Consider the following 114,672-nt stretch of genomic DNA (forward strand, 5'->3'; position numbering starts at 1 on the left):
CGGCTAAAGACTGTCGCTGTACGCTTGTGGAAGCAATGCGCCACTTTACTCCACTGTAGTTCGATAGTGAGCAATCATCGTGGTGAGCTGTGTTTCAACCTTGGACGGCATGAATTATTTGGCTTAGACACCTATGGCAGTTATCTGTTCAGCTCCATCAACTGCCACACCAGCTCGCGCTGGACTGATGGTGCAACCGTGTAGCGGATCTGGCCGCGCTCGTTGGGGTAAAAATCGTGTTGTGGGTCAAGATCATCCCATCCGTAACACGCCATGATGATGCGGTCGAGCGCAACGTGCAGTCGCCGTAGTTCAACAATATCGGCGTCGGTGCAGGTCGGGTTGTGGAAGAGGTTGTAGGTTTTGGTCAGGCCTAGTTGTCGGGCCTGCATGATCTGGCGGCGGTGTTCGTGGTAGGTGGCGCCGATCTGCGCCGCCTGCCAGAAGACCGGCGGCATGTCGGAAAGCTGCCATGCTCCTGCTGCCAGGTGTTCGTATTCCGCCGGTGGGAAGGGGAAGGTGGCAAAGCAGTCGGTTGGTGTGTAGCGATTTCGCGATTCCAGACTAGAGGAATTGCGCCATACCCACACCTCATGCACGGCAGATTGCAGCAGGGCGAAGTGGTAGTCGTCGTCGTAGGCGAAGACGATGAGCATATGTGAATATACCCATTCCTTCGGGACAAATGAAACCATGTGCATCTGGCTCACCTCTGATCGCACCAACACCCGCCGTAGCGGGGCGATGGCCGCACGCATGCCGGTACGGTAGGCGCCGAATTGCCACCAATATTCGCGATTACGCCGGTCGCCGGGGCCGTTCAGCCGCTCACGCTCCGGCTTCACCCGCTCTGCCACAATCCGCAACAGGTCAGGGTACTGCTGGGCCCGCGCCAGCTCCCAGTCGTGGAAGCAGATCACCCAGCGGCTAGGCCGTTGTTCGGGGTGGCTGTTGAGGTCTTCGCCGTTTAGGTAGGGGAAGAGGCAATCGGCGTTGCGCGGGTCGCGCTCGATCAGGGCCTGGGCCTCGGCCGGTTCGAGCACGAAGCCAATGCCGCGCACAATATCCCCTTGAAACGCCTTGCCTTCATTCAGCGGCAGGCGCACCGGTTCGTGTTCGGGTTGGTCGTCGAGGCGCGAAGAGATGAAGGGTACATGCTGGTCGTCGAGGATCGCGGCAGCACGACGGGGATGGTCACTTCCCAGACGCGGGGCTTCAATGACCACAAGATTGACTTCGACGTTCGCCTGGCCGGGCCATTTGACGAAGCGTTGCGCGAACGGTATCTGGCCACCCTGAGCCAGGATGAACTTCAGACCGCTTTCGCGGGTATCGCCCTGCCCCAGCGTGTTGGTGGCGATCAGACCCAACCGTCCGCCGGGCTTGAGCAGGGTAAAGGCGCGACGGAAGAAGGCAGCGCAGAGATCGGCGGTGCCGCCGAAGGGGTGGTAGGCGGCTTCCAGCCACAGGCGATAGGCTTCGCCGAAGGAGCTGCTGATGCGTAACCCACCCATGAACGGTGGGTTGCCGATGATGACATCAAAGCCGCCCTGGGCTGCACCGGTGTCACGCAGTTCCAGGATGTCAGCGAATTCGAGCGCCCAGTGGAAGAAGGTGTACCGGTGGCTCAGCTCCGTCACCCGGCTAAGTATCTGCGGATCGGGCAGCTTATCCCTGCGCAGCACCTCGTACAGATCGGCAGTGGTGAACAGCAGCGGATGGTCTGTTTCCTGCCCAAAGAAAGCGGCGGTGTAAGTATCGCACGCGTCTTTGAGTTGCCGGAAGGCAGTGCTCTGCTGAAGCTGCGCGAAGGCCGCTCGTTTGGCGCGCACCTCGGCAATCGAGGTTTCGGGCATCGCGATAATCCGTCGGATTGCTTGTGCAATCTCGGCCAACAGTTGGGAAACGAATCCGTATTGAAAGAGGGTCTCTTTTCGTTCTCTGCCGTTTCGTTTGCGGGCTGCGCTTAGCAGCGCACGGTTGGTCTTGCCTAACGGTCGGTACGCTGCATCGGGGATACCGTCTTTTAAGAGGCTGAGGTCGGCTAGCCCGATCAGCGAATCGCCACAGCGGATATGCGATTCGAGAAAGGTGAGCGGTTTATCGCGGGTGTGGCCTTCAAGCCAGAGGGCCACGCGACACAGCTCAACCGCCAGCGGGTTCTTATCGACGCCGTAGATGCAGTGGGTGATCACATCACGCACGCCATCCTGGATGGCTTCGGGCGGCGGTTCATCGGCGCCGGTGCGCAGTCGCGCCAACTCTTTCCCTAGCCGCCGAGCCGCTGCCAGCAGAAAATGGCCCGACCCACAGGCCGGATCGAGAATCTTCATGGTGAGAATGGCCGTCTCGCGCTCGCCAGGGGTCGGACATCCGGCCAGCCGCTCGTGTAAGACCGGTTCGAGCGTCTGTTGCACAAGCCGCCCGACCAGCTCAGGCGGCGTGTAATGCGACCCAGTAGCGCGCCGTTCGGTCCCGCGCAGTTCGAGCGAAAAACGCATCTGCTGGTCATCGCCGGTGACGGTTGGGTGCAGTTCGAGCAGGCTTTCGTAGACCGAGCCGAGTTCTTCGGTATCGAGCGCCGCGTAGTTGATCCGACGCGGCGGCGAGTCGTAGAAGGTGAGGTACCAGAACGCGCCGAGCAGATCGCGGTTGGTTATGCTGGCCTGATCAAGCTCCTGTTCAGCAAAGAGTTCACCGTTCAAGACCGGCAGACCGAGCAGCTTCGCCAGCGGTTGGCCGTCGTCGAGCGAGGTATCATCGCGCAGCACCATCCAGAGCACGCGCAACGAGCACCAAAGATCGTCGTGGTCGGTGAAGGCGTCTTGCCGTTCGACGAGCGTGCGCAGGCGGGTGACACTGTAATGGTCGCGGTAGAGCGGATCGGCGCTGATCAGACCGCGCTCTTCCGAAACGAGCAGAAAGAGCAGACGGTAGACCAACCGCAAGAGCTGACGGTAAAGATCGGCTGCACCGTTCGCAGATACCCATGCGCGTAGCGTGTGACTGTCACGATGAGCGAGAAAGCCATTAGCAAGCCGTTGCAAACAGACTTCTACCCCTTCGCGCAACTTCTCGCGCACCCGGCTGCCCTGTTCTAGCGCGTGTTGATAGTAGATTTCCAGCGGGCACGAGCGAGCAGCGCTGGCGGTACGCGGCAAGCGTGATCGGTGAAGCAGCCGGTAGAAAACGGCGAAGTCTTGAAAGTGTTGCTCTTCAATCATCGTTGCCAGATCGAACTCAAGATAGACCTGGCGGCGAATAGCGGTACTGTTGCGCAACAGGCGGATGATACGGCCATTGGTGACAAGACCCCAAAGATGCTCGGTGCGGTTGAGATACTCTTGCAACAGCGTGTGCGGCGCAAGGCGCGGGCGTCCACCCGGCGCAAGCTGGTCAAGCTCCTGCCGGAAACCGACAATATGCACCGGTACCGCATCATCGTCCTCGCCAAGACGATGCGAGATCGCGAAACGCATTCCGTCGATGTCGTAGGCGCGGGTGTTGTAGCGCAACTCGTAGCCGAGCATGTTCAAGAATGGAATCATCCAGGCGTCACGGGTAAGCGAGGTCGCCGCATCCTTCTCATCGAGACGAGCCAGCCGGTTTTGCACGATGCCCCAGAGCGTACAGACATCGTGAAACACTGCCGCAATCTCATCGTTCAGGTGACGACGACCGCTGATACCAAAATCTTCCGGTTGCTGGTACGGCAGTTCGCCCCGCAACAATTGTTCAGGCAGGTCAGCCCCAAAAAGACCACCTGCAATGCGTAGCGTCGGGAAAGTACTCATCGTGGTGCGACCATCGGTTGCAACACAAGAATGCCAAGCAGATCGGGCGGAAGCTGAGGCTTCAACGCCAATTCACGCACGCGCAGCGCCACTGCCTGTCGGATGCGCTTATGGCTCTGTTCGAGCACATCAGCCCGTTCGTTCAAGAACGCGGCGATTGGTTGGTGCAGGGTCAGCCACTGGGCGAGCGCAGCGTCGATCAGTTCGCGCTTTTCTGCCAACGACACATTCGCATCAGGTTGCGCAGCGAGCAAGGCCAGCGCCTGGTCGAGATCGAGCCACTCACCCGTTGCCTGTTGACCGACAACCACCACCTCTTCGGCCAACAGCGGATGCTGACCCGGTTGTTCCAGCAAGTAGCGTACCCGCAGTAGCCAGAGCGTTGTTAGTCGTGACACTGCGCGGGTACGGATCACACCACAACGGGCAGCGATGGCCGATTGGGGATTGGCGAGCGCATCTTCAAACAAGAAGCGGGCCAGAGTTGTGACAAAGCGATGGTTGCGACCGAGGTATTCAGCTTCAGGAGGTACCGGTGAAACAAAGCTCATTCGCCATAGCGAAGAACGGTGCGGAGTGGATAGGTATGGTGTCAGCCCTGCCCGGATCGGCGCCGGCAAGCGGTTCAACGTCGCCTCCGACACATCAACCAAAAAGACATCAGCTCGGCGGCGATCAGGCTGGATGGGCAACCCCAACCGTTGTGCCGCCGTCAACACAAACTCGCGCACCGCCGTCGGATCGCCGAGCACGGCATCGGTTGCCTCCAGCTCCCGGCGCACCTCGTCTGGCTTCAGTGCTCGCTGCGCAAACCGAGTACGGTTAACCCGCTCGCGCTCGGCATCTTGTTGCCAGCGCCGGTGCAGCACCTCGACCGCCGGTACGCCGAGATCGAGTTCCAGTTGTTGACCCGCGCGCCCACGCCGCAAAAAGAGCGCATTGAGTACCGCTTCGGTGACACTGGCGCTATCTTCAGGAACCGGCACATACGTTCCCAGCGCACGATGAATTTCACGGGCTTTGTTCAGCAGCACATCGATCACCACGCCGTCTACCGGATTATCCCGCCCGTAGATGCGGATCACCTGCACAATTGAGGACAACTGGCCGTAGCGGTCAACCCGCCCCTCACGCTGTTCGAGCCGGTTCGGATTCCAGGGCAAATCGTAGTGTACTACCGCGTTAAAACGGTCTTGCAAATTGATCCCCTCGCTCAGGCAATCGGTGGCAACCAACACCCGTGGCCGGTCGGTCGTAAGCGATTCGATCAGCATCCGCCGTTCATTATCTGCCATACGCCCGGTCACACACACCACCTGTACCGTTTCTGGCAGCGTCTGCCGCAGATGCTCGGCCAGATAGTCGGCAGTAGCGATATAGCGACACCACAGAATGGGGCAAAAACCCTCGCTGAGCAACTGCTGCACCACATCGCGGCAGCGTTGCAGTTTGGTATCGGCAGTCGGCCCGGCCAGTGCTTTGGTGAGACGAATCAGCTCGTGCAATCGTCGCCGCTCGTGATCGTTCAACATTTGCGCACTCGCCTCAACCGGCGGTAACGGCACCTCATCATTGGTACGACTGTCATCAGCTTCAAAAATAAACGGCTGAAAATCGCTCTCTTCGTCGGCAAGCGCTAACGTGTCAATACGGGCTGCTAACGCGGCACGGGCAGCAGCCGGACTCGACATCACACAGCGCAGCAGCGCCAACGCCCCCCAATACCGCACCCGACGCTGACGTTCGTGCAAATGGTCGCCGGTATGCACGATCTCGGAACAGAAGGCGTAGATGCGTTCAAATAAGTGACGGTACTCGGGCGAAAGATCATACGTCACGTCAACCGCTTCTCGGCTGGGGAAACAGCGCACCTCTTCCCAGTGCAGCTCAATATCTTTGCGCGTCCGCTGGACAACATAGCGGGCCAGCGTTGCCCGTTGGTTTTCCGCTAGCTCGGCAATCTGCCAGGTCGCAAACTCCGGTCGCAGCAGACCCAGCAACGAACGAAATGCCGCATCAATCCCACTGTGAGGGGTAGCAGTGAGCAGAAGAAGATGACGTTGCGCATCAGCAGCCAGCTCCTGGAGCAGACGATGCCGCTGCTGCTGACTCTGAAAACGTTCATCGGCTGCCGCTGCGCTGTGCGCTTCATCAACAATCACCAGTTCAGGGCAATGCAGCAGAAACTGATGACGGTTTCGATCCGTTTTTACAAAATCGATACTTACCACTTGAATCGGGTAATGAGCATAGATACTCTTGCCCGGTGGCACCTGTCGTTCCAACTGCGTGATGGTTCCCGAACGGATGATCACTGCATCGAGGTGAAACTTCGTCGTCAGCTCGTGCTGCCACTGTTCGCAGAGATACGGCGGACAGAGCACACACAACTGCCGAATCTCCTGACGGTCGATCAGCTCACGGGCAATCAACAGCGCTTCGATAGTCTTGCCTACTCCCACATCATCGGCGATCAACAGTCGTACCGGATGCAGACGGAGCGCCATCAGGAGCGGAACAAACTGATAGGTACGAGGCCGGATCGAAATCCGTCCCAGTGAGCGCAACGGTGCTGCGCCTTCACGGAGGGTCAAACGGGCGGCCTGCCAGAGCAACCGGATTGCCGCCGCATCAGCAACCTGATCGACAGTGGGTAGTGGAAACGTCGCCGGTTGCAGACGCTCCTCAGGTAACGTATAGCCCACCAGGTCGGCCAGCCGACGATGAATCGCCACCACCTGATCGCTCGCCCCGGCTAGTGGTCGGAGCAACACAACATCGGGTTGGTCTGATGGTAACAACACCCAATCACGTTTCCGACAACGCACAATCGAACCAGGTTGCATTGGCTGAACCTCACAGACAGTAGATGATTCGACCGGCTGAAAAGCCGCCCATCTAAATGTAAGTACAGGGTATCGCCAGGTTATCTGTGATGACACCAGCGTTTTTCGCAAAGTATCAGCACTATTTTACACCAGAAACCATGTGGTCAAAAACATACAAGCCGATAGCAGCAGCAAACGGTTCCCGGCTTCAATCGTGTACACAACCCCGCCGTGGGAAAAAGCGGCGGCGAGAAATGTTCACTCACCTTCGCCTGACCTCTACCGCTCTTTGTGGGCACGCGGCCGGTAAGTAGTCACAAGACGCCGACGCACAGTTCAGCGTACCACCGCACGCCAATGATTGCCGTATGGCCGGTAACGCCTATCGGCGCGCATGTGAGCGTGAATTGTGGAATACAACACTTGCGGAGAGGCGCTAAACGGCACGAGTTGGAAAGGGCCGTATTCACCTTCGCAGCAACACAAATATCAATGGTCAAAATACTACTCATTGTTATCGATATGTCATTCTCGCGCATGCTATAATTGCACATAAACAAAGAGACAGCGTTGTCGAAGAATCAGCCCAACAAAGGAGTTTGGCATGATAACGAAACAGATCGGCCCGGCCGGTAAAGTACGTGTAACCTTTTCGCTCCCCGCCGCGATATGGGCTGATACCGTTCACCTCGTCGGCGACTTTAACGGCTGGAACCCACGTGCCACCCCCTTACGTGCCACCGAACACGGCTGGATGGTCACACTCGACCTCGACGCCGGTCGCATCTACCAGTATCGCTATCTCGTTAACGATAACGAATGGCACAACGACTGGAACGCCGATGGCTACGTTCCCAATCCCTACGGTGGTGACAATTCAGTCGTTGACACAACGATCTTTGCCGATTCCGAACCTGAAGCCGAGCAGGCCGTCGGTCAAAAACCGGCACTGATGTCATTCCCGCCGCGGCTGCGCCTGGTCTCAAACGGGTAAGTGGCCTGATGCAGCACCTTTTCACCTACGGCCCCGTCTCCCGTTGGGGCGAAACATGTTTCACCCTAACGGGAGACCGACCTCGGACCTATTTTTAACCCCTTGTCTGGGGATCTTCACTTATCCTGCATACGTGCCTCATCGCAGTTGTGGCATACGCCGTTGTTGCCAATCTCTCAGAGCCTGTTCAAAAACCCAGATTTCTCATTGGGCAAGTACCTAACCCGTGCGACCATTGCGTGAGGGGACCAACCCTCCCCCCTTCCTCTCCCGCGCTGCGGGAGAGGAAGGGGGCCAGGGGGAAGGGGAGGGCGCGCCAGCCGTGCGCCGCAGCACCGGGACGGAAGACGTTGCACACCCCTCCCATCGCGGAAGGGCGACGCATACCTTACCCGCCAACGGTTCCCTAACCATTACGGCGCTGATCGCTTCCCAATCGGTTCCAACCATTCGCCGCACCAGCGGGCCAGAGGCCCGCGTACCCAGGCTGGTGCATCGGTAAACCACAGCAGAGAGTGCTGCCCCCTCGCTGATCCACCGTTCTGCTTGACTAGTATGAGAGCCTGATCAAAAACCCGGATGTTGCATGAGGCTCGTACCGGGCATCTCCGACCATTGCGTGCGCGGGCCAACAGGCTTTCGCGCCAGCCCCCCACGTCCCCCCTTCCGCTCCCCGTGTGGGAGCGGAAGGGGGCCAGGGGGAAGGGGAGGGCGCGCTAGCCGTGCGCCGCAGCACCGGGACGGAATACGTTGCACACCCCTCCCATCGCGGAAGGGTGACGCATCCCCTGCCGGCCAACGGTTCTCATCCGCAACGATCCGGTACCTATCGTTTGGAATGCCATTGCAGAACCGCATCAACTATCCAGGTTTTTGATCATACTCTTAGATAAAATTTGTTATAATGCCGATAGTAACGCGCCAGATCGAAAGTTCTCACGAAGCGCTATCGGCAGAAAGTAACGACGCGCAGCAGCCTCGCTGAGGCTTGCTGGTTCTCAAGGAGGGCAAGAGCCTTTCCCTTTATCAGGAACGTTCCATGACAACACACAGTATACCCGTGCTCGACTTTGGTTCGCAGACCGCACAGCTTATTGTGCGACGGCTGCGCGAATTGGGATATTACAGCGAACTCCTTCCCTACGATGCCCCAGAGACTCAGGTGCGATCCCTATCGCCGGTGGGAATCGTATTGAGCGGTGGCCCAGCCAGCGTCTACGAGCCGGGCGCGCCTGCCTTGCCGACCTGGTTGGTAGCGAGCGACCTGCCGGTGCTCGGCATTTGCTACGGTATGCAGTTAATCAGCCACACCCTCGGCGGCATCGTCACGCGCCCGACCGGACGTGAATATGGCCCGGCGATGATCACAGTTACCCGTCCGCATCCGCTGTTCGCCGATACGCCGACCGAGCAACCGGTCTGGATGAGCCACGGTGATCGGATCGAGCAGTTGCCGACCGGCTTTACAGCCATTGCTGCCAATCCAGCCACCCCTTTCGCCGCAATAGCCGACGATCAGCGGCGCTGGTACGGCGTGCAGTTTCACCCAGAGGTGGTACACACCGTCTACGGACGGACGATCCTGAACAATTTTGCCCGCCTGTGCGGTGCCCGCCCGGAATGGCAACCGGTCAACTTCGTGGCCGAGGCTATCGAGCGTGTCCGGGCACAGGTTGGTAACGAGGGCCGTGTGATCTGCGCGCTTTCTGGAGGGGTCGATTCGGCGGTGGCGGCATTGATCATCCATCGGGCCATTGGTGATCGGTTGACCTGCGTCTTTGTGGATAATGGTCTGTTACGCGCCGGTGAAGCTGAACAGGTGATCACCACCTTCCGCGAGCACTTTCACGTACCCCTGATTGCCGTCGATGCGCGCGAAGAGTTTTTATCTGCGCTCGAAGGGGTCGTTGATCCCGAACAAAAACGCAAGATTATCGGTGAGAAGTTTATTCGCATCTTCGAGCGAGAAGCTCGTGCCTTACAAGGAGTTGAATTTCTGGCCCAGGGTACGCTCTATCCCGATGTGATCGAATCAACGGCGCCTGACCGACCAAAGGCGGCTAAAATCAAAACTCATCACAACGTGGGTGGTTTACCGGCAGATATGCAACTCAAGCTGGTGGAACCGCTCCGCTACCTCTTTAAGGATGAAGTGCGCGCTGCCGGCTTGCAGCTCGGCCTGCCTGAAGAGTGGGTTTGGCGGCATCCCTTCCCTGGGCCAGGGCTGGCGGTGCGGATCGTTGGGGCAGTGACCTGGGAACGTCTTGAAACGTTGCGCCAGGCCGATAAGATCTTTCTGGAAGAGTTACGCGCCAGTGGCTATTATCGAGCTACTCAACAGGCCTTCGCGGTACTCCTGCCGGTGCAGAGCGTTGGCGTTATGGGAGATGGGCGCTCGTATGGGGTGACAATCGCGTTGCGGGCGATCACCACCGAGGATTACATGACTGCCGACTGGGCACGTTTACCCTACGAACTCCTGTCTCGTGTCAGTAGCCGCATCGTCAACGAAGTCGAAGGTGTCAATCGGGTCGTGTACGACATTTCATCGAAGCCACCGGCAACGATTGAGTGGGAGTAGCCACACACGGCAGCCCCATGCTACAATAGAGCTATGCGCCTACCACGAACAATCGCAATTGATGGTCAATCGGCTGCCGGTAAGAGCACATTAGGCGCTTTACTGGCGGCTGAGCTGGGTTATCTTTACTTCGATACCGGTGTGATGTACCGTGCGCTGGCGCTGGCCGCACTACGGGCCGGTATCAATCCTGACGATGAAGATGCCCTTACCGCGCTGGCCCATCGCCTCACGATTGATGTCACAGCGCCGACCGTTACCGATGGTCGGCAATATACAGTTTTGGTCGATGGTGAAGACGTCACCTGGGCCATTCGCACACCGGAGGTCGAACGGATCGTCTCACGAACGGCACGTTTTCCGGCTGTACGACGCGAGATGATCCGTCAGCAACAAGCCATCGGTCGGCGGGGGCAAGTGGTGATGGTCGGTCGCGATATTGGCACAGTGGTGATGCCTGATGCCGATCTCAAAATCTACTTGCAGGCCTCATTAACCGAACGTGCCCGGCGACGACTGGCCGAGCTGCGCAGCCGCAATATCGATACGTCGCTGGAACAGGTTGCTGCTGCCCTAGCCGAACGTGATGCGCTTGATGCCCATGTTTCGCAACCGGCTGCCGATGCTATCATACTGGTGAACGATGGACTTACACCGGCCGAAGAGGTAGAGTGGGTGTTGCATCAGTTGGTGAACGGTCCTGAGCAGAGCAACAGGCGCACAGAGTGAGGATTGCGCAGGGGAAGCGTGCGGACCTGTGCCGCCTGCCACCATCAGCGAACCCGTAAAGTCGCCGATGGTGATGGGTGCAGAGCAGTTTCAGAGGGATGAACCCTCTGCACCACCGCTCCTGCGCACGCATACGATGGTCGCAGGCAACCAGCGAGGGAGACCGCGCTATGGCGGGAAACATTATTGACCGGTTACTCTACGAAGATGCTGACAGTGCACTTGACCTGGCAGAAAACGAAGAGATTCTCTACGTCACCGGTCGACACTGGATCATCCTCTTATCACGGCTGATCATTCCCCTGCTCGGCATTTGCTTCTTCGGTGGAATTGCTCTCTATCGCGCTATCGGTGGTGGGTTTCTGGTGTCTAACACCGGTGAGCCAACCGGTTTTGATCTGTTCAACATCCTGCTGGCGCTGATCGAGGCTGTATTGCTCCTCTTCTGGGTCGCGTTGTGGGTACGTGGTGGTAAAGACCCGAATCCAGGTCGGGTGTTGTTGGCCGCTAATCTGGCTATCCTGGCTCTGATCTGGTTTCGGTACAACGGAGGACGTATCTTCTATATTGATCCCGGTCGTTTTTTTGGTCAGGCGTTCGATTCGATCAACCTGCTTTTGATCGGCCTGGCAACCGTCAGCCTCTTCTCGATTTTCTTCGTCGTGTATGACTGGTTAAACGATGAACTGATCCTCACCAATCGTCGGGTGGTTTACAATAATGATCAAGTCTTCATCCCACGTTTGCTCGAACAGCGCGTGCAACAGCAGATTTTTATTGAGGAAGTTCAAGATGTTTTTGCCGCGACCAAGACCTATCCCCAACACTGGTTTCAGTACGGTACCATTGAAGTGAAATCGGCCCGCATTGGTGGCAACATTGTCTTTCACGGTGCGCGGAACCCCAAGGAGATGCAGCGCCGGATTATGGCCCAGGTTAACGAAAATCGCCGCAAACGTGGCGAGCAAGATTTGGCTACATTGATAGAGACAAAAGTCTACAATGAGCCTCCACCACGCACCAAACGCTCACTCCCGGCAAACCCACCACGCTGGCCCTGGCTCAGTTGGTTATTACCACCCAACCCTGAAGTGCAACCGGAGAAAGAGACTATTATCTGGCGGAAACACTGGTTGTTTCTACTACAGGGGATTGCTCCCCCTGTTGCCATGCTGTTTGTGGGTTGGATGATCGTGATCTTATTGGGAAGCTGGGGCTTATTGCCAGGGCCGTGGCTAACCGTGTTCATTATTGCGATTCTGATCGCATTTCTGGCCTGGTCGGCCTGGGAAATTGAAGATTTTCGGAACGATATGTACATCCTCACTCCGACGAACATCATCGATATTGAGAAGAAACCGTTTGGGCCAGAGGATCGCCGTGCCGCCAGCCTTGGCGCTATCACCAATGTCTCTTTTGAGACGACGTTTATCAGTAACTTCCTCGGCTACGGTGATGTGGTGGTAGAGACAGCCGGTAGCGGTGGGAAGTTTACCTTCTTGCACGTGCCAAAACCGCGAGATGTGGTGGCGATGATCAATGACTATTACGTGATGTTTAAGCGTGTTGATAAAGAGCGTTCACTTAACGATATGCTGGAACTGCTGCGCCACTACCATCTCGCCCAACAACGACACAACGAGTTAATGCCGGCAAACGGAACCACGATCGCTCTGGCAGAACAGCTACCGGCTGAATCGAAGGAGCAACCTTCCGCATGAGACGCTTCATCCTGCTGTGCCTGCTCGTACTGGTGATGGTTCCTACACCGATCGCCGCACAACAACCCTCACTGATAACCATTGCTGTGCAGGCCGGGATTGATGGCGAAGGAACCTATCGCCCCGGCTACTGGTTTCCGGTCTGGATTACGCTGACCAACGATGGCGCTGATCGACAGCTTACGCTCGAGTGGCGTAGTCTCAGTGATCGAGGGTCTACGCAACGCTATCGGATTGATTTACCCGGCGGTGCCCGTAAGCGGATTGTCTTCCCAGTGGTACACTCAGAAACCCGCCAGGCATTGCTCATGGCGACAGCCGATGGGGTTGAAGTAGGGCGGCAACAAGTTCCCCTAAACCCGCTCCGTGATGATCTGTACACGCTCGGCTTGCTTAGCAGCGATCCGGCAGTATTGAGCAGTCTTTCAACTGCCAACTTTGCAGTGCTCCCGTTTGACCCTGCGTTGATTGCGGATGATCCGCTCTTGTTGGCAGCATTTGACGTGATCGCGGTACGTGATCTGACCACCGACTTGCGCGCCGAACAGCGGGCTGCGCTGTTGAGTTGGGTGCAACAAGGGGGAACGCTCCTGGTTGGTGGTGGTGCAGCAGGTGAAACAGCGATCCGTGCCTTCGCCGATATGTTGCCGGTTACGGTAGGCGCTTTGCAGCGTGGGGTTTCAGTGGCTGCGCTCGAGCAGGTCAGTAGTCTAACTGGCTTAAGCAACTTTGTCCCTGATCTGACCGCCAACACGGTCACATTACGCCCTGACGCCCGATCGGTGACAAACGATGGTCTGATCAGTCGGCGGGAAGTTGGCGCCGGTACAATCATCTTTGCCGCATTCGATCTGGGAGCACTCCGTGCCTCACCGGCTGAGCGCAATCTGTGGACAAACGTTCTGTCGGTTCAGCCACGTATCGCCATAGGCCCTGAGCTGCGCAAAAAGTTCACCGATTTGCCCTGGAGGCAGTTGAACATCCCCTTGTTCCAGCAACCTTCAACCGCGACCCTCCTGCTGCTCATCGGCGCCTACATTGTTGTAATCGGGCCGATCCAGTTCCTGATCCTGCGCCGCTGGCGGCGACTGGAATGGGCCTGGGTCTCTACGCCGCTGCTCATCGTTGCCTTCCTCGGCGGAACCTTTACGATGGGCTATCTCCTCCGTGGTGGGCAAGTGCAATTGGTTCAGTTGTCAATCATGCAGACGGCGAGTGGGAGTCCCTCGGCGCTTGCGACAACGGTGGTAGGCGTCTTTGCCCCCCAACGGCAGCGTTATACGTTCACCTTTGCAAAGTCGGCATTGGTTTCGGCGCCCCGTCGTTTCGAGGAAAGCACATTAGACACCGAGTATAGCGATACGGGCGTTTCTATTCCTGATCTTGTCCTCGATTCGTCTGCCTTTCGCACCCTGATTGTCGAACAGATCACAACCAATCCGATCCAACTCAGCCATCGTCTGGAAAGGAATAACCAGGGTTGGCGCGGTACCCTGACCAATACCGGTTCAACTGACTTGTACGATGTCATGCTGGTATGGCAGAATGAGATGCAGTGGATTGGACAACTCGCGCCTAGTGCTGAAGTAACCATCAATCTGCAAGACGGTAACGATAATTTCTTGCGCGATTTCATGCCCACTAGTGATGGAACGATCTTTTTCCATACGGCAGTCATAGAAAATATGTCTTGGTCTATTTTATTACAAGAAGCTGGCCCGCGATTTCCCGGTGATCAGGTGTATCTGGTTGGTTGGAGTAACGAGGCATCGCCGGTTATGCAGGTGAATAGTGGCGCAACCGCGTTGCGTGGTGAAACGCTTTATATCATCGCACTGCGATAAACTTTACAGACACAGTGAATAATTAGTCATATGACAGCAATTGTCGAAACTAAACAGTTGACCCGCTACTACGGGGAAATGCTGGCGCTGAACCATCTGAACCTGCACATTCCGACGGGAGCTATTTACGGTTTTATCGGCCCCAACGGTGCTGGTAAAACAACAACAATGCGTATTCTGACCACCTTACTCAAGCCTTCGGGTGGTGAGGCGTGGGTAGCAGGATTTTCAGTTACGCACCAGCGCAACGAAGTCCGTCGTGTCGTCGGCTTCATGCCTGATGCGTTTGGGTTTTACAATAACATGACGGCGGCGGAATACCTCGAATTTTTCGCTGCTGCGTATCAGATACCGCCATCGCGCTGGGCAAGGCTGATCGATGATCTCCTGACCCTGGTTGACCTGGGACACAAACGTGATAGCGATGTGATGTCGCTCTCGCGCGGGATGAAGCAGCGGCTCAGTCTGGCCCGTACCCTGATCCACGACCCACAACTGCTGATCCTGGATGAACCGGCCAGCGGCCTCGATCCGCGGGCGCGCGTTGAGTTGCGTGAACTGCTTCGCGAGCTGCGCCGGATGGGCAAGACGATCATGATCAGCTCCCACATCCTGACCGAGCTGGCCGAGATGTGTACACACATCGGGATCATCGAGCGTGGCACCCTACTGGCGTCGGGGGATGTTGAGACGATTATGCGCTCGTTGCAGCCACACCGGACGTTTGAAGTGCATGTGATCAGCGATCTCGAGCAAGCGGTGATTGCGGCAACTGCGGCGCAGCATGTCCTTGCCGTGCGGGCAATACAAGACGAAGGCCCGCCCCGTCTGATTATTGATATTGATGGCGATGATCGGGCGGTCAGTGCATTACTGACCCATCTGGTACAACATGGGGTCGAGATTATCCACTTTACGGCCCAAACCAGCAATCTGGAAGAGGTGTTTTTAAAGGTTACCCAGAGTGCCAATACCTCAGTGTGAGCACCTGCTGAAAATCTCGTTGTGCCATGATAAATCGGTTAGGGGTAGCGGTGTGAGGAGTCGGGCATCCGCCCCTACCTTTCGCTCATCTTTCCGATTTCCTCTTTCCCATTCAGACGTGCTTCAACCAGTTCGATCAATTGCTGCGGGGTAATGCGTGGAACATAGTCGTAATCTATCATGATCGCCGGTACATCATCACAGGCGGCCATACAGTCGAGTTCCACAATGCACAGCTCGTGGGGATGCGCAGCCCGTAAACGGGCCAGGGTCTTCCAGATGTCGGGACGGCTGCGTGCGCAGAGCCGACAAACGGTTAATTCAACAGCGGCCATCCCCTGCCTACCTTTCTACAATTGAAAGTTGATCTGAAGGCAAGCGGCGTGGGTAATGTGCATGCGATCATAGTGCGGATCTTTCAGCAACTTTCTACCAGTGACACACATGAATGCCGCCTTGCAGTGATCTATTCTTTTTGTAGTGTACACTCTTTGTCAATAGATTGCAAACATGAAATCGTGTACACAATGACCAAAATCAGCCCCACTGCCACGACAACGCTGATCGTGGCAGTGGAATTATCTTGCATCAGCGCTATATCCAGTTGCCGACCGTCGCCTCATCGCGAAGTTGGGCAAGTTTGACGGCCAGGCCAATATACGTTGCCGGAGTAAGGGCCTGCAACTCGGCGCGCACCGCATCACTGACCGGCAGACTAGCGATAAAGCGGTGCAGATCATCGGTGGTGAGGGCACGACCACGTGAAAACTCTTTCAACAATTCGTATGGTTCAGCAAAACCCTCACGGCGCAAAATCGTCTGGATTGCTTCGGCCAACACTTCCGGGTGGGCCTCGAGATCACGGCGCAGACGGGCACGGTCAACGGCGATGTTTTGCAGGCCACGGAGTAACCGCTGATAGGCAAGCAGGCAATAGCCGAAAGCCAGCCCCAGATTCCGTAAGACGGTACTATCTGAAAGATCGCGTTGGAGCCGTGAAACCGGCAGCTTGCGACTGAACAACTCGAGCAGCGCACCGGCCAGGGCTAGATTGCCTTCGGCATTCTCGAAGTCAATCGGATTCACCTTGTGCGGCATAGTCGAAGAACCCACTTCACCGGCGCGGGTGGCCTGTACCAGATAGCCATCACTGATATAACGCCAGCAATCCTGGCTCAGATCGGTCAGAATGGCTCCTATCCGTTTGAGTGCATCACAGAGCGCGGCGATTGTATCGTGCGGTTCAATCTGCGTGGTCAGCAAGATTGGTTCCAGATCGAGAGAGCGAACAAACGCCCGCGAGAATTTCAACCAGTCGATCTGAGGCAACGCAGCGTAATGCGCGGCAAAGACACCGCTGGCGCCGTTGAGTTTACCGGTAATGCGAATCGCCATCAGATCGTTGATCGCCCGCCGTAATCGCATGTAGAAGACATTCATCTCTTTCCCAAACGTCGTCGGTGTAGCCGGTTGACCATGGGTACGAGCCAGCATCGGGGTTGCCGCCTCTTCGTCGGCCAGTTGCCGTATTCGTTCACGCAACGCTTCGAGAGCTGGCAGTAAAACCAACTCACGCGCCTCTTTCACCATTAGCGCATACGCCAGATTATTGACATCTTCTGAGGTGAGCGCAAAGTGAACGGCCTCAAGATGACCGGTTAAACCGAGGGCGGTCAATCGTTCTCGCAACCAGTATTCAACCGCTTTCACATCGTGATTCACTCGCCGATCCCAGGCCGCAATCGCCAGCGCATCCTCATCGCTGAATTGGCGGTAGAGCGCTCGTAATGCAGCCTGTTGGGGCGGCGTAAGCGGTGGTACGAAGTGAATGCCACGGGCACGCGAGAGAAAGATCAGATATTCGACTTCCACCCGTACCCGATAACGAAAAAGAGCTGCCTCGCTGAAAAAACCGGCCAGCACTGCGACATCCTTGCGATACCGGCCATCGAGCGGCCCCAATGCTGCCAGTTGTGTCATCTCGTTCGTGGTCATTGATTATCCTCCATCTTGCGCAAGGTACTGCCGTTACGAAGGGTACCACAGAAATGGCGGAGTGGGTGAGGGGAAGCAGGGGCACGCTGGCTCCGTACTCCCACTAGTAAGAGCAGCGCATCTCGTAGCTATTGTACTGGTGGCGTAGTGCGCACACCACCCTACCACCATCCGCGAATAGGGGTAGCGGTTCATCGCGTCGTCTCGCATGGCGAGCGCTGCGTCCCATTCTGACACGGTGACCGTCGGCGCCCCCGGCGCCGCTGCGATTACATCGGGAGGCAACATTCTGGTCTCCTCATCGCAAATCACACGCGATCAAAACAAATCAGGATATTGCCTGTGCAAGACATTGACATTCTTGCAACTATCGGGTACGATGGTTATCAGAGGTTTAAATATTTGTGGCTGAAATAATTCGCATTCTCAGTATAATTGCTTGTGAGGCGACGCATGGATGAACAAGCGGCCCGGTCGCATCATACCGATATTATCGACGATATAGTGCGTCAGATCACGTGGCAGAGCCAGAAGCAGTTGTTGCAAACGCTCAGCAGACCTGACATTAACCTGACGTTGCCACAGATGGTAACATTGTTTGCGATTCGCGAAGCTGGCCTTTGTCGAATGAGTGATTTGGCCGAGATTACCCAGCAGTCGGCAGGAACGCTCACCGGTATCGTCGATCGTCTGATCGATGAACACCTGGTTGGGCGCGTGCGCGATGCCGAAGACCGACGGGTTGTTCAGGTAATGCTGACACGCCAGGGCGAACAGCGCCTGGCGCTAGTGGAAGAGGCACGACGTGCCGATATGGACCGCATTCTGTCCCGGTTTAGCCTGGAGCAATTGCATGCCCTCGAACACCTGCTCCGACTCCTTCTCGATGGTATTAATGAGTTGATCAGCAGCCGCGACTCTGAACAACATCTGCACGGGCAGGTCAATTCATCACTCGACCGTCCCATGTAATTTTCACCGGCAACCTTTCAATGTTCTGTTTCGTCATATTACGATGGATAGCATCAGCATTACAATGTACTTGCTGATGGGTCGTTTGTGTTGTGGATAAAAGCAATTTGAGGCTGTATTATGGCTCAGTCATCACGTCCTCGTCGTCGAACATCTCGGCTCTGGTGGGGCATTGGCATTCTCCTCATTATTGGTGGTATTGTTGCCGGGACGTTTGTGTTTAATCGTGGTCAACCGACCAACCTTCGGCTTAACTATGCACTGACTCGTCCGCAGCGTAGTCCGATTCAAGCGACGGTGAATGCTAGTGGTTCGATTCAACCGCAACAGGTGCTCGATCTCGCATTTACCAGTAGTGGCCTGATCAGAGAGGTATTGGTACAGGTCGGTGATCAGGTCACTGCCGGTCAGGCGTTAGCCCGTCTCGATACACGTGATCTCGAACTGCGGGTTGAACAGGCGGCAGCACAACTGGCTCAGGCCCAGGCAAATCTCGATCGATTGCGGGCCGGGCCGAGTGAAGCCGAGGTAGCTGCGGCTGAGGCGCAACTGGCGCAGGCGCAAGCTCAATTGCGCCAGACAACCGGTGGTGTGACCGAGAAAGACCTGGAAGCTGCCCGCGCACAGGTCGAGCAGGCCCGGGCTAATCTGGCACGCTTGTTGGGTGGGCCAAAGGCCAGTGAAGTGGCTCAGGCTCAGGCCCAGGTTGACCAGGCGGCGGCAGCGTTGCAAGCACAACGCGACTCGCTCTCGGCGGCTAAGACACGGGCCGAGTCGCAGTTGTTGCAGGCAGCAAATGCACTGCGCGACCGTCAGGCAGAGTACAGTCGGATTTATAACGATAATCGTGAACGTGAGCAACAACTGGCAAGATTCGGCCAGTCGCTGCCGCAATCTGCACTTGACAACGAAGCGGCTGCGCTGCGTGCAGTGCAGAATGCTGAAGAGCAGATGCGACAGGCAAAGATTGCTTACGATCAGGCAGTGCAGGCCGAAATCACCGGGATTGCTCAGGCTGAAGCGCAGTTGCGTAGCGCACAAGCCAATCTCGAGCGCATCCTCGCCGGTGCCGATACCGATCAGGTTGCCGCAGCAAGGGCACAGTTAGCCCAAGCCGAGGCTAACCTGAATAAATTGCTCGGCGATCAACGAGCCGGTAGCCTGGCTGCCGCTAATGCCGCAGTCGCCAACGCTCAGGCTAATCTCAAACGCATTACCTCGCCACCCAGCGAAGCCGATCTGGCCAGCGCCGAGGCGCAGGTTGCCAGTGCGCGGGCCAGTCTAGCACAAGCACAGCTTGCCCTCGAACGGGCAACGCTGGTTGCGCCAATTGCCGGTATGGTGGCCGAAGTCAATCTTGAGGTCGGTGAACTGTACAATGCAGCTCGTCCGGCGGTGGTACTGGCCGATCTGAGTGGATATTATGTTGATGTTACTGTTGACGAGATCGATGTTGCCCAGATTGCTGTTGGTCAGCCGGTGATACTTGTGCTTGATGCTCTACCTAATCTTGATCTGCGCGGTACCGTTACCCGCATTAATCCGCTCTCAATCGTGCAATCGGGGGTAACTGCTTACACGGTGCGGATCGTTACCGACAATCCACCGGCGGCAGTGCGACCGGGTATGTCGGCCAGTGCCGATATTATTGTGGCCGAAAAGAGCGATACGCTGGTAGTGCCCCGACGGGCCATCCGTGCGGAAGGTGGGCAGTTCTTCGTTGATGTGACCGTTGATCCGGCGTTATGCAACCTCGATATTGCCCAACGCCCGTTACAACCGGCTTTACAGGCAGTAGCGGTGCAAACGGGCTTGAGTAACGAGCAGGTGATCGAGATCAGTGCCGGAAATATTGATGAAAACAGTTGTGTTTATGTGCCAGGGGTAGATGCGCGCTTTAATCTCTTCAGCGGCCCACCTCCTGGAGTACGTAATCGCTGAGATACGTGGAGCAGGCTATGCTAAACCTGATTGAAGCACTACGGATTGCTTTTAATAGTCTGCTGGCCAATAAATTGCGCGCCATACTGACCATGCTCGGCATTATCATTGGCGTTGGTGCGGTGATTGCTTTGCTGGCACTAGGTGGTGCGATTCAAACCCTGGTGACCAGCGAGTTACAGGGATTAGGCAGCAATCTCGTCTTTCTATTTGCCGGTACCAACGACCCGGAAACGAATCGTCGCGTACCACCACGCCTGACCAATGAAGACATTGCCGCAATCGCCGATCCGCTGAACGTACCGGCAGTTGCCGCAGTTTGTGCTGAGTTCAGTCGGCGTGCCCTTACGACCTATGGCGGCGCCAGCTACGATGCCCTCATTGCCGGGGTCAGTGCCAACTATTTGCAGGTACGGAATGCGCGAGTCGCGGTAGGGAGCTTCTTTGACGAACGCTCGATTGAGCTACGTTCACGCGAGGCGGTCTTGGGTCATCGGGTTGCCCAGCGGCTCTTCCCCAACGGCGCCGATCCCATCGGGCAGCGGATTCGGATCAACGGGATTGGCTTTCAAGTGATCGGTGTGATGGCCGAACGGGGTGGGAGTTTCGCCTCAAATGAAGATGACCAGATTTTCGTTCCGCTTACGACGGCACAAGACCGTCTCTTTCCTCCCGCACAAAATGTGACGCGGCGCGTTGATGTAACGGTCGTCTATATTCAAGCGCGTGATGAAAAGAGTATCGATGATCTGATCGATCAGGTAACGGCGCTGCTCCGCCAACGGAACGGTTTGACCTATCAAGACAATAACTTTACGATTGTGACCCAGCAAGACCTGGTAAGTTCCTTTGCAACGATTACCGGTGCGATCACGATCTTTTTGGGCGCCATTGCCGCCATTTCGCTGGTGGTGGGGGGGATCGGGATTATGAATATTATGCTGGTGAGCGTGACCGAACGAACTCGCGAGATCGGGTTGCGCAAAGCAGTCGGGGCGCGCCGCAATGATATTCGGCTTCAGTTCTTGGTCGAAGCAACGGTGCTCAGTTTAATGGGTGGAGTGTTGGGGATTGCACTCGGCTACGCACTGGCGGCTATTGGCACAGCACTGCTGGCGAATTTTTCACCAAACGCACGGGCTGAAGTGAGCCTTGATGCAATTCTGCTGGCGACATTAACCTCGATTGCGGTCGGTATCTTCTTTGGTCTATACCCGGCCGACCGCGCCGCACGGCTTGATCCCATCGCGGCGCTGCGTTATGAGTAGCGCCGGAACAACGGGCAGTACCTCTGCACGATAAAATTTGGACGCTGCCCCTGCTTTGCTAATGGAGGTTTCCAAGTTCTCAGAGCGTGATCAAAAACCTGGGCTTATGATACGCAGTAGAGTATTTAGGGGAACGCTGGCGGGCAATGCATGCGTCTCCGCTACTCCGCGACGCGATGGAAAAGGTTTTAACGGTTTCAGGGCCTGTGCTGCGGAGCAGGCTTGGAGACCCTAACCTTCCCCCAGGCCCCCTTCCTCTCCCCGTTTGGGAGAGGAAGGGGGAACGGTATACCATTAGAGATGGGGTTGGCACCAGCCTCTCCCGATTCGGCGACGGGCACATCGGCGAGATGAAAAGAGGATAGTCACAGACCACTGTCGGAACGGGGAGCTACTTCCACAGTCCCTGTAGATAGGGTGGACCCCACCTCCTCGCTCACCCTTCTCTTTTCTCTTCCTCCATCGTCACTGTCGGCGAGAGCATACGCTTTGCCCCTTAAAAGGCAACATCCCTGCATTAGCCCCCCTTTGGTTGCATGCTATACTGTTAGCACACGTCGCTGAAGGCATCAAACGGGCATGCGCCGCAAGTGACGTGTACATGACCTTTTCACTGATTGGCAATACGGTTCTATCAATGCGCATCCTAATCACCGGTTCTTCTGGCATGATCGGCACCAATCTCGGCCTGCGGTTACTTGAGGCGGGTCATGATGTTTTTGGGATTGACCGACGGGTGAACACGTGGACTGATCGTATCCCTACGTTGTTACAAGACCTTGCGGTTCCGCAACGCGATTTTCGGGCAGGCATCGGTGGTGCACCTTATCCACCGTGTGATCTGGTTGTGCATCTCGCAGCCAATGCCAAAGTCCATGACCTGGTCACCGAACCGCATCGTGCGTTAGAAAATATCAACATTACGTATAATGTGCTCGAATATTGCCGACTACACGACTTGCCAATCATCTTTGCCTCATCGCGTGAGGTATACGGCGATATTCATCGGTATATCACTGAAGAGACTCGCGCCGATTTTAGCTTTACCGAAAGTCCATACTCAGCGTCAAAAATTGCCGGTGAAGCGTTGATCTACGCTTACGCACGTTGCTACGGCTTACGCTACATTGTGTTTCGCTTTTCCAATGTTTATGGCCGTTTTGATAACGATCTTAACCGCATGGAACGGGTGATTCCGTTGTTTATCCATCGGATCAGTCGAGGTGAACCGGTAACGGTGTACGGTAGCGATAAGGTACTCGATTTTACCTATATCGATGATTGTATCGATGGTATTATGCGTGGTATCACACGTTTATGTAGTGGGGAAGTGGTCAATCGTACCATCAATCTGGCTTATGGCGAGGGGAATACGCTGATTCGAGTTGCCGAGTTGATAGGTCAGGTGTTAGGTCGTCAACCGGAGATCATCGTCCAACCGGCTAAGCGGGTTGGCGAAGTGAACTACTACGTAGCCGATATTCGCCAGGCCCGTGAATTGCTGGGTTTTCAGCCGCAGGTGCCGTTGCCTGAAGGCATTCGCCGTGCCGTAGCATGGTCGCACAGAGAGAAGACCGTATGACGGAGCACCAGTCTGAGCTGCATCTTTCTGATCAGGTAAACGAACGGTCAATCCCTACCGAACGAGTACAACGTTGGTTGCAGACCGGTATTACCTGGCTGGCGTTGCAAGAACCAGAACGCCTCTTTCCGGCGCTGGTGACGGGTGTGATTGACATGTTACCGGCAGTTACGGCGGCGGTTCTCTGGTTGGTTAAGGGCAGCAGTTTGCAACCGGTTGCACAGGCCGGCTTGACGATGCCTCCTGCTACGTATGATCAATGGCTGCGGCTCAGGTTACGCAGCGGTGAGGGTGCAGCCGGATTAGCCTGGCAACGCGAAGCTCTTGTGCAACAACATGGCGAGCACGGCTATCGCGAACTCCAGGGCATTGCATCACCCGAGGCGCAAGCGGTGTTTCAGGCTATCGGCGATCTGCTACCCCGTAGCTTGATAGTAACCGCCATCCCATTACGAGCCGGACCATCGTTTGTTGGTGTACTGGAATTGATCGGTGTTCCTACCGATTCTTTCCGACTAGCAACAGTTGACCTCGAGATGATTGCTGGGATGGTCGCGGCAGCGATTCGCAATGCCCAGCTCTACGATGAACTTCGCCGTAGTCATCAGCGGTTGAAGGCGTTTGATGCTGTTGTTACCTCGATCAGCACCGCTGCCGATCTACCTGATCTAGTGCAGAGCGTGTTGACCGTCGTCCTCGAACTCACACCAGCCCAGAGTGGTGCGCTTTTGCTGTTCGACCCGGCTCAAGAACGGCTCCAGATCAGTGCCTGGTCTCATATGGACCCGGCAGCGCTGAGCTGTTTCGACCAGGTCGCGGTTGATGCCAGCCCCTGCGCCGAGATTGTGCGTTACGGTCAACCTGCCGTTCGTCCCCTCTTGTCGGAACGTGGTGAAACGCCGCTGCTGGAAGCTGGCCTGATGGCCGCAGCGTATCTTCCGCTACTGGCCGGTGGTACAGTTACCGGTGTACTGGCATTGTTCGGCGATCTAGAATTCACCAGGGCAATTGATAAAGATATGTTGATGCCAATCTGCAATCAGGTTGGCTTTGCGATTGCGAACGTTCGCTTGTACGAAGACAGCCAGCGTGAGCGACGGAAATTTCATACGGTCGTCGAGTCGATTGCCGAAGGGGTGTTACTCTGTGATCGCTATGGTCGGCTGACACTGGCGAATCAGGCGGCCCATGATCTGCTCCCCCAGGCCAATTTGAGTTTTGAAACCCCCCTGGCAACCATTCCGGAACTCTATGATCTGCGTGATCTCGATGGTCATCCGCTAACGCCCGATGAACTTCCGTTCACCCGTGCCCTTCGCGGCGAGACGTTCTCTGATTATCGGTTGATGCGGCGCTTACCCGATAACGCCGAACGCTTTTTTAGCTTCAGCGGTGCACCGGCAGTCAATGAACGGGGAGAAGTCGAGGGCGCTGTGATTACATTCCGTGATATTACCGCAACGCAGAAGGTCCAACGGGCGAAAGATGAATTCCTGGCTGTAGCTGCCCATGAATTGCGCAGTCCACTGGCAGCGGTGCGCAGTTATGCCGATCTCTTGCTACGACGTGAACAACAGCGCGAGGGTGATCCCCGCGATCTGCACGGGTTGACAATTCTCACCCAACAGGTATCGCATATGCTGCGCCTGGTGGATAATTTGCTCGATGTTTCTCGTCTCGATTCCGGTCAGTTTGATTTGCAGTACCAGCAGATCAATCTGGTGACCTTAGTCCAACAGGTTATCGATCAGCAGCGGCCCAGCGCCGGTAATCGAGAGTTACTGCTCGAAGGTGAAACGGCTGAATTGATCATCACTTGCGATCCGATGCGTATTCGTCAGGTTTTGACCAATCTGATCAGTAATGCCATCAAGTACAGCCCTCCCGAGAGCGTGATCGGTGTGCGTCTCCGGCGTGCCATTCTGTTGAACAGTCAGATACCTGCCGTTCTGATTAGTGTCAGCGATCAGGGGCCAGGCATTCCACCCGAAGAACAGGAGCGCGTCTTCCAGCGCTATTACCGTGCACCAGGCCGACAGGCCGAAGGGCTAGGGCTGGGCCTCTACCTGAGCCGTGAAATCGTCCAGATGCACGGTGGTCAGATCTGGATCGAAAGCCGTGAAGGTCAGGGTAGTACCTTTATGGTGCTCTTACCGGTTGAACAACCGCAACGTTCAGCCAATGATCGCATCCCAGAGTTACGTTAACGAGGAGTATTCACGTGCCAGTTCGTAAGAAATCGTTTGTGCAGGCATTACCCCCCGCCCCGCCACCGCGACGCACCACATCCGACGTGGTGTCTGTGCGGTTGGCAGCGAACGAAAACCCGTTAGGCCCTTCACCGCGGGCGTTGGCTGCACTTCAGGCTGCGCTGAACAATATCCATCGCTATCCTGATGCCAGCGGCACGACCTTGAAATATGCTCTGGCCGAGCGGTTTGATGTGCAACCCGATCAGGTGATGCTCGGCAATGGTTCAGATGAGCTGATCATGTTGGTCTGCCACGCCTTACTTGGTGAAGGCGATGAAGCCGTACTGGCTCAGGGATCGTTTATCAGCTATGCACGACGCATTCAGGCCCAGGGCGCAATTGCCCGCCAGGTTCCCCTGCGTGAGATGACGCACGATCTACCGGCAATGGTCACCGCGATTACCCCACAGACTCGCCTGGTCTTTGTCTGTAATCCCAATAATCCGACCGGCACAACCGTTGGCGCAGCGGAACTGATGAGGTTTCTTGAACAGGTACCAAGCGATGTGCTGGTGATAGTTGATGAGGCGTATCGGGAATTTGTCACTCGTCCCGATTTTCCCGATCTCTTACCGCTGGTGCGAGCCGGCCAGGAGAACCTGTTGGTACTACGTACCTTTGCCAAAATTCACGGCTTGGCCGGGCTACGCTTGGGTTACGCCTTCGGCAACCCCGACCTGATCGCTTATCTTGAACGAGTACGACCGGTGTTCAACGTCAATACCCTGGCTCAGATTGCCGGTCTGGCAGCACTCGACGACGCCGAACATCTCGAACGTTCACTAGCGCATGCTACCGCCAGTCGAACGTTTCTGACCACCCAACTGCGGGCGATGGGGCTTACCGTTATTCCGGGTGAGACGAACTTTGTGGTGGTAGCAGTGCCTGATGATACGACAGTAGCAGCCGCGCTGGCCCAACGTGGGGTGTTGGTAACGCCACTCAGTGGCTGGGGATTACCAGGTTGGATGCGGGTTTCATTTGGTACCCACACCGAGAATGAGATGTTTGTTGCAGCGTTGCGCGAGATACTGTCTGGCGCAGATCTTGCCGATAAGCATAGTGCGTCACACTAAGGAGATAATATGAGTGAACCACAATCGCCTACCTTCTGCGCTCAATGTGGCCGTAAGTTGTCCCCCGAAGATCGTTTTTGTCCAGAGTGTGGTACGCGCGTTCCCGGAAACTCAGCCGCAACTCCACCCCAACCACCAACCGGCGTTCCAACGGTCGTATTGCCGCCCAATCAACCGCCAGCCGGCGTTCCAACGGTCGTGTTGCCGCCCAATCAACCACCAGCCGGAGTACCACCAACGGTCGTGTTGCCACCAACGCAGCCGCCGGTCGGGTCGTCACCACCTCAGTCACCACCAGGAGTACCACCCGTTATTCCTCCTGTACAGAGCGTAGGAACACCTCCTGATCCGTTTCTGCCGCCGCCACCTCCTGCATACGGCGGATTATCAACGCACCCCAGCCCACTACAAATCCCCTCTACGACCGGTATGACGGCGCAACGCTCAAACAACTGGTTGGTGTGGGGGCTGGTTGGTGGAGGTGGCTGTTTACTTCTCATATTTATAGTTACATGTGTGGCCATACTCCTATCGATCTCAATGTTCAATACCGTTTCGGAAGACCTGATATCGACATCGCCAACCACCGGTAGCAGCGGCGCCGTTGCACCGGTCACCGATGGGCAAGTCTTGTTTCGTGACGATTTTGAAGACCCGCAGGCGAGCAATCTAGGGGAGAGCGAAGATAGGAGCTCGCGTTACGCCTATGACCAGGGCAACTACGTCATCGAAGTGAAACAATCAGAGATGCTGGTATGGGCGCTGGTAGAAGGAACATACCGTGATGTGGTAATCGAAACGAGCTATTCAGTTCCCGCGAACAGTGCAAACGTTGCAGCCGGGCTGATCTTCCACTATCAGGATTCCAACAACTTCTACTTGTTCAGTGTATCCAACGATGGCTACTACGCACTCGAACTGTTAAAAGACGATCAGTGGGTCACGCTCATCGATTGGACCAAGCATAACGTGATCAATGCGGCAAAGAACCGCCTCCGGGTAGTACTGAACGGCGACGAGATTACTCTCTTTGTCAACGACCGTCAGCTCGAAAAGACCCGTGATCCGACCTTTACCAGTGGCGAGATTGGTCTGGCAGTTACCAGTTTTGATAAAGCCGGCGCGATTGTACGTTACGACGAGATTACCATACGCAAGCGATGAATTGTCAGGGGCCGGTTTCGTCCTGCCCCTACAGTTCGTGCCATCAATTATCCGTGCACATAATCTTCCAGAAACGCCAGCCATATTCCACAAACGAAAAACCAAATGGGATCAGTGCTGCGTAAAGAGCCGGTTTGCCCCAGCGCGGACCTCCAGCCAGATAAAGCAACGCAACCAGCGTCATCGCCAGGGTCGTTAGCTTACCACTACTGGCTGCGGTGGTAATATGGGCTTTGCGGCGCAGAACAACGAATCCGGCAAGTAAAATCCCAACATCGCGGAAGATGAGTAAGCCGGTTGCCCACCACGGAAACCCGCGTGTGCGAGACAGCATCACTGCTGCCGAGTCGATCAACACCTTATCGGCAATTGGGTCGAGAATTTGGCCTAGCTTCGACACTTCGCCACGCCGACGGGCAATCGGTCCATCGAGAGCGTCGGTGAGCATCGTAAGCGCCAGTAATACCAACGCCCGTTGACGACGGTCATTGCGCTGCATGTAGTAAATCGTTGCCGGCAAGAGTAACAAACGGCTGATCGTCAACAGATTTGATGGATAGAGCAGTTCTCGTGGCTGAATGAGGTCGCGAAAAGCCATTGCGTCCTCCTAATTGTAGTTACAACGACGGTGGCGCTGGCGTAGTGGTTACCTGTCGAACCGTTTGCCCAAGTAGATGACCGAAGACGAACGCTGCATATGGTACGCTAAAGATGATACCGATCATGAAGAAGATGCTTCCCAGGCTGGCAACGAAATAGCACAACACCGAAACAAGCCACAAGACTAACCACTCTACCGGATAATTGCGAAACCACTGCCAGATTTCTCCTGGCTGTAAGGCTGCACTGAATGAGCCTGTCTGCACATACCGACCAATGCCGATGAGTAATGCCGGTTGGGTAATAAGGGTAAATGGCAATAGCATAATACTGAAGCAGATCAACAGGCCGATCAGTATCCCAAACGGCGGTTCGCGATTACTGCTGGAAGCAATGATAACACCGACTAAACAAAAAAAGAAACAAGAAAAGATGATTATTGGTAAATAATAAAAAACAGATATGATAAGACTAGAGAAACCTTCTCGAAACATATCACCGATCTGATCCAATCTGGGTAATGGTCTTTCTTGCCCACTCGCCAGCGAACGTGCAGTCATAATAGTACAACCCAGGAGAGCAATCTGCCCTACAAATGGAATAAATTGTAAAAGACCGATTGTAAGGGTGATCTTCCACCAGTCTGGATCATCGAATACGAAGCTAAAAGCGCGTGTAAGATTCATGAGGTACTCCGATCAAGCTCTCTGATGGGCATTCCGAAAACGACAGAACGTTTGAGCAAAGTGTCATTTTCCGAGCCCGATCAAGAACCAGGCAGCAAATACTGCGGGCAACCATTTCGCCTCGACTCAGGCACGAGTCATCAGTTGCGCCTGCCGTTCCGCCGCTACATAGAGTTGAGCACCGACCAATTGGGCAAAGACCCCGGCGCTGCACAAGAACCACCCATCCAGAATGATTAGCGGCAGTGGTGCATTCAAGACCATCAGCCCCCACATCAACACAGCTAACAGTCCAGCCGGTAGATATGCAGCCAGACTGGTCAGTCGTGCGCGCCAGAAATAAGTACGGTACGGCGGTGTGAATGCGCGTCGCACCGTGTCCAGGCTGAGGGCCTGTTCAATCCGACCCTCCTCGGCAAAGATAAGCCGACCAATAGGGGCCACACCGATGAGAAACAGGCTCCCCCAAAGCAACCCTATCAGGCTCAGAATACCGCGCATAACCGGTTCGAGCAGTTGCGTTTGGGCGGCCAGCACCAGCGTCAGACCACTACACACCAACACCAGAATACCGATCATAAGGGGGAGAACAAAGAAGGCCAGATCGATGAGCAAGGCCAGGATACCGGTTATGGCCCGCAATGTCCAATCACGCCATGGAGGTAACGGGATGGGAAAGCCACGGCGGCTATTATCATAGCTCTCCATAATGAAACCAACTGCTAACGGCAAACCGATAATCGTCATTGCCAGTGCCCCGTGGAGCAGACATTTCCACCACCACGCCGGATCACGGCAGATCAGGGCAATGGCCGCCGATAACGTTGTCGGTGATGATGAGGTATACACTACTCCGGCTCCCCGGCTAGATAGCGACGCAGGAGATCAAGCGCTGCTGTTCCGATAAACTCAAAGCCATCAGATGAGCGGAGATCAAAGGGACGGTTTAGCCGTCGTTCGCCCGTAGGGGTGATGAGCGCAAACGAGACGCTTGTAAAGCCGTTGGTATCTGGCCAACTTGCCGGTTGGACACCTAAACCGATGCTACTTTGCCAGCGTTCGGCGACATTGGCTGCACCAGCAGCAGCCAAGTCTGATGCCGCCTGAGTATCGGCGGGACTATCGAGCGGATGTATCTCTACGCCACGCAACACCTGATCACTGTCGGGCAGCGACAACAAGGCCTGCAAAACCGGCGCACGGAGGATTCCTTCGTAGAGCGCCAGAGTCTGATGGCGCTCTCGCAGAAGACGAGCGACCACCGTCGGTAGTTCTTCTTCTCCTAGCAAGTATTGACCGAGACGTTCGCGAATGATTGCCTCAGTGCGGGCAATCATCGCTTCGGCTTCAGCCTGACTTTCGGCACGCGCACCGATGCGTAATTCGTAGCGGGCACGTTTGGCTGAAATCCCGACGGTGGGGTTGGTCTGTTGCATCAGATCGGCAATCCGCTCGCCGATCACACTTTCACCGAGGCCGACCGCATGCAGGGTACGCACCAGTATTACGGTCGTGATGCCACGTTCCTCACGAAGATACGGTAACACCGCCGTTTCAAACAGATAACGCATCTCACCCGGCACTCCAGGCAGCACCACCACGGTTCCCCGCTCATCTTCGATCAGAAAGGCTGGCGCTGTACCACGTGGATTAGGAATGATCCGCGCTCCGGCAGGAACATACGCCTGTCGGCGGTTGCTCTCGCTCATCGGACGGTTCATTGCTGCGAAACGAGCGGCAATCTGATCGAGCAGTTCGGGATGGAACTCCAAGGGCCGATCCAGTGCGGCGGCTACCGCTTCACGGGTAACATCATCAAGAGTTGGGCCGAGACCACCGGTGCAGATCACCAGATCGGCTCGGCTGAGTGCCTCACGAACAGCGGTAGTGATGCGGTCGACATTGTCGCCAACGACCATTTTGCGATAGACATTGACGCCCGCAGCCGCTAGTTGGCGAGCAAGATAGGCACTGTTGGTATCAACCGTTACACCGAGCAGGAGTTCTGAACCAATTGCGATAATCTCAGCGTCCATGCAATCCTCGTTGTGATGTGCTACCGGCGAGCCGAAGTGTGTTTCAATTCGATGTGGCAGGTCTTAGGTAGGACGATCAAGTTTCCTGATGGGATAAAGGGACTAAGTTCTTCATCACTGTTTTCATGCAGTATACCGCACTCCTACCCTACAATAGCGATAGTTCACCGAAATACAATTTTCATGGAATGGTGGCAGAGGCGGGTGCTGACCCCGCCCCATTCCGGTGGTGAACCACCATTCCCTTCCCCCATAATGACCGACCGGCGCTATCGGCGTGATCGCTTGTAGACCGATCATGCCAGCGGCTCCTGGGGCGGTCGTTCACTTATCCGTTTGCGATATTCGCGCCACAGTTCTTGCTCACGTTCGGCAGCGGCACGCTGACCGGCCGAAATGGCTGCCCGTAACCGTTCAGCAAATGACTGGCGCACTACACCAACACGTGCGGCAAGATGTTGGCGAGTTTCGCGACCTGAACGTGGATTGAACAGAGCAACTACTGCAAAGCCTAGCACCGCTCCGACCACCACCCCAGTAATAAAGGCGCCAGCCGCCGACGCCGTCTGTCGTTCGTGTTCGCGGCGCAGTGCGGTCAGTAAACGTTGGGCAGCTTCGCGTTCAGCCGCCAGCGCTTCGAGCGTTGCAGTCCGTTCGGCGTGGATCGCCTCGGCAAATCGGCGTGCCACCTCGGCAATAGCGTCGTTCTCAACGGTCATGGAGATACTCCTCACTTGCGGGTGCGAATCTCATCTAGCGCACGTGCCAGGAATGCGTCAACGGCCATTGCACCCAGGTCTTCACCACTACGGGTGCGCACAGCAACAGCATCGGCAGCTTCCTCTCTGGCGCCGATTATAAGCATATACGGAATCTTCTGCAACTGAGCACGACGAATCTTGCCTTGCATCCGGTCACGGTTGTCGTCGAGTTCAACGCGCAGACCGGCGGCAAACAGCCGCTGACGTACCTGACGGGCAAAATCCATTTGTTTGTCGGTGATGGGGATGATCACCGCCTGCACAGGTGCCAACCAGAGTGGAAATGCCCCACCGTAATGTTCAATTAAAATACCCATAAACCGTTCGGTCGTACCGGTGACGGCACGGTGTAAGACGACGGGGGTGTGAGGTTTGTCGTCTTCACCGATGTATTCGCAACCCAGACGGGCGGGTTGAATAAAATCAACCTGGATCGTGCTTAGTTGCCATTCGCGCCCTAACACATCACGCGCAAGAAAATCGGCTTTCGGCCCATAGAAGGCGGCTTCACCTTCAGCTTCAAAGTAATCGACGCCGTTAGCTTCGAGGGCGCTGCGCAGCGCTGCGGTCGCTAATTCCCACTTTTCATCATCCTGAACGTATTTTCCTTCTTTCCCGCGCAGTGATAGGCGCACTTTATAGTCGGTAAACTTATAGGTACTCAACACCTCACGAATGACCTGTAGCGCGAGGCTAAACTCCTCCTGGATTTGATCGGGGCGGCAGAAGATATGGCAATCATCCTGCGTCAATGCACGCACACGGGTTAACCCGCTTAACGCACCGCTATCTTCGTAGCGGTAAAGGGTTGCGAATTCAGCAAAGCGGATCGGGAGATCGCGGTAGCTGATGACACCGAGCTGGTTGTAGAGAGTCATGTGACTAGGACAGTTCATCGGTTTGAGCCGGAAGATGAGGTCTTCGCTCTCAACCATCGGCGGGAACATGCTCTCACGATAATTATCGTAATGCCCCGACTTGCGGTAGAGCTGCTCTTTCACGACGTGACCTGTCCAGACGTGCTGATAACCGTAGCGGGTCTGAACTTCTCGCACATACGTTTCCATTTCGTGCCGAATGATCTCGCCCTTGGGAGTAAAGATCGGCAAACCAGGACCGATGTCATCAGAGAAGAAAAAGAGACCCAGCTCTTTACCAAGGCGACGATGGTCACGTTTACGTGCTTCCTCTAGCCGATGCAAGTATGCTTCCAGTTCTTCTTTGGTATTCCAACCTGTACCGTAAATGCGTTGCAACTGACGGTTTTTTTCGTCGCCGCGCCAGTAAGCACCAGCAATGCTCATCAACTTGAAGGCTTCAGGATTGATCTCGCCAGTGTGGTTGAGATGGGGGCCACGGCAGAGATCTTCAAAGGTATCTTGACGGTACGTCGAAATAACGGTATCGCCATGATGCGTCTCACCGTACTCGTCAAGCCCTTTAGCTAAACCTTCGATCAGCTCTAGCTTATACGGTTGATTGGCAAAGATCTGGCGAGCTTCTTCCGCACTGACTTCACGGTAGATAAATGGATGATTGCCAGCGATAATACGCTTCATCCGCTTTTCAATCTCGGTCAGGTCTTCAGGCGTTAGCGGACGTGGCAAATCAAAATCGTAGTAGAAGCCATTTTCAATCGGTGGTCCAATCGCAATTTTGGCATCGGGAAAGATTTCTAGCACAGCCTGCGCCATCACATGGGCCAGCGAGTGACGCAAGCGGTAATAGGGATCGCTGTTTGGATCGACTGGCATAGCGAGTGTTTCCTCCTATCTTGTAACAATGGTCAAGTAACCGTCGATGATCCGCGCCTCAATTATCTGGCGATCTTGCCGACTGAATTCAGCGTTAAGTCGTTCGTTCAGAACAGTGGTAAGATCAGGCGCCGAGAGAAACATCGCCAATGGCCCCGCAACCTGGGGATCGAGGACGGCAAGGCGTCCATCACGCACAGTAATTCCACCACTGATCACTCCAGTCATACCGTAAGCTTGGACGCTTATCACGGCGCGTTCGTTTTGAAAGCGAACCTGCACTGCCTCGACCGGCAACGTAGCCCCAATATCGGTTAGATATTCGTTAACCTCGGCTTCGCTAACCGTTACCCTACCTGGTGGCAGAGCTGCAACCAACACCGGCAGCGGAGCACCGGCAACGTCAACCGTCGGCCCTGAAGGGGCGAGCAGATCGGCAAAACGACGACCAAGCGTCACACTGATCTGCGGGCGAACAAGCAACATAAAGAGCAGAGCAATGGTCACCAATCCCAGGCCAATGCGGATGACCTGACTGGCACAGCCAGTTGTTTCTCGCCGCCGGGCAGCGAGCCGACGGGCGGACACGCGCATACGTTACTCCTTCGTGCCTAACGGAAACAGCTCTCCGTCCGCACGGGGACGAAGAGCTGCTTCGTGGTTCCACCCTGTGTTCACCGAACACCATCCGGTGTCCGGCCTCATTCCTCGCGATAACGGGCGAATCCCGTGCTCCCATACTGGCAATCTGCGTTCCGGGAGCCACTCAGAGGGGGTTTTCACCCGATCTGCGACCGAGCACGCTCTCAGTCACGACGCGCTCTCCCTGTGGTTAGTATCGGGCTACTCGTCCTCGTCGGCGCTTTACACTACTGCCGCCGCCATGGTAACGCGAAGCAACCTCAGAGTCAAGCAGATTTGTTATTGGTTTACCACTACACGTTGTTGCCTCAAGTCTCGCCGGATAGATGATAACAGCATAGGATGAAAACGAGAACACGGCATGCGAATACTACCGATTCAACCCATACCTGGAAGCTGATACCATGGCAGCTTATCGTATTCAAATTTACGACGACGATCCAACAGCAGCGCTGGTTACGCAACGTGGCTTGCAAGCTTTGCTTGGTGATGAAGTTATTGTCGAAGCAACCACCAACGCGAACGAGGCCTGGCTGGCGTGTGCCAATGGTCATGTCGATCTGCTGATTGTCGATCCCAGTCCGTACAGTGCAGCAGCGGCACTCATCAAAGCGGTGCGCACATACCGTCCGTACCTCCCTATCCTGGCCCTGACGGCCTATGATACCCCTGGGTTACGCGCCCGAATGCAGGCACTAGGTGTTGAACTCTACGCCGCCAAGCCGATTGAATTGCGCGAACTGGCGCCACTCGTTATGCAGGCATTGCATCAGGTCGTGTAGGTAGGACTCACCTAACAGGTAGTCCTCCTCGCGACCCATCTTCCACTTTCCCTACATGTGCTATCATGTTTGTATTACGAAAGGAGATGTCTGTGCCTGCGCTGCGCATCGATTGGCGCTGGATTGCGCTCTTTGTTATTATCATTGTCCTGGCAAATGCACGGAGTCTACCGTGGCCGATCACTGCCCTGGCCCTCGCGCTGCCAGGCAGTTGGTTGATCTATCATGCTGCCCAAATGCTTGGGCTAGCAATTCCCGGTACGCGACCAACAACCAGGGTCACGTACTGGCGTGGCCGTCGGATCGAAACCAACACGCCAGTACGCCGGAATCCGTTCTGGGATCGCACCAATCTTGTCCCTGGTCTGCTGTATGGCATCACCGGCCTGATGCTGACATTGGCAGCTCTGGCGGTTGTCACCCGTAACCTCGGCATGTAACCTGCGCGACTGAACGTTTGATGAGAAAGCTGTGATAACACTACCCTTTGGCCTGTTTCGTCGACGACGTTTAACCACCGATCAGCAAGATGTGTTGCTCAACGATCTCGAAGCGTTGTTGCACCAGATCGACGCCGCGCTCGATCAGTTTGGCCCCGATGTCGAAACAACTGACCGCAACGCTCTCACCGGCTGTCGGGCCAGTCTGCGCGAGCTGTTTCTGATCGTTGTCGCCGGTGAGTTTAATTCCGGTAAATCCACCTTCCTCAATGCCTTGCTTGGCGCACAGGTATTACCAGAGGGCGTGACGCCAACCACCGATGCGATCACGTTGCTGAAATACGGTGATGAACCGTTTGATGAACTGATCGAACCCGGTCTACGGCTTCACCACTACCCTGCCGAGATGCTCCGTCAACTGACTGTGGTTGACACACCCGGCACCAACGCTGTCATTCGGCAGCACGAACGTCTGACCCGCGATTTTATCCCTCGTGCCGATCTGGTGATCTTTCTTACCTCTGCCGACCGCCCCTTTACCGAAAGCGAACGGACATTCCTTGAGTTGATAAAAGACTGGGGTAAGAAGGTTGTCGTTGTGATCAATAAAATTGACATCCTAACCCCTGCCGAGCAAGAGCAAGTTGCCCAATTTGTACGAGAGCACGTCAATCGAGTGCTAGAACAATCGCCTGAGCTGTTTCTGGTCTCGGCTCGCCGTGCATTGCAGGCGCGGCAACAACCCGATCATGCAGTCGAGCAATGGCAGGCCAGTGGTATGGCGGCCTTCGAGCACTTCGTGATTGACACCCTCGATGAAGAGACCCGCTTTCGATTGAAGATACTCTCGCCGCTAGGGGTAGCACGACGGGTAACTGAAACATACCTCGCTGCTACCGAATCCCGTCTGGCAACCCTGCGTGATGATGTGTACGCCATTGAGCAGATCGAACGTCAATTGGCCCTTTTTCACGATGAACTGAAGCAAGATGCCGAATACCACATCGGCGAAATTGATAGAGTGTTGATTGCACTGCAGGAACGGGGCGAACGATTCTGTGATGAAACGATCCGACTGAGCCGGATTCGCGATCTGGTGGATGGAAATCGACTGCGAGCTGACTTCGAGCGCGAGGTTATCGGGGATACCTATCACCAGATCGATGAACGCATTCAGAAGTTAATCGACTGGCTGGTTGAAAAAAATCTCCGTCTACAACAAAGTATTGACGAGTTTATTCAACAGCGCGCGCTGGCCTATCGCGACCAGATGTTGGGTCAAGTTGGCGGGAGTTTTGCCTACAATCGGCAGGCTTTGTTAGAACATCTCGGGCAGGCTGCGCAAATCGCTATCGCAAGTTACGACCGTAATGCTGAAGCCCAGCAGTTGGCCGGCGAAATTCAGTCGTCAGTCGCGGCAACAGCCATTACCGGTGTCGGTGCTGTCGGTTTGGGCGCAACCCTGGTTGCTCTGTTTCATACGGTGTTACTCGACGTTACCGGTATTCTGGCTGCTTTGACAGTGGCCGGCCTGGGTTTGGCAATTCTACCGGCTAAACGACGGCAGGCGAAGGAGAGTTTGCGCAAAAAGATCGATGAAGTACGCACCCGGCTACGTGCTGAGTTACGCCAGCAGATCGAACGCCAGAGCGAACAAACCCTGCACCAGATTCGTGAACGGAATGCACCATTTATTCGCTTTGTCCGTGCCCAGCAAGAGCATCTGATCGGTTTACAACGTACCTTTTCTGACCTGATGGTCGCGATTGAGAAGTTTAGCAAGCAGGTTGAGTAGCAGGTTGCCGTAATATATTGCATTGCAGCGGTGAGAGTGAATCAGGCAGGGTCTTCATCTTTTGTGTATCGCTTCTCCGCGGACAACGGGGCAAAACGAGTAATGAACACTATCCAGACGTTGAACACCATCCTGAACCACGCACTTCCCAGGCATAGACCTGTTTTCAAGCGCGCTCCTGGTGGTTCGTTATGACAAGACGAACAGAGCACGCTGAAAAGCAAACGATTGTGCTCTCCGTCCGATCTGCTGCTTATCACACTATATGCGCATCCTGATCCCTTCAGACGTATTCCCACCCGATGGCCGTGGCGGTGCAGCGTGGAGCAGTTACGCTCTGGCCACCGGCCTCCACGCACGCGGACACACCGTACAGGTTCTTGTTCCCTGTCGCCAGCCCTGTCGTTCGCCGCTCGTTGCGTCACTTGCCGGGATACCGGTACAACGCATCCCGTACTATGCGCCGAAGCTGCCATTTATCCAGAACTACGTTCGTCACGAGCGCTTCTGGCCACGACTGGCGCAAGCAATGATCACGGCTGCTCACGACAACGGGGGCGTAGACATTATTCATGCGCAGCATACTCAAGCTGCTGCCGCTGCAATCCTTGCCCGCGAAACGCTCAACGTACCGGTTGTCGTAACGGTGCGTGATCACTGGCCGTGGGATTACTTTGCCACCGGTCTCCATGGAAATCGTCTCCCATACCCTGAGAGTTCGTGGGCCGCGTTAGCTACCGATCTTCCTGCGCGCCTCGGCCCATTACGCGGGACCCTGGCCATCGCTGCGATTCCGTACATGCTGGCCCATCTTCGCCGACGGACCAGGTTACTGGCCGCCGCTGATGCGGTGATTGCCCCCAGCCAGTACATTGCCCGTCGCCTGCGCACTATCATTGAACCGCACCGCATCCACGTGTTGCCGAACATTGTTGACATCGCCGCCACTGATGCTATCGCAGCTACCCCACCCCGTACCAACTGGAGCGGGGCACTCCTGCTGTTCGCCGGTAAATTAGAGATGAACAAAGGCGCCGGTTTACTTATCGATCTAATCGCAGCACTGGCTGCGTACCGTCATCAGCTTCCACCCTTTACCCTCTTGATTGCAGGTGATGGCACCATGCGCCAGGCCATTGCCGACACCCTGACCACTTACCGCTTACCCGGCCGAGTACTGGCCTGGGTTGATCACGATGAACTCTTACGCCTGACCGGTCGCTGCGATCTGTTCCTCTTTCCCTCGAATTGGGGTGAACCACTGGCGCGGGCATTGATCGAAGCAGCCGCGCTCGGCGCACCAATCCTTGCCATGCCGACTGGCGGAACACCTGATATTGTCAGCCATGGCGAGACCGGTATTCTCGCACCCACGGTACCGGCGATGGTAGCCTGGATTGTACGCTTGCTCAATGATCCGGATACCCGACGGCAATTAGGTGCCAACGCCCGTCGGGTTGCCACTGAGCGTTTTGCCGCCGACCGTTTGCTGCCACGCTACGAATCCCTCTACAACGAACTGTGTCGCGCGAGAGTATAAGAGCCTATCCGATCTATCCTGTCGCAGCAGCAAGCAGATCGGTTGGAGCGCAGCGCTGCTGCGCTCGTACATCCATCGATAGGTTTCATCCGCTGAACTGCGAGACGATTCTTCTGAGAAGCACTCAGTTGAAATAGCGTTTCCAGAGTGTCGCCGTATCGAGAACGGACGGAAAGAAAAGGGTGAGAAACTTCGTTAGTCCATCACTTAGGTACGCGGGCCTCTGGCCCGCATCGTGTGCGCCTGGGTACACGGGCCTCTGGCCCGCATCGTGTGCGCCTGGGTACGCGGGCCTCTGGCCCGCATCGCAAGCACCTGGGTACACGGGCCTCTGGCCCGCATCGTGTGCGCCTGGGTACACGGGCCTCTGGCCCGCATCGTGTGCGCCTGGGTACACGGGCCTCTGGCCCGCATCGCAAGCACCTGGGTACGCGGGCCTCTGGCCCGCATCGTGAGTACCTCATATTGCAGAAGAAGATTCGGTCAGGGCGCAGCAGTGCTGCGCCTGTACATCCAGAGACGATCATTCGGCTTGACTCCAGGGGTACCGCAGCTTTATACAATGCTATCACCCCAAACATCTGATCAACAATGTGTATTCCGGCGTTATACCAATTCTGTGAAAAACACCGTCGATTGTGTAGCCATTTATCTCCGCTATTCACTGCCTTACACGCTGCCCCATTCGTGCGTCTGCATGATGGTGTGTGTCGCCATCTTCTTGCACGGCTGGAAGCAGGCTATCCGCCGGTGCACCAGGCTGCTACGAGCTTCACCCTCCCCTTTCGCTCACCTAATGGAATGAGGAAGGGGGCTAGGGGAAAGGTGATCCAGCGTCGTCCAGAATCGGCCCCTGCCGGTACCGCCTTACGGCAAAATCCCAAACTCATTAAACGTGCGCACTGCGGTTACAAATAGTTCAGGCAGCAACAGCGTGAGCGGCTCGCCGAGGCGTAACATCCAGCTAGCTAACAGGGAACTACGGAGCAAGCTGCTCCACGGCTCAACGGGAAAGACCACCAGAACGATCAGCAGTGCTGTGACGGCAAGCAATCCCTGGACTAACCCCAGCAGCGCACCCAGCAGATGATCGAGCCATCCCAAGAAGACCAGCCCCGCCAGTGAATGCAACAACGATGCAAGCAAACTGGCAATGCCGCTTACCAGAAGCAACACAGCAATAAAGCCCAATCCCTGCGCCAGATTGGGATCGGTGATAAACGAACCCAGCCAGACTGCTACCTCATTACCGTATTGCCCGGCCAGCATAAAGCCGACAATAAATCCTACCACTGCCAGCACTTGCCGGATAATACCCCAGTACAGACCGAGAATAGTAAACAGACCAAGAATGACAAACAATACCAGGTCTACTTCAGTCATCGAAGTTCCTTTCTGAACAAATGATCAACACGACATAAAGTCCTTGACGGGCGCGAAACACCTTGATATAATACCCTTACTTGAAAGATTCCTCGTACCGCTTCCCAGAGCACGCATAGCTGTCCCATACGGCGCGCGAGCTCACTGGCACGCGGCAACACCGCCGCAGAAAAGCCAGTCTGTACCCTGCACGTTGGCATCCCGGTAGAAGCAGCATCACCCGAATGGTTGATGCATGCTGCAACGAACTAACACACTCCGCCGGATTGGCGGTGGAGTAATCCCTCAGCAGGAGGATGTATGAACATGACTCTATCCGGTTTTGAGTTGATGAAGATGATTGGCGAGCAGCAGGATCGTCGCCGCTTTCAACAGCTCAACTGGCGCGGTACCTTCGCTGATTACCTCGATATTGTCACCCGCAAACCGCAAGTTGCCCGTAATGCGTTTCAGCGGGTCTACGACATGATTATGTCGTATGGAACCGAGGAGTTTATCGACGCCAAAAAGCGCTTGATTCGTTACAAGTTCTTTTCCGACGAATCGTTCGATGGCGACGACGCGATCTTCGGTTTGGAAATTCCACTCATGCGGCTAGTCAACTTCTTTAAAGGTGCTGCACGCGGGTATGGTACCGAGAAACGAGTGCTCCTACTGCACGGGCCGGTCGGTTCCTCGAAGTCAACCATCGTCCGCCGTCTCAAGCGCGGTCTCGAACACTACTCGCGCACCGAGGAAGGCGCACTCTACACCTACGACTGGTATCCCGGCATCATCGAGAATCATGATACCTTCGATTGGCGCAAGGTTCCCGAATCGGAGTGGGAAAAGTGTCCGATGCATGAAGAGCCACTCCACCTCATCCCTCGTGAATTACGGACAACCTTTATCGAGCGGATCAATGAAGGGCTTGACCCGGATCGTCAAATTCGTATCGAAGGTGATCTCTGTCCGGTCTGTCGCTTCCACTTCCGCGAACTCATGCAGCGCTACGAAGGCGACTGGATGAAGGTGATGAGCCACGTGCGGGTACGCCGGCTGGTGTTCAGCGAGCAGGATCGCATCGGGATCGGTACCTTCCAGCCCAAGGATGAGAAGAACCAGGATAGCACCGAATTAACCGGTGACATCAACTACCGTAAGATTGCCATCTACGGTTCTGATTCTGATCCTCGTGCCTTCAACTTCGACGGTGAGTTCAATATCGCGAACCGTGGCATTATTGAGTTCGTCGAGATGCTCAAGCTCGACGTCGCCTTCCTCTACGATCTGCTTGGCGCATCTCAGGAGCACCGCATCAAGTCGAAGAAGTTTGCGCAGACCGACATTGATGAGGTCATTATCGGCCATACTAACGAGCCAGAGTATCGCCGCCTGGAAAACAACGAATTCATGGAAGCGCTCAAAGATCGCACTGTGCGCATCGACATCCCGTATGTCACGCGCCTGCGCGACGAAGTGCGTATCTACGAGCGCGACTTCAACAAGAAGAAGGTTCGTGTCCATATTGCTCCCCATACGCTCGAAATGGCGGCAATGTGGGCCGTGTTGACCCGTCTCGAAGAGCCGAAGAAGCCGAACCTCACCCTTTTGCAAAAGCTCAAACTCTACAATGGGAAAACACTACCCGGCTTTACCGAAGACAACATCAAAGAGCTGCGCAAAGAGGCGGTACGTGAAGGGATGGAGGGCATTTCACCGCGCTACATCCAGGATAAAATATCGAACGCGCTGGTAAGCAACCAGGAAGAAGGCTACATCAACCCCTTCATGGTGCTCAACGAGCTAGAGAGTGGGCTGAAGAACCACGCACTCATCACCGATGAAGAGCAGCGCAAGCGCTACCGTGATCTGCTGGCGATTGTCCGCGAAGAGTATACGGAGATAGTGAAAAATGAGGTCCAGCGGGCGATCTCAGCCGATGAAGAGGCGATCAAGCGCCTGTGCGCAAACTACATCGATAACATCAAGGCCTACACCCAGCGCGAGAAGGTGCGCAACCGCTATACCGGCCAGTACGAAGAGCCTGATGAGCGTCTGATGCGCAGTATCGAGGAGAAGATCGATATTCCGGAGTCGCGTAAAGATGACTTCCGCCGCGAGATTATGAACTACATCGGCGCCCTCGCAATTGAAGGGAAGACCTTCGATTACCGCACGAACGAGCGGCTCCACAAGGCGCTCGAGCTGAAGCTCTTCGAAGATCAGAAAGATAGCATCAAGCTCACATCGCTCGTTTCGCGCGTGATCGACCGCGATACGCAGGAAAAGATTGACGTGGTGAAGGCTCGCCTGATCCGTGACTTCGGCTACAACGAGCAGTCGGCGACTGATGTGCTCAACTACGTGGCTTCGATCTTTGCCCGTGGTGATACACGTCGCTAAGCCTCGGCAGTAGCTTGTTCAACACTCAACCGACAACCGGCATCGAGGAGGGCGCCGTGTCGCCCTCCTCCGTTACCAGGATTGGTACTCCTATGGCGATGTCAATGAAACGTGCTGAACGCGATCTCAGCCGCTTCCGTGAAATTGTACGCGGGCGGATCAAAAAAGACCTGCGCAAATATATGTCGCAAGGTGAATTGATCGGACGGCAGGGTAAGCGCTTTGTCAGTATCCCAATGCCGCAGATCGATATACCTCAGTTTCGCTACGGTGCTAAACAGGCTGGTGGTGTTGGGCAAGGCGATGGAAACATCGGTGATCCGATAGCACAGGGCGATGGTCAACCCGGCGCCGGTCAGGCGGGTGCTGAACCTGGTCAACACATTCTGGAAGTTGATGTCTCGATTGAAGAACTGGCCCAAATCCTGGGTGAAGAGTTGCAACTGCCCAACATTCAGCCTAAAGGCAAGAAGAATCTGATTAGCGAGAAGGACAAGTATAGCGGTATCCGACGTACCGGCCCAAATTCGCTCCGCCATTTCAAGCGAACGTACCGCGAAGCACTCCGACGCCAGATTGCTGCTGGTGAGTATGACATCAACAACCCAGTGGTGATCCCGATCCCCGATGATATGCGGTATCGTTCGTGGAAAGAAACCCTTATGCCCGAAAGTAACGCCGTCATTATTTATATGATGGACGTGTCGGGTTCGATGGGTACCGAACAAAAAGAGCTGGTGCGGATGACCGCCTTCTGGATCGAGACCTGGCTGCGCTCACAGTATAAGTCCATCGAAATTCGCTATATCGTCCACGACGCCGCTGCCAAAGAAGTCGATCAACAGACCTTCTACCATATCCGTGAAGGTGGCGGTACCAAAATATCATCGGCCTACAAACTGTGCAATCGCCTGATTGACGAGCGCTATCCGGCGACCGAGTGGAATATTTATGCGTTCCACTTTTCCGATGGCGATAACTGGGGCGGTGGTGATACCCGTGAATGTGTGGAACTGCTCAAGCGTGAACTCTTGCCTAAAGTGAATCTCTTCTGTTACGGCCAGGTTCGTTCGCTCTACGGCTCTGGGCGTTTTGCCCATGACCTTGAAGAATACCTGCGCGGCGATGACCGCATTGTGATCGCCGAAATTGCCGATCGTGACGATATTTACGATGCGATCCGCGCCTTCCTCGGCAAAGGCCGCTGATCGCCCTAGCCCGATTTGGTGTGCGTATGAAAAGTACCCGCCTTCCCGCTCATCTCGAACAAGCGCGACAGGAGATCGAGCAGATTGCCCGTGAGTATGGCCTTGATTTCTTCCCCATTATCTACGAAGTGCTCGATTACCGAACCCTGTATGAGGTAGCGGCGTTCGGCGGCTTCCCAACGCGCTATCCCCATTGGCGATTCGGGATGGAGTACGATCAGTTGCTCAAGGGCCATGTCTGGACGGGGAGTACCATCTATGAGATGGTGATCAACAATAACCCGGCTTACGCTTACCTACTCGAGGGTAACGAAGATGTGACGCAGAAGATGGTGATGGCGCACGTCACCGGTCACGTCGATTTCTTCAAGAATAATATGTGGTTTGCCCACACCAATCGCAAGATGCTCGACACCATGGCAAACCACGCTGCCCGCATTCAGCGCATTATCGACCGAATCGGCTACGATCAGGTTGAAGATTTCATTGACACCTGTCTGTCGCTGGAAAACCTGATCGATTACCACGCTCCGTATATTCGGCGCTCCGAAGCGGTGACACCGCGCCCTATCGTGAGCGACGAAGAGCCACCGGTCGTCGAGGGCTTACCGGTCGAACGTGAGTACATGCGCGATTACATCAATCCACCAGAGTTTCTTGAAGCCCAGCGCCGAAAACTCGAGGAGGAGCGTGCCCGTCAGCGTCGCTTTCCAGAGAATCCACAACGTGATGTCCTGCTCTTTTTGATGAATTTTGCCCCCCTCGAAAACTGGCAGCATACGGTACTCGAAATCATTCGCGATGAAGCCTATTACTTCGCCCCACAGGGCATGACCAAAATTCTGAACGAGGGATGGGCATGCCTCCACGGTGATAGTCTGATCCCGACCGACCGTGGCATTATCCCGTTGCGTGAGCTGGTCTCGCGCCGTTATCGGTCACAGGTAAGCGATGGCGAGCGGCAACAGACGGTGTACGATTGGAATTGTTTCACCGCTTATCCGACTGTAACCATTCATACCCGTGCCGGTTTTACGCTGACCGGATCGTTCAATCACCGTGTTATGCTGGCTTCTGGCGAGTGGCGTCGGCTCGATGCCCTTCGCGTTGGTGATCAGGTACGTATAGCCGGTGGTACGGAGCTGTGGGCCACGCAGCCGGCACGGTTGCGGCGTCGCATGCCATTGCCGCAGGTGCTGGCAACCGTTAGTGCTACTACCAGTCCATCGTTACCATCGCGTCGCCATCGTTATCACTCTGCTCCGACAGAAGTTGTTGATGAAGCTATGGCGACGGCCATCGGCCAGCGCTGTGTAACGCATCCCGATCACCGTGCGCTAGACGCCATCCGCCGTTCACCGCGACCACAGGTCGTCGCATTCCTGCGCGCTTTCATCGCCGGTGCTGTCGATACTTCCCAAGAGTTGACCATTCCCTGCGTCAGTATCGAACTTGCTCAGACGGTGCAACTGCTGCTGGCAAACCTGGGTGTCCTGGCGCGCCGGATCGAGACAACATTGCAGATCGATGATCCTACGGCTCTTAAACGTGCCTACACCACACCGTCGCCCACTGTTACCTGGACGGACGAGATTGTTGCCATTGAACGCGGTCGTGCCGATGTGTACGATATTTCGGTCACCGAAACGCATCGCTACGCTGCGCAGGGGTTCATCAACCACAACAGTTACTGGCATAGCACCATTATGACCCAGCGTGTCGCTTCGGCTGCCGAGATCATCTCATTTGCCGATCTCCATTCGGGCGTGGTCGCGACAAGCGGTGGTCGGCTCAACCCTTACAAACTGGGGCTAGAACTCCTGCGCGATATTGAGGATCGCTGGAACAAGGGTAAATTCGGCAAAGAGTACGAAGAGTGTGATGACATCGCTCTCAAACGCTCGTGGGATAAACAGCTCGGTCTCGGTCGCCAGAAGATTTTCGAGGTGCGCCGACTCTACAACGATGTGACATTTATCGACGAATTCCTCACCCCAGAATTCGTGATGGAGCAGAAACTCTTTACCTTCCGCTACAATCGCGATACCGATCTCTACGAGATTGCTTCACGCGAGTTCAAAGAGGTCAAAGAGAAATTGCTCTTCCGGCTCACCAATTTTGGCCAGCCGGTCATCTTTGTCGAAGATGGTAATTACGGCAACCGGGGTGAACTTTACTTACGCCATCGCCACGAAGGCGTTGATCTCAAGATGGACTATGCCCGTGAGACGATGCGCAACTTGTATAAAATCTGGACGCGGCCTGTCCATCTGGAAACGGTCATCGAAGAGAAGCGACGTCTACTTTCGTTCGACGGTCGCGATTTTAGTGAGCGACGCATAGATTAGCATTTGGGCAGAGCAGTGTCTGGGAAACTTTAGTGCATTCTCTCACCTCTCAGCACGTGCCGGTATGGTTTCTGCCTCATGAGGCTGCGGAAGCCTGAGTTTCCGCAGCCGATAATGAGTGCAGGTGATGAGAAGTGTGAGAGGCACAAACTCCCAATTCCTCACCCGGTATGGAACCGGTAGGGGATGCCAAGTGCGTTCTGCAGCACGGACACGGCAACGCCTTAACCTGACACGGCATACCAAAGCGACCCTCGCATTCCCTTGCGGGCCAGAGGCCAGTGCTCTCAGGTTCCTCTCCTAGGCTCCTGCAGTCACATGCGGGCCAGCGGCCCGCGCTCCCAGGAGCAATGTGCACACGTTCACCCGCTGGTGTTGCACCGATCATGCCCGTCACCGCATGCATAGTGGGGGCGGGTTTGAAACCCGCCCCCACTATGGTGTGCTGATGCGCCAAACGATGGGGTCCACCAACCCACCGCACCATGCGGGCCAGCGGCTCGCGTTCCCAGGAACGATGTGCACCCGTTCACCCGCTGCTGTCGCACCGATCATGCCCGTCACCGCATGCATAGTGGGGGCAGGTTTGAAACCTGCCCCCACTAACGATGGGTTCCACCCGCCCACCGCACCATGCGGGCCAGCGGCCCGCGCTCCCAGGAGCAATGTGCACCCGTTCACCCGCTGCTGTCGCACCGATCATGCCCGTCACCGCATGCATAGTGGGGGCAGGTTTGAAACCTGCCCCCACCCATGGTGTGCTGATGCGCCAAACGATGGGTTCCACCAGCCCACCGCACCATGCGGGCCAGCGGCCCGCGCTCCCAGGCTCTCGGGTGACGGGTGTCCGACAACGGTGAACATCGCTAGACCTCCGCTCAGGCATCTACCGCTGCTTTCGTACACTCGTGGTAATATCAGATGAGAAAGAACATCAGCTACCTTTATCACAGGCCGCAGTTGTCTATGATGAATCTCACGATTGAACAGGCACTCTACCAGGCAACCAGGCGTTTGCATTCGCTCTCGTCAACACCCCGGCTTGATGCTGAACTCCTGCTCGCCCATGTTTTGGGCTGGTCTCGCGCCAGAGTAGTTGCCGAACGGGAACAGCGCCTCACGCCGGAACAACAGGCAACGTTCAACGCCCTGATCGAACGTCGTGCCACGTGCGAACCGGTAGCTTATCTGATTGGTCAGCGTGAATTTTTTGGTCTTACCTTCTTCGTTGATCGGCGTGTCCTCATTCCACGTCCCGAAACAGAATTACTGGTTGAGCTAACCATCAAAGAGGCCCAACGCTACGGCAACAAACCACTTACCATCGCCGATATTGGCGTTGGGAGTGGTGCTATCGCAATTGCACTGGCAAAGCATCTGCCTCAAGCCACCATTTACGGCGTTGATCTGAGTACTGAAGCGCTAGAAGTGGCAGCCATTAATGTCAATCGCTATCACCTGCACGAACGGGTCATCTTGCTGCATGGCGATCTCTGTGAACCGCTCCCCACAGCCGTTGATCTGATTGTCAGCAATCCACCCTACACGATTTTGGCCGAGATCGACGAAGGGGTATATCGGCACGAACCACACCTTGCCCTTGACGGTGGCGCCGATGGTCTCGACTGTTATCGTCGCTTGATCCCGGCGACTCCGACCTATCTGAAACCTGGTGGTGCAATATTATTAGAAATCGGCGCCTGGCAAGCGTCATCTGTGACACACTTGCTACGCCAGGTACTACCAGAGGCTGAAATAACGGTACAGCGCGACCTGGCCGGTTATGATCGAGTTGTGCGGGCGCGTAATCGAGATGTCATCCTCTGATCTAGTCCATGGGTACAGATGAAACGTATACTATAGATGGAGGAGGATGACCATGACAACATTCTTTATCGCGCTTGGTATAGCCATTATCACTTTACTTTTTATTCTGCTCTGGTATGTACCACATCTTTTTCAGCAACAAGCCGGTCGAAGTGCTCGCGAAGCTGCACAACTCCGTGATATGTTGCTCGATATGCTCAACGAACAGGAAGCGGTGATGCAGCGACAGGCCCAACTAAGCACAGCGATAACCAATTTGCAACAACAACTCGCCCAATTGATGACAGCATCAAAAAATCACGCTGTAGCGAGTGAAGTTGACGTACAATCAATACGACAGTTAGAAGAGCGTATCACTGCGCTCCATCAGCAGCTTCAGCGCTGGATTGAGCATCGCGGGCAACAGCAACGTCACCGCGATGTCGCCGAGAATGAATCCTGGGCGAACCTGCTCAGTCTCCTGGCTGCAATCCAGGAACGATTGGCACAACTGTCGGTTGAACGAATCAACGTTTCGGTGGGGCTACAGGCTCGCACCCTGCTGGAAGAGTTGGAACAGGAAATGGCCCAGTTACGCAGCATTTCCGAAGATATTGCGACGCTACAGTGGCGATTACGCCGCTCTCTTCACGAACGTGAAACCAATGTTGCGCAACTGCGGGCACGATCAGCAAGTTCTTCCTCAACGGTGAGGCCAGTATGAGTATTATCGTTATTGATAATCAACGGGTGCATTACGAAGTCTTTGGCCGCGGTAAGCCTGTCGTTTTCCTTCACGGTTGGTTGGGAAGCTGGCGCTACTGGTATACGACGATGGAGATTGTCGCGCAACAGTTCCGAGCTTACTCCTTCGATTTTTGGGGTTTCGGCGAATCGCGCACAAATGACATGCCTACCATCCAGGGATATTCCAACCAGGTCATCCGTTTTCTCGATGCAATGGGCATCGAGCGCGCTGCGCTGGTTGGTCATTCAATGGGGGGAATGGTCGCAATGAAGACCGCCATCGAGCATCCTGGGCGGATAACTCGCGTGGCGACAGTCGGTGCACCGATCGACGGCAACTCGTTGTCCTGGATGCTCAAACTGGTTGATCGCCCATTCTTTGCCGAATTTTTTGCCCGCCGACCATGGTTGCGCCGGTCACTCTTCCGGTTCTTCTTCGGCGATTCGCTCGATCCGGAAGTGAATGAAGTATTGGAAGATAGCACTAAATCAACAGCCGATACTATTCGCGCCGCTATCCATTCAATGTGGCGTACCAACCTCACACCACTGTTAGACAACTTGCGCGTGCCAGCATTAGTGGTACACGGCGCCCGTGATGAGATTGTCAATCCAAACCAGCTCCAGCTTTTTACGCATATTCCTCTCGCGCAAGTGGTACGGATGGAACACAGCCGTCATTTCCCATTCGTTGATGAAGCTGAACAATTCCACGCAATCCTGCTCGACTTTCTCAAACAACCCGATCCCATTGTGCCAACGCGCAGAGTGACGTCGCCTCCCACACCTTCCCCACCACAACCAACATCACCAGCTTCGTCAACCGACGAAAACCCGCAAGTAACTGCCAGTAGTCACGAGGTCATGCCGCCACCGGTTACTACTATCCCTCGATCTGCACCACCTGCCGGAAGTTGAGAGATACGAGATGAACCTACCGGTTTGTGCGAGTATAACGACGGTAGGGACGCAGTGATGTCGTACCCTACCGTGTGATAGATCATCCCACAGCCTCGCCAATACGAAAAGATAAGCGACAGCGAAATGCTTACCTGAAACGCGAAGGGGTGAAGATACTCGCACGTATCATCGTGTACGCTGGTGGCTCATCATCACCGGTCATGACGATAAGGCTCATAAGCACGCTATATCTCTTCCAATAACTACTTCTCTTATTGTCGTATGGTGAGCAGTTTTCATCGGTATTAAACGCATCTGAAATTTATGCCTGCGGGCCATTTCTTTTACTTCCTCTGACTCATCGTATGTCATGAGAAAGTTACCCGTGAGTGTCTCGCATATGGTAAACAAATTCTCATGATCAATCTGGTGGTGTTTATAGAGTCGTTTCCCTGCCCGCTTGCCACCAGCAGTATAAGGGGGATCAATAAAATAGATGACATCCTCGCGGTCAGCAAACTCCATCATCACCTTCAGTCCATCATCGTGACGAAAGTCAATCCTGCTCGCAATATGACTGAGATGAATAATTCTCTGCGCAAGGGTCTGCGGATACCATCGAGAGCCAATTCCTTTCCCATTCTCGCCATGCTTGATAAAGCGAGAGCCTTTGGCGAGGATTCCGCCGTGTAACGTTCAGTTCTTCAAAATCGTTTGAAATGCTTTCTCTCTTGTTGTTGTCGGAACCCGCTGAAGTTCCGCTTCAACGTTTTCTCTCGTCATTTGGAATGTCACGATTTGATGAGCCAACCACTCAGCATCACCACGAACAATCGTTTGCCAGACTGATGCAACCTCATCGTCTAACTCAACCATCACGACCGTTTCAACCCACTGTTCAAAGAGAGCGGTAAGGCTAATAATACCGCCACCGACGAACGGTTCTATAAGCACACGTGGTTTGTACTTCAGACTATTCATCCAGCGTCGAAATGCCGGCACAAACCACGTCTTTCCACCGGGATAGCGGAAAGGGCTTCGTTGAGGGACAGAAGCAACATTTACCGGACGCAAGATAGGTTTATCGTCAGATAGTTCAGGAAACAATGGGAGCTGTTGCTGCTTTGTCATAGTTCAAAACGGCCTCTCCATGGTCTGATTCGTTGGCGGATTTTCCAGGTGTTCATCAAGTTTTTCCTGGAGCAACTTGATGAAATCCCCTATCTGCCCAGGAAGCGGTGTGGTGATAGAAAGCAAAGCCGACTCGAAATCGGTAAAAATCTCATCCACTTTTGTAAGGTAGTATCGACCAGGTTTATGATTGTCGTCCGCATGAATTTTTAGATCGTAGACCAGCCATGCAATATCAGCTTGATCCTTTGGAACTTGTTTCAGCGTGGGCAAAGTAGCAAAAAAAGTTCGGTTCAGCGCTACGGCGATTTTCTTATTCCAACTGTGTAAGATTCCACCCTTATAAACAAGCTGCGGAACAAGTCGCTTTCGAGAAGAGATATAATACTCGAATGGTTCGCGAACATTCCCAGAAATGTAGACAGCCTGAATCTCAAGGGCGCCAAAATCAACGACTTTACCGGCATCATCATAGGCAACGAGCACCACATCAATGCTGCCGGCGGGCTTACCTGTCGCATCGTTTAGACGAACCTCAGTGAGAGAAGTCCACTTCACTCCCTCCGCAAAGAAGAAAGAAGCGGCATGGTCGGTAATGATCCAATCCTGGCGGAAGCGGATTGGACAGGTAATGACCACCTAGTTCTCATGATTGATACTACAGACGCCAAGCGGGTTCCTTGCCTTGTCTTTGGTACAGTTCGGTACTTTATTGTTGAAGGGGCAGAGACGATGAGAACGATACCGCTTCGCTATTTCGGTTTGGTCTGTAACGAGGTAACCGAAGACCTCAGCTAATGGCTGTCCCTTATGCATCCTGCACGTCCTACCTGAAGATTCTGCTTTGTCCAATACCTTGACCGTCTTTGAATAACACTTGGAGCAATCTCGAGCACTCGCTCATCAGCGCAGAACTTCTACCTCAAGGTACACTGCCCGGCTGATTGCTGATCGAGGTCTGAACTAAACCGCTATGTACTACGATTTTACAACATATCTTGATTGCTTATTTATGTTTGTGCCGATACCATGCAATACGTGGTGCATGTACCCTGCATTCACACCCGGTATTGATGCGTGCGGGGCGCCACTTACTGCCCATCAGTTCCAACTCTGCACGGCCCGTTCATGAGAAACCGTGGATGCTGCTTTATAACTCGTCCCAATGCCTCAAATCGCCCTAAATCCCTCCTTTCAACTGCCAGCGAGGAGCAGGGAGGGAATCCGCCCCTACCGTGCGCTGACAGGTATGATCGGCGAAACAACACATAGTCAGATGTTTGCCTAACCATCAGACACCCTAACCACCGTCTCGGCAGGTGTTCGATGACGTAAGACCCATTTCGCTAGTTCAAGAACCGGCACTACGCTCAAAGCCACCCCAACAATGACGAGCCAGTCGATCAGTGATAGCGGAAAGGTAGTAAATGGCTCGTGCAAGAAAGGCAGATAGACGATGGCCAGTAACAAGAGCATTTCCCACAGGATCGCCAGATTCAGCCAGCGGTTCGCAAAGGGGCGATGAAACACCGAAAGGTGATCGGAACGAAAGTTATACGCTTTGAAGAACTGAATCAACACCAACGAAACGAAGGTCATCGTCATCGCCTCAACGATGCCACGCCCACTCTGCAACGCCCAAACAAAGAGGACGATATTGACCAATGCCGACCACAAACCACCGACGATCATCAAGCCGACAATGGGACGAGTGAAGATACCACGCCGCGGATCACGTGGCGGCTGGCGCATCAGATCGTCGTCGGGTGGATCAACTGCCAATGCCAGAGCCGGTAGACCATCGGTTGCAAGATTCACATACAGGATTTGAACGGCACTTAACGGCAACGGCAAGCCAGCGAGGGTAGCACCAGCCATCAGGGTAATTTCCCCAATATTCGATGACAGCAGGTACATTAAGTACTTCTTGATATTGCCAAAGATTCGTCGTCCCTCTTCGACCGCAGCCACGATTGAGGCAAAATTGTCGTCAGTGATGGTCATTGCGGCTGCCTCTTTCGTGACATCGGTACCGGTAATACCCATTGCAATCCCAATGTCGGCCTTTTTAAGCGCCGGTGCATCATTCACGCCGTCACCGGTCATTGCCACCACATACCCTTTTTGCTGGAGAGTCGTCACCACACGCAGCTTATGCACCGGCGCTACTCTGGCGTACACGTCGATTGTGTCGACTATGCGCGCAAATTCCTCATCGCTTAAGGTATCGAGTTCACTACCGGTGATTACCCGTCCATTGACAAGCAAACCCAGCTCACGAGCAATCGCAGCCGCGGTTAACGGGTGATCACCGGTTATCATGACGACCCGAATACCGGCTGCCTGACAGGTCTGAATAGCTGTTTTCGCCTCGGGACGAGGTGGATCAATCATACCGACTAAACCGAGGAAGGTGAGATCGTGCTCGGCATCGCTCAGGGTAGCCGGTGCTTTCGTCGCAATTGCCAGTACCCGCAAAGCCGACTCAGCCATCGTTTGCGCTGCCTGTAAGATAGTTTCCCGGTCAGCCAGACTCAGCGGCGCGACTCCGTGTGGTGCCAGCCAATGACGACACGCGGCCACAATGACCTCTGGTGCCCCTTTGGCGTAGGCAACCGTCTCCCCGTGTTCGTGATGCAGGGTAATCATGCGTTTGGTTTCCGAAGAAAACGGAATCTCGGCCACACGTGGCGCATTGGCAACCAGGTCATCAACAACCAGACCAGCTTTCATCGCAGCTACGATCAGCGCCGCTTCGGTCGGATCACCCTGTACTTGCCAGCGCTGATCGCGGTAGACAACCCGTGCATCGGAAGCAAGCGTAGCAGCGCGCAACAACTGACAAACTGCCTCATCGGGCAGGACGAGGTGATCGTCACAGCGAAACTCACCGACCGGCTCATAACCGGAACCGGTAATTTCCCACCAACGACCGGCAACAAACACCCGGCGGGCCGTCATCTCGTCTTTCGTCAGTGTGCCGGTTTTGTCGGTACAAATCACCGACGTACTCCCCAACGTCTCCACTGCTGGCAGGCGTCGCATCAGCGCATTCCGCTTCACCATGCGCTGTACTCCGATTGCCAGCGAGATAGTCACTACTGCCGGTAAGGCTTCAGGAACAACGGCGACGGCTAAGGCTATCCCAAAGATGATCATCTCGACCAGTGGCTGACCACGCCAGAAGCCGAGCAGAGTAATAACAGCCACAATGACCAACGCGACGCGCGCCAGCGTATGACCAACCTGGTCGAGATTCTCTTGCAGCGGTGTTCGCCCGGTTTCAATCGTCTGCAACATCGTGGCAATCGTGCCAAACTCCGTCTGCATGCCGGTCGCCACGACAATGCCACGTCCGCGTCCGTAACTGACCGAAGTTCCAGCGTAGACCATATTCTTGCGCTCGGCGACGGGTACTGATGGCGGTAAGGTTATCGCGGCAGTCTTCTCAACCGGAAGTGACTCGCCGGTAAGCGCAGCTTCTTCGATCTGAAGATTAACTGCCTCGATCAGGCGCAGATCAGCCGGTACACGGTCGCCAGCACGCAAGAGCACGATGTCGCCAGGCACCAGTGTGCGAGCCGGTACAACCTGCTCACGGCCATCACGCAAGACAGTGGCGTTGGGAGCTGCCATCTGCCGGAGCGCTTCAATTGCTCGCTCAGCACGGTATTCCTGAATAAAGCCGAGCAAAACAGCGAAGAGTACGATGACAATGATGGCAATCGATTCGATACCGTGCCCAAGGAGTATTGACAGGCCAGTAGCGATTAGCAGGATAATGATCAGGATATTCTTGAATTGATTGAGCAGAATTGTCCAGGGTGAAATACGAGTCGTCGCTTGCAGTTCGTTTGGACCGTACAGCGTTAATCGGCGCGCCGCTTCGTCACCGGTCAAGCCCTGTGGTGAAGTGTATAGTTCAGTGTATACAGCAGGTAGATCGAGTGCATGCCAGAGCAACGGTGATTGACGATGCTCAACGTTCGGTATTGCCATGAGATAGCTCCTTAACGAGCTGCGGTAAAGCCAAGATGAATATGTACAGTCTCGCTACCTTCGAGCATAGCACGCCACTATCGGCAATACAAGCGGTGCAGCGAGTCAATCTGCTAACCAACCATCGGATAGCGCCGGTTGAGAGGGTTGCAACGTCTTTCTCTCGGCGATGATCGTGGGTTGAAAACCGATCCTAGATGGCATACTGATGCGCCAGACACAGCTCTCTGGCCATACACTGCGAGATGCAGGTCAGAGGCCCGCACCAGGGATTGGCAAGTTTTCACGAACCGGCAATGGTGATGAAGGAAATATAGGGCGGACGGGCGGGGAAGCGTCTCGCTGCCGCTTGCAAGAAGATGCGACAGTTGAAGCCTTCCGGTAGTGGACTTAAGTCATGGCAGACTTCAGGGATCATCGGCAGCGGAGGCGTGTGGTTCGTCGGTATCGCTCCGCAGCACATCGTCCGATCACCTTCGATAACCGAACAGAAATCTCTGGTTGCCTGCTCTTGCAGCCAACAAAAGAGGTAGTTTCAGGTATAATTAATTAACTTCAAACGCATAAAAAACCTATTGCAAGGGTGCTCAGGGTGAGGAACACAATCGGCAGCCTGATGCAGAATGATAGCTAACCCTCGGCCAGACCGATCTGGTCGTCCTAAGCCTACCGAAGGAGGAGAGCGTGATTCGGGTTCTCATTGTAGATGATCACCCGATTGTGCGCGAAGGTCTGCGCAGTCTCATTCGTCAGCAAAGTGATATGACACTGGTTGGGGAAGCCGATGACGGCACCAAAGTGGTTTCGTTAGCAACCACCTTAAAACCTGATGTTATCACTATCGATTTACGTATGCCCAGCGTCGATGGCATTGGCGTCTTGCGCCAAATGCGCGAACTATCGCCATCGCCAGCCTGCCTGGTACTTTCCAACTATAACGAACCCGATTACGTAATCGCGGCTATCGAAGCCGGAGCACGTGGCTTTCTCTTGAAACACAGCGCGTACACCGCCATTATTGATGCCATCCGCACGGTCGCCAGCGGTGAATATGTCATCTCACCACATCTGGTTGGGGTACTCTTCACCAATGTCGCTGAGCTACAGCGCGAGCGCTTACGGCAGGCGTTAGCGGATGATGAAAGTGCCCTACGCTTGCTACGAGCACTGGCCAATGGTGCAACCACAGCCGAAATTGGGACAATGTTGCATATGAGTGAAGTAACGGTCAAACGTAGAATTCAAGAACTGATCAAGCTCCTTGGGGTACGGAATCGTACTCAACTAGTTGCCGAGGCAGTACGTCGTGGATGGATTTGAGGGCTTCCCGCCAGCCGTTATCAGGAAGGGAATTGCAGTGCACGGCGACAACACCCAACCATGCCCCCTGCCCACCGGTCTTTTTGCACAAGGGAGTGTACAACCGGTTCCTGTATCGCAGATACAGTGAAATATCCCAAACAGGCGTTACCTGAAAAATCATCACAAATGAATGCAGCTATAGATCAACGCTCGTTATTATTCTCAACAACTCTAACGGTATTTATATGGAACGTCTTGCCTCCTTCATAACCGGGAGGGCAGCCGATTTACGGCGATAACCTGACCGGAAGGACGTCATCTCTGCCGAAACGGCCATCGTTCTGGGCTGGCGCCAAGCGCCAGTCGCCATCACCCCTACTTATTGACCTCTTTGGATCGTTAATCTGACCATTTCGGATCTTCACCTCTTTGAGATCAGTAGTCTATACTACGAATATCCTAAAGCTATCAGATTCCTTAGCAAGCGAGGAGTGAGATCTATGACAGATCAAGAGGTCAGGCTCCCGGAAGAGGAGACCGATCGCCCGACGAAGGGGCGTCTCGACCGACGGAGTTTTCTCAAACTAGGCTCAGTCAGCGGCGCTGCTGCCATCTTGGCCGCGTGTGCCGCTCCGCCACCCGCACCAACCGCCGTTCCACCAACGTCAGCTCCGCAAGCGCAGGTTCCTACACCGGCTCCGGCTCCATCACCGGTTGTCGTTACCGAAAAGGTTGAGGTCCCGCTGATCAGTGAGGTCTTACCCTACCCACGCCTGAAGATCGCGACCCTCAACGATCTGAAAAATGGAGTGTTCGGTGCCACCTACCCTGACCAGCTTTCTCCGATCCAGGTTCTCAAGCTAGGGAAAAAGGTTCCTGGCGGCGTGGGACCAGACGAAGACATCGTGGCGTACAGCGGATTATGCACCCACATGGGATGCCCCATGAACTACGATCCGGCCACCAAAATTTTTGTCTGTCCGTGCCACTACAGCCATTTCGATGCTGAAGCCGACGCGATTCTCATTAGTGGGCCAGCGACCCAGAATCTACCACGCATTATCCTAGAGGTAGAGGGCCAGGATATTTACGCAGTTGGGGTGCAGGGACTGATCTACGGACGACCGCATAATCTCAGCCTGACTGAGCTATAGGAGGGAAAGACTATGCCTGTGTACCGTCCAGCCGATCGATTGGTGTTACCGCCGGTCGATGCTGAAAAATATCAAACCGTATGCCATTATTGCATTGTCGGATGTGGCTATCATGTCTACAAGTGGCCAGAGGGACGCTCAGGAGGATTGCTTCCCGATCAGAACGCGCTGGGAGTAGATTTTACCAAACAGGTCGCTCCGCTAAGTGGTAACTGGATTGCCCCTGCTCATCATTCGATCATTACCGAGCGTGATGGTCGTCGCTATCATATTGCTATCGTCCCTGACAAGGAATGTGTGGTCAATAAGGGACAACACTCGGCGCGTGGAGGTTCACTCGGCAGCAGCCTCTATCGGCCAGACGGCCCAACCCATGTTCGTCTAACCCATCCCCTCGTCTACCGCGCCACCGAGCAGGTACCAACAACGTGGGACGATGCGATAGATCTGGCAGCGCGCGTTATCTATGGCAGTATCCAGCGCGACGGCAACAACTCGATCTTTATGAAAATCTTTGACCACGGCGGCGGCGGCGGTGGATTTGAGAACAATTGGGCGGTTGGGAAATTCTTCTTCAACGCCGTCCAGACGATCAACTGCTCGATCCACAACCGTCCGGCGTACAATTCTGAAGTTCATGCCTCGCGCGACATGGGGGTGCCTGAACTCAATTATGCTTACGTCGATGCTGAACTCGCCGATACCATCGTGTTATGGGGCGCTAATTCCTACGAATCTCACACAAACTTCTACCTGGTCCATATGCTCCCGAATATCCAGGGCACAACGGTAAACGCCAAAAAGGACGCTCGTCCAGGCGAACAGGTTGGCCCCGGCCGGATCATCATTATCGATCCGCGACGCACGGCCACAGTGGTCGTTAGCGAGCAGGCCGCCGGAAAGGATCGGGTGTTGCATCTGCAACTCAACCCTGGCACCGATATTGCGCTGGCCAACGCGATCGCACGGGTCGTCTACGAACGGCAATGGCATGATAAAGATTTTGTCGCCAACCGGGTCGAAGCGGAAACGGTGCAGCCCTTACTCGATCAGAGTCTCCAGATCAGTAAGAGTCTCGATGAGGTATTGGCCGAAGCCGAAAAAATCACCGGCCTGTCACGCACCCAGATCGAGCAGGCTGCAAGCTGGATTGCCGAGACTAAGAGCGATGGGACTCGACCGCGGGCAATCTTCCTGTACGAGAAGGGTGTTATCTGGGGATTGAAGAATTACGAGAATATCGGTAGTATTGTCAATCTGACACTCCTGACCGGCAACCTTGGCAAACCTGGTACAGGTTGTGGTCGCCTGGGAGGGCATCAGGAAGGATATGTGCGCCCTGGCTACCCCGGCCCACGCCCCGCGCCGTATGTTGATGATCTGCTTAGCCAGGGGCAGGGGAATGTCTTCTACGTCGTTGGGTGCAACCCGGCGGTAACCACCCTCAATGCGCAGCGCATGCGCGAGACGTTACAAACCCGTGGGAAGCTGGTCAGAGACGCACTTGATGCCAACTTCGCCGCTGACAATGCAACGAAAGCACAGGCTATCCTCGATGCTGTCAAGCAAGGTGGGTTGTTTATCATCGTGCAAGACATCTACCCCACCGAGACGGCAAAGCATGCCCACGTGGTCTTCCCAGCAGCAGCCTGGGGCGAAAGTCCGATTACGTCAATCAACGGTGAACGTCGTTTGCGGCTGTACGAGAAGTTCATGGACCCACCAGGTATCGCCGAGCCAGACTGGAAGATTTTGGGGATGCTGGCTCAGCGTATCAAAGCCCTGGCCCAAGCTGACGGTAATGCCGACATCGCTCAACGATTCAGCGGTTTCGAGTGGAAAACGGCTGAAGAAGTCTTCCTGGAAGGTGGTCAGTCGTTTGCCGATGGCGTGAAGGCCAGTGTTGAACGATACAAGGGTGTTGATTACGCCTTCCTCAAGGCAGCCGGTAACAACGGTATTCAGACCCCGGTAACTATTGTCAACGGTAAGCCGCAGGGACGGGTACGTTTCTTTGAAAACGGTGAACCCTTCTACACCGAAAGTGGCAAGGCCAAGATGCTGCCGACGCCGTGGCCCGGATTCCCGGCCATCGTCCAGGAGCAGATCAACAAGTATCCATACTTCATGACTAACGGGCGCAACAATAACTGGCAGACTCTCTACAACGACATGAACATGCCCTTCTTTGCCGAACGAACGCCATTGCCATACATCGAGATTAGTCCAGAGGACGCAAAGAAGGAGGGTCTCCAGCCAGGTGATATTGTGCGCCTGTTCAACGACTACGGCGAGACAATGGCATACACTGTAGTGAGTAACAGTGTTAAACCGGGTGTGATCTTTATGCTGTTTGCTCACCCGCGGGCGACTACGAATAGTCTGACCACACCGTATGTTGACCCGGCGGTCATTATCCCGTACTACAAAGGAAGTGCCGTAGGTTTGCAGCGCATTGGCCGTCTCGCCGATCTGGATGCACGTCTGACATACAAGCCAACCAATTTTGATTTTGATAAGGTGGTGTAACGGCCCGTCGTTGTCCGATTTCCCCCTCACCTTCCCCCCGGCCCCCTTCCCTCCCGCGCTGCGGGAGAGGAAGGGGGAGGGTGTCCCCGCACCTGCCTGGCGTTCGCACCTGCCTCCTGGCGTTCGCACCTGCCTCTTGGCATTTGCACCTGCCCCCTAGCGCCCGCACCTGCCTCCTGGCGCCCGCACCTTCCCCCCCGGCCCCCTTCCTCTCCCGCGCTGCGGGAGAGGAAGGGGGAAGGAGGAAGGGGGGATGGAACATGGCGCGCGAAAGCATGTTGGCACCCCTCACGCAATGGTTGCACAGGGACGAGACGTGCCCAATGAGAAGGCTGGGTTTTTGATCAGGTTCTCAGGACGGGTTCGCGATAATGCATGGCTGTTCGTGTGCCATTGTGATGGAATGGGGCTATCCTGCGGTTTGGTATAATGCGCTGGCCCGACGGGAGAGATGACCTGTCGTATCGAGGATCAGCTATGGAATTGTTGAATCACCTTAATCCGGCGCAGCGATTAGCCGTGACTGCACCCATTGGGCCAGTGTTGGTCAAAGCGGGTGCCGGTAGTGGCAAGACACGGGTACTTACGTTGCGGATTGCGTATTTGATCACGCATTATGGTGTGGCACCGCAACAGATTCTGGCGGTGACGTTCACCAACAAAGCGGCACGAGAGATGCGCGAACGGTTACGCCATTTACTCGGCGCCCGGATTCGTGGTCTGACTAGTGGGACGTTTCACGCCGTCTGCACCCGTATTCTGCGTGAGTCGATTGAAGGTCGTTTAAAGGGGTACACTGCCTCATTTTCCATTTATTCTGAAGACGAGCAGTTACAACTGGTAGCAGAAGCGCTGGCCGCAGTTACCGAGACTCCGCCGCGTACAATCGAGGCTGATGAAGTGCTACGCCTGATTTCACGGGCCAAAAGTCGTATGCTTACCCCTCGGCTGATGGCGCGATTTGCTGTCGATCCGCTTGATCGTTTTATTGCGGCCTGTTACCGACGTTATCAGCGTGCACTTGAGCAGGCGAATGCCCTCGATTTTGACGACTTGATCCTAAATACCTACCGTTTGTTAAGTGATGATCCTGATCTGCTGTCCACGTATCAGCAACGCTGGCACCATGTATTGGTTGATGAATATCAGGATACGGATCCAAGTCAGCACGCTTTGATCGAGCTGCTCACCCGGCCAACGACGCAACGTCCCCGTTCGCTCTTCGTGGTGGGTGATGCAATGCAGAGTATCTACGGGTTCCGTAACGCTGATCACAGCATTATCAGCCGGTTTTCAACCGATTTTCCCGATGCCCAAGTCATAGAGTTGACGACCAATTACCGTTCGCGACAGCCAATTCTCGATGCGGCCTACGCCATCATCCGGCATAGTCGGAGTGTAGCGCCGATGGAGTTGCGCGCTGCTGCACGAGTCAATAGTGAACGCTGTGTCTTGATCAGTGAGGCGAAAGATAGCCGTGATGAGGCTGAACAAGTAGCGCGCACCATTGCCGATCTTCAGCGACAGGGACGACAATTACGCGAGATTGCCGTGCTCTACCGGACACGACACATGAGTCGTCCGTTCGAGCAGGCTTTTCGTCACGCTCGTATTCCCTACCTGGTTCGTGGTGGCGTAAGTTTCTTTGATCGAGCAGTGGTACGTGATGCACTGGCTTATCTGCGCTGTATCGCGAATCCTGCCGATCATCTGAGCCTGACACGGATTGCCAATGTGCCAGCCCGTGGTTTGGGCGGACAGGCGTTGGCAACTATCGCCGCTTATGCCGCATCTCAGTCGTTGACCCTTAGCATGGCACTCGGTCACGCTGGCGTTATTCTTGGTCTGAGTGCACGTGCGGTTGAGGGGGCGCGTCGGCTCTTTGCACTGTTGCAGCGCTGGTGGCGGTTAGCCGAAGGCACGATGCCGCCCGATCACCTGTTAGCCGACGTGTTGGAACAGAGTGGCTACATGGCTGCCTTAGCTGAACGTTTCGATGCAGAGGAGCTGGCCGAAGCTCGTGCGTATTTGCAAGAGTTGATCCGGGCGGCTGAAGAGCACACCGATCTACGTTCGTTTTTGCAAGAAGTAGCACTGATGACTAATGTTGATGATGAAGACGACGAACGTGATCGCGTTCAGCTCTTAACGATTCACGCTGCAAAAGGTCTGGAATGGCCCTTTGTGTTCGTGGTCGGTCTCGAAGAGGGTACGCTGCCGCACGAGCGAAGTATAGGCGATCCTGCGGCACTGGAAGAGGAGCGACGATTGTGCTACGTTGCGCTCACCCGTGCTGGCGAGCGGCTCTATCTCTCGTGGACAGCGAGCCGTAACCGGGGGCAGCGGCTGAAACCATCACGATTCCTCGATGAAATTATTGCGTTTGGCCGGGAACGAAGTCGACGTGAGCAGAGCTGATGTCAACCACCTGGGTGCGCGGGTCTCTGATCCGCGTATGCGGTGGGTGGCCGAGACCCATCAGTTGACGCATTCAGTACACCTCATCCCCAGGTACCCGCAAGCGAGGGCAGAGGGTCGAACCTATCTCTCCTGCTGCGATGACGTGCATGATCGGCGAGTTAACAGAAGACTGGTTAGAGCACCTTGGAAGGGGAAGCTATCCGTCCCTCTCCCTCCTCACCTCCATCTCCTGTCGGGTAGGGTAAAAACGCTGCAAAGCCACAGATACTCTGTGCGGTATTCATGCCCGCGTACAATCAGGTGATGATCGGCCTGTTACGACAAGACGAAAAGTGCCCCTATGACTAATAGCACCACAAGCAAAGCCGTCAATGCGACCAGCGCAATCCGTTCGAGATTCCAGAGGGGCACAGTGCTCGTGAGCATATCGTCTGGCCCGATCAGATACAGCTCACACTCTTGATCGTCGAGAATGCCATTAATTTGGGTCATGGTCACGCCTTTTATCCGCAGCATCGCCCGTAGCGGTCGGGTATCTTTACCGGCTTTCGTAATCGCCTGATCGATCAAGGCACTCAATGACCCCACACTACGCCACTGACTGTCGTAGAGATCAATCTCTGCTTCATAGACCTGCTGCGCACGCTGACGGAGGAGCGCACGGACGTTGTTGGGTAACCCTTCGCTATCGTCATCATTACTGTACTCAATCGCACGTCGTGACCAGCGGAACACCTTTTCTTCAGCCAGATTCCCATTCCCTTGACATTTCTCACAGCGAATCTTCTGGTACCCTTTACAGGTGGGACAGGTCTGTTCGATTGGATCGGCTTCATCATTGCGTCGTTTGCGAGGTTTAACGATCCCTTTGCCCTGGCACTGTGGACACATCACTTGCCCTGCTCCTTTACATTCCGGGCAGGTAAAGAAGCGGCGCGAACCCGGCAATACAACTTCACCACCTGCTTCCGAGTTAAAATCTTGCGGAGCCGGTAGCGGAACGTTCCAGAGTTCCAGGGCCGGTTCGGCTTGTGGCCGTTCATCGAGACGCATTGGTCTCGTTCGGATAGTTGGCTCAGTACGAGTTTCGTAGAGTACCTGCAACTCGTAGAAATAAATGTTAAAGCTGGCAATCGACTCGAACTCGATCAGTTGTCCTAACGCAGCGCGGCGGAAGTAGCCCTTCCGGCTCCAGTTATTAAGCCACTGCCGGACATAATTACGGCGATGCCACTTGTCGGCGCGCTTCCGCGCTTCGCTGAGAAAATCGTGAAACTGGCTGGCCAGATCGGCCAGTTCCGCACTCAGTGCCAGTTCGAGCGGATTCTCGAACCACTCAGCGCATGTTTCCCAGCGCGACTCCTCCATATCAGTGGTGGTCTGATCGAGCAGAGTGCGGAGTGCCAGCCGTAATGCGTTTGCAGCAGCACCGGCAGTCGTGAAACGCACGTTTGGATGGGGTGATAACATCCGCAAGAGGACTCGTTCGGCCAGGGCAAGTGCCTCTGGTTTCCCGGCGAGGTCTAACTCGACAATCAGGCCGGTGGGTGGGAGTTCACCACTGAGGAGATGATACGCGACAGCGCCGAGACTATAAATATCAAGGGCAGGACTGGCTTTATGCTCGGCCAGCCGCAATTCTGGGGCCGAATAGGGTGTCACATAATCTGCCTCATCGATCTGGCTCAAATCGGGTGCGTCGGGAGCAGCAGCAAGGCTGAGATTGGTGAGATAGGCATTGCCCTGCGGTGTCACCAGAATGTTGGCCGGTTGTACGTCACGATGGACGACCTGCTGTTCGTGAAGATAATCAAGGACATCCGCGATCTGGGTAATGATCCGCATTGTCAATGCCAGGTCAAGCAGACCTTCGCTCAGCAGGTCGCTCAGTGGACGGGCATCGATATATGGCGTCACCATATAATCGCCATAGCGATCATCGTGACCGGCATCGATCACCGGTAACAGATGGGGATGGCTCAGGCTTGCAGCAAGGCGCGCTGCTAATTGAAACCGGCTGCTGGAAATCCAGTCGTGACGACGCAACAACGAAATAAAGACCGGTCGGTTGAGCGTCTGATGAACTGCTCGATAGATGATCGATAACTCATCCTGCCCAAGCCGTTCAAGCAGCAGGTATTCACGTAGTTCAGTGTTTTGCCCGTCTTTCAATCGTGGTTCAGGACGGATAAAAGGGCGTGGATTGTTCATGACCATCTCAGACCACCCCCACCGATTAGATCGTTTGTTCTAATTATATCCCATTTGTCAACGAGCCAGGTATCGTAACGGTTACATCGGCTCAATGCACTGCCTGGTTATCATATCCTGGCTATCATAGCATAAGGTGCTCTTTCATCTGACGACAGTAAGGAAATTGTTACCCGTGGTAGCTACCCGTTCTCTTTTGTTGATACCGGTTCACTGTTATACTGAAGTTGTGCCAGGTGGCAGTGGGCTGTCACGAGATTGGACACGCGATGGTTTTCATCCGTGTCATCCCTGCCAGTCAGGATCTCTGCCTCCCCAATCTCTACCTCACGCGGTGGTTGCAAACCACTTCCTCGCGCTTGCCCCTTGGCCCACTGCCTGGTTAACGGCCTCCATCAGGGGGCCGTTACAGTTTCAGGTGGGGGTGGTGGCGGCGGTGCAATTCCCTCTCGTAAGAGCCGGAGTGCCCAATAGAGTTGTGCATCAGCACAGCTCTGTTCTGCGATGCGGTCAGGTACACACGGTGCGGCATAGGCAGGATCGTTGGAGGCCGGCACAACGTGTTGGGGAGTAATCCCAACGCCATTGATAGCTTCTCCACTTGGGGTCAGCCAACGGGCGATCGTGATTCGCACGCTACTACCATCACGGAGGGTATAGATATTTTGCACCGACCCTTTGCCAAAGGTGCGTTCACCGAGCAATACGGTGTCTGGTCGTTGATCGCGTAAGGCCCCTGCTACGACTTCGGCGGCGCTGGCTGAGCTACCGTTGACCAGGACAACCATCGGCATATCAAAGAGACGACGATCAGGAGCGGCGGTGATAGTACGCAACTCTTTCTGTACACCGCCACGTTCCTGTTCGTACAGAGCGACGCCATCGTAGAACCGACCCAATACCTCTTGCGCAGTTGTTAAGAAGCCGCCGGAATTGTTCCTTAGATCGAGCACAATCGCTCGTGGTCGTTGCGGACGTAATTCAGCAATTGCGTTATCCAGCAGCTCGGTAGTGGTTGCCTTAAATTCCGTGATCTGGATGTAGGCAATTCCATCGTCTAGGAGAGCACTGTTTACAGTAATGATCGGAATAGCGGCGCGCGTGATTGCCACCGTAAAGACGCGATCTTCGGCTGGCCGACGGATGGTCAGGCGGACAACGGTACCAGCCGGGCCGCGAATCAGACTGATTGCACGGGCACTGGCATCGCGATCATTCAGACCGGCAATAAGCTCGGCAAGCGGTTGATCATCAACTGCCAGAATGATGTCACCCGGCTGAAGACCGGCCTTCAGCGCAGGCGAATTGGGGATAGGGCGATCAATAATGATCATACCTTTCTCAACACGCAGGTATGCGCCGATCCCTTCATACCGTCCTTCCATCGACTCGCGATTCTGCTGTGCTTCTTCCGGTTCCTGAAAAAAGGTATAGGGATCGTCGAGGGTCGCCAGCATGCCTCGGATTGCCCCGTAGATCATGCGCTTGCGGTCGATCACTTCTGGGCGGTAGAAGTTGCCCTCAACCAGGTCCCAAACATCCCAGAAGATAGCAGCCTGTTGGCGTCGTTCACCGGGCGTAAGCAGCCGGGCATCGGCGTTAGAAACACCGCTAATAAACACATCAATTGGTGAAACGCCGACAATCCGACCGGTAACCCAACCACCGAGAAAGGCGATGGCAATCACTGCCAGCCACTGGATTATCTTGCCGATAATCATCCATACCCGTTCCATTGTCATATCTTTTCTAGGTATGAAGTGCGTATTGAAGCATAGCCAGTGCCGCTATGGGGGCAGTTTCTGCCCGTAAGATGCGTGGTCCTAACGACACTGCCTGAATACCGTGATCGCTGGCAACAGCACGTTCATGGGGATCGATACCACCCTCTGGACCAGAGTAGATTGCGATCTGGCGCAGCGATGGCTGCTGCTGCAACACAGTACGCAAATGTGTTGTGGCTTGTTCATCGAGAAGTATTGCCAGATCAACAGTATGCGCAGCGCCGATGGCTGTCAGAAAGGGTTGCGGCTGACTGACCACAGGTAACCGCCCTCGCCCCGATTGCTCGGCTGCTTCGGTGACAATGCGTTGCCAGCGGGCCAGCCGATGTGCATCAATCTGATCCCTGCTGAGCGAACGGGCGAACACGACCGGTACGATACGATGTGCCCCCAACTCAACGGCTTTCTGCAACGCCCATTCAAATCGCTCAGGACGAATCAAGGCCAGATAGAGATCAAAGATGGCCGCTGGCTCACCGCTTGCCTGACAGCGGGCAATAATCTGTCCGTGGGCTAGCCGACGATCAAGGTGAGTAATTTCGACCACTGCTGCCATTCCTTGTCCATCGAGTAATATGACTCGATCACCGGTCCGCAGACGCAAGACCCGTGCCCATTGATGAATGAGCGTCGGATCGTCGATCACGATCTGATCGGTACGCAGCCAGGCCGGGTTGACAAAGAAGCGGCGTGTGTTCGGAAGCGTGAAGGTCTCTTCTGTCATCAGCTTACAGGAAGATCGGGCCAGCGCCTGGTTCAACGCCAACCGAGGTTATCAACGCTGGTATGTCGGGAATGTATGAACGGAGGAATACTCCATTATGACTCATGATCTGGTATTCACCCAGGGTTGCCGGTAACAAGACCGCTATGCCTTGTCGCAATTCGATCACTGTCTGCTGCCAGATCAGTTGCGCTGTACCGGCAATCACTGTCAGGATTTCGAGCGAAGCCGGATCGGTGGTAGCCGTCAATTGTCCCCGAATCTGCCAGCGTTCGAGCGCGAACGATGGACATGCCACCAGAAGTTCGCGCTGCTCATCCAGGACGAGCGGGCGTAAACGGGCGGTACGAGCCGGTTCTAGGCGGCTCACCGCCAGCGCCTGTTCGATATGTAAAGGGCGAAGCTGACCGGTGCGGGCATCACGCCGGTTGTAGTCGTATAACCGGTAGGTGAGGTCCGATTTCTGCTGAATTTCAAACAACATGATACCGGCATTAATGGCGTGAATCGTACCGGCAGGAACGAAGATCAGGTCGCCGGCCTGCACCGGTTGCTCGGCCAGTAAATCTTCAACTGTCCCGTCATTGATCGCCGTTGCCAGGGTTGCTCGTTCTATGTGAGTGCGAGTGCCGAGGGTCACAGTTGCGTTTGGTTCGGCAGCCAAGATGTACCAGGCTTCGGTTTTGCCGTGGAAGCCGGTATGCGCTTCAAATGTGTGGGCGTATTCATCGTCGGGATGCACCTGCACCGAAAGTCGGTCGGCAGCGTCGATGAATTTGGCCAACAGCGGCAAATCGGCGCCGTAGCGGGCAAATGGGCGTGTGCCAACCAGGGCCGGACCATACATACGGGCCAGGTCGGCAATTGTCATACCGGCCAATGCACCATTGCTCACCCGGTTGCTATCGAAAATCAGCCAGATTTCGCCTAGTCGTTCGGGATGAGGAGGTGGCAGATCAAGCCATGACGCCAGTCGCTGACCACCCCAAAGTGGCTCGACTAGTCGCGGTTCACAGAGAATTGGGTAGAGCTGCTGCATAGCACGTATCCTCGTTGTTGATCATCCCGTTATATTCGGCGATGTACCAGTGCCACCCATTCGCCTTCCACATGGCGCGCAATCGGTTGGAGGCCGGCTGCGGTAAAGGCGGCTGCTACCTCTTCTTCTTTAACATCGATGATACCACTACTAATGAGCAGACCCCTAGGCTTGAGTGCGGTTGCCAGATCGGGTGCAAGCGTGATCAGCACTCTGGCAATGAGGTTGGCCGCTATCAGATCGAACGTGGCTTGCAGGCCGTGTTCGTGCAGGGCAGGGTCTGGTTCGGGCGGGCCAAAATCACCCGAGAGCCAGTGCCCCATTGCCTGACCAACCCCAAGACTTCCTTCAGCCACAGTTACCGTATTCCCAACCCGATTGCGATCAATATTTTCCTGCGCCACTCGTACTGCAATCGGATCGTTATCGAGGGCCAGTACCCGACCGGCGCCGAGTTTAGCGGCTGCAATGGCGAGAATCCCAGAACCGGTACCGAGATCGAGCACGTCTTGCCCTGGTTGTACCAGTTGTTCGAGCAAGTTCAGGCAGAGACGGGTCGTCGGATGCAGACCGGTACCAAAAGCCATACCTGGATCGAGCAACAGTACAATATCGTCGGGTTGTGGTTGATATTCCAGCCAAGACGGTACGATGATCGTTCGTTTGCCTACCCGCATGACCGAATAAAATTGTTTCCAGGCGTTGGCCCAATCCTCTTCGGCCAGAGTACGGGTCTGGATCGGCCCCAGCGGACGAATCTGATGAACATGCCAGAGCGCATGCTCAATCTGTTGGCGCGTCTCTTCGACCTGCGCATTGAGTGGCAGATAGGTACGCAACCAAACCGGACGATGAGGATCATACTGAAACTCTGGCCCTTCGTCACCGGCGATCCAGCCCTGTTCGATCACGACTCCACCGTTGTAGCCGTAGCGAGCCAATATCTCGGCAACAGTCTCAACCGATTCTGGATCGACCTCTACCGCAATTTCAAGCCATGAGGTTGTCTGCATACCGACGTTGCTCCCTCTTGGACATCAGCGCCTTACCGATCCCACTTCCAGCGCGTTCCCTGTGGCCCGTCTTCCAGAATCACTCCCAGTTCATTCAAGCGGTTGCGCACCAGATCGGCCAGTGCGAACTGTTTTGCTTTCCGCAATTCGCTACGTACCTCCACCAGCAAGTCGATAAACGGCGTAACTTCGGCATTGGTTGTCTGCTGTCGTGGTTGCAGACGTAAACCGAGGACACCGGCCAGTTCGCGCAAGGTCTGCTGCCCGATTGCCAGGATGTCATCAGCTAGGCCGGCATCGCGTGCGGCATTGATTGCCCGTACCAGATCGAACAGGGCTGCCAGTGCCGCCGGGCTGTTAAAGTCGTTATCCATTGCCGTTATAAAACGCTGGCGGGCAAGTGTCGCTGCCTCCTGGAGGGCAGTTACCGCCGGGCCTTCACGGATCGTACCGGTTGCCGGTGCCAGTGCTGAGAGCAGTCGTTCGAGTTTGCGCTGATTATCAGCCGCAATCTCATCGTTGTACGTTAGTGGACTGCGGTACGAACTGCTCAAGACGATGAGCCGAAAGACATCGGCATCGTAACGGCTGAGAAAATCGGCAATAGTCACGACATTACCCAGCGACTTCGACATCTTTTCGACCTGCCGGGTTTGGGGGTTGACCAGTTGCAGCATCCCATTGTGAACCCAGTAGCGGGCAAAGCATTGACCGGTCAGACTCTCACTCTGGGCAATCTCGTTTTCGTGATGGGGGAAGATCAGGTCAGTACCGCCACCATGAATATCGATCTGCGGGCCAAGATATTCCATCGCCATCGCCGAGCATTCGATATGCCATCCAGGCCGGCCTGGTCCCCATGGGCTATCCCAGGCTGGTTCACCAGGGCGGGCTGCCTTCCAGAGGGCAAAGTCAGCCGGTGATTCTTTGCGTGGATCGACTTCAAAGCGCGTACCGCTCAGCATCTCATCAAGTGAACGACCAGAGAGCTTTCCATAGTCTTCATCGCGCCGAACCCGAAAATAAACATCACCGTCGACCACGTAAGCATAGCCGCGTTCGATCAATCCCTGCACGAAGGCAATGATAGCCGGCATTGTTGTAGAGACGCGGGGATATGTCGTCGCCGGTAAGACATTCATTGCCTGCAACTGGGTCAGAAACTCGGCTGCATACTGCCCCGACAGTGTCAGTGGGTCTTGCCCCAGGGCATTGGCACGGGCGATAACCTTGTCATCAATATCGGTGAAGTTTACAATATGCCGAACCTGATACCCACGAAACTCGAGGTAGCGGCGGATAACATCGAAGACGATGGCCGACATCGCGTGACCAATATGTGCTTCATCGTAAGGGGTCACGCCACACACATACATCCGCACTACACCGGGTTCAATCGTCTCGAGTGGTTCGAGCCGACGGGTCAGAGTGTTGTAGAGTTGAATAGTCATACGAACTCGCTACATTACATACGTTGCCGACGGACTGGCCTTTCAAATCCCGGCACCTTGATTATACTCTTCTTCGATAGGAGCCGAGTCATTCAAGAGTGTTTGCCAGAGTTGATCAGGTAACGCATTGTATTTTAACCGATGCTCCTCGTGGTGAACATGCGTAGCTGCTTCGAGATCGGCGATCCGCAGCTCGAGTTCCAGAATCTTATCGTGCAGGCCACGAAGCATCTCGCCCTCTGGGTCGGGCAACGGTTCGATCCGGCGCGACTGACCGGTAACCGGGTCGCGTCTGGCAACAATCCGAGCCGGTACACCCACCGCCGTTGTGTGGGGGGGGACATCTTTAACAACGACCGCACCGCCGCCGATTCGTGCCCCTTTGCCGATGGTGATGGCGCCGAGCACGATGGCCCCGACACCGATCACCACTTCATCTTCTACTGTTGGATGACGCTTGCCGGTTTGTTTACCGGTACCGCCTAACGTGACCCCCTGGTACAACATCACCCAATCACCGATCTCGGCAGTTTCTCCGATGACCACCCCCATCCCGTGGTCGATGAAAAAACCGCGCCCGATTCGGGCGCCGGGATGAATTTCGATACCGGTGAGGAAGCGACTGATCTGCGAAATCAGTCGTGGAATAAAAGGGATGTTCCGACGGTAGAGCGCATGGGCCAGGCGATGCAGAATAATGGCGTGTAAACCGGGGTAAAGCAACACCTCGGCCAGATTACGTGCCGCCGGATCATTCTTAAAAATAGCGCGAATATCGTCGCGCAAGACGCATAGTGCATGTGAAAGACCCATCGGATTACTCCGCTGAAGCGATAAATGCGAATGGCCAACGTACCGACAGACAAATGCACGAAGAACCGGGCTTGCGCAGTGGTGCGCAGACCGGTTCATGGGTAAGGAGGGGCGCCGCCACTTCAGACAGCGCCCCTAACGACAGTAACACCCGCAGAGGGGGGAGGAGAGAACAGAGAGCGATTGAGCAATAAGGTGAGAGGCCGCACCCTGCTCCCGTTGAGGGTAAGACCATTCGGTGTGGTGCAGGAGTGCACTGCGTTGCGCGGAAAGGTTATTAGTCGTCACTGGTGTCGCTCTTGGTATCACTCGTATCACCTTTGCCTGCACTGTTGCCGGTAACCGAACCACTGCTCGAGTTACGGCTATCGGTGATATACCATCCCGAACCTTTAAAGACAATGCCTGCCGGCTGAATCACCCGGCGCACCCGACCAGCCTGACCGCAGAGACAGACGGTCAGCGGCTCATCTTTAAAGCTCTGGAATTGTTCAAATTGCTTACCACAGGCATCACAGGCGTACACGTAGGTTGGCATAGCGCTGTTTCAACCTCCCTTGATCGTTGTTTGATGTATCACACACTGTATTGTACCCCAGAGTATCGGGATGCGCAATAAGAGGAATGTTAAAACCAGGAGTTTTCAGCGTTCTCAGCTTCATACCAATTCTGTTAAGAAGCACCGCTCACGTCTCATTACTGCTGAGTTTGGCGAGAACTTACAATGCTCTGCTTTCCCTCTCACCATCCCTCAGCGGAGGTTGCGGCAGGTCGGAAGTCAGCCGCTCTCAGAGCCTGATCAAAAACCCGGATTTCTTATCGGGAACGTACCGTGCGCAGCCATTGGGTGAGGGGGTCGCCCGCACCCCCAGCCCCGCTCCCGCGCTGCGGGCCTTGCGGTGGCCTCCACGTCTGTCTCAGAAATACGCTAGGAGGGACGGGGTTGAAACCCGTCCCTACCAACGCGGTGAAAGACAGAGCTGCGGGTCGCCCGCACCCCCAGCCCCGCTCCCGCGCTGCGGGCCTTGCGGTGGCCTCCACGTCTGTCTCAGAAATCGCTAGTAGGGACGGGTTTGAAACCCGTCCCTACCAACGCGATGAAAGACAGCCGTCGCCCGCTTCTGCCGTCGTTAACCCAACCAGCCGGTTTGAAACCCGTCCCTACCAACGCGGTGAAAGACAGAGCTGCGGGTCGCCCGCACCCCCAGCCCCGCTCCCGCGCTGCGGGCCTTGCGGTGGCCTCCACGTCTGTCTCAGAAATCGCTAGGAGGGACGGGGTTGAAACCCGTCCCTACCAACGCGGTGAAAGACAGTGCTCGCAGATGCAGACGTTGGCGAAGCGACGCTAACGGTTTGAAACCCGTCCCTACCAACGCGGTGAAAGACAGAGCTGCGGGTCGCCCGCACCCCCAGCCCCGCTCCCGCGCTGCGGGCCTTGCAGTGGCCTCCACGTCTGTCTCAGAAATACGCTAGGAGGGACGGGGTTGAAACCCGTCCCTACCAACGCGGTGAAAGACAGAGCTGCGGGTCGCCCTCACCCCCAGCCTCGCTCCCGCGCTGCGGGCCTTGCGGTAGCCTCCACGTCTGTCTCAGAAATACACTAGGAGGGACGGGGTTGAAACCCGTCCCTACCAACGCGGTGAAAGACAGAGCTGCGGGTCGCCCGCACCCCCAGCCCCGCTCCCGCGCTGCGGGCCTTGCGGTGGCCTCCACGTCTGTCTCAGAAATCGCTAGTAGGGACGGGTTTGAAACCCGTCCCTACCAACGCGATGAAAGACAGCCGTCGCCCGCTTCTGCCGTCGTTAACCCAACCAGCCGGTTTGAAACCCGTCCCTACCAACGCGGTGAAAGACAGAGCGGCGGGCCGCCCGCACCCCCAGCCTCGCTCCCGCGCTGCGGGCCTTGCGGTGGCCTCCACGTCTGTCTCAGAAATACGCTAGGAGGGACGGGTTTGAAACCCGTCCCTACCAACGCGGTGAAAGACAGCCGTCGCCCGCTTCTGCCGTCGTTAACCCAACCAGCCGGTTTGAAACCCGTCCCTACCAACGCGATGAAAGACAGAGCGGCGGGCCGCCCGCACCCCCAGCCCCGCTCCCGCGCTGCGGGCCTTGCGGTGGCCTCCACGTCTGTCTCAGAAATACGCTAGGAGGGACGGGGTTGAAACCCGTCCCTACCAACGCGATGAAAGACAGCCGTCGCCCGCTTCTGCCGTCGTTAACCCAACCAGCCGGTTTGAAACCCGTCCCTACCAACGCGGTGAAAGACAGAGCTGCGGGCCGCTCGCACCCCCAGCCCCGCTCCCGCGCTGCGGGAGAGGGGGGATCGTGAACGCGGTATCGTTGAAAGATGTAGGCGCAGGATCGCCCCTGCTAAGCACACGATCAAAATCACGAGTTTCTGATCACTCTCTCACTTATCTTCTGCTGACAGTGGCACTTCCAGAGTTAGGGTAGAATACGTAACGTTCTGTATTTTACATCGCTATCGCTCAGGAGGAATACAATGCTTGTGGTAAAGGTCGGTGGTAGCGCTGGAAACGACTACGATGCCCTCTGTGATGATATTGCCGGACGCTGGCAGCACAACGAGCGTATCATTCTTGTGCATGGAGGTTCGGATCAGACCAATCGTCTGGGTGAAGCACTGGGTCATCCGCCGCGATTCGTGATGTCGCCGGGTGGTCACACCAGTCGCTATACCGACCGACAAACGCTCGAGATTTTTATGATGGCGACTGCTGGCCTGATCAATAAGCAACTGGTTGAACGCTTGCAGATGCGGGGGGTAATGGCTCTCGGCCTCAGTGGGCTTGATGGTCGCATTCTGTCTGGAAAGCGAAAGTCGACAATCAGGGTGATCGAACAGGGGCGGCAGATGATTCTGCGTGACGACTGGACCGGAACTATCGAGCAAGTGAACAGCACATTGTTACAATCACTCCTCGATGCTGGGTATTTGCCGGTAATTGCTCCGCTGGCCTGCTCAACTGCCGGTGAAGCGTTGAATGTTGATGGTGATCGCGCTGCCGCTGCTATTGCTGCGGCGTTGCATGCCCAGACGTTGATCTTGCTTTCAAATGTGCCGGGCTTGCTGCGCAATTTTCCCGATGAGTCATCGCTGATCACTCATATTCCGCGCACTGAACTCGAAGCTTATATGGCGTATGCCGCTGGTCGGATGAAAAAGAAACTGCTCGGCGCTCAAGAAGCACTGGTTGGCGGTGTGCAGCGTGTCATTCTGGCCGATGCCCGCATACCGGCCTGTATCAGTCAGGCACTGAATGGGGGCGGTACCCACATCGTTTGAGATAACCGTTTACCGACGATAAGCAGCGTGCCGCGTTGGCAATGCTTCCTGTTATCGGTGTGGCGAGAGTGGCTTCGCCACCTGTCCTGATCGCCTTACCCCTATTTTCTGCCAATAAACGCTCGTACCACAGCGGTTATTGCATTGGGTCGCGGGGTCAGAGCATATGGATCGTCGGCTATCAAGCCCTCGATCACTTCGTCTGGCCCAATCGCAAAGCGCTCTACTGCATTCAGGTCGAGGTCACGTAGCGACCAGGCCAGCCCCAACAGATCGTCGGCACTAAGATCGGTACGGATATGTGGGCGAAGGGACGAAGTAACCAATGCTGCCAGTTCGACCTGACGCACCGGATCGTGTTCTCGGATGCGTCGGGCAATCGCCATCACGATCATTTGCTGACGGGCTTCACGGGCGTATGCACTGTCGGCATGGCGGGTGCGACTCAGTATCAATGCCTGATCGCCATTGAGCCACTGTTTGCCGGCGGGAAAGTAGACGGTTGTGATCCCATAATCCATTGTCGGGTAGGCAGGATCGTAGATCGGCTGTGGCAGTTCAACTTCAATCCCCCCAATCGCATCGACTGCCGCTGCAAAGCCAGTAAAATCGGCCCATACAATGTAGTTGATCGGTATTCCCAAGAGATTCGATACAGTACGACGCGCCAGCTCAGCCCCACCGAGAGCCGGATTCTGTTCACCGTAGACCGTGGCACTATTAATGCGCCCATAGCCGTAGCCGGGAATCTCAACCACCAGGTCGCGCGGTATCGACAGCAATGCGACGCGGCGGTTGGCCGGTTCGATCCGCACAACCATCAGGGCATCTGTGCGAGTAGCCCAACTCTCGCCAGGCCGCCGATCACTCCCCAGCAACAGAATATGGATTGCCTCGTTTGCCGGTATGTTTACCCCAACAGTTGGCATCAATGTCGGTACCGGTATCCGACCATCAATGCCCGGCAAACGGATTGGGGTTATCGAGGGAGCCACTGCTACATCACGCACAGACGAGGTCGGGGTCAATGTCGCGGTCTCGTCCGTTGGATCGGCCGGTCGATGAATCGTGGGTTGAGGTTGTGCGGTCACCGATGGCGCGGGCAGAGATACCGGTGTCATTGTGAATGCAACCATCGCCATTGCCGGAGTCGGAGTAGCAGCCGTCGTCGGTAGTTGCATCGCCACCAGGTTCTGCCGGATGGTTATTGCTGCCAGCACAACGCGACCGGTCTGAAAACCTAGCCAACCAGCAAACAACACCAACAGTACCAGCAGCATCATACGTCCTGGCCGACGAAGTTTAGATGATCGCTCAGGTGGAACCGGACTGGTCGTTAGTAAGTGGAGCAGCAACTCCTGATCGGTCTGTTCGCAGATTGCGCGACAGGTCGGACAATGGTTAAGGTGAACCTGCAAACGGAGTCTGGTAGTCGACGCAGCGCCTGGACGAATACCGGCGGCCAGCAGGGCACGTGCTTCATTACAGTTCATACGGATGCCATGAAAGGTATTGAGAGTACACCCATAATATACCATTGCGCCGATCAATATGCTATGATACAAAACGTGGCGCTATACACTTTTTCATGATTTAGATTAAGGAGAAATGAATGCGACACTCTCGCCGAGTGTGGTGGATCGGATTGATGGTCGCTCTCGTCGGGCTGGTTTCACCTGTCGTTGCTGCGCCAATTCGCAATAATATCGTAAATGTTGACCAATTTGGTGATGAAAAAGACCTGCCCCCGAACCTGCTCAGTGATGAAGAAATCGAACGTATTGATCGTCTGCAGAACGATGCAAAGTATCCAAATGCGTTAAGTGGGATCAGTCCTGACGATGGTGCAGTGTTGATCGGTTCGGCGGACGGTATTGCCTTTCTTGAGATCGAAACCGGTGATACCGTTGCGGTTGATACTACCGTGTTTGACTTCTTTGTTCCGTTGCCGTTCTTCGGCTTCGGTCGTTTTAGCTGGCAAGATGAGCGTACTCTGGGTGTACTGGCGATAAACTTCTTCGCGTCCGGTAATGAAGACGCTTTTGTCGCGCTTGCCATTGATCGGTATAGCGGAGCTATTACGACGCAGCCGGTTGCTATTCCCGACGAAAATATCGGGATTGTCTCAGTTGCGCCAAACCTGACCACCTGGCTTATCCTCCGTGAACCACCACAGCCGGATACTGCTCAGTCTGAAGCATTCAAGCCATTTACCGTTCGGCATACGCTTGGTCTCCCTTCACCGATTGCGCTGCGCGTCAATCGCATTGAACTGCCAGCACGAGTTCAGCGGCGTGTCGATTTGTTGCGTCAACGGCGTTCCGAGCTCTTGCACCGATTTCTCTTCCAGCAGCAGGCTGAAGATAATATGGTTGAAGTTACCCGTGCTCCATATGATCTTTTCCTCTATGATGCGACTACCAGGAGCGAACGATACATCACCAGCATCCCTTACGCTTCTTCGTTACTCGGTGAAACCTGGACAAGCGACTCCAGGAATCTTGCCGTTTCGTTTGTTGGTGTTCCCGATGCTGAAGGACGTGGATTTTATGCTGGTTCGCTCTTCTCCGAAGAGTTGTATCGTGACGTGACCGGTAATCTGCCTCCGGCCCAGAACCCGATCATTCAGAACAATAACACTTACGTTATTGATTCTGTCAGCGGTCAAACCCAGGTGATTCGGCCCGATCCTGTGCCCGGTGCACCGATCCTCGAAGCCCATGATTGGGCGCCTAGCGGTCAGGCATTGCTGATCAAGGCCCATCATCCGGCGTATTTACAGGGGCGCACCCATCCGGTGTATTACCCGCGTTTTGCTTCCCGTACTAGTTTTCGGTTTTATGACCGGGGAAGCGATGGTCAATTCCGTCATACCGGAACATTCAGTCACCCAATGCTCTCTGGTGGTAATGTCGCATTCGCATTTAGCATCGCCGATTTTGTCAGTCCTGATGAGATTATCGTGCGCGGGGTCGTTGGCAGCAACCGTCATCCGTATTACTACAACCGCGTATCCGGCGAATTACGCAATCTCGCCGACCGTGCCGGTGCCTACTACAATGTTGTCGCTACCAGCAGCCGTACCCGTCAGATTGTCTTTACCTATACCTCATACACTGATCCGCCAGATATTTACCGCTTGCGCTGGGATGGGAGTGCGCTGGCGCGCCTGACCTGGTATAACGAAGAGTTGCGCCGTGAGGCCAATTTACGGCAAGACCCAGTGACCTTTACTCTGCGAAACGGGCAGGTGCGGGTCGGGACCCTGATTCAGTCAGCGGATGCGCCGTTTCCGCCGCGCAATGTTCGCCTGATCGTCTGGCAAGAGGGTGGGCCGAATGTACCAATGATCAATCAGTGGCAGGCTAATGTCGAAAATCCGTATGCCTTACTTCCTTCATTCGGATTCGCGCTGCTGATCACCCCGCTCGCCGGTCGTCACGGCTACACGCCGGAAGTCTTTAATTCGCTGGTTGATCGGGCAAATTTCGGGCAGATCGATATTGACGAACAGGCCGAGGTTGTGCGACAAGCGATTGCCCGTGGTTGGACAGCGCGGGGTAAGGTGGGAATTACCGGATGTTCGTATGGAGGCTACTTCGTGCTCCAGAGCATTGTACGCTATCCCGATCTGTATACTGCGGCCAATCCGCAGTGCGCGTTTATCGATCTGGTTAGTGATTGGACATTAGGCAATGGCCCATTGGTACCATATATGGAGGGATTGCCGCCGTACAAGGCGTTTCGTGAATACATCAACGACTCGCCGAGTTATGGTGCTGATCGTGTGAAAGCGGCAGTACTGACCTTCCACGGGACCGATGATTTCTTACCGATTGTGCAGAACGAGAACTTCCATTTGCAACTGGTCAACCGTGGCGTTCCAGCGCGAATGGTACGCTTTGTCTACGAGGGTCATGGTTTGTCAATGAAGGAAAATCAGCTTTATGCTGCTCAAGAGCAGATTGCCTGGTTCCGGTCTCATTTGAAGTAGGCGGATTGAGGCGAGCTGGATGTGCGCGCACCCAGGTTTGCGTAAGGCGGGCCAGAGGTGCGTGCACTCTGGTCATCTTCATCTGATCGTTTGAAGGACTATCTCGTTTGTATTCGGCATAACGACAATGATACGACGACCATTTTATTATCGTCTGAGCGAAGGAATGCGCATTAGTGTTCGCCCGTATTACCTGCCAGGGCACTCGTTTCCGCCGTTGCAACGCTACGTCTTCGCTTACGAGGTGCGGATCGAAAACATTAGCCGACGTACTGCGCAGTTGATGCGTCGGCGCTGGTTGATCTATGACTCCTGTGGTGAAGAGCAAGAAGTTGTGGGTGATGGGGTTGTCGGTTTACAACCAACGCTCGGCCCTGGTGATGTGCATGAATACCAAAGCTTCTGCGTGCTTAAGTCACCACGAGGATGGATGGAGGGAGAATACTTCTTTCGCACCCCCGACAACCAAACCTTTGCTGCCAGTATTCCGCGCTTTGATCTGATCGCTGATGTTGAGATGATTGACGACGATGACCTATTACGATAAACGTCGTCGTGCTCGTTCACTTCGATACGTGCTCACAAAAATAACGGCCAGCAATGGCAGCAGCCATGGCCAGTCGCGTCGCTCCTCGCGGAGCAGTCGCCAGGTAGCACGGAGCTGAATAATCCAGGGGAAGCGGGCCAGTTGTACTTCTAGCAGTGCCTGGAGGCGACGCTGCCAGGTCGATGAATGGTCTTGGTTCATAGCAGAGGACTTTCTGGGCAAGAATGGCAGCGATAACCTCCATTTGCGAGCCAGATCAGGTCTGGTGGTGGCAGATGTTGAGTTTCCCATCGCTACCTCTTCCTCTCATCACGCACCTTCTATCTTCACGACACGTTCGTAGGGGGGAGAACCCGCCCCTACGAACGCCTGACCGCTTATCCCTCAAAGAACTTGCGATTCTTCTCGATGTAGCTCTTCCACTGCTCTGGTACGGCGTCATCGGCGAAGATGGCCTCGACCGGGCATTCTGGTTCGCACGCGCCACAATCAATGCATTCGTCGGGGTTGATGTAATACTGGTCGTCACCCTCATAAATGCAATCCACCGGACAGACCGCCACGCACGAGGCGTCTTTCGTGCCGATGCACGGCTCAGTAATAACGTATGGCACAGATGTCTCCTTCCTATTGACGCTTCGATCACCCATACAATGGTTGTTTGCTTCCAGACTACTACAGACAGAATTGGCCCGTCTACCACTTTTGTACCACTTCGCCACAAAGTTGTGGTTTAACGCGCAAGGTACGTTCAGGATGGTAACTGACCAACCCTGGCGGACCGCCAGGTATCTTACGAACTGATCGACGCCGACAGAGATCAACCTCTACTGCCGCGTCATGCCGTGCCTGACTATAGTAAGCGGCCAGTGCTGCTGCTTCGGTAATCGTCTGTTGCGGCGGATTATCGGCGCGAATAATGACATGGGCGCCGTGAATCTGGCGGGCGTGTAACCACCAGTCGGTTGGGCGGGCGATACGAAAGGTCACTTCTTCGTTTTGTCGGGCAGTGCGGCCAACATAGATCGGCAGGCCATCACTCGAGCGTATCTGTAGTGGCCGTGACCGCAAAGAAGGACGGCGCGTTGCTGAAGGACGGAGATAACCGGCCTCTTCCGCTTCGGTTGCAATCAGATCGATCTGATGCGATTCATCGGCAATTTCTAGCAAGGCGAGCAACTGATCAAGACCGGCTAGGCGCTGTTCGGCCTCTGCCAATCGTTCGGGCAGAATGCTACGAGCGCTCTTTGCTTTTTCATACGCCTTGAAACGCTCTTGGGCTTGTTCAATAAGTGACCGGTTTGGGTCGAGAACAATGCGCTCTCCCTCTACGATCAATTCGCCGGCTCGTGGCGGTAATTGATGGAGGAACGCGAAGATCATCTCGCCTTCCCAGCGTAAGCGATCTAGCTCGGCGGCACGCTTCAGCTCAGCAGCAATCTGAGCACGCTGGCGCTCGATATGTTCACGGCTGGCGAGAAGTCGTTCTCGCAACTCTTCACGTCGCCGATCACGTCCCAATGGTTGCTGCCGGGCAGTATAAAAGGCCTCAAGTGCGGAACTCATGCTAGGCATGGATGTTGCATTGGGGAGATGGATGGGATGATACGGCGCAAACCCGATAGGACCTTGCTCATCGTTGATCAGATGAGGCGCTGGTGGTTCAGCAAATATCTCGCGTAAACGGGCAGCCACGGTGTAGGCCGGTAGTTCCCGAGTTGATTGCGGAATTGAACCACAGGCCCGTGTCAATACTTCACGGGCGACTTGTGGCGAGACACCCCGATATGCTCCGACCAGGGCTTTTACCGGGTCATTACCTGTTAACGCTGCAATCTCGGCCGCGGTAGCTCGTAACGGATCACGTTTGTCGGGAGCCGGTGGTAGCGTATACACCTGTCGCGGTAGGATCACGCGACTACTCATACGGGGTGAAACCCGCTTGATCGCATCGAGAATAGTGTTATTATCATCAACTAAGATGATGTTACTCCGTCGGTCTTGTGGTTCTACCACCAGATCGCAATGGTACATGTTGTCAACCGATGCCGAGTCATCGTCGTCAACATCGTCAACTAACTCGTCGCGATCGTTTGTCAGTTTGCGCGACTCCATTGGTTTCGCTATACTGAACAAAACAACCCGCTCATAGGGAGGCTGTTCAATATTGATGATGCGACCACCGAGCACGTATTTGCGTAACAATAAGAGAAAGGGCGTTTCACCGTCAACGCCACGTGTCGGTCGTTGACTGATCAGATGAATTCGCGCAGTCTGTGCATCGGCTGAAGCCAGCAGATAATAGCGCCGGGCGTGCCGGTACACCTCTAATCCAATGGTTAGAGGTCCAACCATAACAACGCGCTGAATCCGTCCGTAGAGTACCGTAGTGCGTAATTCTTCCACGACGGCAGCTAATGTCAGAGCATCGAAGTACATACGGTTACAACACAAGACGTACACAATATCATCAGCAGGATACCACAAGCAGGCGCAGGCATGGAACAGGTGCTTAATCCGGTATTACAGGGTAAACCACCACAGCCGCTACTCGTCGTCATTTCAGGGCCATCCGGGGTAGGTAAAGACTCGGTTCTGATGCGGATGCGTGAGTTGGGTTTTCCGTTTCACTTTGTCGTGACGGCGAACAGTCGTCCGCAACGTCCGGGCGAGATTGACGGCGTTGACTATCATTTTGTGACGACTGAGCGCTTTCGTGAGATGATCCAGAATGACGAATTACTGGAATGGGCTGAGGTGTACGGCCAGTATAAAGGTATTCCTAAGTTCGAGATTCGCCAGGCGATAGCAAGTGGGCGGGATGTGATCCTGCGTATCAATGTTGATGGTGCGGCAACCATTAAGCGTCTCGCGCCAGAAGCTGTCTTCATCTTTCTGGCACCGGCCTCGATTGATGAACTCCGTCACCGTCTGTTATTGCGACGTACCGAATCGCCGGATGAAATCGAACGGCGTCTGGCGATGGTCAACGATGAAATGGCTCAGTTACCTAACTTCGATTACGTGGTTATCAATCATGCTGACCGCCTTGATGAAACGGTTGGTCAGATTCGCGCAATTATCAGTGCCGAGAAAGCGCGCGTTTATCCACGACGGATTTCCCTCTAGTTTGAGCGTACAAGGAGTCAGCGAATGAATATCCAGGAACGTTTGGCAAACGATCTGAAAGATGCGATGCGTGCTGGTGACAAGGTGCGCGTGAACGCGATTCGCGCGGCGCGGGCTGCGCTTCAGGCTGCGCAACTCGACGCTGCTAAGCAGCGCTTTGATGCCGCAGTTGCCGAAATTGAGGCCAGATATGCTGGTGATCCGGCGGCGATTGAGGCTGCCAAAGCGAACCTTTCGATTGATAGCCACGCTGCACTGAGCGAGGCTGAACAAGAGGCAGTAATTGCCCGCGAGATTAAGCGTCGGCGTGATGCGGTAGAAATCTATCAGAAAGCCGGGCGGACCGATCTGGCCGCTGCTGAAGAGGCTGAGATCGCCGTCTTGAGCGAATATCTGCCTAAGATGCTCAGCCCTGAAGAATTACGACCATTGGTGGCGGCAGTGATTGCTGAACTAGGGGTCAGTGGCCCATCAGCAATGGGTAAGGTCATGCCGGTACTCCTCGAACGGTTTAAGGGTCGAGCCGAGAACCGCATTCTGAGTCAGGTGGCCCGTGAACTGCTGAGTACCGGGTAAGGCTACAGTGTTGAGTACGCCTATGAAAGCTCTTTCTTACCGCCGGTTATCCCGTTGGTTTGTACCTCTACAATGGTTGTCGTTTTCACGTCGACAGATACGGCTCCTTCTGGCGGCGCTTTTACTCTGGGCGGGAATCTGGGCAGTCCTGTCGTTCAGACTGCCCGATGCCGGTGGTTTACAGGTCGGTCAGCCCAGTCCGCTGAGCATTTCTTCGCCTACCGATGTTATCTATACCAGTGAGGTGCTGACTGCTGAACGTCGGGCACAGGCTGCCAACAACCCTGACAACCTGGTTTACTTCAACGACCCTCAAATCCCAATTGAGCAACGCCAACAACTTTTTAGCCTTCTTGAAACCATCGGTCGGATTCGTACCGATCCGACACTTTCCGCAGCCGAGCGCATCCGCGCACTGAGCAAGCTGCCGAGTGCTAATGTCCAGCTCACGAACGAACAGGCACGCTTGATACTAGAACTCGACGATGAAGCATGGTCATTACTACGCACGACAATCCTTAATCTGTACGACCGGGCTATCGAACGGTACGATTACGCGATTGATGAACGGGCGCTCAACCAGCTCCGCGAGCGCTGGCTGAGTTTTTGGCTGGCAACGACATCGCTGGATGAGGCTCAGCGTGAGCTGGCCCAAACAATGACGGCTGCGTTTCTCCGGGTCAATCGTACTCTGGATGCCGCCGCTACCGAAGAGCGCCGGGCAAACGCGCAAGCTCAGGTAGCGCCGGTTGAAGTCAAGGTGCTGGCCGGCGAGATGATCATCCGTGCCGGTGAGATTGTCACTCCAGCCCATATCGAAAAACTTCAGGCTACCGGGGCAATGCCACGACCATTGCGATGGTCTGAATTGCTCGGCAAGGCTTTGCTGGCAGCGATGCTTGTCGCTGGGATTATCGGCTATCTTCACGTGTTTCAGCCCAAAATTGCTACACATCACCGTTCTCTCTTTGTTTTGAGCAGTAGTATCATCATAACGCTGGTATTTGCACGTCTAATGTTGCTGATCTCTGATACACGGCCGGTTTTCTTTCCGTTGGCCGTTCTGGCAGTGGTCACGACGGTTGTTTTTGGCGGTCAGATAGGTTTTGCTACGAGTTTACTGACCGCGCTGGTAGTGGGCGTGATGGAAGGGAATGATCTGACCCTGGCCGCTACGCTCTTTGCCAGTTGTACCAGCGCTGTGCTACTGACCCGCAGTGCCGATCGCTTGCGTTCATTTCTCATTGCCGGTCTCGGTGTGACCGCAACGGTGATCGGGCTTGAAGTTACGTTCTGGCTCAATCAACAGGCTATCTTTACCATCAACGGTTTTGGCGGCTGGATGTTACCAACCCTCCTGGCGGCTGTCGTCAACGGCGGGTTGACCACCATCCTCTCGTTTGGCCTGTTTAACGTTGTCGGACGGATGGCCGGGCAGGTCACAGCATTACAATTAATGGAGCTGGCGCATCCATCACGACCGTTGCTGCGGAAACTGATTCGGGAAGCACCAGGCACCTATTATCATAGCGTTGCAGTGGGGAATCTGGCCGAGGCTGCGGCTGAGGCGATCGGGGCCGATGCTCTCTTGCTCCGCGTGGCGGCTTACTACCATGATATTGGGAAGACGATACGTCCGGCTTTCTTTACCGACAACCAAATGGGCCGCGAAAACGTGCACGATGATCTTGATCCTTATACCAGTGCACAAATTATCATTGACCATGTCCGTGAGGGGATCAAAATCGCACGCGCTGCCGGACTGCCGGAACAGATTATCGATTTTATCGCAACGCACCATGGTACCGGTCTGGTACGCCATTTTTATCAACTGGCTTTGCAGCGGTACGATCACGTTGATGAACGTGATTTTCGTTATCCAGGCCCACGCCCCCAAACTCGCGAACAAGCCATCTTGATGTTAGCCGACTCGGTAGAGGCGACGGTGCGGGCGAAGGCTCAACATGGGAAACTTATTGCCAGACGGAACAACGAATCTGCCGAAGGTACACCTAATGGGATAGTCACCCTTGATGAGCTGGTTCAATCGATTATTGATGCTCGTGTGCGCGAAGGAGAACTCAATGATGCTCCGCTGACGATGCGCGAATTACGGCAGATCAAGGATGTTTTCGTCAACAATTTGCAATCGATCTATCATCCGCGAGTTGATTATGCACCATCGCTTATCCGCAACTGAGCAGGAGCAAGCCTGTGATGTATACCGCCGATAGCCCAATTCTTGGCCCGCAAACCGTGGCAATGGATCAGATGAGTCGTTACATTCTGAGCCGACCGCATGGTGAATATACTGAAAAGGATATTGCCGATGTAATTATTCCGGCATACGTGAAGATATGTCTACCGGTAGGTGTTGATCCGCTGATCGCTGTTGCTCAGATGATCCACGAGACTGGCAATTTAACCAGTTTCTGGAGCCAGCGACCACGACGCAACCCGGCGGGAATTGGAGTTACCGGTCAGTGGCAGACGCAGCAACCGGCCGATCTGCGTGGATGGGCATATAACACACAACGCCAGCGTTGGGAAGCCGGGCTAAGTTTTGCGACCTGGGCTGACGATGCCATTCCGGCACAGGTAGGTCGTTTGCTTGCGTATGCCTTGCCAGAAGGAAGTGAAACCCCACCGCAACGGGCCTTGATTGCCAAAGCGCTTAGCTATCGCTCATTCCCACGAGCCTTTCGAGGAAGCGCACGCACGATCAAGCAATTGGGTCGTGCCCATAATCCGCTCGGTGCGCAGGGTGCCGGGTGGGCCAATCCCGGCCATAATTACGGTGAAGCGATTGCGCGGATTGCGAATCAGATTCTGGCAGTTCCCCTGACGTAGAGCCGATCTGAACATCCCGATCGCTGATCAAGCTCCTCGTTTGCGGCGAAACGACGAACCAATATCTGGGGCGTCGTGCTCTCTCTCCTTCAGGCAGTGCTCTCGTTGCAGCGCTTGCTCAAAAACCCAGTTTTGGTAGTTATGTTATACTAACGATACTTGTTACACATAAGCATTCAGCTAGCGACAGAAGCGTACCTGCTATGACATCACCTCTTGCGATTGCCGACATGCTACGCGCACGTAGCACTTCTTCCCCATCTGCCGACCGGCCACTGCTCGTCGCACTAGCCGATTCACTCAGTACCGGTGACCCTTCTCATCTCTTGACGATTGTTCAATCAAATGGCTCGATCAGCGCCAGTTTTCGCCGACTCGATGCTGTTCGTCGTCAGGCTACGACGCTTCTGGCCGATCACCCTGATGCTGCTGGGCCAATTGCAGATATTGTCGCGCAGGCGCAGGAGAAATTAATTCTTGAGGAAGAGACCCTCCTACGTCGCGAGCATATGCTCAATCAGCGCCTTGAACAGAGTTTTCTCACTTCACCGCTGGCAACACTAGAAGCGAACGAGCATGGGATAATCACACGCTGGAACCCGGCAGCCGAACGAATTTTTGGTTGGAGTGCAGCAGAGGCCATTGGAAAGAATGCTATTGAACTCCTAGTACCTAATATTGCTCGCGAACAGGTTGAAGAGGTTGTCAGCGCATTACTGAGTGGCCAGGCAAAGAATAGTCGCAATGCCAATATTACGAAAGATGGCCGGATTATTATCTGTCAGTGGTACAACGCTGTCCTGTACCACCCTGACGGACGAGTCGCCGGTTGGCTTTCGCAAACCGAGGATATTACCGAACAAATTCGTGCCGAAGAGGCGTTACGCGAAAGTCAGCAGCGTCTTGCGAGGCTCATGAGTAATTTGCCCGGTATTGCCTATCGGGTCTACAAAAAGGAGCGCTGGGTAGCAGAGTTTATGAGTGAAGGGGTGCTTGCTGTCACCGGTTACCCAGCGAGCGATTTTATCGCTGTTGGCAATCAGCCACCGCGTCGTTATTTTGGTGACTTGATCCTTCCTGAAGATCGCGATGCGGTGCGCGAAAGTGTCAAAACGGCTCTTGCGCAGCGCCGTCAGTTTGAGGTCTTGTACCGGATCCGGCATGCCGATGGCAGCATCCGCTGGTTGTGGGAACGTGGCATTGGTGTTTTCGATGATGATGGTGAACTGGAAGCTATTGAAGGCTTCATTAGCGATGTCACCGCCGAACGCCAGGCCGCCGAAGAACGTCAGGCACTGAGCGAACGGATCATTGCCGCCCAACAGGCTGCCCTCCGCGAATTGAGCACCCCGATTGTGCCGATTATGCACGGGGTGATTGCAATGCCGTTGATCGGAAGTATCGACAGCCACCGTGCGCAACAGGTCATCGAAACCTTACTGGAAGGCGTCAATACAACCGGTGCGCAGATAGTGATCCTCGATGTCACTGGTGTGCCGGTTGTTGATACCCAGGTTGCCAATACACTCTTACGCTCGGCTCAGGCGGTGCGTCTGTTGGGGGCAGAAGTTTTGTTGACCGGTATCCGCCCAGAGGTTGCGCAAACTATCGTTGGATTGGGACTCGATTTGAGTCATATTCGCACACTGGCAACCCTGCAAGACGGCGTTATGTATGCGCTTGGCCGTCAATCTCGTGCGCGATCCGCAGTGCAACGTGTCAGACAAGGAGATCACTATGATGCTCGAACGAGCGCAGGCTTTGGCAGATGAGATCATTCGCATTCGCCGCGACATTCACGCTCATCCCGAACTCGGTTTCCAGGAACATCGCACGGCAGCGTTAGTTGCCGATACGCTTCACGAAATTGGCGGGATTACTGTCAAAACCGGTGTTGCTAAGACCGGTGTTATCGGTGAGCTAGGGGATGGCGATGGTCCGGTGATCGCGATTCGGGCCGATATGGATGCTTTGCCAATCCAGGAAGAGAATCAGGTTGCTTATGCGTCCACGAATCCAGGAGTGATGCACGCCTGCGGTCATGATGCACACACTGCGATGTTGCTTGGCGCTGCCCATCTCTTGCGTGAACGCTTTGCGGCTGAACATCTGCGTGGTCGGGTGCGTTTCCTTTTCCAACCATCTGAAGAGAGTTGGGACGACGAGGTGAAGAGTGGTGGTCTGCGAATGGTCGAGGAGGGCGCGTTAGAAGGAGTTGATGCCGTCATTGCACTGCATGTTGACTCCACGCTGCCGGTTGGTCAGGTGACCATTCGGGGAGGCTGGACATCAGCCGCAGTGGATGATTTTAAGGGCTATATCCGCGGTACCGGTGGTCATGGCGCGTACCCCCATCTCGGCACCGATCCGGTCTTTATGTTGTCACACGTGTTGAATGCGCTGTTCGGGATTCGCTCACGGTTGATTAATCCGATGGAGCCAGCGATTCTGAGTGTTGGAACCGTGCGTGGTGGTCACGCTTCAAATGTGATACCGAGCGAAATTTTTGTGCAAGGAACGCTCCGCAGTTTCAGTGAAGAGGTGCGGCAGAAACTGGCATACGAAGTCGAGCGTGCGTTTGCCGTGGCGGAAGCGTTTGGCGGTAGTGCCGAGGTGACTATTACACGCGGATACCCTGCTGGCTGGAATGATGAGCGCGTTGCGGAGTGGATGAGCAACGTGGCCGGTGATTTTCTCGGCCCTGACGCGATTGACCGCTCGCGTACCGGCATGGGGGCAGAAGATTTTGCTTACATGACCAGGCAGGCGCCTGGCGCAATGTTGATGCTAGGAGCAGCTATCGATGACGGGATTGTGCGAGGCCACCATACCCCGATCTTCGACATAGATGAACGCGCATTGCCGATTGGAACTGCGATCCTGGCCGAAACAGCACTACGTTTCTTGCGCGGCGAGGTGAAGTTATAGGATGTCAGTATCGTGCCCGCAGGTAAGACTTGCGGGCGCGGTACGTTTGCCGGATTCAGTTCTGTGCAACATGCCCCTTGTCTAACGCACCGGATTTGTGCCAGTACCTGGCTAATCCCCGCCAACTCAAGATTAGCGGCCCAGTCTGCTGAAGGATTGCCGTCTGCTCAGAGGGCGACAGGGTAGCTGCCTCAAGGGCCAGTGCTTTTTCCAGCGCAGCCACGCCGGTTGCTTCATCGTGGCCGGCCAGCAGACTCTGGCGGACGATTTCGGCCCATTGACGTAACCGCAAACGAGCGTCGGTCAGATGAAAGGCAACATCATCGTAAGCGCCAAAGTGAGTCAGACACAACCATTGTGGCCGTAACTGTTCCAGGAGATCGTGTGTCTGTGCCCAGGCATCGAGGTCAACATCGGGTGGCGGAGTGGCCGGCCGCGTCATCCGTACTCCTGGCAATCGAACACCGGTATTATCACCAACAAATGCTGCACCGTTTGCTTCGTCGAGCCAGATGAGATGATGCTTGGCGTGACCAGGAGCATCAAAAGCGCGTAGCGGATGTCCTCTGAGCGATAATGTCTCGCCGCCAGTATAGGTGCGAATCCGCTCAGCAGCAATCGGGCGCACGTCGCCCCACAGGGTTGCCATCCGATCGCCGTAAAGCTGCGTAGCACTATTCAGTAACCGCGACGGATCGATCAGGTGAGGGGCGCCCCGTTCGTGGACGTGCACGACCAGATGCGGGTTCTCTGCGACAAGTAAGCCAGTTGCTCCAGCGTGATCGAGATGGATATGGGTCAGCACGATGGCGCGCAAGTCGGTAACGGTTAAGCCATAGCTACTTAATCCTGCCCGCAGCGCAGGGATTGTACTGGCCGGCCCCGGATCGACCAACGCTGGTTCATCGCCGAGTAACAAGAAGGCGCCAATCACATGCGAACGACCAAGATGATGGACATCGATCAACGCGACGTTATGCGGAGTGGGGTAAATTTCCATACCTGTATCGATCAGCCTTTCAACCACGTGTCCGGCAAATAGCAGCGGGTGTCATTGTAACATACGGTAAGTGATCGTCTGACAAATCTGACGTAGTTCTCGGTGAACGTCTGCACATTCCCTGACATCTGCTTATGATGATGCCCCGTCCTACCCCCATTCCCCTGAGAGCACGGGCCGCTGGCTCGCTGAGCGGCACAAGAAATGAGAAGAGAACGGGAGAAATGCTTTCACAGCACCCTCCCTCGTCGTCTGCTGTGGAACGGCGGTGAATCCCCTTTGCACCCATCCTTGCCTCTCAGGCGAATAGAAGGAAGGTGAGAGGGCAAGGAGTGTAAGCCACCTCTTCGCACAATAGTGGGCATGATCGGTGCTCCTCAACGACTTTGAGCACCTGAGACGTGAGGCGCGAGCGCCTCACGTCTCTCTTAACGTTTATGATTGCTTCCCTTTGCCATACGGATACCACCACGGTTTCCGCACCATCGTGAAATCCCAGTGGACGTGCTTTGTTTCGAGAAACTCCTCTAATCCCTCTTCACCCAGTTCACGCGCACCACCACTAAACTTCATTCCACCAAATGGACCGGCATCGTTGTCGGTGAGCGGATCATTGACCCAACACGTACCAGCTTTGACTTCCTCATAGTATTGCTTGACCTTACGGGGGTCGTTGGTATAGAGGTTCGCGCCCAAGCCGTAATCACAATCGTTGACCAGCTCGATAGCTTCGTCAAAGGTACGATAGGTCATGATTGGGATCGTTGGGCCGAACGTCTCTTCACGCATAATACGGAAACTGTGATCAACATTGGTCAGGACGGTTGGCTCGTAGAAAAAGCCCCGTGAAAACTGAGGTGGCCGTCGTCCGCCGGTCAGGATCGTTGCACCCCGTGCCCGCGCCTCTTCGACGTGATCTTCGACCTTCGCCCGGTACTTCTCGCCGATAAGCGGGCCAATGTCAGTATCGGGGTCCATTCCAGGCCCCAGACGCAACGAGCGCACAAACTCTACCAGACGCTCGGTAAAGGGGCGGGCAATCGACTCATGGACGTACACCCGTTCAGTGCTGGTGCATACCTGACCTGCATTCAGGAGCGCTGCCCAGGCCACACCGGGTACTGCGACATCGAGATCGGCATCTTCGGCAACAATGAACGCATCCTTGCCACCTAACTCAAGGTGAGTCTTCTTGACGCGCTCGGCCGCCAGGCGAGCGATCTCACGCCCGGTAGCGAAACTACCGGTGAAGGCTATCATCTGTGTACGCGGACTAACGACCAGCTCACGGCCAACATCACCAAAACCGGTAATGATATTGAGCACGCCGGGCGGTACGTGGTCACAACACAACTCGGCAAAACGTAACGTTGCCAGCGGGGTCATTTCGCTCGGCTTGAGCACAACGGTATTCCCCGCTGCTAGTGCAGGCGCAACCTTCCACGACATCAACAACAATGGATAGTTCCACGGGACAATTGCGGCTACAACGCCGTATGGCTCTTTCAACACCATGGCCAGTTGGCTCGGCTCAACCGATGGGATCACCCGGCCACGAGTATTGCGCTGTAATTCTGCGTAATAGTCGAAACAGGCTGCACACCAGCCGATTTCGTCGCGATTTTCGACCAACGGCTTCCCGCCCTCAAGGGTCAGCAGCGTAGCCAGTTCTTCGGCGTGCGCACGCATCTTATGCGCAATCTCGTGCAGGATGTGCGCCTTGTCGTGGGCAGTAACTTTTCGCCACTCGCGAAATGCTCGTTCAGCAGCAATCATTGCCTGCTCGGCATCGGCCGCAGTTGCCCGTGGTACATAATCGATCACCTCTTCCGTCGCCGGATTGTGTACCGGAAAGACCTCTCCCTGCGTTGCAGCCTGCCATTGACCGTTAATGAGCATTGATGGCATAGGACCTCCTTGTCACTCTTCTGTGTTTAGGATATTGACAATAATTGCACAGGAAATTTCCGTCATTATCGACTTGACGAGGCGTATAGTCATTCCTATAGTAATGGTAAGATTGTGAGCTAGTGCACAAATGATGGAGATGTCAAATGATCATCCGCCTCTTTTCCGATGAACAGATCCACGCGCTCACAACCGGTTACGGGCGTCGTCGGCGTTGCCGATTGGCTCCGTCTTCACCGCATGTCTACCGTCGTGCATTACTCTACCGTCTCGGTATTGCCGATGGTCGCCGACCGGCGGTGGTCTTCAACACCATTGCCCAGGCCCTGCGCAGTGCGCGGGTTTAATGCTTGCCTGTCTCCGCTTGCTCGATCAGGCGCAGCGCCTGACGTTTCAGATAGACAAGAAGTGCGCTGATGCCATTGAGCCGTTGCGGGCTGAGCACCTGGTGCAGCCCCATCTGTTGGATGAAATCACTTGATACCGCCAGTACCTGGGCAGGTGTTAATCCTTCCAGTCCTGTTCGTAAGATAGCGGCAAAACCGCGGATAGTTGGCGCTTCGGGCGGTACGTCAATGTGATAGACGATTCGTTCACCCTCTCGCTGTGCGACAACAAAGACCGGGGACATACATTCGTGAACCTGTTCCATACCCTGATGGTCTTTCAGGTCGGGAGGTAAGGGCGGAAGCTGCTCAGAAAATTCCAATAATAATTCTAGTTTCTCTTCACGACTGGCTGCGCGAAATTCAGCAACGATTTCGGCCAATCTTCGCGGAATGAAGGGGCTATCATTCATAAAACTACCTCAGCGATACCAAAGTAACAACAGTTGTTGCCAATACGTTAATACGTTAGCACGATTGAGCACTATCTCGCATCGATTACCTGCGTTGCAAAAGTCCAATTAATGCTGCCAGCACGCGCGCCCGATATTCGGTGGCAGTTGCCACATTTGCCTGATGAATCTCGAACAGACCACTGTCAACTTCCAGCATCCCTCCTGGCCCCTCACGCATTGGTACCGTTGTGTGGCAATCACCATCGAGTCGAATGATTGTTTTGGCCGCTGGTCGTTCTTCTTCGGCAGTAGCGGTTGGGCCAACAACCTTGTAGGAGGTTGTTACCTCCATCACTGCGGCATCGGCAACATAAGCAGCAACTCTCGCCGCTGCACTACGGATCGAGTTCTCCAATTCGCCTGCCATGCAAGTTCTCCTCTATTCAGCGTGAGAGTGTCATGTGGATGATACCATTGATTGCCGAACTTCGGCCAGTACCTCTTGGACAAATTGCCAGGACGCCGGTAATGCCATGAGCGCACTGATCGGTGACGCAACCATAGTAGCTATCAGCGCCGCTCCGCGTCCAACCAGGCCAATGATGCGCAAAAGGGCAGCTCGCGAGCGCAGGGCGAGGGTCAAGGTCTTGTGATGGAGGGTAGCCTGTACTGGAGTGATGTCGGTGACCAACCACGATTGTACGTCACCAAACCAGTTGACTCTGGTACGAGCAATCAGACGCGATCCGTGAATAGTTTCGACGGTTGCATACGATCTGAGCAATTCACAGACCTGAGTACTCAGAGCAATGAATTGCTCTTGCGCTGCCTGCCAGCGCTCTTGCACTTCATCGCGCAGACCAAAACTTGCCCCGCCAGGCGGTTGCTCTCCCATTGACACCCAAGCGAGCAGATGCTGTTCAGCAAGGGGCAGTGTTGTGCCAAAACTGACCGCTCCATCAACAACTTGCCGTAAACGTTGCTCGACGGTCGCCAGCGCATGTTCTTGAGCATCGAGCTGGCTCATTGCCGAGCGTATTGCGCTCTGTGCTGCCAACGCATCGTCTGGTAATCGTGCCTGCCAGATGACATCAGGCTGATCATCTGTTGAAAACGCATTGCCGCTGACCAGCGGTTGCCAGGGGCCGGGAGGCGTGACAACGGTTGGTGATGATGATGATTCGATCACGACAAAAACAGCGTTCATTTGCCTTGCAAGACGCCCAAGAGGCCGGCTGCGGCTGTAGCAATGGCCCGTACCATCTCGGCCCGATTCGTCTGTGCCTGTTGCACCATACTGACGTGGATAGCCCACAGACGCTCATCAATTCCTTCGGCGTTGGTTGGTACCAATACTTGAGTGTCGCCATCGAGACTCATACGGGTTACGGCGCGTAAGCTGGCGCCGCGAAAATCGCCCTGTCGATAGTTAATGGTTTCAGGGGCGTCAGTCGTGTACGTCTCAACTTCCAAATGAGCGGCATCGGCGATGACTTGTTGGAGGGTCGTTGCCAGGCGCTCACCGAACTCTTGCAAAGCAGTTGAGAGTTTTTGCATCGTTTCGGCCGGTTTATTCCCAAACAGACCAAAACTGGCTCCGACTTCGGGCAATGCCACCGGGATAACCGGGGTTTCAGGTGGCAGGCTCCCGGCCGGTACTGGCGCCACTGGCTGACCGCTAGGAGAAGGTGGTATTGTCGTGACCGGTTCGGCAGCAGTTGGTGATGGTGCAGCAATTGGGGGTGTTTCTGTTGATGAAGATTGTATCGTCAGTCGTGGTGGTGAATCCGCTGTGTCAGCCGCCAGTTGCCGGCACAGACGGGTTGCCGGATCGCCAAGAATAATATAGCTCCGCGCATCGTTATGTTCCGTCCAGCGTGTCGAAAGTTCTATCGGATCGATCGCTTGGCCCCAACGCGCATTCTCAATATCTTCGGTCAAGACCGTTGCCAGTTCCGCATACCGCTCATTGAAAAACTCAAGTGCATAGCCAATCGGGGCGCCAGCAAACAGCAGCCGACGCAACGTACTGCTGAAGGTCTCGATTTGGCGACCCCCACGGGTATCACTGAACGAGAACGTCCATGCTCGTTCAACGTGACCAATGTATGCCAGCGCACCACCACGCGGTAAGCTGAGCAAACGTCTTGGCAAGGCAGCAACGAATGGTTTGGCTGCGATCACCGAACGGGTTCCGCGTAAATGGGGAAAATCATCTTCTCGTGGACAACCGGCGCCGAAGCAGGCAAACTGAAACACAAAAGCGCCGTGAAGCGAGGTGTTACTCGCAATATCGTCGGCAGCAAGATAGAATGCTGGCGGAATCGGACGCTGTCGCCAGGCCTGTGGCCCCGGCCAGTCGGCACAGAGTATTGCGCCTTGATGGTATAGCTGATGCGGGTCGTTTGCTTCAAACTCAACCCCGTGACTGGCGGTAAAGAGCAATGTCGGCGGTGCATTAGAGAGAAGTTGACTGAGCCGCTCTTTTGTAACGTCGCTACCGCTAAGGGTGCTAATCTCCCACTCACCACGTTGCGGATGACCAACCAACTCAGTAGCGAGCGGCTGTACCAATCCTTGTAAACTGCGACTAGTTGCCACATCGTCGGGATGTTGCACGCCAGCAAACACGATCCGTCGCGGGAGCGTAATACCGTTCCGTTCTGCAACTACGACACTGCGGGCATACGCTGCATATTCATCAAGGGTTGCAAAATGAATACGCCCGACCGCATATTGGACATCGAGCTGATACTGAAAACGGAAAGGAATGTCTTCGGGTGAGCCAACCAGCAAGAGGTAGTAGGGAAACCGCTCAGGATCAACCGGACCACTGGTTGCTGCCCCTTGCCGTCGTAGAAACGCGGCTTTACTTTCGCCGGGCCGATACCCCCGTTCACCGCTACATTCGCGATACCGTGGCCCGGCCTGGACACGGCGCCAGTTCAGCAATTCACTCAATGCCTCGCGGATCGGTGCAGGATCGACTGTTGCCGGAAAGATGATTCCCCACCCAGCCTGAGCCAGATTGGTGGGGTCAACGCCCTCTTTGACCCGAAACGCGCCTGTCACGTCGGCCAGATACCGTTCACGCAGAGCAGCCCGCTGTTCGGGATCGGGATCGATGCGGTCGGGTGATGGTCGTTCGCCGAGTATCAAACGGGCCAGTTCACGCACAGGAATCGGTTCGTGGGCATACTCTCCCCGACTTGCGTTCACACCGTTGAAGTAGAGCCAATCTTCGGCCATGTTGATGTCCTGTTAGCGATGACCACTGACAGTCGGCGATTTAGAGATATACGATCCACTGACCTGAGATGCGAGTCAACATCCTGCATCTGATGCACAGGCCAGGTGATTATGCCGGATGAGATCGGGTACGATTCTGCGGAAACACGAATGATATTGCGTCGGCGACCGGCTAAATCTGCAAGATATACCCCTTACCGCGCACATTCAGCAAATAGCGCGGGGCACTGGGTTCGGGTTCAATCTTCTGCCGCAAGTGATGAATGTGCGGTTTGATCAACTCACCCGCCTCAAGCTCGGTTGTTTCGTAGCCTTGGGCACAACGCACCAATTGCGTATACGACAACATCTGACCGGCGTGCTCGGCCAGGCACAGGAGTAAGCGAAATTCGGTTGGCGTCAAGTTGAGCGAGCGACCGTTTAATGTTGCCGTCTGATGCCATGTATCGAGCGTTAACGGACCAATGGTCAGAATGCGTCCAGTCGGTTCGGGTGTCGGTGTAGGTGATGGAGGAGTTGCCGAGGGCTGAACCGGTGCCACCGACGATGCCACTTTCCCGCCGGTTAATTCTTGCACTGCCGCACCGATAGTATCGAGTAAATCACTCTGGCGGCGTCGTGCCGCACGTTCTTCCAGCCCGGCAGCCACTCGGGCCAGAATTTGATTCGGATCGCTGGTCTTGAGCAGATAGTCGAAGATACCAAACCGAATGCCTTCAATGGCCGAATCGAGCGAGCCATGGCCGGTTAAGACAATGATGATGGCGTCGTGGCCGGCTTCCCGCACTTTTGCTACTACTTCCATCCCTTTCATGCCGGGCATTTGTAGATCGACCAGCATGAGATCGAATGGTTCACGTTCAAACAGGGCTACTGCCTCTTCACCGGTTGCAGCCGTCGTGACGGCATAACCAGCCCGGCTGAGTAATGCCTGTAAGGTCAGGCGAATATTTTGCTCGTCATCAACTACCAACACACGCGGCTGGGTAGTCATATCACCTTGCACTCCATCTTGATTACGCTTACAGTTAGTTGGAATTATATAATTATTGGCATATCATAACATGAGCTGATAGCATGGTCAACGGTATCGGTACCGTATCCAGAGATTTTCAGCGTTCTCAATTTCGGGTCGCCTTCGAGACCGGACGATGAAACAGTAGCGGTACCCCGACGAAGCACCAGGAGCGCGGACATCCTGGGTGCGCGGGCCTCTGGCCCGCATGCGGTACCCCGAATCCTGGGTGCGTGGACATCCTGGGTGCGCGGGCCTCTGGCCCGCATGCGGTACCCCGAATCCTGGGTGCGTGGACATCCTGGGTGCGCGGGCCTCTGGCCCGCAATTAAATGGGAAGCATCCTCCTCCTTCCTCGCTCCTGGTGAGAGCTTAAAATGGGGGCTAAAGAGAGGGTATGGAGATAGCTGGAAACCTGCCTCAGCCGGCATACCGACGCAGCAGCGTGACGCCTGTTATGCCGACCGCGTGACGCGGGTTAGCAGTAGCAAATTACGGCCCTCGTGTATCATGGTGAAAGGATAACCAGCACAGGAGCTTAAACATGATCGAGCGTGAAGATGTCACAGCCTACATTGCCAGGCTAGAACAAGAATTGCAGGCAGCGCAAACTCGTATTGCTGCTCTCGAACGTGAAGCTGAGTTGCACGCCCGCTATGCCCGTGACCTTGATCGACGGCTGGCCGCACTGCTTTCCATTTCGGCTGCGCTGCTGATCAGTCATGATGTCGAGAAGATAGTGCAACTCGTCGTGCAGCAAGCCACCAACCTCTTTCCGGGTACGGCAGCGGCGTATATCTATCTGCTTGATGATGAGACAGAGGGTGCTTTGCATCTGCGGGCCTCTATTCCAGCAGGTACGCCTTCTCCGGCAATTGCAATCCTGGCCGATATAGCTGTGAAAGCGCCACGCTCGATCCTGTTAACCGGCCCACAAATCGAGAACCTGCTGCGACAACAGCATCTATCGCTGGATAAAGCCGCTGAGAATTGCACTTTGCCCCAAAGCGTGCTGCTGGCGCCCCTGCGGATCGAAAGTCAACGGAATGGGGCGCTTATCGTATGCAGCGATCAGATTTGGCATCTGTACCATCCGCGCGATTTGCCGTTCGTGCAGGCATTGGCCGATCTGACAATGATTGCGATTGATGAAGTTCGGCAGCGGCAACGAGCAACAGCGTTACAGCACGATCTGGCGCTTACCCAATCGCTCCGGGCCGAGGCTGAAGCGCGTTTGAACGCAGCACAGGCACAGTTATTGCAGAGTGCGAAACTGGCTGCGGTTGGTGAATTATCGGCTTCAGTGGCGCATGAAATCAATAATCCACTCTATGCAGCGCGCAACAGTCTCTATCTGGTCGAACAAGATTTACCGCCCGATGCCCCACAGCGCACATTTCTGAACATTGCTCAGCAAGAGTTAGGGCGGATTGCACGCATTATCACCCGGATGCGTGATTTCTACCGCCCTTCACGTGGCGAGCTGACCAGTGCCAACATTAATGCCCTGCTTCGTGAAACGCTTGAGTTAGTCACTACCCATCTGCGCCACAATCACGTTACTGTCCGTACCCAGCTCGCTAATGATCTGCCACCGATCACGGCCCATGCCGATCAGTTACGGCAGGTGTTTTTGAATGTTATTCTGAACGCTTGTGATGCGATGCCCAATGGCGGTGAATTGACCGTTACTACCAGTCTGGTCGCTGGCCGCCCAGAAGCGCCATCGACGCTATCAATCGCGATTAGTGATACCGGTGTCGGGATTGCCCCTGAACATATACCGCATCTCTTTGAGCCATTTTACACCACTAAACCGCATGGTACCGGTCTTGGGTTGGCAATCAGTGCCCATATCATTACGCAACATGGCGGGCGTATTCTTGTCGATAGCCAACCTGGTGTTGGAACAACGTTCACCATTCTGCTGCCACTTGAAGCGCCAGTGGCAACAGGGTGATCTGATGGTTCCTGCACGGAAGTTTTCGATGGATTTCTCCTGCTCAACCGCTTCAGCCCTGCATGTTAATCGGAAGCGCTTACCCGCAATGGGTGTTGGGGCGGCGCTTCACGACGTGCGGCCCGGCGGTCAGCGTTCAGACGGTGTGCACGGCGTGGTGCTGTCGATGGCAGTGGTATGGCAGGTACGGCCAGCGCCAAAATCGCCGCACCGATACGAAGATCAAAACTGGGCGCCGTGATAACCGGAAACGGATAGTAGACGAGCGCACTGGGTTCAATCAAGCGCATCGTCGCGATCACGCCAACTGCACTGACAGCAGCGATCCAGGTGAACGTATCATGACGGCGCCAGCGTTCGCGCCGATAAGTTGTGCGTGGCACACGTCGGCTTAGTTGGTGGGCAGCCCAGCCGGTGAGGAGGAGACCACCACCGCCAAGTGGGGCGACGAGAGGGACGCTGGAAGGTCCAACCCATAACCAGCCGATGACCGCAGCCGTCAGGCCTACCAGACCGAAGACCAGCCCTAGTGTGCGTCCGGTTGCCGGTGCAGTTGATACCGTGCGCCCATAGCCACGCGCTTCGAGTGCTTCGGCCAGTTGGATTGCACGCTCAAGACTACCGGCCAGAAGAGGGCTAATCAAGGCACCCCAACTCCGTATCCCACCAAACCGATGACCACGGGCCCGCTGGGCGGCTGTGATGTCCTGAACCGTGCGCACTAACCCTGGGGCAAAGGCAATCGCTATCGTCACGGTAAGACCGGCGTGGAAGAGTGAGCGCGGGGTCAGCCGGAGCAGCCGATGATGATCGACGAGCGCGTTAAAGGCGCCGAAAATGAGCAGCAGTGTCCACAATCCCAAACCACGAGTGGCCCCCCAGGCCAGGGCTTCAGCAGTGATTGACCCGCCAAAGACAATACCGCCTGACCACGCCGGAAGCTGAATGGCAGGCAACCGGAAGATCACGGTTGTTCCGCGTGCTCCACCGACCGTCACGATGGCAAAGAGAATGTATCCGAACCAGATAAAGGCACCGACACGGGCAAAGAGGGCAAAACTCCGTGCTAGCGGACGATCATCACGCCGATTCACGAAGATGTACGTCACCACCAGCATCAGCAAGATGTGGTAAAGCGGATGCGGTGCGAGCATTGCGATGGTAACTGTTGCAATCAGCCAGCAGAGCCATGTGCGCGTGTGCATTAGCCATGCCCCAAACGTACTGTCAGCGTAGCCAGTACCACCACTTCGCTTATCTCACAAAGGGCGCCGTAGGTATCGCCGGTCAGGCCACCGAAGTCACGAACCCACCAGCGCGCTAACAGATATGCCAGCCCCAACACCAAACCGAAGGCGATCAAGCCGTTGAAGTTGGCAATAAGCCACGTGACTCCCCCCGTGAGCAAAGATGCCAGCCAGAAGTCACGCTGTCGTACCTGAGAATTGAACATGCGTCCCAGTCCCCCTTCCCGTGCGGCGGGAAACCAATAGATGCCGAAACAATCGGCCCAACGCCCCAGAATGGGTGCCAGCAGGAGGGCAGGCCAGGCGCCTGGCGCACCAGCGATCAGAGCTACTTTCAGGAAGAGGATCATGATCAGCGCTGAGGCTCCCATGACCCCGATCCGACTGTCTTTCATGATTTCGAGTTTGCGTTCACGTGATCGCCAGCTCACTGCGGCATCGAACGTATCGCTCAGGCCGTCGAGGTGCATTCCGCCGGTAATGATGCCCCACATTGCCACCACCAGTACGGCGGCGCTGAGGTCACCCCACAACGGTCGGGCCAGCAGGTCAACCGCAGTTAATACACCGCCGATGACCAGGCCGGCCATCGGAAACCAGGGGATTGCCCGCACAACGCTCTGCTCGTTCATTGGTGGCAGGCCGGGAAGGGGAATGATGGTGAGAAAGCGTAGGGCCTCTACCAGACCAATGGGAGAACGGATTGATGATTCACTCATACATCTTCCGCCGTCGCCGCCAACAACCGCGGTACGGTGTTGATCGTGCGCATAATGACTGTTGATCCGTATACATCGAGTGCAGTGATACTGCCTAAGTCGATGCGCCAGCGCCAGTATTCGGCTATCGGAAGCTGACAACACCAACAGAGTACCAGTTGGATGGGTGTGGCGTGAGTGACGATCAGCACTCGTTGACCCACCGATCCGGCGAGCAATTCTTGCCATGCCTCGTTCACCCGGTTTGCCACTTCAGCCAGACTTTCTCCCCCAGTGGCCCGACCATCAATGCCGTTTGCCCAGCGTTGCTGAGCGTCATCAGGAAAACGTTGCAGCACCTCGCGGTAAGTTAGTCCTTCCCAACGTCCGTGATCGATCTCCAACCACCGCGAATCTTCATGCACTGGGATCGTCGGTCGCCGATTCAAAATCATTGTGGCCAGAGAACGGGTTCGCTCTGTTGGGCTGACAATGATGTTGGTAAAGGGTAGCACTTGTAGACGTTGAGCAAGGGCCAGATGTTGGCGCCGACCGTAATCGGTCAGAGGACTGTCACGGAGGCCGAGATACCGCCGACTCCGGTTAGCTTCGGTTTGACCGTGACGAACAAGCCAGATACTGGTGTGGCGTGAACGACCCACTGTGAAACTCCTTTATCCCTTGTTACGCCGTCTCAACGTGACCACGATGCCCATAATCAACAGTGCTGCCAGGGCAAAAAAAGCAAGCCATTGCCCATTTCCATTGCTTGCCATGGTCGGTGTAGGCGTTTCGGTTCTAGTCGGTGGTGTCGGAGCAAGCGCAGTTGGCGACGGCAGTGGACTGAGACTAAGGGTAATGGATGACCCTGTTGGTGCTCCTGCGGTCGGTGAAGAAGGGCGAGCGATTGGCATGGGTGTCGTTGGTTGTGTCGTAGCGATAGTTGGGCCTTCCATGGCCGTAGGGTTCATAGTTGCAGTAGCCTGGCGTCCAACTGTAGGAATGGCTGTTGGAACAGTGGTAGCAGTGGGCACAGTTGTGGGGAGTATTGTTGTCTGACCACACACATCACTCAGTTCGAGATCTGGTGGTACCGCACCACTACTAGCATCACCCGGCCCCCAGGCCCAGCCGTGGAGATCGCCATCGTTCACCACAACGTTGCTGGCGCCCAAATTGGAATAACGCCATGTACCGGCCTCGCGGCGGTAAAAGGCCCAGTAAACCGCTCGCCCCTGCTGATCGCGAGCACAGAAGCAACTGGTCGCCGGATAGTCGCAACCGTCGCGACCAATTTTACACACTGCGGCGCCGATACTGCTCTGCTGACTGATCACCGGTAACCCGCTCCGTTCGAGCAGATCAAGTCCACTGATCGTCGATTCGTTAAAGGTAACGCATGCCGTCACTACTTCACCATTACCGAAACGCACCACGACCCCAGCACGGTTGACCGGTGACTGGGCATTGACCGCGCTCGACAGGAGGGTCATAACCAGCAAGATCAGCATCGTGCGCCACAGTTTCATCGTCCTACCCTTGTCTCACCGGCTCACGGCGCAGCCACAGACCAACGACCAGCAGGGCCATCCCTGTGAGGGCAACCAGAGCCAGGATCGGCACAGTTTCGCCACCGGTTGTTGGCAGATTGATGGCCGAAGCGATCAATGTTTGTGCTGCCGGGATGGTGACGGTCCGTACCGGCAACGTTCTGCCAGCGACTGCCGGAATTGCCTGATAGGTTGCCAATGCGTTATCGTCGGGCATTGCGTTTTGATAGCGGAAGGCACCACTTTGATTCTGGAATGCGATCAAGGCCTTCAGCGGTGTTGCTTCACCCTGTCGCCATGGATTTGCGTTTGGGTCTTCACCGAGGGCCAGGATTGCCTGGATCACTGCTGCGGTGGAGTTGGCATCACTGGCGTTGCCGAATGCAGATGTTTGCGAGTAGGGAAACCCGCCATCGGGATTCTGTTGACCACGGAGATAGTTACGGGCGGCGGTTAACGCATCGCCTGCACGAGCATAGCCACTCAAAGCCATCACCGCCAGACTGGTCGTATTGGTATCGCTACCGGTTGCTGCGGCGCCATCAAAACTCCATCCACCGTCGCGAAGCTGTAACCCGATAAGACGTTCGATAGCAGGCGCTGGCGGTTGGACGCCCATCGCCTTGATGGCCAGGAGGGCCAGGGCATGGCCGTACACATCGGCGCCGTACTGACCGGTGGCCGGGTCGTAAGTTGTACCAAGCTGGCGGGCCAGATTAACCCCACCAAAATTGAGCGGATCGCGTCCGGCAGCGACGACGGCCAGGATCACCTTGGCTGTTGCGCCAGCCGATGAGGTTCCGTAGCTAGCGGCCTGTCCGGCCAGATAGTTGAGCGCGCTGGCTGGTGGTTGTTCACCACCGGCCACGAGCGCCACAATAGCATCAGCAGTATCACCAGGCCCAAAACCGGCAAAACTTCCATCGGCCTGTTGCTGGCCGAGAATCCACTTCAATCCGGCAGCAACCATGTCGCTTTGTGCAGCCACTGGTTGCGATACGATTATACTCAACATCATCGTAAGGATAAGGACAATTGTTCGACGCATGAGACGCTCCTCTCGTTTCCGTCAGCGAACACCGAACAGACAACAAAAATCCCTCCACCAGCGGTGGAGGGGTGAACTGATGAAGCAAAAAGAAGGTATTGCCTCACCCCCTTTCCAGCGCGGGCGTGACAGCAGACGAGTAGGGACGGGCATTCTGGCTCGTCGCCAATGGCGACATACAGTAGCGTGGACTGCGCCGGCCTTGCACCGGACTTCCCCCAATTAAGCCCTTCGCTTCCTCCGGGCTCCCTACCGGTGGGGTACAACCCCACGTTGCTTATATTCAATCAGGCTGATGGTAGCACAACCCTTGTCAATCGTCAACGTAATTGTGCCAACACATCGGCTAACACCGCAATCGCGTGTTCGTATTCGTGCAGCACAATATGTTCGTCAGGCGTATGATCAAGCCGTGAATCGCCCGGCCCGTAAGCAACGATTGGGCACTGCCACACCGGGCCTACGACATTCATATCTGCTGTACCGGTCTTGTGGAGAAACGCCGGTTGACCGCCGTGTTGACGAATCGCCCGCACAAATGCACTTGCCAGCGGTGTCGTGCGTGGACTCTGGAAGGCCGGGCAGGCGCCTTCAAAAGAGAGATGGGCAGCACCGGCTAAGGTCTGGAGCGTCTCGGCCAGGGTTGATGGTTCAACGCCGGGTGGCAGACGAAAGCCAATGGTTGCTTCGACCCATTCGTTGATGCCATCGCTATCGCTATGAACACGCCGGAGCGAAGGGATGAGTTGCTCAAACAGCCGGCTTCGTCCGGCGTTGAGATGCTGACAGTACTGTTCAACTGCTCGCCAGAAGTCAACCATCTGTTCGGGGGCAGCACGTTGTTCACCAGCACTATGGGCAACCGGTTGCTGATAACGATAGTGGACGAGCAGCCGTCCCTTATAACCGAGCGTAATCCGATCCCAGCCGCTCGGTTCTCCGATCACGCAAAAATCAGGGCGGTAGCGATCACGGGCAGCGTGAGCGCCACGTGAGCTGGCGGCTTCCTCTTCGGTGGCCCCGATAATAACTAGTCGGCAACCTAACGTGCCAGCCTGCTCGGCACGGCGGGCTGCCCAGACAAAGGTCGCCAACGGGCCTTTGGCATCAACAGCACCGCGCCCATAGAGTTTGCCGTCTTCGATACGTACCGGTATCTCGCCGGGCACAGTATCGATGTGGCCGAGCAACACAACTAATGGCCCATCCGTGCCCACCTGACCAACCGCACTGCCCGACTCATCAACGAACGCTTCCCAGCCGAACGCAGCCATTTGCGCCACCATCACCTGTACTGCCGCTGCCTCCTGTCCAGAGAGCGATGGCGTGCGAAGCAGACGAATAAGAAACTCAACCGCGTCGTTCATAAGCATGTCGCACCAGAAGTTGCGACCGCAGGGTCGCAGTGCAATGCGCATCTCCTTTCTTGACGGGTGCAAACGGTAAGACTCTTGCCTGGCCCTCTTTCCTCTTCCTCCATCCCACTGCCGGGCAGGGAGAGACGTTGCAAAGACTCAGGTTTTGAGCTATTTCATGTAAACATCCGCAACCGTATGGTATCATAAGATGCGTATTCACCGGAATCGCTATCGTAAGATCACTTGGAGCAAGTATGACCGCATCACTAACCTTTAACGCCGACCTGCATAGCCTCAAACAGATTCGGCGTTCGATCATTGATGCGGCGAGTTACACTGGTGCGCGTCGTGATTGTATTGATGATATTGTCTACGCAGCCAACGAACTGATCACCAACACCATTATCTATGGTTATGGTGGGCAAGTTGGCCCAATATGGATCGAAGTTTGGAATGAAGGTGATACGCTTTTGGTATCGATCCGTGATGCAGCACCGGCATTTAATCCGCTCAGTGTTCCTTTACCACGTCATCTGATCGCGCATGGACAGCAACGAGCGGGTGGTTTGGGGCTGTTCTTGTCGCGGAGTTTGCTGGATGATCTACAATATCGCACACTACCACACGGCGGTAACGAACTGATCTTGATCAAGCGGCATGCATTTTAGTGTTGACAAACTATGATTATCGAGAGTGTCATTAGCCAGAAAGAGTTTACCCGGCACGCCCTCAGTCGCTATTTTCGTCGTCCTATTTTCTATGTCTTTGCATTTGTAGCGGCAGTACTGACAGCGTTCGTCATTTATGATCCCTCTGTGCCTCAGGTACCCGCGTTATTAGGTGGTTGGCTGCCTTTTCTGGTCTACAGTATTGTGGGCTGGATCATGATTTATCGCCAGAGCCGAAAGCGAGATCTTCCGGTTTACCAGCCAATCCGTTACGAATTGGGGCGTGATACGTTAATCGTCAAAGCCCAAAGTGGGCGAAGTGAGATTCCGTGGTCACAAGTGCGCGGCTGGCGCAAGCTGTTTGGTGTCTATGAGCTACAGCTCATCAACGGCCAGGTGTTGTTGATTTCGGGGCGAGCAATTGGCCCCCGCCAGGTAGGAGCTTTTGAGCGCATCCTGCGGAATCGGATTGATCCGAAGCCTGAGCCGGGTATTTTTGATGAACCAGCAACGTAATACCGATCCTGTTTGCGAAAACCGTGTATCAGGTTCTTGAACTGATGTTCTCCGTAGAGGGATAGCAGCGATACGACAATTGTATCGGAGATCAATCATTGCATAGTTTAGCAGCGCACCGTGAACAGTTAAACGCTTCACAAGGAGCGTGGATTCGCGAAACGCTCGCTCAGTTCCAAGTCTCGAAAACGGTTTTGTGATGAGTGATTGGTATAAGACCTTGCCGGCAGAGGGCGAACCTCTTATAGCGACTCGGCAACCAGATATTGTTCACTATTTTCAAGACTATTACGATGCCATTTGGTAAGGAGCTGCGATAATAAAAGATGCCGGAAAGCAGGCCGACAATCAAATGTTGGCAAGGATAAGGCAACACCTCCTTGCGAACGAACAAAGCGCTGCCTAAATCGCGCTTTGCGCTGACAGACTACCCTTTGTTCAGCCTACGGCTTAGTGCAAATCGTTAGGCGGCAAATTGTGAGGTCAAGTAATGAAACCGAAGCTAACACTTGAAATTCTTAAGGTAGAAGCGCAGACGTTTGCCGGTATCGAGTCAGCACACCGCGAGCCGTCATTGTATGGTGTTACAGATGGGAAGGCTGTTGGCACATACTTCGAGCACAAGTTTCGGTCTTACCTCCGCGAAAAGTACGACTTTGAGGAAGGAAGCTCTGCAAGTGGGATCGACTTTTCCGAACTTGAAGTTGACATGAAGGTAACAAGCATAAGGCAACCGCAATCATCGTGTCCTTTTAAATCTGCTCGGCAGAAAATCTACGGCTTGGGCTATTCTTTGCTTGTGTTCGTATACGAAAAAACAGATGACCCCCAAACAGCTACGGGAAATCTAAACGTTCTGCACACGATCTTTGTCAGTAAAGAGCGGACGGCAGACTTTCAAACGACCACAGGTCTTCGCCGAATCCTTGAGAATGAGGGGAACAAGGATGACATTATGGCTTTCATCGAGGAGCGCAGACTGCCAGTAGACGAGATCGAGTCATCAGCGATAGCTGACGAAATCCTTTCTGATCCTCCTAAGGTAGGCTATCTTACCATCTCGAATGCCCTTCAATGGAGACTTCAATATGGTCGAGTCATCGAGAAGGCTGGCCTCGTTACGGGTGTTGAAAGGCTGAGATAGCGATGCGTAATCAAACACAGCGCAAAGTCGAATTCGGGGATTTTCAAACACCCATCAGCCTGGCCAGGGAAATTTGTTCCCTTATCGCTCGGACTGGATTTCGCCCTGCTTCGATTCTTGAGCCGACTTGCGGAACGGGTTCATTTCTCAAAGCATCGTTAGAAACATTTCCAAACGTGTCACGTGTTCTTGGCTTTGAGATCAACCCGCAATACGTAGCACAGGCAAAGCAGGCTGTTGCACACGCATTCCCTCATGCGTCCACTGAAGTTTATCAAGCTGATTTCTTCTTCACGAATTGGTCTGAGATCGTTGAATCGTTGCCTAAACCCATCCTTGTCATAGGCAATCCACCTTGGGTCACAAATACAGCGTTAAGCATGCTGGGCAGTAGCAATGTTCCGACGAAGTCAAACCTCGACAATCTCCGCGGTATTGATGCGCTCACCGGTAAAAGCAATTTCGACATTTCGGAATGGATGATTAGAAAGAACATCGAATGGCTCAATGGTAAAAACGGCATGCTTGCGATGCTTTGCAAAACGACAGTAGCACGTAAAGTTCTTTTATACGCCTGGCAAAATGGCCTACGAATTGAGTCAGCATCACTGTATCTCCTCGACGCGCAGAAATACTTTGGGGCGTCGGTTGACGCCTGCCTTTTGTTCGTTCGGAGCGAGCCAAACGGCAATAGCAAGGAATGCCGGGTTTTTTATTCTATTCATGCACACCACCCTGATAGCACGTTTGGTTTGCAGGATGGAATGCTTGTGGCTGATGTCAAATCATACCAGAAATGGAAAGACCTTAGAGGGAACGGTTTCCGGGGTTGGCGGTCAGGGATAAAGCACGATTGTAGCAAGGTCTTTGAACTGAACGTTGAGTCTGGTAAGTTTGTTAACGGGCTGGGAGAATTCGTGGAGCTTGAACCTGACGTGCTCTTTCCGTTGCTCAAAAGCTCCGATCTTGCAGCGCACAGGAAGCCGCGTCGTTGGATGATTGTTCCACAACGGACGATGAGCGACGATCCAAGCCATCTTAGGTCTGACGCCCCCAAGACGTGGCATTATCTTACTGAGCACGCTCATCTTCTAGACAAACGAAAGAGTTCCATCTACAAGAACCGCCCGCCCTTCTCGGTCTTTGGGGTTGGACCCTATACATTTGCTCCCTGGAAGGTTGCTATCTCAGGTTTATACAAGAAGCTCGAATTTGTCCAAGTACCACCGTTTCGGGGACGCCCAGTGGTTCTGGACGATACCTGTTATTTTTTCTCCTGTGCGTCTGAAGAAGAGTGCGATTTCCTGTACGAGCTGGTGATGTCCGACCCTGCCAGAGCGTTTTGGTCAGCCTTCATTTTCTGGGACGCAAAGCGGCCAATTACGGCCCAACTTCTTAACTTGCTTGATCTGATAGCTCTTGCGCGAGTGTTGGGGAAAGAGGGCAAGATTGCGCAAACGCTGGCGGAACGGCAGTTGGTAGCGTACACGGAAGAAGCTTACCAGAGGCTCCTTTTTAGGGAAGAAGCTGCTGAATAGTAAGCCGGTTGCAAACGAATTGGATCTACCAGCCGCTCAACAAGCACTTGCCTTGATGCCACCTCTGCACTTCGGTGGCACAGATGAAAACAGACGTTAACCTGCCTGTTACCTCGTTACAGACGAAAGGTGTTGTCAACGATGATCCAGACAGATCACCGGTAACGGTTCATCATTGGGCAAAAGACGGTGATACTACTGTTACTACGCTTGACGGCTACGAACGGGTGTTGGGCGAAGTGGTTAAACCGGTCGATGTACAATCACGTCTGAGAATACTTGACCTTAGTACTAGTACAGCTAATCTGACTGAACGTTTTATCATAAAGGCTGTAAAGTATTAGGGATAGATTTCGCGGCTAGTATACTGGCAAACGTGCGTACAGGCGCCACAAGCTACATTGGTATGAGTTATATGGATGAACACCTTCCCCCGCTGCCAAACAATCCGAATCGGCCACATTCGCTTTCACCAACCGACCTGGCTCAGTATCTGCGCCTCGATCAGTGTCGGCGCTACTTGCGTCTACGCCTCCACGAACGACGGAAAGAGCTAACCTGGCTGCCAAAATACCGCATATCGTTGCAACCGCTCCCGCCGATGTTGACCATCGCCGGTCGGCAGTTTGAACAGTCTATTGAAGATCAGGTACGGCAACACTTTCCCAATGCCGTTCACTGCGCACAGCGTCAGCGCGCAGGCGATCCGCAGTTTACGACCTCCGATCACAATCATATTGTGCTTCAACACATCCGGCAGCTCGCACCTGGTACGAAGCAAGTTCTCTTTCAACCGCGGTTGGCCGCTCATCTTGATGGCTGGGCGGTCAGTGGTGATATTGATCTGTTGTTGTTGGCACGTACTGATGACGGCAGGCTGGAACTCCTGATCGTTGATACCAAAAGTTCGGCAACGGCGAAGATCGAGCATCGTCTGCAACTGGCCTGCTATCAGCGGCTCGTCGAGCAGATTTGCCAGGATGCAAATGTAGCATTGCAAACCGTTCGGCTCGGTATTCTGTACCGTGGTGAAGGTGAACTTGCAGCAACGAACCAGACGCTAGCCGAACGACGACGGATTGAAGCTGAGCAACGGCAGGCGCTGGAATGGCTGGGGGTAACTACCGGTTATCTGGAAATCATTACCGATCCAACCCCCTATCTGGCCGAGATCGAGACGTTACTGGCTGGCCCATCGGCAATCTTATCCACCATCGCAACCGCACCATTTGCCGAATTACCTTTCCACTTGACAGCTAAATGTGATGGGTGTCTATACAATGAGATTTGTATGCGATGGGCGGCTCTGTACGACGATCTCTCGCTCATACCGACCCTGACCGAGGCTGAGAAGTCGGCGCTTCACACACATCAGATCAAGCAGACCAAACAGCTTGCGTTGCTGAAAGAGGTCACAGACAATGGTGAACTAGTAACCCCATCTGAACACCGCAAAAAGGTTAGCGAGCTGCTCCATCATCCGGTGCTGGCGCCGCGGCTCGATGAACTGATCCAGCGCGCACGTGCGTTTCGTCGCTGGCGGGGTGACGATCTCCGTACCCCCAAACGGTTGGCATACCGTGGGTATGGAACGATGCCTGCCATCGGCCCTGATCTTCACCCCAATCTGATTGCTATCTATCTTGATACGCTCTATGACCATACCAGAGGAATGCTGGTTATGCTTGGTGCGCTGGTCACCGGCTACCAGAACGGGCAACTGGTCAATGAGCGGCAGCGGTTTGTCGTGCAACTGCTCGCTAAACCACCGCAGACGCTGGCCGATGAAGCGAAGTTACTGGAAAACTGGATGAACGAATTGTTGCGGGCAGTGGCTAAAGTGGCAACACCTGATGCGGATGGGAAGTTTCAGGCTCCTCTTCACTTGATCGTCCCCGATTCATTTTGTTTGCAAACACTTCTTGACGGACTGGCCCGTCATCCGCAGATCATGGGTACCACACCGCTCTACGATCTGGCTGCGCAGAGCGCCGGTTTTGAGGCGCCGGTGGTAACCGTGGTGGTGAATGAGCGACGCCGTTTTTACAACGATCCACTGGCCTACGATTCGCTCGTGCGATTGGCCCAGATGGAGGGTTTCGATTGGGGAGAGTATCGGCGACGTTTCTACCGACGGGTTTTTGACGATCTGAGTAACGATAAAGAGGTTGGATGGTATACGCGCCGGATTCGTTTCAACAATCAGATACCGCTCGAATATGTTTACGCCGCCTGGAATGCGCTACCGCCACCACCTGATCGTGGTGATGATGAATTGATTGACTACCGGGCAGTGACGTCTGAACATCTGAAAGGTTTTGTAGAAAAGCGCTTAGAAGCCTGCCAATTACTGGCGTTGCAATTGCCGGCTAATCCGCGTACAACTAAACCGACCTTTGATCTGAGCAGTATTACGACATATTCCCGTCGTTCGCACACGCTGGCCGATGCGTTGGCCGAGTTTTTGCTGATCGAACGCTATGTTGCACTGGTGACCTGGGGACAACAGCACCTGCCTCCGCCTGAGCAGCGGGTATTGGCTGGGGTAAGCCTGATCGTGCGTTATGAACCGGAAGATCAAGACCCAACCTTGATCGAAGTTCTGGCTGAAAATGAACGACGACGGGCGTTGAAGGCCGAACTGAGCGGGAATCGCAAGCGTGTGCGGTTGACCGAAGAGCAAAAACAGGCGGTTGAGCCATTGCCGCTGCCGGATGTGCCGTTGCGGTTACGTATTGATCTGAATGGCGTCGAGTGTGATCTGGATACAGCCTTACGGCTGACCAGCTTATCACCCGGTGATAAAGTTATCTTATCCCCGCGCTGGAGCGTCGATGAGCGTTTACCACCTGATCAACAGCAACCTTTCACGACGACGGCCCGCCAACTGCTGTATCAGTCGCGAGCAACGCTGGTAGCTATCGACGCCGCTACTGGCTTCATTCTGCTCAAGCCCCATTTGCAGTATAGCACTGGTGATCGGCGCTTTACGTTTCCATCTTCCTGGCATTGGCCGCAGGCTGGTGTGTTGTACACCATCGAAGCCGATCCAAACGACATATACGCTCAACGTTGTATGGAGGTGGTTGATGAGCTGCGTCAGGGAGCACGTAATGCACTTTACGACCGGCTTGCTGCACCGTCAAGCGTGACCTGCTCGATCTCAAAACCGGTCATCGAAGGTCAGCAACACTTTGCCGAGGGATTACGGGCACTGGCCGACGCCGGTGAACTCCACTCGTTTGATGAGCATCAGATGAGCTATATCGCCGGTTACGGCGATGCCCCAACCTTGCTCGTGCAAGGGCCGCCTGGCACCGGCAAGAGCTATGTATCGGCGTTTGCGCTGTTGGCTCGCATGCAAGGTCTGCTCAAGGCCGGGCAGCCGTGTCGGGTATTGCTGAGCTGCAAGACGCATGCGGCAACCGATGTGTTGTTGCGTAAGATTGCTGACGTTCAGCGAACTTTGGCTGAGCAGCGGCAACGGCAACCGGATTTATTCGCAAAATACTTCGACGCTCGCCTGCTCGACGTTCCTCTCTTTCGAGTGCGTCCTAAAGCCGATAGTGATCTCCCTGCAATCGTTCGTACTATAAATGACGTAAGTGAAATCAATAAAGGCACGGCTTGTTTTGTTGCTGCCACGCCGTTTGCCGTCAGTTCACTCCTCAAACAGAACCAACGCTACCACACCGCTACCTTTGCCGATTTGCTGGTGCTCGATGAAGCATCACAGATGAATCTGGCCGAAGCCTGTATGGCTGCTATTGCCCTGCATCAACATGGACGCCTGATCGTCGTCGGTGATCATCGTCAGATGCCGCCGATTGTGCAACATGAATGGCAGAACGAGCGTCGGCGCACATTTCAGGCGTATCGGGTCTATGCTTCCCTTTTCGAGACGCTGTTGCATCTTGATCCGACACCGCCAGTAGTAAGGTTGGCGGAAAGTTTCCGGCTTCATCGCGATCTGGCCGACTTTCTGCGCCGTGCAATTTACGAGCAAGACGGTATTCATTACTTCTCACGGCGGGTTACGCATCTTGATCCGGTCAAGATTGACGACCCATTCATCGCCGCAGCGCTTGATCCCCGCTATCCGCTGGTCGTCATCGTTCACGAGGAGGCGCAGAGTCAGGACATTAATCCGTTTGAAATCAGTCTGATCCGACCGATCATCGAAGCGTTGGTGATGCAGCTTAATCTAAATCCCGGCAGTGGGGTTGGGGTTGTCGTCCCGCACCGTGCCCAGCGCCTGGCATTGCGTGACCAACTTCCCTCGTTGATGAAAGAGCTACTCATCGAACATGAGGGTGCGACTGTCGATACAGTAGAGCGCTTTCAGGGTGATGAGCGCGATGTGATCATTGTTTCGGCAACTGAGAGCGATCCTAACTACCTGCGCACGACCAGCGGTTTTCTGCTCGATCCACGGCGCCTGAACGTCGCGCTAAGTCGGGCTCGTCACAAACTGATCTTGATCGCCGCGCGCACCGTCTTTCAACTCTTCGCTACTGATGAAGAGGTCTTCCAGCACGCACAACTCTGGAAACGGCTGCTCCGTGACACCTGCCGCACCAGGTTGTGGAGTGGTGAACGCAATGGCATCGCCGTGGAAGTGTGGGGGAATACGAAGCAGCGAGCGTAAGGTTAGGCAAATCATCGCAACCGATCAGACGTCTGCACCGTGCTGGCAGTCACCTGTGCAATGATGGATTGCCGTTGTCTCGCGTTTGAATGGCAAAGTCACCACAATCCGCGTTCCCTGACCAACTAGGGATTCAAGACGAAAATCGGCGCCAATAGCGTAGGCGCGCTGCGCCATACTAAGCAAACCAATACCGCCACCGCGTAGCGAAGCACCGCCACGGCCATTATCAGCAATAGTAAGGACGAGCTGATCGGTATCATACACCAGACTCATCGTTACCTGCGAGGCCTGCGCGTGACGGTGACAGTTTGCCAGCGCTTCTTGCACGATGCGGTATAAGGCAACCAATTGATTGGTGTCTGGTATCGGCAAGTCTGGTGAAGCAGTGAAGTCCAGGTGCGTCTTCGTGACAGCCGACCAACGCTTACCTAACTCGGAGAGGATAGTTGGGAAATCGGCTTCGCCCAGTTGAGGGGGATACAGATCGCGCACAATGTGAGCCAGCTCTTGTTCGATGGCGTTGAGAGCAGTTTGCGTGCGCGTAAGATACTCCTGGGCCGTTTGGTGATCGCCTTGTACTAACGCCGCCCGCACTGCTTCGAGGTAGAACTGAATACCCAGCAGTGCTGAGCGACCACCATCATGCAGATCACGAGCAATTCTGGCCCGCTCTGCTTCGCTGGCGGCCAGGGCTAGTGATACTCCCGACTTAAACGAGTATTCATACATCAGCGGTGAACGAACCGCCTGGTTCGGCTGCTGATCAGCCGGATGATGGTAACGCCAGTGTTGTACCAACGCCAGTGCCGCCAGATCGGCATATTCGTAGATTATTCCCAGCAGGTGGTTCTGGTTAACCGATGCGTCAGGATTATACGACAGTTGTACAACGGCGATATTCTGTCCTTCCCATTGCAAAGGAATACTCAACGTGAGCCAGCAATCACCGCCATGGCAGTAGTGGAACCGCGCTTCGCTATCGTGGTCACAATCAACAAGTTGGGGAAGAAAATCGTGCAGTGTCTGCCAGGACAGGCGTTCTTCATCGAGCGCATCAGACGACAGATCATCGGTATGGGAGGGATACTGAGCGATCAACGTAACCTTTTGCTGTTGATCGAGCAGGTACAACGAACCGCGATCAGCGCCCAGCAGCTCACAGCCGAGCTGTACCACGTTTTGGGGCAAGGCTGCATCACCGAGGTGAGTCAGGAACCGGCGGGCAATACTCAACGGAGAGTGTTGCGGTGCAGTAGCACGGTTCGTCGCTATCTGCTGCTCTTCTTGTACATTCGCCCGGACTTCCATAGTGCCGCTCCGTTCGATTATTGAAAAAATCAGTTTTTGTACCCACTGCGAATCATCGTGAGATGTTTTGAGTAGTATTCAATAATTAGCTATCATACAAACGAGCTATCGATACTATAAATACTTCCGCATCTTCAGCGTCAATCTGCAATATGTGTGAAATCACACGCATATAATACGAAAGCGCAAATGCCATCTCCCATCACCCTGGTCCTCAAGGGTGGCGGATGCCCCAATCAGAGTTAAGTGGTTTTCTACTCACCCTGTTGGATTCTAGCTGAAGATTATTACGATCTGGAATTTTTCTTATTCATCATGGTACCTGCTTATTGGTAACGTGTCAACGTTGTGAACAAAAGAATTTATCAGGTGATGCGTTATCGGCGGTTCTAAGCGATTGAACGAGTGCGCTGCCCAGGTTCGCCTCGCTGTGCAGATGACGAATGAAATGCGCCACCGAACCTCCCCCCTTCCTCGCCCCGTGTGGGAGCGGAAGGCGGGCCAGGGGGAGGGTGAGGGCGCCTGGGGCGAAAGTGAAGGGCCTAGGGCGAAAGTGAAGGGCCTGGAGCGAAAGTGAAGGGCCTGGGGCGAAAG

At 55.0% G+C, this 114,672-nt stretch carries 86 protein-coding genes and 1 riboswitch; of the genes, 44 read left to right on the plus strand and 42 right to left on the minus strand.

Annotated features, from left to right (window positions below):
* Positions 1 to 140 precede the first annotated feature (140 nt).
* Positions 141 to 3,794, minus strand: coding sequence for an Eco57I restriction-modification methylase domain-containing protein (locus QTO31_RS16720; RefSeq protein WP_301430221.1), 3,654 nt, complete (start codon positions 3,792 to 3,794; stop codon positions 141 to 143).
* Positions 3,791 to 6,640 (minus strand): helicase-related protein, encoded by a 2,850-nt coding sequence (locus QTO31_RS16725; protein WP_301430222.1) that lies wholly within the window; start codon positions 6,638 to 6,640, stop codon positions 3,791 to 3,793. The genes QTO31_RS16720 and QTO31_RS16725 overlap by 4 nt, the downstream gene beginning before the upstream one ends.
* 586 nt (positions 6,641 to 7,226) lie before the next feature.
* Here QTO31_RS16725 and QTO31_RS16730 point away from each other — a divergent pair.
* From QTO31_RS16730 to QTO31_RS16755, 6 genes are all read left to right on the plus strand, one after another.
* Positions 7,227 to 7,616, plus strand: a complete 390-nt coding sequence (locus QTO31_RS16730) for an isoamylase early set domain-containing protein (RefSeq protein WP_301430224.1) — start codon at positions 7,227 to 7,229, stop codon at positions 7,614 to 7,616.
* Between the two features lie 1,039 nt (positions 7,617 to 8,655).
* Positions 8,656 to 10,197, plus strand: a complete 1,542-nt coding sequence (gene guaA / locus QTO31_RS16735) for a glutamine-hydrolyzing GMP synthase (RefSeq protein ID WP_301430225.1) — start codon at positions 8,656 to 8,658, stop codon at positions 10,195 to 10,197.
* Positions 10,198 to 10,230: 33 nt separating this feature from the next.
* On the plus strand, positions 10,231 to 10,926 hold the full coding sequence (gene cmk, locus QTO31_RS16740; RefSeq protein ID WP_301430227.1) for a (d)CMP kinase: 696 nt from the start codon (positions 10,231 to 10,233) through the stop codon (positions 10,924 to 10,926).
* A gap of 170 nt (positions 10,927 to 11,096) precedes the next feature.
* The gene (locus QTO31_RS16745) at positions 11,097 to 12,647 is read left to right on the plus strand and encodes a PH domain-containing protein (protein WP_301430229.1); all 1,551 of its coding nucleotides are present in this window, start codon (positions 11,097 to 11,099) and stop codon (positions 12,645 to 12,647) included.
* Complete coding sequence (locus tag QTO31_RS16750) at positions 12,644 to 14,491, plus strand: hypothetical protein (RefSeq protein ID WP_301430232.1); 1,848 nt, start codon at positions 12,644 to 12,646, stop codon at positions 14,489 to 14,491. The genes QTO31_RS16745 and QTO31_RS16750 overlap by 4 nt, the downstream gene beginning before the upstream one ends.
* A 30-nt stretch (positions 14,492 to 14,521) precedes the next feature.
* Positions 14,522 to 15,475 carry an ATP-binding cassette domain-containing protein gene (locus tag QTO31_RS16755; RefSeq protein ID WP_031458879.1) on the plus strand — a complete coding sequence of 318 codons (954 nt, stop codon included), beginning with the start codon at positions 14,522 to 14,524 and terminating at the stop codon, positions 15,473 to 15,475.
* Positions 15,476 to 15,549: 74 nt separating this feature from the next.
* Here the strand turns inward: QTO31_RS16755 and QTO31_RS16760 are convergent, their stop codons facing one another.
* Both QTO31_RS16760 and purB read right to left on the minus strand, forming a co-directional pair.
* Positions 15,550 to 15,810, minus strand: a complete 261-nt coding sequence (locus tag QTO31_RS16760; RefSeq protein ID WP_051871077.1) for an NAD(P)H-dependent oxidoreductase subunit E — start codon at positions 15,808 to 15,810, stop codon at positions 15,550 to 15,552.
* A 259-nt stretch (positions 15,811 to 16,069) separates the two neighbouring features.
* Positions 16,070 to 17,470, minus strand: coding sequence for an adenylosuccinate lyase (purB, locus tag QTO31_RS16765; protein WP_301430233.1), 1,401 nt, complete (start codon positions 17,468 to 17,470; stop codon positions 16,070 to 16,072).
* 453 nt (positions 17,471 to 17,923) lie between these two features.
* On the opposite strand from purB, the gene QTO31_RS16770 reads away from it, so the two are divergent.
* The 7 genes from QTO31_RS16770 (at position 17,924) to QTO31_RS16800 (ending at position 27,725) form a co-directional block, all read left to right on the plus strand.
* Positions 17,924 to 18,442 (plus strand): MarR family winged helix-turn-helix transcriptional regulator, encoded by a 519-nt coding sequence (locus QTO31_RS16770; RefSeq protein ID WP_035419079.1) that lies wholly within the window; start codon positions 17,924 to 17,926, stop codon positions 18,440 to 18,442.
* Between the two features lie 120 nt (positions 18,443 to 18,562).
* Positions 18,563 to 20,383, plus strand: a complete 1,821-nt coding sequence (locus QTO31_RS16775; RefSeq protein WP_301430235.1) for an efflux RND transporter periplasmic adaptor subunit — start codon at positions 18,563 to 18,565, stop codon at positions 20,381 to 20,383.
* Positions 20,384 to 20,400: 17 nt separating this feature from the next.
* The gene (locus QTO31_RS16780; protein ID WP_301430236.1) at positions 20,401 to 21,651 is read left to right on the plus strand and encodes an ABC transporter permease; all 1,251 of its coding nucleotides are present in this window, start codon (positions 20,401 to 20,403) and stop codon (positions 21,649 to 21,651) included.
* Positions 21,652 to 22,288: 637 nt separating this feature from the next.
* Entirely contained in the window at positions 22,289 to 23,233 is a 945-nt protein-coding gene (locus QTO31_RS16785; protein WP_031458873.1) for an NAD-dependent epimerase/dehydratase family protein, read from the plus strand.
* The gene (locus QTO31_RS16790; RefSeq protein ID WP_031458872.1) at positions 23,230 to 25,440 is read left to right on the plus strand and encodes an ATP-binding protein; all 2,211 of its coding nucleotides are present in this window, start codon (positions 23,230 to 23,232) and stop codon (positions 25,438 to 25,440) included. The genes QTO31_RS16785 and QTO31_RS16790 overlap by 4 nt, the downstream gene beginning before the upstream one ends.
* 14 nt (positions 25,441 to 25,454) lie before the next feature.
* On the plus strand, positions 25,455 to 26,561 hold the full coding sequence (hisC, locus tag QTO31_RS16795; protein WP_301430237.1) for a histidinol-phosphate transaminase: 1,107 nt from the start codon (positions 25,455 to 25,457) through the stop codon (positions 26,559 to 26,561).
* A gap of 9 nt (positions 26,562 to 26,570) precedes the next feature.
* Entirely contained in the window at positions 26,571 to 27,725 is a 1,155-nt protein-coding gene (locus tag QTO31_RS16800) for a zinc-ribbon domain-containing protein (protein WP_301430238.1), read from the plus strand.
* 43 nt (positions 27,726 to 27,768) lie between these two features.
* Here QTO31_RS16800 and QTO31_RS16805 read toward each other — a convergent pair whose 3' ends face one another.
* The 7 genes from QTO31_RS16805 to QTO31_RS16835 form a co-directional block, all read right to left on the minus strand.
* The gene (locus tag QTO31_RS16805) at positions 27,769 to 28,323 is read right to left on the minus strand and encodes a CDP-alcohol phosphatidyltransferase family protein (protein WP_031458869.1); all 555 of its coding nucleotides are present in this window, start codon (positions 28,321 to 28,323) and stop codon (positions 27,769 to 27,771) included.
* Positions 28,324 to 28,342: 19 nt separating this feature from the next.
* The gene (locus tag QTO31_RS16810) at positions 28,343 to 29,011 is read right to left on the minus strand and encodes a DUF4013 domain-containing protein (RefSeq protein WP_301430239.1); all 669 of its coding nucleotides are present in this window, start codon (positions 29,009 to 29,011) and stop codon (positions 28,343 to 28,345) included.
* A gap of 126 nt (positions 29,012 to 29,137) precedes the next feature.
* A complete protein-coding gene (locus tag QTO31_RS16815; protein ID WP_031458867.1) occupies positions 29,138 to 29,860 on the minus strand; it encodes a DUF4013 domain-containing protein in 723 nt (240 codons plus the stop codon).
* Positions 29,860 to 31,047, minus strand: coding sequence for a competence/damage-inducible protein A (locus tag QTO31_RS16820; protein ID WP_301430241.1), 1,188 nt, complete (start codon positions 31,045 to 31,047; stop codon positions 29,860 to 29,862). Before QTO31_RS16820 ends, QTO31_RS16815 begins: the two co-directional genes overlap by 1 nt.
* A gap of 296 nt (positions 31,048 to 31,343) precedes the next feature.
* Positions 31,344 to 31,766, minus strand: coding sequence for a YtxH domain-containing protein (locus QTO31_RS16825; protein ID WP_301430243.1), 423 nt, complete (start codon positions 31,764 to 31,766; stop codon positions 31,344 to 31,346).
* 11 nt (positions 31,767 to 31,777) lie between these two features.
* The gene (thrS, locus tag QTO31_RS16830) at positions 31,778 to 33,562 is read right to left on the minus strand and encodes a threonine--tRNA ligase (RefSeq protein ID WP_031458864.1); all 1,785 of its coding nucleotides are present in this window, start codon (positions 33,560 to 33,562) and stop codon (positions 31,778 to 31,780) included.
* 15 nt (positions 33,563 to 33,577) lie between these two features.
* Positions 33,578 to 34,156 (minus strand): hypothetical protein, encoded by a 579-nt coding sequence (locus QTO31_RS16835; protein WP_031458863.1) that lies wholly within the window; start codon positions 34,154 to 34,156, stop codon positions 33,578 to 33,580.
* 452 nt (positions 34,157 to 34,608) lie between these two features.
* On the opposite strand from QTO31_RS16835, the gene QTO31_RS16840 reads away from it, so the two are divergent.
* The 4 genes from QTO31_RS16840 (at position 34,609) to QTO31_RS16855 (ending at position 38,761) form a co-directional block, all read left to right on the plus strand.
* On the plus strand, positions 34,609 to 34,986 hold the full coding sequence (locus QTO31_RS16840) for a response regulator (protein ID WP_028458520.1): 378 nt from the start codon (positions 34,609 to 34,611) through the stop codon (positions 34,984 to 34,986).
* Positions 34,987 to 35,072: 86 nt separating this feature from the next.
* Positions 35,073 to 35,426, plus strand: coding sequence for a hypothetical protein (locus tag QTO31_RS16845; RefSeq protein ID WP_301430245.1), 354 nt, complete (start codon positions 35,073 to 35,075; stop codon positions 35,424 to 35,426).
* A gap of 31 nt (positions 35,427 to 35,457) precedes the next feature.
* On the plus strand, positions 35,458 to 37,221 hold the full coding sequence (locus QTO31_RS16850; protein WP_031458861.1) for a dynamin family protein: 1,764 nt from the start codon (positions 35,458 to 35,460) through the stop codon (positions 37,219 to 37,221).
* 265 nt (positions 37,222 to 37,486) lie between these two features.
* Positions 37,487 to 38,761, plus strand: a complete 1,275-nt coding sequence (locus tag QTO31_RS16855; RefSeq protein WP_301430246.1) for a glycosyltransferase family 4 protein — start codon at positions 37,487 to 37,489, stop codon at positions 38,759 to 38,761.
* A gap of 867 nt (positions 38,762 to 39,628) precedes the next feature.
* Here QTO31_RS16855 and QTO31_RS16860 read toward each other — a convergent pair.
* Positions 39,629 to 40,144 (minus strand): CvpA family protein, encoded by a 516-nt coding sequence (locus QTO31_RS16860; RefSeq protein WP_301430247.1) that lies wholly within the window; start codon positions 40,142 to 40,144, stop codon positions 39,629 to 39,631.
* A 306-nt stretch (positions 40,145 to 40,450) separates the two neighbouring features.
* Here QTO31_RS16860 and QTO31_RS16865 point away from each other — a divergent pair, with 306 nt between their 5' ends.
* The 6 genes from QTO31_RS16865 to QTO31_RS16890 all read left to right on the plus strand — a co-directional run bounded on the left by QTO31_RS16865 (position 40,451) and on the right by QTO31_RS16890 (position 49,556).
* Complete coding sequence (locus QTO31_RS16865) at positions 40,451 to 42,529, plus strand: PrkA family serine protein kinase (RefSeq protein WP_301430300.1); 2,079 nt, start codon at positions 40,451 to 40,453, stop codon at positions 42,527 to 42,529.
* A 98-nt stretch (positions 42,530 to 42,627) separates the two neighbouring features.
* Entirely contained in the window at positions 42,628 to 43,737 is a 1,110-nt protein-coding gene (locus tag QTO31_RS16870) for a DUF444 family protein (protein ID WP_031461221.1), read from the plus strand.
* 26 nt (positions 43,738 to 43,763) lie between these two features.
* Positions 43,764 to 46,085: a SpoVR family protein gene (locus QTO31_RS16875; protein WP_301430249.1), complete on the plus strand. Its 2,322-nt coding sequence runs from the start codon at positions 43,764 to 43,766 to the stop codon at positions 46,083 to 46,085.
* Positions 46,086 to 47,054: 969 nt separating this feature from the next.
* Positions 47,055 to 47,912, plus strand: a complete 858-nt coding sequence (gene prmC / locus QTO31_RS16880) for a peptide chain release factor N(5)-glutamine methyltransferase (RefSeq protein WP_035419802.1) — start codon at positions 47,055 to 47,057, stop codon at positions 47,910 to 47,912.
* Positions 47,913 to 47,964: 52 nt separating this feature from the next.
* Positions 47,965 to 48,615 (plus strand): hypothetical protein, encoded by a 651-nt coding sequence (locus tag QTO31_RS16885; RefSeq protein ID WP_031460925.1) that lies wholly within the window; start codon positions 47,965 to 47,967, stop codon positions 48,613 to 48,615.
* Positions 48,612 to 49,556 (plus strand): alpha/beta fold hydrolase, encoded by a 945-nt coding sequence (locus QTO31_RS16890; RefSeq protein ID WP_051871196.1) that lies wholly within the window; start codon positions 48,612 to 48,614, stop codon positions 49,554 to 49,556. The genes QTO31_RS16885 and QTO31_RS16890 overlap by 4 nt, the downstream gene beginning before the upstream one ends.
* Positions 49,557 to 49,772: 216 nt before the next feature.
* On the opposite strand, the gene QTO31_RS19365 is transcribed toward QTO31_RS16890, so the two are convergent.
* The 4 genes from QTO31_RS19365 to QTO31_RS16910 all read right to left on the minus strand — a co-directional run bounded on the left by QTO31_RS19365 (position 49,773) and on the right by QTO31_RS16910 (position 54,668).
* On the minus strand, positions 49,773 to 50,219 hold the full coding sequence (locus QTO31_RS19365) for a DNA adenine methylase (RefSeq protein ID WP_367620656.1): 447 nt from the start codon (positions 50,217 to 50,219) through the stop codon (positions 49,773 to 49,775).
* Between the two features lie 15 nt (positions 50,220 to 50,234).
* A complete protein-coding gene (locus tag QTO31_RS16900; RefSeq protein WP_236631281.1) occupies positions 50,235 to 50,669 on the minus strand; it encodes a DNA adenine methylase in 435 nt (144 codons plus the stop codon).
* A gap of 3 nt (positions 50,670 to 50,672) precedes the next feature.
* Positions 50,673 to 51,308, minus strand: coding sequence for a NotI family restriction endonuclease (locus QTO31_RS16905; RefSeq protein ID WP_330216977.1), 636 nt, complete (start codon positions 51,306 to 51,308; stop codon positions 50,673 to 50,675).
* Positions 51,309 to 51,953: 645 nt separating this feature from the next.
* Complete coding sequence (locus QTO31_RS16910; RefSeq protein ID WP_301430251.1) at positions 51,954 to 54,668, minus strand: cation-translocating P-type ATPase; 2,715 nt, start codon at positions 54,666 to 54,668, stop codon at positions 51,954 to 51,956.
* A 684-nt stretch (positions 54,669 to 55,352) separates the two neighbouring features.
* On the opposite strand from QTO31_RS16910, the gene QTO31_RS16915 reads away from it, so the two are divergent.
* The 4 genes from QTO31_RS16915 to QTO31_RS16930 all read left to right on the plus strand — a co-directional run bounded on the left by QTO31_RS16915 (position 55,353) and on the right by QTO31_RS16930 (position 62,071).
* A complete protein-coding gene (locus QTO31_RS16915; RefSeq protein WP_031460929.1) occupies positions 55,353 to 55,988 on the plus strand; it encodes a response regulator transcription factor in 636 nt (211 codons plus the stop codon).
* 482 nt (positions 55,989 to 56,470) lie between these two features.
* Positions 56,471 to 57,124 carry an arsenate reductase (azurin) small subunit gene (locus tag QTO31_RS16920; protein ID WP_031460930.1) on the plus strand — a complete coding sequence of 218 codons (654 nt, stop codon included), beginning with the start codon at positions 56,471 to 56,473 and terminating at the stop codon, positions 57,122 to 57,124.
* 12 nt (positions 57,125 to 57,136) lie between these two features.
* Complete coding sequence (locus QTO31_RS16925) at positions 57,137 to 59,653, plus strand: arsenate reductase (azurin) large subunit (RefSeq protein ID WP_301430252.1); 2,517 nt, start codon at positions 57,137 to 57,139, stop codon at positions 59,651 to 59,653.
* Positions 59,654 to 60,130: 477 nt separating this feature from the next.
* Positions 60,131 to 62,071, plus strand: a complete 1,941-nt coding sequence (locus QTO31_RS16930; RefSeq protein WP_031460980.1) for an ATP-dependent helicase — start codon at positions 60,131 to 60,133, stop codon at positions 62,069 to 62,071.
* A gap of 318 nt (positions 62,072 to 62,389) precedes the next feature.
* Here QTO31_RS16930 and QTO31_RS16935 read toward each other — a convergent pair whose 3' ends face one another.
* The 8 genes from QTO31_RS16935 to QTO31_RS16970 form a co-directional block, all read right to left on the minus strand.
* A complete protein-coding gene (locus tag QTO31_RS16935; RefSeq protein ID WP_301430254.1) occupies positions 62,390 to 64,285 on the minus strand; it encodes a protein kinase domain-containing protein in 1,896 nt (631 codons plus the stop codon).
* Positions 64,286 to 64,680: 395 nt separating this feature from the next.
* Positions 64,681 to 66,021, minus strand: coding sequence for a S41 family peptidase (locus tag QTO31_RS16940; RefSeq protein WP_031460982.1), 1,341 nt, complete (start codon positions 66,019 to 66,021; stop codon positions 64,681 to 64,683).
* A gap of 13 nt (positions 66,022 to 66,034) precedes the next feature.
* The gene (locus QTO31_RS16945; RefSeq protein ID WP_031460983.1) at positions 66,035 to 66,793 is read right to left on the minus strand and encodes a 16S rRNA (uracil(1498)-N(3))-methyltransferase; all 759 of its coding nucleotides are present in this window, start codon (positions 66,791 to 66,793) and stop codon (positions 66,035 to 66,037) included.
* A 4-nt stretch (positions 66,794 to 66,797) separates the two neighbouring features.
* Positions 66,798 to 67,832, minus strand: coding sequence for a type I phosphomannose isomerase catalytic subunit (locus QTO31_RS16950; protein WP_301430256.1), 1,035 nt, complete (start codon positions 67,830 to 67,832; stop codon positions 66,798 to 66,800).
* 29 nt (positions 67,833 to 67,861) lie between these two features.
* Positions 67,862 to 68,845 carry a 50S ribosomal protein L11 methyltransferase gene (locus QTO31_RS16955; protein ID WP_301430257.1) on the minus strand — a complete coding sequence of 328 codons (984 nt, stop codon included), beginning with the start codon at positions 68,843 to 68,845 and terminating at the stop codon, positions 67,862 to 67,864.
* A gap of 32 nt (positions 68,846 to 68,877) precedes the next feature.
* Positions 68,878 to 70,296: a cysteine--tRNA ligase gene (gene cysS / locus QTO31_RS16960; RefSeq protein WP_301430259.1), complete on the minus strand. Its 1,419-nt coding sequence runs from the start codon at positions 70,294 to 70,296 to the stop codon at positions 68,878 to 68,880.
* 42 nt (positions 70,297 to 70,338) lie between these two features.
* On the minus strand, positions 70,339 to 71,109 hold the full coding sequence (epsC, locus tag QTO31_RS16965) for a serine O-acetyltransferase EpsC (RefSeq protein WP_031460987.1): 771 nt from the start codon (positions 71,107 to 71,109) through the stop codon (positions 70,339 to 70,341).
* A 277-nt stretch (positions 71,110 to 71,386) separates the two neighbouring features.
* Positions 71,387 to 71,647 (minus strand): FmdB family zinc ribbon protein, encoded by a 261-nt coding sequence (locus QTO31_RS16970; protein ID WP_031460988.1) that lies wholly within the window; start codon positions 71,645 to 71,647, stop codon positions 71,387 to 71,389.
* Between the two features lie 1,964 nt (positions 71,648 to 73,611).
* Between QTO31_RS16970 and QTO31_RS16975 the strand changes: the two genes are divergently transcribed.
* The gene (locus tag QTO31_RS16975) at positions 73,612 to 74,415 is read left to right on the plus strand and encodes a [LysW]-aminoadipate kinase (protein WP_031460295.1); all 804 of its coding nucleotides are present in this window, start codon (positions 73,612 to 73,614) and stop codon (positions 74,413 to 74,415) included.
* A 101-nt stretch (positions 74,416 to 74,516) separates the two neighbouring features.
* On the opposite strand, the gene QTO31_RS16980 is transcribed toward QTO31_RS16975, so the two are convergent.
* On the minus strand, positions 74,517 to 75,908 hold the full coding sequence (locus QTO31_RS16980) for an LCP family protein (protein ID WP_301430260.1): 1,392 nt from the start codon (positions 75,906 to 75,908) through the stop codon (positions 74,517 to 74,519).
* A 119-nt stretch (positions 75,909 to 76,027) separates the two neighbouring features.
* Here QTO31_RS16980 and QTO31_RS16985 point away from each other — a divergent pair, with 119 nt between their 5' ends.
* Together QTO31_RS16985 and apaG are read left to right on the plus strand one after the other, a co-directional pair.
* Entirely contained in the window at positions 76,028 to 78,409 is a 2,382-nt protein-coding gene (locus tag QTO31_RS16985) for an alpha/beta hydrolase family protein (RefSeq protein WP_301430262.1), read from the plus strand.
* Positions 78,410 to 78,536: 127 nt separating this feature from the next.
* Positions 78,537 to 78,956, plus strand: coding sequence for a Co2+/Mg2+ efflux protein ApaG (gene apaG / locus QTO31_RS16990; RefSeq protein WP_301430263.1), 420 nt, complete (start codon positions 78,537 to 78,539; stop codon positions 78,954 to 78,956).
* Here the strand turns inward: apaG and QTO31_RS16995 are convergent.
* The 3 genes from QTO31_RS16995 to QTO31_RS17005 form a co-directional block, all read right to left on the minus strand.
* Complete coding sequence (locus QTO31_RS16995; protein ID WP_301430265.1) at positions 78,948 to 79,157, minus strand: hypothetical protein; 210 nt, start codon at positions 79,155 to 79,157, stop codon at positions 78,948 to 78,950. The genes apaG and QTO31_RS16995 overlap by 9 nt on opposite strands.
* 176 nt (positions 79,158 to 79,333) lie before the next feature.
* Complete coding sequence (locus tag QTO31_RS17000) at positions 79,334 to 79,570, minus strand: ferredoxin (RefSeq protein ID WP_028458476.1); 237 nt, start codon at positions 79,568 to 79,570, stop codon at positions 79,334 to 79,336.
* An 82-nt stretch (positions 79,571 to 79,652) separates the two neighbouring features.
* On the minus strand, positions 79,653 to 81,395 hold the full coding sequence (locus QTO31_RS17005; protein WP_301430266.1) for an NFACT family protein: 1,743 nt from the start codon (positions 81,393 to 81,395) through the stop codon (positions 79,653 to 79,655).
* 60 nt (positions 81,396 to 81,455) lie between these two features.
* Here QTO31_RS17005 and QTO31_RS17010 point away from each other — a divergent pair, with 60 nt between their 5' ends.
* The 6 genes from QTO31_RS17010 to QTO31_RS17035 all read left to right on the plus strand — a co-directional run bounded on the left by QTO31_RS17010 (position 81,456) and on the right by QTO31_RS17035 (position 88,439).
* Positions 81,456 to 82,085 (plus strand): guanylate kinase, encoded by a 630-nt coding sequence (locus QTO31_RS17010; RefSeq protein ID WP_031460289.1) that lies wholly within the window; start codon positions 81,456 to 81,458, stop codon positions 82,083 to 82,085.
* Between the two features lie 24 nt (positions 82,086 to 82,109).
* Entirely contained in the window at positions 82,110 to 82,661 is a 552-nt protein-coding gene (locus tag QTO31_RS17015; RefSeq protein ID WP_031460288.1) for a GatB/YqeY domain-containing protein, read from the plus strand.
* Positions 82,662 to 82,683: 22 nt separating this feature from the next.
* Positions 82,684 to 84,861, plus strand: coding sequence for an HD family phosphohydrolase (locus QTO31_RS17020; RefSeq protein WP_031460287.1), 2,178 nt, complete (start codon positions 82,684 to 82,686; stop codon positions 84,859 to 84,861).
* A gap of 17 nt (positions 84,862 to 84,878) precedes the next feature.
* The gene (locus QTO31_RS17025) at positions 84,879 to 85,511 is read left to right on the plus strand and encodes a glucosaminidase domain-containing protein (protein ID WP_301430301.1); all 633 of its coding nucleotides are present in this window, start codon (positions 84,879 to 84,881) and stop codon (positions 85,509 to 85,511) included.
* Between the two features lie 203 nt (positions 85,512 to 85,714).
* Positions 85,715 to 87,283: a PAS domain S-box protein gene (locus tag QTO31_RS17030; protein ID WP_051871160.1), complete on the plus strand. Its 1,569-nt coding sequence runs from the start codon at positions 85,715 to 85,717 to the stop codon at positions 87,281 to 87,283.
* Positions 87,249 to 88,439, plus strand: a complete 1,191-nt coding sequence (locus tag QTO31_RS17035) for a M20 family metallopeptidase (protein WP_301430267.1) — start codon at positions 87,249 to 87,251, stop codon at positions 88,437 to 88,439. The genes QTO31_RS17030 and QTO31_RS17035 overlap by 35 nt, the downstream gene beginning before the upstream one ends.
* Positions 88,440 to 88,494: 55 nt before the next feature.
* On the opposite strand, the gene QTO31_RS17040 is transcribed toward QTO31_RS17035, so the two are convergent.
* Positions 88,495 to 89,439: an MBL fold metallo-hydrolase gene (locus QTO31_RS17040; protein ID WP_301430268.1), complete on the minus strand. Its 945-nt coding sequence runs from the start codon at positions 89,437 to 89,439 to the stop codon at positions 88,495 to 88,497.
* Between the two features lie 435 nt (positions 89,440 to 89,874).
* Complete coding sequence (locus tag QTO31_RS17045; protein WP_301430269.1) at positions 89,875 to 91,347, minus strand: aldehyde dehydrogenase family protein; 1,473 nt, start codon at positions 91,345 to 91,347, stop codon at positions 89,875 to 89,877.
* A gap of 146 nt (positions 91,348 to 91,493) precedes the next feature.
* Here QTO31_RS17045 and QTO31_RS17050 point away from each other — a divergent pair, with 146 nt between their 5' ends.
* Positions 91,494 to 91,694, plus strand: coding sequence for a hypothetical protein (locus tag QTO31_RS17050; RefSeq protein ID WP_031460281.1), 201 nt, complete (start codon positions 91,494 to 91,496; stop codon positions 91,692 to 91,694).
* On the opposite strand, the gene QTO31_RS17055 is transcribed toward QTO31_RS17050, so the two are convergent.
* The 5 genes from QTO31_RS17055 to QTO31_RS17075 all read right to left on the minus strand — a co-directional run bounded on the left by QTO31_RS17055 (position 91,691) and on the right by QTO31_RS17075 (position 96,371).
* A complete protein-coding gene (locus QTO31_RS17055) occupies positions 91,691 to 92,146 on the minus strand; it encodes a SufE family protein (RefSeq protein ID WP_301430270.1) in 456 nt (151 codons plus the stop codon). The two genes, QTO31_RS17050 and QTO31_RS17055, sit on opposite strands and share 4 nt — an antisense overlap.
* Positions 92,147 to 92,231: 85 nt before the next feature.
* Positions 92,232 to 92,555: a hypothetical protein gene (locus tag QTO31_RS17060; protein ID WP_028458487.1), complete on the minus strand. Its 324-nt coding sequence runs from the start codon at positions 92,553 to 92,555 to the stop codon at positions 92,232 to 92,234.
* Between the two features lie 30 nt (positions 92,556 to 92,585).
* Positions 92,586 to 93,335, minus strand: coding sequence for a hypothetical protein (locus QTO31_RS17065; protein ID WP_301430272.1), 750 nt, complete (start codon positions 93,333 to 93,335; stop codon positions 92,586 to 92,588).
* Positions 93,332 to 95,377 carry a C25 family cysteine peptidase gene (locus QTO31_RS17070; RefSeq protein ID WP_301430273.1) on the minus strand — a complete coding sequence of 682 codons (2,046 nt, stop codon included), beginning with the start codon at positions 95,375 to 95,377 and terminating at the stop codon, positions 93,332 to 93,334. The genes QTO31_RS17065 and QTO31_RS17070 overlap by 4 nt, the downstream gene beginning before the upstream one ends.
* A gap of 172 nt (positions 95,378 to 95,549) precedes the next feature.
* Positions 95,550 to 96,371 (minus strand): response regulator transcription factor, encoded by an 822-nt coding sequence (locus QTO31_RS17075; RefSeq protein WP_031460276.1) that lies wholly within the window; start codon positions 96,369 to 96,371, stop codon positions 95,550 to 95,552.
* Positions 96,372 to 96,936: 565 nt separating this feature from the next.
* Between QTO31_RS17075 and QTO31_RS17080 the strand changes: the two genes are divergently transcribed.
* Positions 96,937 to 98,352 carry a sensor histidine kinase gene (locus QTO31_RS17080; protein ID WP_031460382.1) on the plus strand — a complete coding sequence of 472 codons (1,416 nt, stop codon included), beginning with the start codon at positions 96,937 to 96,939 and terminating at the stop codon, positions 98,350 to 98,352.
* A 65-nt stretch (positions 98,353 to 98,417) separates the two neighbouring features.
* Here the strand turns inward: QTO31_RS17080 and QTO31_RS17085 are convergent, their stop codons facing one another.
* The 6 genes from QTO31_RS17085 to QTO31_RS17110 form a co-directional block, all read right to left on the minus strand.
* Entirely contained in the window at positions 98,418 to 99,557 is a 1,140-nt protein-coding gene (locus QTO31_RS17085; RefSeq protein WP_301430274.1) for an energy-coupling factor transporter transmembrane component T, read from the minus strand.
* The gene (gene cobS, locus QTO31_RS17090; RefSeq protein ID WP_301430275.1) at positions 99,557 to 100,318 is read right to left on the minus strand and encodes an adenosylcobinamide-GDP ribazoletransferase; all 762 of its coding nucleotides are present in this window, start codon (positions 100,316 to 100,318) and stop codon (positions 99,557 to 99,559) included. Before cobS ends, QTO31_RS17085 begins: the two co-directional genes overlap by 1 nt.
* Positions 100,315 to 100,959: a histidine phosphatase family protein gene (locus tag QTO31_RS17095; RefSeq protein WP_031460385.1), complete on the minus strand. Its 645-nt coding sequence runs from the start codon at positions 100,957 to 100,959 to the stop codon at positions 100,315 to 100,317. The genes cobS and QTO31_RS17095 overlap by 4 nt, the downstream gene beginning before the upstream one ends.
* 12 nt (positions 100,960 to 100,971) lie before the next feature.
* Positions 100,972 to 101,826, minus strand: coding sequence for a hypothetical protein (locus tag QTO31_RS17100; RefSeq protein WP_301430276.1), 855 nt, complete (start codon positions 101,824 to 101,826; stop codon positions 100,972 to 100,974).
* Between the two features lie 4 nt (positions 101,827 to 101,830).
* Entirely contained in the window at positions 101,831 to 102,895 is a 1,065-nt protein-coding gene (locus tag QTO31_RS17105) for a prenyltransferase/squalene oxidase repeat-containing protein (protein ID WP_301430278.1), read from the minus strand.
* A 125-nt stretch (positions 102,896 to 103,020) separates the two neighbouring features.
* Positions 103,021 to 103,162: riboswitch (cobalamin riboswitch) on the minus strand.
* Between the two features lie 53 nt (positions 103,163 to 103,215).
* The gene (locus tag QTO31_RS17110) at positions 103,216 to 104,262 is read right to left on the minus strand and encodes a [LysW]-lysine hydrolase (RefSeq protein ID WP_301430280.1); all 1,047 of its coding nucleotides are present in this window, start codon (positions 104,260 to 104,262) and stop codon (positions 103,216 to 103,218) included.
* A 245-nt stretch (positions 104,263 to 104,507) separates the two neighbouring features.
* On the opposite strand from QTO31_RS17110, the gene QTO31_RS17115 reads away from it, so the two are divergent.
* The 6 genes from QTO31_RS17115 to QTO31_RS17140 all read left to right on the plus strand — a co-directional run bounded on the left by QTO31_RS17115 (position 104,508) and on the right by QTO31_RS17140 (position 112,767).
* On the plus strand, positions 104,508 to 104,921 hold the full coding sequence (locus QTO31_RS17115; protein WP_031460389.1) for an ATP-binding protein: 414 nt from the start codon (positions 104,508 to 104,510) through the stop codon (positions 104,919 to 104,921).
* 12 nt (positions 104,922 to 104,933) lie between these two features.
* Positions 104,934 to 105,437 carry a YcxB family protein gene (locus QTO31_RS17120; RefSeq protein ID WP_031460390.1) on the plus strand — a complete coding sequence of 168 codons (504 nt, stop codon included), beginning with the start codon at positions 104,934 to 104,936 and terminating at the stop codon, positions 105,435 to 105,437.
* 490 nt (positions 105,438 to 105,927) lie between these two features.
* A complete protein-coding gene (locus tag QTO31_RS17125) occupies positions 105,928 to 106,581 on the plus strand; it encodes a hypothetical protein (protein WP_031460395.1) in 654 nt (217 codons plus the stop codon).
* Between the two features lie 2 nt (positions 106,582 to 106,583).
* Positions 106,584 to 108,119: an SAM-dependent DNA methyltransferase gene (locus tag QTO31_RS17130; RefSeq protein WP_301430282.1), complete on the plus strand. Its 1,536-nt coding sequence runs from the start codon at positions 106,584 to 106,586 to the stop codon at positions 108,117 to 108,119.
* Positions 108,120 to 108,202: 83 nt separating this feature from the next.
* Positions 108,203 to 108,463 (plus strand): hypothetical protein, encoded by a 261-nt coding sequence (locus tag QTO31_RS17135; RefSeq protein ID WP_031460397.1) that lies wholly within the window; start codon positions 108,203 to 108,205, stop codon positions 108,461 to 108,463.
* Positions 108,464 to 108,534: 71 nt separating this feature from the next.
* Positions 108,535 to 112,767: a bifunctional RecB family nuclease/DEAD/DEAH box helicase gene (locus tag QTO31_RS17140; protein ID WP_301430283.1), complete on the plus strand. Its 4,233-nt coding sequence runs from the start codon at positions 108,535 to 108,537 to the stop codon at positions 112,765 to 112,767.
* A gap of 24 nt (positions 112,768 to 112,791) precedes the next feature.
* Here the strand turns inward: QTO31_RS17140 and QTO31_RS17145 are convergent, their stop codons facing one another.
* Positions 112,792 to 114,078 carry a sensor histidine kinase gene (locus tag QTO31_RS17145; protein ID WP_301430285.1) on the minus strand — a complete coding sequence of 429 codons (1,287 nt, stop codon included), beginning with the start codon at positions 114,076 to 114,078 and terminating at the stop codon, positions 112,792 to 112,794.
* Positions 114,079 to 114,672 lie beyond the last annotated feature (594 nt).

It is taken from the genome of Chloroflexus sp. MS-CIW-1 (assembly GCF_030444705.1).
Classification (GTDB): Bacteria; Chloroflexota; Chloroflexia; order Chloroflexales; family Chloroflexaceae; genus Chloroflexus.

Excerpts from the sequence above, each read along its gene's own strand:
- QTO31_RS16780 (WP_301430236.1), top strand. The coding sequence starts at position 20,401 with ATGCTAAACCTGATTGAAGCACTACGGATTGCTTTTAATAGTCTGCTG.
- QTO31_RS17040 (WP_301430268.1), bottom strand. The coding sequence starts at position 89,439 with ATGGAAATTTACCCCACTCCGCATAACGTCGCGTTGATCGATGTCCAT.
- purB (WP_301430233.1), bottom strand. The coding sequence starts at position 17,470 with ATGACCACGAACGAGATGACACAACTGGCAGCATTGGGGCCGCTCGAT.
- QTO31_RS16995 (WP_301430265.1), bottom strand. The coding sequence starts at position 79,157 with ATGAACCAAGACCATTCATCGACCTGGCAGCGTCGCCTCCAGGCACTG.
- QTO31_RS17075 (WP_031460276.1), bottom strand. The coding sequence starts at position 96,371 with ATGACTACCCAGCCGCGTGTGTTGGTAGTTGATGACGAGCAAAATATT.
- QTO31_RS17055 (WP_301430270.1), bottom strand. The coding sequence starts at position 92,146 with ATGAATGATAGCCCCTTCATTCCGCGAAGATTGGCCGAAATCGTTGCT.
- QTO31_RS16910 (WP_301430251.1), bottom strand. The coding sequence starts at position 54,668 with ATGGCAATACCGAACGTTGAGCATCGTCAATCACCGTTGCTCTGGCAT.
- QTO31_RS16970 (WP_031460988.1), bottom strand. The coding sequence starts at position 71,647 with ATGCCAACCTACGTGTACGCCTGTGATGCCTGTGGTAAGCAATTTGAA.
- QTO31_RS16800 (WP_301430238.1), top strand. The coding sequence starts at position 26,571 with ATGAGTGAACCACAATCGCCTACCTTCTGCGCTCAATGTGGCCGTAAG.
- QTO31_RS16760 (WP_051871077.1), bottom strand. The coding sequence starts at position 15,810 with ATGGCCGCTGTTGAATTAACCGTTTGTCGGCTCTGCGCACGCAGCCGT.
- QTO31_RS17080 (WP_031460382.1), top strand. The coding sequence starts at position 96,937 with ATGATCGAGCGTGAAGATGTCACAGCCTACATTGCCAGGCTAGAACAA.
- QTO31_RS17140 (WP_301430283.1), top strand. The coding sequence starts at position 108,535 with ATGGATGAACACCTTCCCCCGCTGCCAAACAATCCGAATCGGCCACAT.
- QTO31_RS17110 (WP_301430280.1), bottom strand. The coding sequence starts at position 104,262 with ATGAACGACGCGGTTGAGTTTCTTATTCGTCTGCTTCGCACGCCATCG.
- QTO31_RS16775 (WP_301430235.1), top strand. The coding sequence starts at position 18,563 with ATGGCTCAGTCATCACGTCCTCGTCGTCGAACATCTCGGCTCTGGTGG.
- QTO31_RS16980 (WP_301430260.1), bottom strand. The coding sequence starts at position 75,908 with ATGAACTGTAATGAAGCACGTGCCCTGCTGGCCGCCGGTATTCGTCCA.
- QTO31_RS16985 (WP_301430262.1), top strand. The coding sequence starts at position 76,028 with ATGCGACACTCTCGCCGAGTGTGGTGGATCGGATTGATGGTCGCTCTC.
- QTO31_RS16770 (WP_035419079.1), top strand. The coding sequence starts at position 17,924 with ATGGATGAACAAGCGGCCCGGTCGCATCATACCGATATTATCGACGAT.
- QTO31_RS17085 (WP_301430274.1), bottom strand. The coding sequence starts at position 99,557 with ATGCACACGCGCACATGGCTCTGCTGGCTGATTGCAACAGTTACCATC.
- QTO31_RS16870 (WP_031461221.1), top strand. The coding sequence starts at position 42,628 with ATGTCAATGAAACGTGCTGAACGCGATCTCAGCCGCTTCCGTGAAATT.
- QTO31_RS16745 (WP_301430229.1), top strand. The coding sequence starts at position 11,097 with ATGGCGGGAAACATTATTGACCGGTTACTCTACGAAGATGCTGACAGT.
- QTO31_RS16935 (WP_301430254.1), bottom strand. The coding sequence starts at position 64,285 with ATGAACAATCCACGCCCTTTTATCCGTCCTGAACCACGATTGAAAGAC.
- QTO31_RS17035 (WP_301430267.1), top strand. The coding sequence starts at position 87,249 with ATGATGCTCGAACGAGCGCAGGCTTTGGCAGATGAGATCATTCGCATT.
- QTO31_RS17060 (WP_028458487.1), bottom strand. The coding sequence starts at position 92,555 with ATGGCAGGCGAATTGGAGAACTCGATCCGTAGTGCAGCGGCGAGAGTT.
- QTO31_RS16955 (WP_301430257.1), bottom strand. The coding sequence starts at position 68,845 with ATGCAGACAACCTCATGGCTTGAAATTGCGGTAGAGGTCGATCCAGAA.
- QTO31_RS17120 (WP_031460390.1), top strand. The coding sequence starts at position 104,934 with ATGATTATCGAGAGTGTCATTAGCCAGAAAGAGTTTACCCGGCACGCC.
- QTO31_RS16750 (WP_301430232.1), top strand. The coding sequence starts at position 12,644 with ATGAGACGCTTCATCCTGCTGTGCCTGCTCGTACTGGTGATGGTTCCT.
- prmC (WP_035419802.1), top strand. The coding sequence starts at position 47,055 with ATGAATCTCACGATTGAACAGGCACTCTACCAGGCAACCAGGCGTTTG.
- QTO31_RS17050 (WP_031460281.1), top strand. The coding sequence starts at position 91,494 with ATGATCATCCGCCTCTTTTCCGATGAACAGATCCACGCGCTCACAACC.
- epsC (WP_031460987.1), bottom strand. The coding sequence starts at position 71,109 with ATGGGTCTTTCACATGCACTATGCGTCTTGCGCGACGATATTCGCGCT.
- QTO31_RS16790 (WP_031458872.1), top strand. The coding sequence starts at position 23,230 with ATGACGGAGCACCAGTCTGAGCTGCATCTTTCTGATCAGGTAAACGAA.
- QTO31_RS17025 (WP_301430301.1), top strand. The coding sequence starts at position 84,879 with ATGTATACCGCCGATAGCCCAATTCTTGGCCCGCAAACCGTGGCAATG.
- QTO31_RS16820 (WP_301430241.1), bottom strand. The coding sequence starts at position 31,047 with ATGGACGCTGAGATTATCGCAATTGGTTCAGAACTCCTGCTCGGTGTA.
- QTO31_RS16725 (WP_301430222.1), bottom strand. The coding sequence starts at position 6,640 with ATGCAACCTGGTTCGATTGTGCGTTGTCGGAAACGTGATTGGGTGTTG.
- QTO31_RS16945 (WP_031460983.1), bottom strand. The coding sequence starts at position 66,793 with ATGACAGAAGAGACCTTCACGCTTCCGAACACACGCCGCTTCTTTGTC.
- QTO31_RS17015 (WP_031460288.1), top strand. The coding sequence starts at position 82,110 with ATGAATATCCAGGAACGTTTGGCAAACGATCTGAAAGATGCGATGCGT.
- QTO31_RS16900 (WP_236631281.1), bottom strand. The coding sequence starts at position 50,669 with ATGACAAAGCAGCAACAGCTCCCATTGTTTCCTGAACTATCTGACGAT.
- QTO31_RS17045 (WP_301430269.1), bottom strand. The coding sequence starts at position 91,347 with ATGCCATCAATGCTCATTAACGGTCAATGGCAGGCTGCAACGCAGGGA.
- QTO31_RS17030 (WP_051871160.1), top strand. The coding sequence starts at position 85,715 with ATGACATCACCTCTTGCGATTGCCGACATGCTACGCGCACGTAGCACT.
- QTO31_RS17115 (WP_031460389.1), top strand. The coding sequence starts at position 104,508 with ATGACCGCATCACTAACCTTTAACGCCGACCTGCATAGCCTCAAACAG.
- QTO31_RS16885 (WP_031460925.1), top strand. The coding sequence starts at position 47,965 with ATGACAACATTCTTTATCGCGCTTGGTATAGCCATTATCACTTTACTT.
- QTO31_RS16865 (WP_301430300.1), top strand. The coding sequence starts at position 40,451 with ATGACTCTATCCGGTTTTGAGTTGATGAAGATGATTGGCGAGCAGCAG.
- QTO31_RS16875 (WP_301430249.1), top strand. The coding sequence starts at position 43,764 with ATGAAAAGTACCCGCCTTCCCGCTCATCTCGAACAAGCGCGACAGGAG.
- QTO31_RS16950 (WP_301430256.1), bottom strand. The coding sequence starts at position 67,832 with ATGCAGCAGCTCTACCCAATTCTCTGTGAACCGCGACTAGTCGAGCCA.
- QTO31_RS16925 (WP_301430252.1), top strand. The coding sequence starts at position 57,137 with ATGCCTGTGTACCGTCCAGCCGATCGATTGGTGTTACCGCCGGTCGAT.
- QTO31_RS17010 (WP_031460289.1), top strand. The coding sequence starts at position 81,456 with ATGGAACAGGTGCTTAATCCGGTATTACAGGGTAAACCACCACAGCCG.
- QTO31_RS16860 (WP_301430247.1), bottom strand. The coding sequence starts at position 40,144 with ATGACTGAAGTAGACCTGGTATTGTTTGTCATTCTTGGTCTGTTTACT.
- QTO31_RS16975 (WP_031460295.1), top strand. The coding sequence starts at position 73,612 with ATGCTTGTGGTAAAGGTCGGTGGTAGCGCTGGAAACGACTACGATGCC.
- QTO31_RS16840 (WP_028458520.1), top strand. The coding sequence starts at position 34,609 with ATGGCAGCTTATCGTATTCAAATTTACGACGACGATCCAACAGCAGCG.
- QTO31_RS17065 (WP_301430272.1), bottom strand. The coding sequence starts at position 93,335 with ATGAACGCTGTTTTTGTCGTGATCGAATCATCATCATCACCAACCGTT.
- QTO31_RS17100 (WP_301430276.1), bottom strand. The coding sequence starts at position 101,826 with ATGAAACTGTGGCGCACGATGCTGATCTTGCTGGTTATGACCCTCCTG.
- QTO31_RS16835 (WP_031458863.1), bottom strand. The coding sequence starts at position 34,156 with ATGCGCGTGTCCGCCCGTCGGCTCGCTGCCCGGCGGCGAGAAACAACT.
- QTO31_RS16890 (WP_051871196.1), top strand. The coding sequence starts at position 48,612 with ATGAGTATTATCGTTATTGATAATCAACGGGTGCATTACGAAGTCTTT.
- QTO31_RS16810 (WP_301430239.1), bottom strand. The coding sequence starts at position 29,011 with ATGAATCTTACACGCGCTTTTAGCTTCGTATTCGATGATCCAGACTGG.
- QTO31_RS16930 (WP_031460980.1), top strand. The coding sequence starts at position 60,131 with ATGGAATTGTTGAATCACCTTAATCCGGCGCAGCGATTAGCCGTGACT.
- cobS (WP_301430275.1), bottom strand. The coding sequence starts at position 100,318 with ATGAGTGAATCATCAATCCGTTCTCCCATTGGTCTGGTAGAGGCCCTA.
- QTO31_RS17145 (WP_301430285.1), bottom strand. The coding sequence starts at position 114,078 with ATGGAAGTCCGGGCGAATGTACAAGAAGAGCAGCAGATAGCGACGAAC.
- guaA (WP_301430225.1), top strand. The coding sequence starts at position 8,656 with ATGACAACACACAGTATACCCGTGCTCGACTTTGGTTCGCAGACCGCA.
- QTO31_RS17125 (WP_031460395.1), top strand. The coding sequence starts at position 105,928 with ATGAAACCGAAGCTAACACTTGAAATTCTTAAGGTAGAAGCGCAGACG.
- QTO31_RS16805 (WP_031458869.1), bottom strand. The coding sequence starts at position 28,323 with ATGGCTTTTCGCGACCTCATTCAGCCACGAGAACTGCTCTATCCATCA.
- QTO31_RS17130 (WP_301430282.1), top strand. The coding sequence starts at position 106,584 with ATGCGTAATCAAACACAGCGCAAAGTCGAATTCGGGGATTTTCAAACA.
- QTO31_RS17070 (WP_301430273.1), bottom strand. The coding sequence starts at position 95,377 with ATGGCCGAAGATTGGCTCTACTTCAACGGTGTGAACGCAAGTCGGGGA.
- thrS (WP_031458864.1), bottom strand. The coding sequence starts at position 33,562 with ATGCCAGTCGATCCAAACAGCGATCCCTATTACCGCTTGCGTCACTCG.
- QTO31_RS16920 (WP_031460930.1), top strand. The coding sequence starts at position 56,471 with ATGACAGATCAAGAGGTCAGGCTCCCGGAAGAGGAGACCGATCGCCCG.
- QTO31_RS17005 (WP_301430266.1), bottom strand. The coding sequence starts at position 81,395 with ATGTACTTCGATGCTCTGACATTAGCTGCCGTCGTGGAAGAATTACGC.
- QTO31_RS16785 (WP_031458873.1), top strand. The coding sequence starts at position 22,289 with ATGCGCATCCTAATCACCGGTTCTTCTGGCATGATCGGCACCAATCTC.
- cmk (WP_301430227.1), top strand. The coding sequence starts at position 10,231 with ATGCGCCTACCACGAACAATCGCAATTGATGGTCAATCGGCTGCCGGT.
- cysS (WP_301430259.1), bottom strand. The coding sequence starts at position 70,296 with ATGACTATTCAACTCTACAACACTCTGACCCGTCGGCTCGAACCACTC.
- QTO31_RS17105 (WP_301430278.1), bottom strand. The coding sequence starts at position 102,895 with ATGCGTCGAACAATTGTCCTTATCCTTACGATGATGTTGAGTATAATC.
- QTO31_RS16720 (WP_301430221.1), bottom strand. The coding sequence starts at position 3,794 with ATGAGTACTTTCCCGACGCTACGCATTGCAGGTGGTCTTTTTGGGGCT.
- QTO31_RS16825 (WP_301430243.1), bottom strand. The coding sequence starts at position 31,766 with ATGACCGTTGAGAACGACGCTATTGCCGAGGTGGCACGCCGATTTGCC.
- QTO31_RS16940 (WP_031460982.1), bottom strand. The coding sequence starts at position 66,021 with ATGGAACGGGTATGGATGATTATCGGCAAGATAATCCAGTGGCTGGCA.
- QTO31_RS16755 (WP_031458879.1), top strand. The coding sequence starts at position 14,522 with ATGACAGCAATTGTCGAAACTAAACAGTTGACCCGCTACTACGGGGAA.
- QTO31_RS17135 (WP_031460397.1), top strand. The coding sequence starts at position 108,203 with ATGAAAACAGACGTTAACCTGCCTGTTACCTCGTTACAGACGAAAGGT.
- QTO31_RS16855 (WP_301430246.1), top strand. The coding sequence starts at position 37,487 with ATGCGCATCCTGATCCCTTCAGACGTATTCCCACCCGATGGCCGTGGC.
- QTO31_RS17020 (WP_031460287.1), top strand. The coding sequence starts at position 82,684 with ATGAAAGCTCTTTCTTACCGCCGGTTATCCCGTTGGTTTGTACCTCTA.
- apaG (WP_301430263.1), top strand. The coding sequence starts at position 78,537 with ATGATACGACGACCATTTTATTATCGTCTGAGCGAAGGAATGCGCATT.
- QTO31_RS16845 (WP_301430245.1), top strand. The coding sequence starts at position 35,073 with ATGTCTGTGCCTGCGCTGCGCATCGATTGGCGCTGGATTGCGCTCTTT.
- QTO31_RS16730 (WP_301430224.1), top strand. The coding sequence starts at position 7,227 with ATGATAACGAAACAGATCGGCCCGGCCGGTAAAGTACGTGTAACCTTT.